Origin of the sequence: Bacillus paralicheniformis (assembly GCF_001042485.2) — a bacterium.
GTDB lineage: Bacteria > Bacillota > Bacilli > Bacillales > Bacillaceae > Bacillus > Bacillus paralicheniformis.
This window is the reverse complement of record NZ_LBMN02000036.1, coordinates 1-115,343: the sequence shown is the minus strand read 5'-3', so window position 1 is coordinate 115,343 and position 115,343 is coordinate 1. Positions and strand designations below refer to the sequence as shown.

Annotated in this window: 119 protein-coding genes and 7 pseudogenes (1 of these 126 running past the window's edge); 82 read left to right on the top strand and 44 right to left on the bottom strand. The window is 42.2% G+C overall.

From position 1 onward, the window contains the following. The 3 genes from ACH97_RS19500 to ACH97_RS19485 all read left to right on the top strand — a co-directional run. Nucleotides 1-156: the 3' portion of a phosphatidylglycerophosphatase A family protein gene (locus ACH97_RS19500; RefSeq protein WP_025811261.1), read on the top strand. The gene continues 384 nt to the left of window position 1, outside the view; only the last 156 of its 540 coding nucleotides appear in the window; its start codon lies off the left edge, out of view; it ends in the stop codon at nt 154-156. 357 nt (nt 157-513) lie between these two features. Next, complete coding sequence (locus ACH97_RS19490; protein WP_020451878.1) at nt 514-1,002, top strand: dihydrofolate reductase; 489 nt, start codon at nt 514-516, stop codon at nt 1,000-1,002. Between the two features lie 14 nt (nt 1,003-1,016). Further along, nucleotides 1,017-1,640, top strand: coding sequence for an acyltransferase YpkP (locus tag ACH97_RS19485; protein ID WP_020451877.1), 624 nt, complete (start codon nt 1,017-1,019; stop codon nt 1,638-1,640). A 40-nt stretch (nt 1,641-1,680) separates the two neighbouring features. Here the strand turns inward: ACH97_RS19485 and trhA are convergent, their stop codons facing one another. Together trhA and ACH97_RS19475 are read right to left on the bottom strand one after the other, a co-directional pair. After that, complete coding sequence (gene trhA / locus ACH97_RS19480; protein WP_020451876.1) at nt 1,681-2,322, bottom strand: PAQR family membrane homeostasis protein TrhA; 642 nt, start codon at nt 2,320-2,322, stop codon at nt 1,681-1,683. A 15-nt stretch (nt 2,323-2,337) separates the two neighbouring features. Beyond that, entirely contained in the window at nt 2,338-3,339 is a 1,002-nt protein-coding gene (locus tag ACH97_RS19475) for a sigma 54-interacting transcriptional regulator (protein ID WP_048350540.1), read from the bottom strand. A 232-nt stretch (nt 3,340-3,571) separates the two neighbouring features. Here ACH97_RS19475 and ilvA point away from each other — a divergent pair, with 232 nt between their 5' ends. The 7 genes from ilvA to ypmT all read left to right on the top strand — a co-directional run bounded on the left by ilvA (nt 3,572) and on the right by ypmT (nt 8,482). Next, nucleotides 3,572-4,840, top strand: coding sequence for a threonine ammonia-lyase IlvA (gene ilvA, locus ACH97_RS19470; RefSeq protein ID WP_048350541.1), 1,269 nt, complete (start codon nt 3,572-3,574; stop codon nt 4,838-4,840). A gap of 92 nt (nt 4,841-4,932) precedes the next feature. Then, nucleotides 4,933-5,184, top strand: a complete 252-nt coding sequence (locus ACH97_RS19465) for a YpmP family protein (protein ID WP_020451873.1) — start codon at nt 4,933-4,935, stop codon at nt 5,182-5,184. Between the two features lie 150 nt (nt 5,185-5,334). Then, entirely contained in the window at nt 5,335-6,177 is an 843-nt protein-coding gene (locus ACH97_RS19460) for a DegV family protein (RefSeq protein WP_020451872.1), read from the top strand. Nucleotides 6,178-6,185: 8 nt separating this feature from the next. Next, nucleotides 6,186-6,776, top strand: coding sequence for an SCO family protein (locus tag ACH97_RS19455; protein ID WP_031305174.1), 591 nt, complete (start codon nt 6,186-6,188; stop codon nt 6,774-6,776). Between the two features lie 139 nt (nt 6,777-6,915). After that, the gene (locus ACH97_RS19450; RefSeq protein WP_020451870.1) at nt 6,916-7,668 is read left to right on the top strand and encodes an SGNH/GDSL hydrolase family protein; all 753 of its coding nucleotides are present in this window, start codon (nt 6,916-6,918) and stop codon (nt 7,666-7,668) included. 9 nt (nt 7,669-7,677) lie between these two features. Next, on the top strand, nt 7,678-8,250 hold the full coding sequence (locus tag ACH97_RS19445; RefSeq protein ID WP_020451869.1) for a YpmS family protein: 573 nt from the start codon (nt 7,678-7,680) through the stop codon (nt 8,248-8,250). Nucleotides 8,251-8,281: 31 nt separating this feature from the next. Continuing rightward, on the top strand, nt 8,282-8,482 hold the full coding sequence (gene ypmT, locus ACH97_RS19440) for a protein YpmT (protein WP_020451868.1): 201 nt from the start codon (nt 8,282-8,284) through the stop codon (nt 8,480-8,482). Nucleotides 8,483-8,577: 95 nt separating this feature from the next. Here ypmT and ACH97_RS19435 read toward each other — a convergent pair whose 3' ends face one another. Next, the gene (locus ACH97_RS19435) at nt 8,578-9,282 is read right to left on the bottom strand and encodes a DUF4397 domain-containing protein (protein WP_020451867.1); all 705 of its coding nucleotides are present in this window, start codon (nt 9,280-9,282) and stop codon (nt 8,578-8,580) included. A gap of 96 nt (nt 9,283-9,378) precedes the next feature. Between ACH97_RS19435 and ACH97_RS19430 the strand changes: the two genes are divergently transcribed. Together ACH97_RS19430 and ACH97_RS19425 are read left to right on the top strand one after the other, a co-directional pair. Then, nucleotides 9,379-10,710: an MATE family efflux transporter gene (locus ACH97_RS19430; RefSeq protein ID WP_020451866.1), complete on the top strand. Its 1,332-nt coding sequence runs from the start codon at nt 9,379-9,381 to the stop codon at nt 10,708-10,710. Nucleotides 10,711-10,845: 135 nt separating this feature from the next. After that, on the top strand, nt 10,846-11,934 hold the full coding sequence (locus tag ACH97_RS19425) for a diguanylate cyclase (RefSeq protein WP_020451865.1): 1,089 nt from the start codon (nt 10,846-10,848) through the stop codon (nt 11,932-11,934). Between the two features lie 60 nt (nt 11,935-11,994). On the opposite strand, the gene ACH97_RS19420 is transcribed toward ACH97_RS19425, so the two are convergent. Next, nucleotides 11,995-12,246, bottom strand: a complete 252-nt coding sequence (locus ACH97_RS19420) for a hypothetical protein (RefSeq protein WP_020451864.1) — start codon at nt 12,244-12,246, stop codon at nt 11,995-11,997. Between the two features lie 62 nt (nt 12,247-12,308). Then, a complete protein-coding gene (locus ACH97_RS19415; RefSeq protein WP_020451863.1) occupies nt 12,309-12,743 on the bottom strand; it encodes a MarR family transcriptional regulator in 435 nt (144 codons plus the stop codon). A gap of 356 nt (nt 12,744-13,099) precedes the next feature. Here ACH97_RS19415 and msrA point away from each other — a divergent pair, with 356 nt between their 5' ends. Both msrA and msrB read left to right on the top strand, forming a co-directional pair. Then, nucleotides 13,100-13,645, top strand: a complete 546-nt coding sequence (gene msrA / locus ACH97_RS19410) for a peptide-methionine (S)-S-oxide reductase MsrA (protein ID WP_020451862.1) — start codon at nt 13,100-13,102, stop codon at nt 13,643-13,645. Next, entirely contained in the window at nt 13,632-14,072 is a 441-nt protein-coding gene (gene msrB / locus ACH97_RS19405; protein WP_020451861.1) for a peptide-methionine (R)-S-oxide reductase MsrB, read from the top strand. Before msrA ends, msrB begins: the two co-directional genes overlap by 14 nt. Nucleotides 14,073-14,425: 353 nt before the next feature. Here the strand turns inward: msrB and ACH97_RS24155 are convergent. Continuing rightward, nucleotides 14,426-14,574 (bottom strand): annotated as a pseudogene (locus tag ACH97_RS24155) (DUF2178 domain-containing protein); the annotation flags it as partial. Nucleotides 14,575-14,653: 79 nt separating this feature from the next. Between ACH97_RS24155 and ACH97_RS19400 the strand changes: the two are divergent. From ACH97_RS19400 to ACH97_RS24300, 26 genes and pseudogenes are all read left to right on the top strand, one after another. Continuing rightward, nucleotides 14,654-16,420, top strand: coding sequence for an ATP-dependent nuclease (locus ACH97_RS19400; protein WP_020451860.1), 1,767 nt, complete (start codon nt 14,654-14,656; stop codon nt 16,418-16,420). Continuing rightward, a complete protein-coding gene (locus tag ACH97_RS19395) occupies nt 16,408-17,784 on the top strand; it encodes a UvrD-helicase domain-containing protein (RefSeq protein WP_035338557.1) in 1,377 nt (458 codons plus the stop codon). The genes ACH97_RS19400 and ACH97_RS19395 overlap by 13 nt, the downstream gene beginning before the upstream one ends. A gap of 345 nt (nt 17,785-18,129) precedes the next feature. Next, nucleotides 18,130-18,897: a GNAT family N-acetyltransferase gene (locus ACH97_RS19390; protein WP_025811273.1), complete on the top strand. Its 768-nt coding sequence runs from the start codon at nt 18,130-18,132 to the stop codon at nt 18,895-18,897. 80 nt (nt 18,898-18,977) lie between these two features. Beyond that, nucleotides 18,978-19,106, top strand: coding sequence for a YjcZ family sporulation protein (locus ACH97_RS23195; protein WP_003182774.1), 129 nt, complete (start codon nt 18,978-18,980; stop codon nt 19,104-19,106). Between the two features lie 139 nt (nt 19,107-19,245). After that, entirely contained in the window at nt 19,246-20,481 is a 1,236-nt protein-coding gene (locus ACH97_RS19385) for an MFS transporter (RefSeq protein WP_048350261.1), read from the top strand. Between the two features lie 152 nt (nt 20,482-20,633). Further along, a pseudogene (locus ACH97_RS19380) lies at nt 20,634-21,974 on the top strand (aspartate aminotransferase family protein). Then, entirely contained in the window at nt 21,971-22,663 is a 693-nt protein-coding gene (locus ACH97_RS19375; RefSeq protein ID WP_020451855.1) for a CoA transferase subunit A, read from the top strand. Before ACH97_RS19380 ends, ACH97_RS19375 begins: the two are co-directional and overlap by 4 nt. Further along, nucleotides 22,645-23,298 carry a 3-oxoacid CoA-transferase subunit B gene (locus ACH97_RS19370; RefSeq protein ID WP_020451854.1) on the top strand — a complete coding sequence of 218 codons (654 nt, stop codon included), beginning with the start codon at nt 22,645-22,647 and terminating at the stop codon, nt 23,296-23,298. Before ACH97_RS19375 ends, ACH97_RS19370 begins: the two co-directional genes overlap by 19 nt. Nucleotides 23,299-23,311: 13 nt before the next feature. Further along, a complete protein-coding gene (locus ACH97_RS19365; protein WP_020451853.1) occupies nt 23,312-24,580 on the top strand; it encodes a peptidase in 1,269 nt (422 codons plus the stop codon). A 27-nt stretch (nt 24,581-24,607) separates the two neighbouring features. Next, a complete protein-coding gene (gene ablB / locus ACH97_RS19360; protein ID WP_020451852.1) occupies nt 24,608-25,441 on the top strand; it encodes a putative beta-lysine N-acetyltransferase in 834 nt (277 codons plus the stop codon). Nucleotides 25,442-25,539: 98 nt separating this feature from the next. Continuing rightward, nucleotides 25,540-26,544 (top strand): annotated as a pseudogene (gene kamA, locus ACH97_RS19355) (lysine 2,3-aminomutase); the annotation flags it as partial. A gap of 93 nt (nt 26,545-26,637) precedes the next feature. Then, nucleotides 26,638-28,206 (top strand): recombinase family protein, encoded by a 1,569-nt coding sequence (locus ACH97_RS19350; protein WP_048350260.1) that lies wholly within the window; start codon nt 26,638-26,640, stop codon nt 28,204-28,206. A gap of 305 nt (nt 28,207-28,511) precedes the next feature. After that, nucleotides 28,512-29,552: pseudogene (locus tag ACH97_RS24545) on the top strand (HAMP domain-containing protein); the annotation flags it as partial. Further along, nucleotides 29,547-30,497, top strand: a complete 951-nt coding sequence (locus tag ACH97_RS24540; protein ID WP_373431793.1) for a methyl-accepting chemotaxis protein — start codon at nt 29,547-29,549, stop codon at nt 30,495-30,497. The pseudogene ACH97_RS24545 and the gene ACH97_RS24540, both read left to right, overlap by 6 nt. Before the next feature lie 251 nt (nt 30,498-30,748). Continuing rightward, nucleotides 30,749-31,045 carry an AbrB/MazE/SpoVT family DNA-binding domain-containing protein gene (locus ACH97_RS19340; RefSeq protein ID WP_048350258.1) on the top strand — a complete coding sequence of 99 codons (297 nt, stop codon included), beginning with the start codon at nt 30,749-30,751 and terminating at the stop codon, nt 31,043-31,045. Nucleotides 31,046-31,152: 107 nt separating this feature from the next. Further along, complete coding sequence (locus ACH97_RS19335; RefSeq protein ID WP_048350257.1) at nt 31,153-31,926, top strand: acetoin reductase; 774 nt, start codon at nt 31,153-31,155, stop codon at nt 31,924-31,926. A 323-nt stretch (nt 31,927-32,249) separates the two neighbouring features. Then, nucleotides 32,250-34,181, top strand: a complete 1,932-nt coding sequence (locus ACH97_RS19330; RefSeq protein WP_057957859.1) for a T7SS effector LXG polymorphic toxin — start codon at nt 32,250-32,252, stop codon at nt 34,179-34,181. Continuing rightward, nucleotides 34,178-34,627, top strand: coding sequence for an SMI1/KNR4 family protein (locus ACH97_RS19325; protein ID WP_048350256.1), 450 nt, complete (start codon nt 34,178-34,180; stop codon nt 34,625-34,627). The genes ACH97_RS19330 and ACH97_RS19325 overlap by 4 nt, the downstream gene beginning before the upstream one ends. A 204-nt stretch (nt 34,628-34,831) precedes the next feature. Beyond that, nucleotides 34,832-35,254: an SMI1/KNR4 family protein gene (locus ACH97_RS19320; RefSeq protein WP_048350255.1), complete on the top strand. Its 423-nt coding sequence runs from the start codon at nt 34,832-34,834 to the stop codon at nt 35,252-35,254. A gap of 40 nt (nt 35,255-35,294) precedes the next feature. Then, complete coding sequence (locus ACH97_RS19315; RefSeq protein WP_057957858.1) at nt 35,295-35,768, top strand: SMI1/KNR4 family protein; 474 nt, start codon at nt 35,295-35,297, stop codon at nt 35,766-35,768. Nucleotides 35,769-35,860: 92 nt separating this feature from the next. Beyond that, complete coding sequence (locus tag ACH97_RS19310; protein ID WP_048349894.1) at nt 35,861-36,436, top strand: SMI1/KNR4 family protein; 576 nt, start codon at nt 35,861-35,863, stop codon at nt 36,434-36,436. A gap of 109 nt (nt 36,437-36,545) precedes the next feature. Further along, nucleotides 36,546-37,028, top strand: a complete 483-nt coding sequence (locus ACH97_RS19305) for a Rok-like winged helix domain-containing protein (RefSeq protein WP_048349895.1) — start codon at nt 36,546-36,548, stop codon at nt 37,026-37,028. A gap of 69 nt (nt 37,029-37,097) precedes the next feature. Next, the gene (locus tag ACH97_RS19300; protein WP_026579425.1) at nt 37,098-37,451 is read left to right on the top strand and encodes a hypothetical protein; all 354 of its coding nucleotides are present in this window, start codon (nt 37,098-37,100) and stop codon (nt 37,449-37,451) included. 140 nt (nt 37,452-37,591) lie between these two features. Next, a complete protein-coding gene (locus tag ACH97_RS19295) occupies nt 37,592-38,848 on the top strand; it encodes an MFS transporter (protein WP_048349896.1) in 1,257 nt (418 codons plus the stop codon). Between the two features lie 111 nt (nt 38,849-38,959). Then, the gene (locus ACH97_RS19290) at nt 38,960-40,060 is read left to right on the top strand and encodes a response regulator aspartate phosphatase (RefSeq protein ID WP_080623910.1); all 1,101 of its coding nucleotides are present in this window, start codon (nt 38,960-38,962) and stop codon (nt 40,058-40,060) included. After that, nucleotides 40,057-40,185: a hypothetical protein gene (locus ACH97_RS24300; RefSeq protein ID WP_021837855.1), complete on the top strand. Its 129-nt coding sequence runs from the start codon at nt 40,057-40,059 to the stop codon at nt 40,183-40,185. Before ACH97_RS19290 ends, ACH97_RS24300 begins: the two co-directional genes overlap by 4 nt. A 433-nt stretch (nt 40,186-40,618) precedes the next feature. Here the strand turns inward: ACH97_RS24300 and ACH97_RS24295 are convergent, their stop codons facing one another. The 13 genes and pseudogenes from ACH97_RS24295 to ACH97_RS24130 form a co-directional block, all read right to left on the bottom strand. Further along, on the bottom strand, nt 40,619-40,705 hold the full coding sequence (locus ACH97_RS24295) for a putative holin-like toxin (RefSeq protein WP_219993970.1): 87 nt from the start codon (nt 40,703-40,705) through the stop codon (nt 40,619-40,621). Between the two features lie 199 nt (nt 40,706-40,904). Beyond that, entirely contained in the window at nt 40,905-41,204 is a 300-nt protein-coding gene (locus tag ACH97_RS19285; protein ID WP_048349897.1) for a hypothetical protein, read from the bottom strand. A gap of 18 nt (nt 41,205-41,222) precedes the next feature. Then, entirely contained in the window at nt 41,223-41,477 is a 255-nt protein-coding gene (locus tag ACH97_RS19280) for a phage holin (protein WP_021837857.1), read from the bottom strand. Nucleotides 41,478-41,495: 18 nt separating this feature from the next. Further along, the gene (locus ACH97_RS19275) at nt 41,496-41,882 is read right to left on the bottom strand and encodes a hypothetical protein (protein WP_016886002.1); all 387 of its coding nucleotides are present in this window, start codon (nt 41,880-41,882) and stop codon (nt 41,496-41,498) included. Nucleotides 41,883-42,013: 131 nt separating this feature from the next. After that, nucleotides 42,014-43,102, bottom strand: coding sequence for an N-acetylmuramoyl-L-alanine amidase (locus tag ACH97_RS19270; RefSeq protein WP_048349898.1), 1,089 nt, complete (start codon nt 43,100-43,102; stop codon nt 42,014-42,016). A 156-nt stretch (nt 43,103-43,258) separates the two neighbouring features. Beyond that, nucleotides 43,259-45,163 (bottom strand): right-handed parallel beta-helix repeat-containing protein, encoded by a 1,905-nt coding sequence (locus ACH97_RS19265; RefSeq protein ID WP_048349899.1) that lies wholly within the window; start codon nt 45,161-45,163, stop codon nt 43,259-43,261. A gap of 15 nt (nt 45,164-45,178) precedes the next feature. Further along, the gene (locus ACH97_RS19260) at nt 45,179-45,976 is read right to left on the bottom strand and encodes a hypothetical protein (protein WP_017474511.1); all 798 of its coding nucleotides are present in this window, start codon (nt 45,974-45,976) and stop codon (nt 45,179-45,181) included. A gap of 15 nt (nt 45,977-45,991) precedes the next feature. After that, nucleotides 45,992-48,631, bottom strand: a complete 2,640-nt coding sequence (locus ACH97_RS19255) for a phage tail spike protein (protein ID WP_057957857.1) — start codon at nt 48,629-48,631, stop codon at nt 45,992-45,994. A 3-nt stretch (nt 48,632-48,634) separates the two neighbouring features. Next, nucleotides 48,635-49,396, bottom strand: coding sequence for a distal tail protein Dit (locus ACH97_RS19250; protein WP_026579433.1), 762 nt, complete (start codon nt 49,394-49,396; stop codon nt 48,635-48,637). A gap of 56 nt (nt 49,397-49,452) precedes the next feature. Then, nucleotides 49,453-54,597, bottom strand: a pseudogene (locus ACH97_RS24290) (phage tail tape measure protein); the annotation flags it as partial. 163 nt (nt 54,598-54,760) lie between these two features. Then, the gene (locus tag ACH97_RS19240) at nt 54,761-56,398 is read right to left on the bottom strand and encodes a phage tail tape measure protein (RefSeq protein ID WP_225315865.1); all 1,638 of its coding nucleotides are present in this window, start codon (nt 56,396-56,398) and stop codon (nt 54,761-54,763) included. Between the two features lie 95 nt (nt 56,399-56,493). Further along, a complete protein-coding gene (locus ACH97_RS19235) occupies nt 56,494-56,745 on the bottom strand; it encodes a hypothetical protein (protein WP_048349900.1) in 252 nt (83 codons plus the stop codon). A gap of 332 nt (nt 56,746-57,077) precedes the next feature. Next, the gene (locus tag ACH97_RS24130) at nt 57,078-57,392 is read right to left on the bottom strand and encodes a hypothetical protein (protein ID WP_081043999.1); all 315 of its coding nucleotides are present in this window, start codon (nt 57,390-57,392) and stop codon (nt 57,078-57,080) included. 72 nt (nt 57,393-57,464) lie between these two features. Between ACH97_RS24130 and ACH97_RS19230 the strand changes: the two genes are divergently transcribed. The 7 genes from ACH97_RS19230 (at nt 57,465) to ACH97_RS19200 (ending at nt 60,675) form a co-directional block, all read left to right on the top strand. Then, nucleotides 57,465-58,280: a metallophosphoesterase family protein gene (locus ACH97_RS19230; RefSeq protein WP_048349901.1), complete on the top strand. Its 816-nt coding sequence runs from the start codon at nt 57,465-57,467 to the stop codon at nt 58,278-58,280. 48 nt (nt 58,281-58,328) lie between these two features. Further along, the gene (locus ACH97_RS19225; RefSeq protein WP_048349902.1) at nt 58,329-58,517 is read left to right on the top strand and encodes a hypothetical protein; all 189 of its coding nucleotides are present in this window, start codon (nt 58,329-58,331) and stop codon (nt 58,515-58,517) included. A 33-nt stretch (nt 58,518-58,550) separates the two neighbouring features. Further along, nucleotides 58,551-58,724 (top strand): hypothetical protein, encoded by a 174-nt coding sequence (locus tag ACH97_RS23535; RefSeq protein ID WP_009328256.1) that lies wholly within the window; start codon nt 58,551-58,553, stop codon nt 58,722-58,724. Between the two features lie 59 nt (nt 58,725-58,783). Continuing rightward, nucleotides 58,784-59,140, top strand: a complete 357-nt coding sequence (locus ACH97_RS19220) for a hypothetical protein (protein WP_021837995.1) — start codon at nt 58,784-58,786, stop codon at nt 59,138-59,140. 27 nt (nt 59,141-59,167) lie between these two features. After that, nucleotides 59,168-59,395, top strand: coding sequence for a hypothetical protein (locus tag ACH97_RS19215; RefSeq protein WP_021837996.1), 228 nt, complete (start codon nt 59,168-59,170; stop codon nt 59,393-59,395). A gap of 39 nt (nt 59,396-59,434) precedes the next feature. Beyond that, the gene (locus ACH97_RS19210; RefSeq protein WP_021837997.1) at nt 59,435-59,884 is read left to right on the top strand and encodes an NADAR family protein; all 450 of its coding nucleotides are present in this window, start codon (nt 59,435-59,437) and stop codon (nt 59,882-59,884) included. 200 nt (nt 59,885-60,084) lie between these two features. Next, nucleotides 60,085-60,675, top strand: coding sequence for a PDDEXK family nuclease (locus ACH97_RS19200; RefSeq protein WP_021837999.1), 591 nt, complete (start codon nt 60,085-60,087; stop codon nt 60,673-60,675). A gap of 177 nt (nt 60,676-60,852) precedes the next feature. Here ACH97_RS19200 and ACH97_RS19195 read toward each other — a convergent pair whose 3' ends face one another. Next, complete coding sequence (locus ACH97_RS19195) at nt 60,853-61,365, bottom strand: DUF3231 family protein (RefSeq protein WP_031314819.1); 513 nt, start codon at nt 61,363-61,365, stop codon at nt 60,853-60,855. Nucleotides 61,366-61,485: 120 nt separating this feature from the next. Here ACH97_RS19195 and ACH97_RS19190 point away from each other — a divergent pair. From ACH97_RS19190 to ACH97_RS19175, 4 genes and pseudogenes are all read left to right on the top strand, one after another. Then, a pseudogene (locus tag ACH97_RS19190) lies at nt 61,486-61,917 on the top strand (lysine 2,3-aminomutase); the annotation flags it as partial. Then, the gene (locus ACH97_RS19185; RefSeq protein WP_020451850.1) at nt 61,914-62,195 is read left to right on the top strand and encodes a YokU family protein; all 282 of its coding nucleotides are present in this window, start codon (nt 61,914-61,916) and stop codon (nt 62,193-62,195) included. The pseudogene ACH97_RS19190 and the gene ACH97_RS19185, both read left to right, overlap by 4 nt. Before the next feature lie 86 nt (nt 62,196-62,281). After that, nucleotides 62,282-62,503: a YozE family protein gene (locus tag ACH97_RS19180; protein WP_020451849.1), complete on the top strand. Its 222-nt coding sequence runs from the start codon at nt 62,282-62,284 to the stop codon at nt 62,501-62,503. A gap of 165 nt (nt 62,504-62,668) precedes the next feature. Continuing rightward, nucleotides 62,669-63,349 (top strand): hypothetical protein, encoded by a 681-nt coding sequence (locus ACH97_RS19175; protein WP_020451848.1) that lies wholly within the window; start codon nt 62,669-62,671, stop codon nt 63,347-63,349. On the opposite strand, the gene ACH97_RS24125 is transcribed toward ACH97_RS19175, so the two are convergent. Next, a complete protein-coding gene (locus tag ACH97_RS24125) occupies nt 63,342-63,476 on the bottom strand; it encodes a hypothetical protein (RefSeq protein ID WP_020451847.1) in 135 nt (44 codons plus the stop codon). The genes ACH97_RS19175 and ACH97_RS24125 overlap by 8 nt on opposite strands. 122 nt (nt 63,477-63,598) lie before the next feature. On the opposite strand from ACH97_RS24125, the gene ACH97_RS23185 reads away from it, so the two are divergent. From ACH97_RS23185 to ACH97_RS19165, 3 genes are all read left to right on the top strand, one after another. Further along, nucleotides 63,599-63,769 carry a YozD family protein gene (locus tag ACH97_RS23185; RefSeq protein WP_020451846.1) on the top strand — a complete coding sequence of 57 codons (171 nt, stop codon included), beginning with the start codon at nt 63,599-63,601 and terminating at the stop codon, nt 63,767-63,769. Nucleotides 63,770-63,878: 109 nt separating this feature from the next. Beyond that, the gene (locus ACH97_RS19170; protein WP_041817450.1) at nt 63,879-64,490 is read left to right on the top strand and encodes a phosphatase PAP2 family protein; all 612 of its coding nucleotides are present in this window, start codon (nt 63,879-63,881) and stop codon (nt 64,488-64,490) included. A 63-nt stretch (nt 64,491-64,553) separates the two neighbouring features. After that, nucleotides 64,554-64,865 (top strand): YodL domain-containing protein, encoded by a 312-nt coding sequence (locus ACH97_RS19165; RefSeq protein ID WP_173636688.1) that lies wholly within the window; start codon nt 64,554-64,556, stop codon nt 64,863-64,865. Between the two features lie 37 nt (nt 64,866-64,902). Here the strand turns inward: ACH97_RS19165 and ACH97_RS23530 are convergent, their stop codons facing one another. From ACH97_RS23530 to ACH97_RS19155, 3 genes are all read right to left on the bottom strand, one after another. Beyond that, on the bottom strand, nt 64,903-65,034 hold the full coding sequence (locus ACH97_RS23530) for a hypothetical protein (protein WP_020451843.1): 132 nt from the start codon (nt 65,032-65,034) through the stop codon (nt 64,903-64,905). 70 nt (nt 65,035-65,104) lie between these two features. Then, entirely contained in the window at nt 65,105-65,977 is an 873-nt protein-coding gene (locus ACH97_RS19160) for a TIGR03943 family putative permease subunit (RefSeq protein WP_020451842.1), read from the bottom strand. A 16-nt stretch (nt 65,978-65,993) separates the two neighbouring features. Further along, a complete protein-coding gene (locus ACH97_RS19155) occupies nt 65,994-67,001 on the bottom strand; it encodes a permease (RefSeq protein WP_020451841.1) in 1,008 nt (335 codons plus the stop codon). A 208-nt stretch (nt 67,002-67,209) separates the two neighbouring features. Between ACH97_RS19155 and deoD the strand changes: the two genes are divergently transcribed. Both deoD and ACH97_RS19145 read left to right on the top strand, forming a co-directional pair. Further along, nucleotides 67,210-67,908 (top strand): purine-nucleoside phosphorylase, encoded by a 699-nt coding sequence (gene deoD, locus ACH97_RS19150; RefSeq protein WP_003182742.1) that lies wholly within the window; start codon nt 67,210-67,212, stop codon nt 67,906-67,908. 33 nt (nt 67,909-67,941) lie between these two features. Next, on the top strand, nt 67,942-68,763 hold the full coding sequence (locus ACH97_RS19145; RefSeq protein WP_020451840.1) for a M15 family metallopeptidase: 822 nt from the start codon (nt 67,942-67,944) through the stop codon (nt 68,761-68,763). A 35-nt stretch (nt 68,764-68,798) separates the two neighbouring features. Here the strand turns inward: ACH97_RS19145 and ACH97_RS19140 are convergent, their stop codons facing one another. Together ACH97_RS19140 and ACH97_RS19135 are read right to left on the bottom strand one after the other, a co-directional pair. Then, nucleotides 68,799-69,053 (bottom strand): hypothetical protein, encoded by a 255-nt coding sequence (locus tag ACH97_RS19140; RefSeq protein ID WP_020451839.1) that lies wholly within the window; start codon nt 69,051-69,053, stop codon nt 68,799-68,801. 99 nt (nt 69,054-69,152) lie between these two features. Then, on the bottom strand, nt 69,153-69,863 hold the full coding sequence (locus ACH97_RS19135) for a class I SAM-dependent methyltransferase (RefSeq protein ID WP_020451838.1): 711 nt from the start codon (nt 69,861-69,863) through the stop codon (nt 69,153-69,155). Nucleotides 69,864-70,022: 159 nt separating this feature from the next. On the opposite strand from ACH97_RS19135, the gene ACH97_RS19130 reads away from it, so the two are divergent. Continuing rightward, nucleotides 70,023-71,420, top strand: a complete 1,398-nt coding sequence (locus tag ACH97_RS19130; RefSeq protein ID WP_020451837.1) for a S41 family peptidase — start codon at nt 70,023-70,025, stop codon at nt 71,418-71,420. Between the two features lie 44 nt (nt 71,421-71,464). Here ACH97_RS19130 and ACH97_RS19125 read toward each other — a convergent pair whose 3' ends face one another. Both ACH97_RS19125 and ACH97_RS19120 read right to left on the bottom strand, forming a co-directional pair. Further along, nucleotides 71,465-72,946, bottom strand: coding sequence for a sodium:solute symporter family protein (locus ACH97_RS19125; protein WP_020451836.1), 1,482 nt, complete (start codon nt 72,944-72,946; stop codon nt 71,465-71,467). Then, on the bottom strand, nt 72,946-73,149 hold the full coding sequence (locus ACH97_RS19120) for a DUF3311 domain-containing protein (protein WP_020451835.1): 204 nt from the start codon (nt 73,147-73,149) through the stop codon (nt 72,946-72,948). Before ACH97_RS19120 ends, ACH97_RS19125 begins: the two co-directional genes overlap by 1 nt. Before the next feature lie 320 nt (nt 73,150-73,469). Between ACH97_RS19120 and ACH97_RS19115 the strand changes: the two genes are divergently transcribed. After that, nucleotides 73,470-74,075, top strand: a complete 606-nt coding sequence (locus ACH97_RS19115) for an alpha/beta hydrolase (RefSeq protein ID WP_020451834.1) — start codon at nt 73,470-73,472, stop codon at nt 74,073-74,075. A 44-nt stretch (nt 74,076-74,119) separates the two neighbouring features. Here ACH97_RS19115 and ACH97_RS19110 read toward each other — a convergent pair whose 3' ends face one another. Then, on the bottom strand, nt 74,120-74,740 hold the full coding sequence (locus ACH97_RS19110; RefSeq protein WP_020451833.1) for a nitroreductase family protein: 621 nt from the start codon (nt 74,738-74,740) through the stop codon (nt 74,120-74,122). Nucleotides 74,741-74,874: 134 nt separating this feature from the next. Here ACH97_RS19110 and yodB point away from each other — a divergent pair, with 134 nt between their 5' ends. The 3 genes and pseudogenes from yodB to ACH97_RS19095 all read left to right on the top strand — a co-directional run bounded on the left by yodB (nt 74,875) and on the right by ACH97_RS19095 (nt 76,299). Beyond that, on the top strand, nt 74,875-75,195 hold the full coding sequence (gene yodB / locus ACH97_RS19105) for a transcriptional regulator YodB (protein ID WP_023857369.1): 321 nt from the start codon (nt 74,875-74,877) through the stop codon (nt 75,193-75,195). A gap of 5 nt (nt 75,196-75,200) precedes the next feature. Further along, nucleotides 75,201-75,943: pseudogene (locus tag ACH97_RS19100) on the top strand (SDR family oxidoreductase). A gap of 65 nt (nt 75,944-76,008) precedes the next feature. Then, nucleotides 76,009-76,299, top strand: a complete 291-nt coding sequence (locus tag ACH97_RS19095; protein WP_020451831.1) for a hypothetical protein — start codon at nt 76,009-76,011, stop codon at nt 76,297-76,299. 112 nt (nt 76,300-76,411) lie between these two features. Here the strand turns inward: ACH97_RS19095 and exlX are convergent, their stop codons facing one another. Beyond that, complete coding sequence (exlX, locus tag ACH97_RS19090; protein ID WP_020451830.1) at nt 76,412-77,110, bottom strand: expansin ExlX; 699 nt, start codon at nt 77,108-77,110, stop codon at nt 76,412-76,414. A 228-nt stretch (nt 77,111-77,338) separates the two neighbouring features. Next, on the bottom strand, nt 77,339-77,791 hold the full coding sequence (locus tag ACH97_RS19085) for a germination protein GerT (RefSeq protein ID WP_020451829.1): 453 nt from the start codon (nt 77,789-77,791) through the stop codon (nt 77,339-77,341). An 81-nt stretch (nt 77,792-77,872) separates the two neighbouring features. Here ACH97_RS19085 and rarD point away from each other — a divergent pair, with 81 nt between their 5' ends. From rarD to bshB2, 4 genes are all read left to right on the top strand, one after another. Continuing rightward, the gene (gene rarD / locus ACH97_RS19080; protein ID WP_020451828.1) at nt 77,873-78,805 is read left to right on the top strand and encodes an EamA family transporter RarD; all 933 of its coding nucleotides are present in this window, start codon (nt 77,873-77,875) and stop codon (nt 78,803-78,805) included. A 74-nt stretch (nt 78,806-78,879) separates the two neighbouring features. Then, entirely contained in the window at nt 78,880-79,155 is a 276-nt protein-coding gene (locus tag ACH97_RS19075; protein WP_023857365.1) for a hypothetical protein, read from the top strand. A gap of 1 nt (nt 79,156) precedes the next feature. Next, nucleotides 79,157-79,507 carry a YojF family protein gene (locus tag ACH97_RS19070; RefSeq protein ID WP_020451827.1) on the top strand — a complete coding sequence of 117 codons (351 nt, stop codon included), beginning with the start codon at nt 79,157-79,159 and terminating at the stop codon, nt 79,505-79,507. Between the two features lie 16 nt (nt 79,508-79,523). Next, nucleotides 79,524-80,189, top strand: a complete 666-nt coding sequence (gene bshB2 / locus ACH97_RS19065) for a bacillithiol biosynthesis deacetylase BshB2 (RefSeq protein ID WP_020451826.1) — start codon at nt 79,524-79,526, stop codon at nt 80,187-80,189. Between the two features lie 42 nt (nt 80,190-80,231). Here the strand turns inward: bshB2 and ACH97_RS19060 are convergent, their stop codons facing one another. Then, nucleotides 80,232-81,590 (bottom strand): MATE family efflux transporter, encoded by a 1,359-nt coding sequence (locus tag ACH97_RS19060; protein WP_020451825.1) that lies wholly within the window; start codon nt 81,588-81,590, stop codon nt 80,232-80,234. Nucleotides 81,591-82,708: 1,118 nt separating this feature from the next. Here ACH97_RS19060 and ACH97_RS19055 point away from each other — a divergent pair. From ACH97_RS19055 to odhB, 6 genes are all read left to right on the top strand, one after another. Beyond that, complete coding sequence (locus ACH97_RS19055) at nt 82,709-84,013, top strand: C40 family peptidase (protein ID WP_020451824.1); 1,305 nt, start codon at nt 82,709-82,711, stop codon at nt 84,011-84,013. A gap of 110 nt (nt 84,014-84,123) precedes the next feature. Then, nucleotides 84,124-84,717 (top strand): superoxide dismutase family protein, encoded by a 594-nt coding sequence (locus tag ACH97_RS19050; protein ID WP_020451823.1) that lies wholly within the window; start codon nt 84,124-84,126, stop codon nt 84,715-84,717. A gap of 94 nt (nt 84,718-84,811) precedes the next feature. Next, on the top strand, nt 84,812-85,702 hold the full coding sequence (locus ACH97_RS19045) for an ATP-binding protein (RefSeq protein WP_020451822.1): 891 nt from the start codon (nt 84,812-84,814) through the stop codon (nt 85,700-85,702). 10 nt (nt 85,703-85,712) lie between these two features. Next, nucleotides 85,713-87,626: a nitric oxide reductase activation protein NorD gene (locus tag ACH97_RS19040; protein WP_048349904.1), complete on the top strand. Its 1,914-nt coding sequence runs from the start codon at nt 85,713-85,715 to the stop codon at nt 87,624-87,626. 384 nt (nt 87,627-88,010) lie between these two features. After that, entirely contained in the window at nt 88,011-90,845 is a 2,835-nt protein-coding gene (sucA, locus tag ACH97_RS19035) for a 2-oxoglutarate dehydrogenase E1 component (protein ID WP_048349905.1), read from the top strand. A 14-nt stretch (nt 90,846-90,859) separates the two neighbouring features. Next, a complete protein-coding gene (gene odhB, locus ACH97_RS19030) occupies nt 90,860-92,140 on the top strand; it encodes a 2-oxoglutarate dehydrogenase complex dihydrolipoyllysine-residue succinyltransferase (protein ID WP_057957856.1) in 1,281 nt (426 codons plus the stop codon). Nucleotides 92,141-92,171: 31 nt separating this feature from the next. Here odhB and ACH97_RS19025 read toward each other — a convergent pair whose 3' ends face one another. Continuing rightward, nucleotides 92,172-93,152 carry a bile acid:sodium symporter family protein gene (locus ACH97_RS19025; RefSeq protein WP_020451818.1) on the bottom strand — a complete coding sequence of 327 codons (981 nt, stop codon included), beginning with the start codon at nt 93,150-93,152 and terminating at the stop codon, nt 92,172-92,174. Nucleotides 93,153-93,366: 214 nt separating this feature from the next. Here ACH97_RS19025 and ACH97_RS19020 point away from each other — a divergent pair, with 214 nt between their 5' ends. Continuing rightward, nucleotides 93,367-94,707, top strand: a complete 1,341-nt coding sequence (locus ACH97_RS19020) for a sodium-dependent transporter (protein ID WP_020451817.1) — start codon at nt 93,367-93,369, stop codon at nt 94,705-94,707. A gap of 225 nt (nt 94,708-94,932) precedes the next feature. Here ACH97_RS19020 and ACH97_RS19015 read toward each other — a convergent pair whose 3' ends face one another. The 3 genes from ACH97_RS19015 to ACH97_RS19005 all read right to left on the bottom strand — a co-directional run bounded on the left by ACH97_RS19015 (nt 94,933) and on the right by ACH97_RS19005 (nt 98,813). Then, nucleotides 94,933-95,463: a hypothetical protein gene (locus ACH97_RS19015; protein ID WP_020451816.1), complete on the bottom strand. Its 531-nt coding sequence runs from the start codon at nt 95,461-95,463 to the stop codon at nt 94,933-94,935. A 615-nt stretch (nt 95,464-96,078) separates the two neighbouring features. Continuing rightward, nucleotides 96,079-96,864 carry a superoxide dismutase gene (locus ACH97_RS19010; protein ID WP_224067368.1) on the bottom strand — a complete coding sequence of 262 codons (786 nt, stop codon included), beginning with the start codon at nt 96,862-96,864 and terminating at the stop codon, nt 96,079-96,081. A gap of 50 nt (nt 96,865-96,914) precedes the next feature. Further along, on the bottom strand, nt 96,915-98,813 hold the full coding sequence (locus tag ACH97_RS19005; RefSeq protein WP_422851024.1) for a terpene cyclase/mutase family protein: 1,899 nt from the start codon (nt 98,811-98,813) through the stop codon (nt 96,915-96,917). A 223-nt stretch (nt 98,814-99,036) separates the two neighbouring features. Here ACH97_RS19005 and ACH97_RS19000 point away from each other — a divergent pair, with 223 nt between their 5' ends. Both ACH97_RS19000 and ACH97_RS18995 read left to right on the top strand, forming a co-directional pair. Then, a complete protein-coding gene (locus ACH97_RS19000) occupies nt 99,037-99,438 on the top strand; it encodes a cytidine deaminase (RefSeq protein ID WP_020451813.1) in 402 nt (133 codons plus the stop codon). 17 nt (nt 99,439-99,455) lie between these two features. Then, nucleotides 99,456-99,992 (top strand): GNAT family N-acetyltransferase, encoded by a 537-nt coding sequence (locus ACH97_RS18995; protein WP_020451812.1) that lies wholly within the window; start codon nt 99,456-99,458, stop codon nt 99,990-99,992. Between the two features lie 128 nt (nt 99,993-100,120). On the opposite strand, the gene ACH97_RS18990 is transcribed toward ACH97_RS18995, so the two are convergent. Both ACH97_RS18990 and ACH97_RS18985 read right to left on the bottom strand, forming a co-directional pair. Next, a complete protein-coding gene (locus ACH97_RS18990; RefSeq protein ID WP_048350061.1) occupies nt 100,121-101,257 on the bottom strand; it encodes an MFS transporter in 1,137 nt (378 codons plus the stop codon). Between the two features lie 221 nt (nt 101,258-101,478). Next, the gene (locus tag ACH97_RS18985) at nt 101,479-102,966 is read right to left on the bottom strand and encodes an aldehyde dehydrogenase family protein (RefSeq protein WP_041817449.1); all 1,488 of its coding nucleotides are present in this window, start codon (nt 102,964-102,966) and stop codon (nt 101,479-101,481) included. Between the two features lie 267 nt (nt 102,967-103,233). On the opposite strand from ACH97_RS18985, the gene ACH97_RS18980 reads away from it, so the two are divergent. The 4 genes from ACH97_RS18980 (at nt 103,234) to ACH97_RS24120 (ending at nt 105,258) form a co-directional block, all read left to right on the top strand. Further along, nucleotides 103,234-103,443: a DUF6501 family protein gene (locus tag ACH97_RS18980; RefSeq protein WP_020451809.1), complete on the top strand. Its 210-nt coding sequence runs from the start codon at nt 103,234-103,236 to the stop codon at nt 103,441-103,443. Nucleotides 103,444-103,878: 435 nt separating this feature from the next. After that, nucleotides 103,879-104,223: a PH domain-containing protein gene (locus ACH97_RS18975; RefSeq protein WP_020451808.1), complete on the top strand. Its 345-nt coding sequence runs from the start codon at nt 103,879-103,881 to the stop codon at nt 104,221-104,223. Between the two features lie 112 nt (nt 104,224-104,335). Beyond that, complete coding sequence (locus ACH97_RS18970; RefSeq protein ID WP_048350057.1) at nt 104,336-104,824, top strand: TraR/DksA family transcriptional regulator; 489 nt, start codon at nt 104,336-104,338, stop codon at nt 104,822-104,824. Between the two features lie 29 nt (nt 104,825-104,853). After that, nucleotides 104,854-105,258, top strand: coding sequence for an aminotransferase class I/II-fold pyridoxal phosphate-dependent enzyme (locus ACH97_RS24120; protein WP_020451806.1), 405 nt, complete (start codon nt 104,854-104,856; stop codon nt 105,256-105,258). On the opposite strand, the gene ACH97_RS18965 is transcribed toward ACH97_RS24120, so the two are convergent. Then, nucleotides 105,146-105,550, bottom strand: a complete 405-nt coding sequence (locus tag ACH97_RS18965) for an integrase (protein ID WP_020451805.1) — start codon at nt 105,548-105,550, stop codon at nt 105,146-105,148. The genes ACH97_RS24120 and ACH97_RS18965 overlap by 113 nt on opposite strands. 1,425 nt (nt 105,551-106,975) lie before the next feature. Between ACH97_RS18965 and ACH97_RS18960 the strand changes: the two genes are divergently transcribed. Further along, on the top strand, nt 106,976-108,439 hold the full coding sequence (locus ACH97_RS18960) for a serine hydrolase (protein WP_031305170.1): 1,464 nt from the start codon (nt 106,976-106,978) through the stop codon (nt 108,437-108,439). A gap of 300 nt (nt 108,440-108,739) precedes the next feature. Continuing rightward, the gene (locus ACH97_RS18950) at nt 108,740-109,366 is read left to right on the top strand and encodes an FMN-dependent NADH-azoreductase (protein WP_020451803.1); all 627 of its coding nucleotides are present in this window, start codon (nt 108,740-108,742) and stop codon (nt 109,364-109,366) included. Nucleotides 109,367-109,408: 42 nt separating this feature from the next. On the opposite strand, the gene ACH97_RS18945 is transcribed toward ACH97_RS18950, so the two are convergent. The 4 genes from ACH97_RS18945 to ACH97_RS18930 form a co-directional block, all read right to left on the bottom strand. Then, nucleotides 109,409-109,924 carry a DinB family protein gene (locus tag ACH97_RS18945; protein WP_020451802.1) on the bottom strand — a complete coding sequence of 172 codons (516 nt, stop codon included), beginning with the start codon at nt 109,922-109,924 and terminating at the stop codon, nt 109,409-109,411. Nucleotides 109,925-110,047: 123 nt separating this feature from the next. Further along, nucleotides 110,048-110,503: a YndM family protein gene (locus tag ACH97_RS18940; protein WP_020451801.1), complete on the bottom strand. Its 456-nt coding sequence runs from the start codon at nt 110,501-110,503 to the stop codon at nt 110,048-110,050. A gap of 21 nt (nt 110,504-110,524) precedes the next feature. Then, nucleotides 110,525-110,650 (bottom strand): hypothetical protein, encoded by a 126-nt coding sequence (locus ACH97_RS18935; RefSeq protein WP_020451800.1) that lies wholly within the window; start codon nt 110,648-110,650, stop codon nt 110,525-110,527. Nucleotides 110,651-110,751: 101 nt separating this feature from the next. Then, on the bottom strand, nt 110,752-111,357 hold the full coding sequence (locus ACH97_RS18930; protein ID WP_020451799.1) for a TetR/AcrR family transcriptional regulator: 606 nt from the start codon (nt 111,355-111,357) through the stop codon (nt 110,752-110,754). 263 nt (nt 111,358-111,620) lie between these two features. Here ACH97_RS18930 and ACH97_RS18925 point away from each other — a divergent pair, with 263 nt between their 5' ends. Both ACH97_RS18925 and ACH97_RS18920 read left to right on the top strand, forming a co-directional pair. Next, entirely contained in the window at nt 111,621-114,287 is a 2,667-nt protein-coding gene (locus tag ACH97_RS18925; RefSeq protein WP_020451798.1) for a phosphoenolpyruvate synthase, read from the top strand. A 161-nt stretch (nt 114,288-114,448) separates the two neighbouring features. Beyond that, a complete protein-coding gene (locus tag ACH97_RS18920) occupies nt 114,449-114,907 on the top strand; it encodes an NUDIX hydrolase (protein ID WP_020451797.1) in 459 nt (152 codons plus the stop codon). Between the two features lie 152 nt (nt 114,908-115,059). Here ACH97_RS18920 and ACH97_RS18915 read toward each other — a convergent pair whose 3' ends face one another. Further along, a complete protein-coding gene (locus tag ACH97_RS18915; protein ID WP_003182651.1) occupies nt 115,060-115,245 on the bottom strand; it encodes a type Z 30S ribosomal protein S14 in 186 nt (61 codons plus the stop codon). Nucleotides 115,246-115,343 lie beyond the last annotated feature (98 nt).

Genomic DNA, 115,343 nt, shown 5'->3' with positions numbered 1-115,343 from the left:
GAACTGGACGACTGTCCGGACGATGAGGTTCACACGTTCCTTGATGATATCGTCGCTGCCTTGGCGGCAGCTGCTGCAAGCCGAATTGCCCATTCGCATCAGGATCTTGAGGATGAAGAGAGAACAGACGGACAGAGCGTTGCGAAAAGCCGTTGAAAGACCTCGCCCTCCCCGCCATCAGGCGGGGTTTTTTTATGCCGATATTTTATGTCTTTTCCCGAAAAATGTCTTGTTTTCGAAAGGTTAAACAAGATACACTACAAAAGGATGAAAAAAATGAAACATCATGCGGATATATCCCGTCATATGTTAGAGAACCGGAATTGAACAAAACGGGGAATGACACCAATGCATTCGGGCGGCCTGATCAGAATGAAAACCTCGAAGAAAGGTTTCCTCTCATCACAGCTTTAACCTCCATCTTCATGCATCATGTTCACAGATGATCACACAAAGAGATGAGCATCATCCGGCATTATTTCGCTACAAACATCATAAGGGGGCTTTAAATTAATGATTTCATTGATTACCGCCATGGACAGAAACCGCCTGATCGGCAAAGATAATGATCTGCCATGGCATCTGCCGCAGGATTTGAAGTATTTTAAAGAGGTGACGAAAGGACACGCCGTGATCATGGGGAGAAAGACGTTTGAATCCATCGGCAAACCTTTGCCTCACCGGGAGAACATCATCGTTACATCCAATAAAGAACTGGATATTCCGAATTGTCAGGTGATGCACTCGGCAGAAGAAGCGGTGCGGTTTGCGAAAAACAAAAACGAAGAATGTTTTGTCATCGGCGGTTCAACACTGTACGCGGAGATTCTGCCTTTTGCGGACAAGCTGTATGTGACAAAAATCGATGAAACCTTTGAAGGGGACCGGTATTTTCCTGAATTCAGCGAAGCTGAGTGGGAAATCGTTTCGAGGCGGAAAGGCCTGAAAGATGACAAAAATCCATATGACTACGAATTCCTCGTTTATCAAAGAAAAGGATAGAGGAGAGGATTTTCATGTTTCGCTATTGTTTTTTATGGATGTATTCGGCCTATATGTTCATCAAGCATATCAAGCTCCTGCAGGCGCTACAGACACTTGACCCGCGCCTTTCGTACGCCAATCAGATGGAAGCTGTCTTTGATAAGCCGAAAGCTTTTTTACGGGGGTGCATCGGCTTAACCGGTTCGACCGTTTCCATCCATCAGAATGGAAGATCCCCGGCTGGCCCCGTCCTTTACGTGCATCCAAAGCTCGGCCTGTCAGAGCTCGCCGTGCTGCTCGGACACCTTGATAAAACGGCTTCGTTTTTTGCTGATCCGCGCGCCTTTCGTTATCCGCTGCTCAGCGGCTGGCTCAATAAAATGGCCGCGGTCAAAAAAAGCGCCGACAAGGAAGCATCACTTGAAAAAGTGGAAGAGATCGTCAGGAAAGGCCAAAGCTTTATTCTGTCTGAAGATGACGGGCTCGATTACAAATCTTTATCCAAAAAGCTCGGCATTCCGATCGTTGCAGTCGAAACAGCCGGTACGGAAGACATGAAGAAAGGCAAGTTGTTCAAGAGGCTGAGACCTGCTGATATCGACTTGACGATCTACCCGGCATACGTCCTAACCGAAAACAAACAGCTTCGGGCATAAAAAAACCAGGCTTCCTTTATGGGAGCCTGGTTTTCGCCGTTTATGATATAAACGGCACCTTTGCCACGTAGAAAAGCACGCAGAAAAACATGGAGGCGCTGCCGCCGAGTACGAAGGTGTGCCAAATCGCATGATGATACGGGATCTTTCTCCATAAATAAAAGATCGTTCCGACAGAATACAATATTCCCCCTAAGAGCAGCAGGGCGAATCCTTCTCCGGTCAAGGCCGTATAAAGCGGCTTGATCGCAATAATCGCCATCCAGCCCATCACAAGATACACCAGCGTGCTGACCACGATAAATCGTTTCACAAAAAAGATTTTAAATACAACTCCGCCAATCGCAAGTCCCCAGACGACCGCAAGCATTGTATAGCCGAGCGTGCCTTTCAAAGGTCCGAGGAGCAGCGGTGTGTATGTACCCGCAATCAGTACGTAGATGGCTGAGTGATCGATGATCTCAAGAATATCTTTTGTTTTTTGGTGCTGAATGCTGTGCAGAAGGGTCGAACTTAAATACAGGAACAGCATGGAAGCGCCGAAAATCGAAAAGCTGACAACATCCACCGGACTTCCGTAGCGAATCGCAAATATCACCAAAAATACGATGGCGGGTATGGAGAGGAGAACGCCGAGCCCATGGGTAATTGCATTCGCAATTTCTTCTTTAATCGTGTACATACCAAGACACCCTTTCTATTCTTGAATAATGTGATGCTTTAAAGAGCTTAAAAAGCGGAGGCCTTCAAGCGTGATTTTTGTCCCGGCTCTTCCGCGGCCCTTTGTAATAAACTCTCTTTTTTCCAAATAATCCAATCTGCTGCGCACTTGCTGGGGGGTAAGCTCCGACTTGCCGTTTTTGCTCAGTTCAGACAGAACTCTGCGGCTGGCAGGCTCTCCTTTTTCATTTAATTGCTTGACTGCATCGAGCAAAAACGCAAACTCCTCTTTTTCCATTAAAGTCAGTGATGTTGAAGCCGTTTTTTTATCTTTTGGCTTCTTCTTTTCGATTTGTTCTCTTAACGCCGGCGGAGTGTCGTAAAGCTGAATCGTTTTCCCGTCTGAGACGGTTTTCATATAATCCGTCATGTTTTTGAGTTCTCTGACGTTCCCCTCAAACTCATGCTGCTCTAAAGCCTTCCAAACGACCGGTTCGACATATATGTCATGATCCCCGCTTTTTAAAAAATGATGCACGAGAAGGGGGATGTCGCTTCGCCGTTCAGCAAGGGGGGGAAGCGGAAGGTCGAGCACATTGAGCCTGTAGTACAAATCCTTGCGGAATTCGCTGCTTTCAATCCGTTCACCGAGCGGCACGCTTGAGGTGACAATCAGTCTTTTTGGCATCCCTTTTTCAATGGCTGCCAAAAGCTTGCCCTGGAGAGGCAAGGAAAGCCCCCACACTTCGTCGAAAAACAAGGTTCCGGATTCATTCATCTCTGAAAGAAAAAAGTCTTCAGCCGCTTCATCTTCATTCAGCGTGCTGCAGCTTACGTGTGTGAAGGGATCATGGTTGAAAGATGATCCGGAATGAATGGCTTTGGCGAACAGCTCTTTGCCTGTGCCTGTTTCTCCATGAATCAGAATCGGATGGGAAGAGGCTGCAAATTGTATCGCTCTGTTTTTCGTTTGCAAAAAGGAATCGCATTCCCCGATCAGCTCGGAGAACCCTATGGATGGGTACGTGTGTTTAATCATGGCGGATCTCCTTTTGGTTCTAATTGGTTCTATTATAACACCCAATTAGAACAAATAAAGAGTTTTTTGAAAAAAAGTATATTTGGCTGCACATTAAGAATCGAAAAGAACTCCGTATATATTGAGAAAGTGTATAATATTCTGTAAATAACAAAGAATTGCCCTTTAAATTTTGAATATTCATGATATAATGGCGTATTAAATAAAGCTTTATACAGAAAGGATCTTATACATGAAACCGTTGCTTAAAGAAAACTCTCTCATCCAAGTCAAAGACATTTTAAAAGCCCATCAAAATGTAAAAGATGTTGTCATTCATACCCCCCTCCAAAAAAATGAGAGGCTCTCCGAGAGGTACGATTGCAACGTATATTTAAAAAGAGAAGACCTGCAGGTTGTCCGCTCTTTTAAACTGAGAGGCGCCTATTATAAAATGAAGCAGCTTTCAAAAGAAACGACGAAAAACGGGGTCGTCTGCGCCAGTGCAGGAAACCATGCGCAGGGGGTCGCTTTTTCCTGTAAACATCTCGGTATTCACGGAAAGATTTTTATGCCGTCGACGACTCCGAGGCAAAAAATTTCTCAAGTCGAATTGTTCGGCAAGGAATACATCGAGATCATCCTGACAGGCGACACGTTCGATGATGCATATCAAAGCGCAGTCGCCTGCTGCGAGGAAGAAAAACGGGCATTTATCCACCCGTTTGACGATCCTGCCGTCATGGCCGGACAGGGAACGGTTGCGGTCGAAATCTTAAACGATATCGAAACAGAACCCCATTATTTATTTGTAAGTGTAGGCGGCGGCGGCCTGCTTTCAGGAGTGGGAACCTACATGAAAAACGTGTCCCCGGATACAAAGCTGATCGCGGTTGAGCCCAAAGGCGCGCCGGCTCTATTTGAATCAAACAAAAAAGGCGAAGTCGTGACCCTCGAGAAAATCGATAAATTTGTAGACGGAGCCGCCGTGCAAAAAATCGGCGAAGAGACATTTAAAACGCTTGAAACCGTTGTAGATGATATTTTGCTCGTTCCCGAAGGAAAGGTATGCACCGCGATTCTTGAGCTGTACAACCAATGCGCGATTGTCGCCGAGCCTGCGGGAGCGCTGCCGATCGCCGCTTTAGACCTTTACAGGGATGAAATCAAAGGAAAGAATGTCGTATGCATTGTGAGCGGAGGAAACAACGATATCGGCAGAATGCAGGAAATCAAAGACAGATCGATGATGTATGAAGGACTCCAGCATTATTTCATCGTGAACTTCCCGCAAAGGGCGGGAGCTTTGCGCGAATTTCTAGATGAAGTGCTCGGGCCGACCGATGATATCACCCGGTTTGAATATACGAAGAAAAATAATAAAAGCAGCGGCCCTGCGCTCGTCGGCATCGAATTGAAACAGCGCGAAGACTACGAGCCGCTGATTGCGAGAATGGACCGCAAAGGCTTCCGCTATGTCGAAGTGAATAAAGATGAAGGGCTCTTTCATTTGCTGATTTAAGAAATTTTTTTGAAAACACGTATAAATCAAAGACAACGGCTCCTGAGATTATGTATAATAAAGAAAATATCTCATAAATGAGGATTGATAGCTTGTTACTTAAAAGCCTGGAGTTCAAACGTTCGGATGGACAGAAGGTGAAGGTGACGGAAATACCCCTGCTGAAGGAGGACGACCCGCATTTTTTTATGGCCAGTCTGAGGCTCGAAATCTTTTTAAAGACACTCTATTGCTCAAAGCGGAAAAAAAACGTCTACTCCTTTAGGGACTACTTAAAGAGAGCATTGAAATGGCAGGATTACCTCGCCATTTATCAAGAGGAAGAATTGAAGCATAATGCATAAGAATTGATAGCATTCTTTGCCGGCCCATGAAGACAGCCAAATCCGCTTGGAAAAGGGCGGAAGACGGCATTCGGCCGGCAAAGAATTTTTCATGCCGAATTTGGCCTCACTAGGAAATTCACCATTTGAACCGACAGGATGTGAAGGGAATTGCCAAGCATTAAAATTGTAACGGACTCAACAGCTGACTTGAGCGAAGAACTGCTCAGAGAATATCATATTTCCGTTCTCCCGCTCTCGATATCAATCGACGGCATTGTTTACAGAGACAGGTTCGATATTCAGCCGGACGAATTTATTGAGAAAATGGAGAGCGCCGCAGAACTCCCGAAAAGTTCACAGCCGCCTTTAGGCGCTTTTATCAAACTGTACGAAGAGCTGACCGCTGACGGAAGCGAAGTGATCAGCATCCATCTCTCAAGCCAATTGAGCGGGACATACCAGACGGCTGTAAGCGCTTCAAACATGGTCGACGGGAATATTACGGTGATTGATTCCATGTATATTTCAAAAGGCCTCGGCTTTCAGGTCGTACGAGCCGCCTTGCTGGCCGAAGAGGGAATGACGGCCGAAGCGATTGTAAAAGACCTGGAGAACTTGCGCGACCGGACATCCCTCTATGTGACAATTGATCATTTTGATAACTTGATCAAAGGCGGCCGCATCGGGAAAGGAAAAGCGCTGATCGGCTCATTGCTCAAGGTTAAGCCGATCGCGAGGCTTGAGGACGGAATCTATACGCCTGAAAAAAATGTCAGGAGCACCAGTCAGCTTATCCGTTATTTAACGGGTCAATTTCTTTCCGCGGTGAAGGGAAGGACGGTGCAAGCGATCGGAATCGCCCATGCCGATGCACTCGACCTTGCTCATAGGCTGAAAGACTCTTTGCTTGAACATATCCCGGGAATCGATATTGATATTGCGTACACAACGCCGATTATCTCTGTTCATACCGGAAAAGGAGCGATCGGTTTTACTTTTTACACCGATTGAAAAAGGGGATGGAAGGATTGAAAAACGTTTTTGGCATTTTCCTTGCAGGGATTCTCACAGTGTTTCTTTCGTCCTGCGGAACTAGCAAGATTGAAAATTCTTTAAACTATGACGTACAATCTTTTTCTTTTCAAAATCAAGACGGGAAAACCGTGTCTCTTGAAAGTTTAAAAGGCCAGGTGTGGGTGGCCGACTTTATATTTACGAACTGTAAAACGATCTGTCCGCCGATGACTTCACATATGGCTGAACTGCAAAAACAAATGGAAGAGGAAAACCTGCAGGCCCGCATCGTCTCTTTCAGCGTTGACCCCGAAAATGACACGCCGGAAAAGTTGAAAAAATTTGCGGCCAACTATCCGCTCAATTTTCAAAACTGGGATTTTTTAACTGGATACTCGCAGGAGGAAATTGAAAAATTTGCGCTGAAAAGCTTTAAAGCAATCGTGAAAAAACCTGAAGATGAGGATCAGGTGATTCACCAATCGTCATTTTATCTAGTCGATCAAAACGGCAAAGTCGTCAAGGATTATGACGGTGCAAAAAATACGCCGTACGATGAAATCATCGCCGATATTAAGACGCTGGAAAACCGTTGATAAAAACGGGCGCCTGCCGCTGAAGCCTGCTTCCTGACCACCGGAAACAGGCTTTTTTTTACACCTGTCAAATCATTTTCAAAAGAATCAAAACATGGTACACTTTTTTTTAGGTATCTAGAAGGAAGGGGCATCATTTTTGAACATACGGTTTATAACAGTCATGATGGCCCTCGTCTGTCTGCTTTCAGCCTGTACGGAATGGAATGCGGGCGTTGAAAAAACATCGGTCTCCCCTAAGCGCGATATCGTGATTGCAGCAGTGGGCGATTCTCTGACAGAGGGGGTAGGCGATCAAGAGAAGAAAGGCTATGTCGGCATGGTGGCCGACGAGCTTGAAAGCCGGAGCGATGTGAAGTCCGTAACGGTCAAAAATTATGCCGTTAAAGGCTCCCGGACTGATCAGCTGCTTGAAAGATTAAAAGAAAAAGAAGTACAAGAGGGCCTGAAAGATGCAGACTACATTTTGTTTACAATAGGGGGCAACGACCTGATGAAAGTCGTCCGCCAAAACTTCGCGCACTTAACGCTTACACCTTTCCGCGTTGAACAAAAACTGTTTGAAAAGCGGTTTTCGAATATTTTAGCGGAAATTAGAGAGCAAAACGCCAGCGCTGAGTTGATTTATGTCAGCATGTATAATCCGTTTAAGTTTACGCTGTCTGAACTGAGGGAAATTGACCAAGTCGTAGACGAATGGAATGAAGGAGCAGAAAAAAGCCTGAAAAAGGTCTCCAACACGAAAATAGCGAATATCGCTGATATTTTTGAGGAATACAGCGATGAAAAGAAGATTGCAAAAGATGAGTTTCATCCTAATCAATACGGATATTCTTTAATAGCGAAACGCGTTTACGAACAAATTAAAAACGAAGACCCCCAAGCAGAATAAGGTGAAAAAATGAAGAAATGGAAGAACTTATTTTTAATTTTAGCAGCAGTCAACGTCATCATACTTGCCGGGATTTTCATTCTCGTATTCATGCCCGGCGGTCAAAAGGAACCGTCGCGGCCGACTCCGAGCGAATACCAATTGAACGTGACGAGCACGAAAGAATCATTGGCCGCATTCATCAACACATATTTGGAGAAGGAGTCTTCGCCGGATCTTGACTATCAAATCGAAATCGACGATGAATTCCACATCGTCGGTGCGATCCGCGCCTTTTCCTCGACAGTCGATGCGAGGGTGTCCTTTCGGCCGACAGTGGAAAAAAACGGAGATGTGGTTCTTGACGTGACGAGATTTTCGATCGGCAAGTTAAATGTTCCGATATCGATGGTGCTGAACTACATGGATCAATTTTATGATCTTCCTGATTTTGTACACGTTCGTTCGGATGCTAAAGAAATTCAAGTCCGTCTGTCAGAGATGCCGCTTAAAAACGGAATGTATGTGAAAGCAAAAGACATTGATTTAGAAAAAGATCAAATCGAATTTGTTTATTATCAGCCTGCACAAACAGATTCATAGATCGTGCGGCGGGATTTACAGGGGTGAACATATGGAACGTATCTACACATATTTCAGCTTGCTGTCTATGTTGTTTTCACTGTACTTCGGCGGCCTCGCCGCCTTCAGTTTCATCGATGAAAACATGGACAAGATGTATTTGAACATCGGGTATTGTGCGTTGTTTTTAAGCATTATGATCTTTACCCTAGATGCGAAAAAACATAAAAAAACTGACCATCACAATCAATAATTGCCGGCAAAATCCTAAAACATGAGACCGTTTTAGGATTTTGTTGTCCATGCTTCAGCAGACTGTAAAAGAGACATCAGGTCTCTTTTTTTTCGCTATGAAGGCGGAGCTTTGGCAGGAAACGGCGCCGCTTTTATTGTGAGAGAAGGGGAGCCGTTGACGAAACCGAGGCCATACAAAGTTGTGGATTCCCCGGCGTGAAGCGTGATTTTCGGAACCTTCAGCAGGACCGCTGTTGAACCGGCGGCCTTTACCTCCATGTCGATTTTCTGTGAACGCACCTGGATGTACCGCGTGACCGTTTGAAAGGGGACACCTGAAAACAGGACAGGTCCGTTTTGCACTGCAAAGTCAAGAGCCGGAGAGTCCGGTGATAAATGAACGAAACGGATGCTGCGGCTTTCCGGATCAGCCGCAGGCCGGTCATACATTCCGACGGGAATGAGCTTTGCAGCTGTGCCTGTAACGGCAACCGTGCAGTACCCGCCGTGGATCAGGTGATACTGTACCGACAGCAAGGGACCGTGCGCCCTGCCTCTTTGGAAAACATCGATTTGAATACGGCCGGCAGGAAACCGGACATAAGAAGATAAATCTGTATAGGAGATGTTTTGAAAAACGGATATGCCGTTTACGAATACGTCGAGATTGTCGGTGTGAGGAGCCGCGTGGAGCAGTCTGATCATCGCTGCTTTTCCGCCGTTTCGAAAATAAAAGGGCGCCTCTACAGGCGGAAGATGGTAGCAGTTCCTCCGAAAACCCTCCGCCATTTGACGGGCATCATGATCTGTAGAGAACATTTTGTCACGCCCCTTTGCATGCTTTCTGACATTATATGAGGCTGCGAAGCCATCGGTCACATCGCGATCAAGACGACAGATGAAAAGGAGTAAACAATGAAAACGGATTTTACATACGGAAATGTGTTTAAACAGCTGGTCTTTTTTTCCGGCCCGATCATTTTAGCCAATCTTTTGCAGATTTCATTTCAATTCGTCGATAGCTTGTGGGTCGGAAATCTGCTCGGAGCAAAAGCACTCGGTGCTGCGGCCGTCTCAGGGACGGTTTTCTTTACGGTGCTGTCGTTCGTATTGGGCGTCAACAATGCGGCGCTGACGATTCTTGCGCAGCAGAAAGGAAAAGGGGATAAGAAGGGACTTACTTCATATATCAACGCGTTTGTTGTTCTGATGACAGCGATGAGCGTATTGCTCGGGGTTATCGGCTATTTTTTCACAGAGCCTCTGCTTTCGCTTCTTCAAACGCCCGGCAATATGATGGATTTGGCTGCAAGCTATTTAAGCATTCATTTTATCGGGATTATATTTTTATTCGGCTATAATTTCATCAGTACAGTGTTAAGGGCGGTCGGCGACAGTCAAACACCTTTGCGTTTCGTCCTCTTGGCCGTCATCCTGAACCTGTTCATGGATCCGCTGTTTATCTCGGTATTCAACCTCGGAATTGCCGGAGCGGCCTATGCAACCGTCGTTTCCCAAGGGATTGCTTTCATTTACGGTGTGGTCTATACGGTGAGAAAGCGGCTTGTTCCATTTTCAAAGCCCGCGCTTCCGTCTCTGGAAGAGACGTCCGTCATTTTGAAGCTCGGAGTGCCTGCCGGCTTGCAAATGATGGTGATTTCAGGCGGCTCGATGGCGATTATGAGTGTTGTCAATTCATTTGGAGAACGTGTCGTGTCAGGGTTTGGCGCGGTACAGCGGCTTGACAGCCTGCTGATACTCCCGGCGATGGCCATCGGCACGGCTGTCAACAGTATGGCTGGCCAAACCGTCGGCAGCGGCGATATGGAGCGTACGAAAAAAATCGCTTACTACGGCATCATTTATGTTCTGCTGTTTATGGCTGTCGTCAGCACCGCGATATTTCTGACAGGCTATCATGCGGTCAGGCTGTTTATTTCGGAAGCCGATTCAGCTGCATTCGGGGAAGAATATTTAAAAACGATTGCTTTTTTCTATCCGTTTATCGGGATTAACTTTGTGTTAAACGGTGTTGTAAGGGCAGCCGGCGCGATGTTTCAAATTTTGGTGCTGAATGTGATTTCTTTTTGGGTTTTGCGCTATCCGTTTACATACTTATTTTCAAAGTGGCTTGGCGAAAACGGCATAGCACTTGGCATTGGAATGAGCTTTATGCTGAGCAGCCTGACCGCGTTTTTATATTACCGCTACGGGAAGTGGAAGGACCTCGTTTTATTTGAAAAATGAAAGAACAAGCTCCTGCGGCAAGCCCCGGAAGCGATTCCCGCCGGCCATCTGAAGCAAAGAAACAAAAATGCTGTTAACGTCTTAATAATTGACGATATATACAATATAAAATGAGTTTGGTGTTGGGGGCTTGTCATGTTTTTAATCGATTTATTTTTGAATTTGTGCATTTTAATTACTTCACTCTTTATCTACACTCAGCTAAAGTGGAATATTTTTTCCCGAAAAGCTACAAACAAACAACTTAATTGGATTGACGGCGTCATGGGAGGATTGCTCGGGAATGTGCTCATGTTCTTTTCGATCCAGGCAACCGATGAAACGATCGTTGATTTGCGTTATGTGCCCGTTATGATTTTGTTTCTATTTACGGGCGTCTTTCCGGCCTTTATTTGTTCTCTGCTGATTATAGGAGGAAGATTTGTTTACGGGGGGAATATATCTTCGATTGCAGCGCTTACAGGAATGATCGTTATATTCATAGGATATTATCTCATCCTCAGGGTCATGGATAAAGACGCTGACACTTATCGAAAGACATTTGCTTTGGTTATTTTTGCTAATGTGGCGATTTCAATTGTGATCTTGATGCTCCTCCATGATTTCCATTTAGTAAAAATTTTAATGATATGGTTCTGGATTTTATCTACTATCGGCGGATTTACATCAGTATATGTCGTCTCATATTTAAAAAAATCTCATTTTCTGTTGAAAAAGTATGAAGAGGAGTCGTCGCTTGATTATTTAACGGGATTGAATAATGTCCGCCATTTTGATGCGATATGGAATGCTCATATTTCAAACGCAAGGGAGAAGAACGAGAAACTGTCTTTGCTTATGATCGATATCGATTATTTCAAAACGATTAATGATACATACGGACATTCAAATGGAGACGTGATTTTAAAAGAACTGGGAACGATTTTAAAAAAGTCAACACGTGCGGAAGGTATCGTATCAAGAAACGGCGGAGAAGAGTTTTCGGTCATATTGCCGAACAGTTCTCATTCGCAGGCTGCAGAGATTGCTGAAAGGATACGCAAGGAAGTGGAGACACACACTTTTTCAATTTCTCATTCTAAAAAGATTCATATTACCGTTTCGATTGGGGTTGCGGCATTTCCGGAGGTCATTCGCAGTACGGACGAGTTGATTGAAAAAGCCGACCAATGTTTGTACAGGGCTAAGCACCTTGGGAGAAACCGGGTGTGCGCCTCCGTTTGAATTCACGTTAAGCTGCACGAAGAAGGATAGATGAAACGATGTCCATCTATCCTGTCTTTATTATGTTCGTTTATCGAATTCCGCAAGTTTGATAAAAGTCTTTTCGTCTTCAATTAATCCGCACGCGCCGCACTGCACTTTTATGGCGGGACCGCTGTAGGGCAGGTGAAATGGAGAAAGCTCGTCATCTGAATACGTTTCCATGATCTCCCCTGTTGCCGGATCAATCTTAACGGATGTCGGAGACTGTTCGATTAAGTTGAACCGTGTTCGGTTTGTTTTGCAGTTTGGACAAAGATAAGGAGCTGTCATATGTCAATACACCTCTTTTTTAATTAAGGTGCACAGATTCGGGCCAATTTATGAAAACCCGATTAGCGCTGTTCCCGTTTTTTGTCCAATTTGCTGAACAGTTCAATCAGCGTTTTCAGCTCTTCATCACTGAAGCTGCTGAACCGCTTGAAATAATATTCCGTTTTCTTTTCTTCAAAATATCTGATAATTTCTTTTCCCGCGTCTGTCAGATGGATTTTGATGATCCGTCTGTCTTCTTTTGACCGGACTCTCGTGATCCATCCTTTTTCAACCAACGCATCGGTTACAGCTGTGATATGGCTCGCAGAAACGCCTAAAATCGTTGCAAACTCCGTGACTTTCTTCGGACCTTGCTCACTCAGCAGGCGGAGAATCATGAATTCATTGCGGGACATCTCTTTTTCGAGCAGCTCATTTATCTCATCACGTATCTGTTTAAATACTGTGCGAAGCAGTGCTTCCATATCATACATCATTTGTTCTCTAACTTTCAAAATTTCGCCCCTCCATATAAGTAGCAAATTTCAGCTTTTTTTAAAAAGGAATGACCGAATCAGCATGAATATTATTTTTCATGAACATGATATCACTATGATACCATAATTTTCGTTTTTCAAGTGTATGTTTCAGAAGATTTTTAGTTCATTTGACCATCAATTGAACAACGGTCCATGACAATGATAGATGAATACTGCTGTTTCTTAGAATTTGGCGATGGCAATGACATATTATTGTCATTTTTTCTTTTTAGGCAGCGGCTGATTTTGCGATGAGCGGGAGAGGGCTTAAAAATGAGCATGCTGTGATATAATGGTTCCCAACAAATGTTGAAAAGAAGGAGGCAGAACAGATGGCTGAAAAACGAGAACTCGCCACATTTGCCGGAGGCTGCTTTTGGTGTATGGTCAAGCCTTTTGACGAACAGCCGGGCATTATAAAAGTCGAATCCGGCTATACTGGCGGCCATACGGAAAATCCGACCTATGAAGAGGTTTGCAGCAATACAACGGGACATAGGGAAGCGGTGCAAATCACGTTTGATCCCGATGTCTTTCCATACGAAAAACTGCTGGAACTCTACTGGCAGCAAATCGATCCTACTGACAGCGGAGGACAATTCGCAGACCGCGGCGAGTCTTACCGGACAGCGATTTTTTACCATAATAACAAGCAGCGGAAACTCGCTGAGGAATCGAAGAAAAAGCTTGAAGAAAGTGGCATCTTTAAAGATCCAATCGCGACCGACATTCTGGAAGCCGCGCCATTTTATCCGGCTGAAGAATATCATCAGGATTATCATAAAAAGCATCCTGAACGCTACACACAGTATCGGATCGGAAGCGGAAGAGAAGGATTTATACAACAGCATTGGGGGCGTAAGCATGGCGAACAATAAAGAAGAACGGCTGAAGCAGCTGACCCGGATGCAGTATGAAGTGACGCAGAAAAACGGGACGGAGCCTCCATTCCAAAACGAATACTGGGATCTGCACGAAGACGGAATCTATGTCGATATCGTGTCGGGAAAACCGCTGTTTTCATCGCTTGACAAATTTGACGCACACTGCGGCTGGCCAAGCTTCACAAAACCGGTCGATACCGGGGAGATCGAAGAAAAACTTGACACTTCACACGGCATGGTTCGGACTGAGGTGAGAAGCAAGTCTGCCGATTCCCATCTTGGACACGTGTTCCCGGACGGCCCCGGACCGGACGGCCTGCGTTATTGCATCAATTCAGCAGCCCTCCGTTTCGTGCCGAAGGATGACCTTGAGAAAGAAGGGTACGGCGAATATGCCAAGCTGTTTGAAGGGGAAAAATAGATCTTAAAGGCACTCGTCGTGTACCTTTAGTATGATAAATAACCAATGGTTTGCCCTCTTTGCTCTCACAAAGCAGAGAGGGCTTTTTCATCTCCGAATTTGGAATTGAATACTCCGAGCTAGAAAGTCGAGTAGTTTCTATTGCTAAAGTAAAGCGGCATAAGACTGCCGTGAGGATACCCAGCATACAATAAAAATTTGAAACATGTTTGATGTTAAAGGGTGTGGTCTCGTTAAGGATAAGTAAGTGCGGGCACACAAGCATCCAACAAACCAACAACCAGCGTTTTGGCCTCGTCTAATCCTCCATTCTTAGCTGGCCCTCTCTCGTCGATCTTTCCTTACAAGAAATCCTATATATATTGGATGGGCAGGTAAACCCCACTAGCTAAAAATGCCAGCGCATATTTGAACAAAAAAAGATAGTCCACATATCGTCTTTAGGAAAAATGATGTCACATAGAATAATTGCCAACAGCATTTAGGAACTGCTTTTCAAAAAGGTTGTACCCACTGATCCACTGTTCTTTTATTGAAAATAATAGTATAATTTAACTATTAACAAGTAAAGGGGTTTTAATTTGAAGATATCAAATATTAAGGTAAATAATTACCGAAACTTAAGAACAGTCGATTTAGATACCAATAACGTTGTGATTTTAATTGGGGATAATAATAGTGGTAAGAGTAATCTTCTTAGAGCAATAACGCTTCCTTTTATGAATCATGATATTGGAGCGGTTAATAAAAACCTCGGTTGGCAAGACATTAATAGTGCATCAAAGCAAGACTATTATTCTTTCATAGAAGAAAATTTAGAAGAAATTAAAAGCAGTGTATGTGAACTTGATAAATTTATTGACCATATACCTTCTGTAAGCGTTGAAGTAACACTTACTCCCCAAAAAATTGCAGAAGAATATTATGTTCGCAATTGGATAAATAATTTAGACGATGATACACCCTCATTCACTATAAAATATGAATATAAAGTTGAAGATCCTCAAGATTTACTTCGCCACATCTCAGATATATTAAAAGATGTTGATTCCATAGATGATTTAAAAATGAATTTACTACCAATTGAGTTTTATAAACATCAAACAATCATCCCCACAACCAATGAAAAGGTTTCTTATACGGACCTGGCTTACTTCAAATATAATGCACTAGCTGCTGAAAGAGATGATTTTTCAAATAAAGCTTCACAGCTAGGCTCTAAATCATTAGTATCTCTCTTACATAGTAAGATGAATACAGATGACAAAAAGAAAGTGGAAAAATCATATGAGACTTTTTTCAATGACTTAAAGAACATTAGTAGCTTAGAAGAAGTATTTAATTGGCAGGAATCATCTGACTTGGAAAATGCTAAAGATTTTTTTGGGAAGATTACTTTGCTACCGAATGTTCCTTCAATGAGTTCTTTATTAAATAATGTTCGTTTAGGTTATGGCGATGAATATTTAAATTCGCAGGGCTTAGGATATCGAAACTTAATCTATTTATTTGTCATGTTGAATTCTTTAAGCATAGAAAGTGATGTAGCTTTAAATATATTAACAATAGAAGAACCCGAAGCTCATTTAAGTGTAAGCAATGAACACCTTTTAGCTAGTTTTATAAATACAACGATGAGTAACAATCACCAACTACAACTATTTATTTCAACACATAGCTCAGAGTTTCTTAATAAGCTTGAATTAAAGAATGTAGCAATAGTGGCAGAAGGAAAAACTTATGCTCTAAAGAATGAACTCGAAGGTGATCAATTAGATTACTTGGCTAAAAAACCTAACTTGGACTTTCTCAAGTTTCTCTATTCAAGAAAGTGCATTCTAGTAGAAGGACCTACTGAGGAAATGCTTATCAAATCTTACCTTAGTACACAAACGAAACAGTTAAATGATATTGAAGTAATCTCTTTACATAAGGGCTTTAAAAATATGCTTGATATATGGCTTAAAGTGAATCAAAATACAAATCATAAAATCGGTATAATTAGAGATTTTGACAATCAAATTAAGGCAAAAGAAGATCATGAGACTTATAATCATCATCCCAACATTTATATAACAACTACACAAGAGTATACCCTAGAACCTGAATTCGTAAACACAAGTAATAATTTTCAAAAGCTAAAAAAGTACTTTTCTACCAAGTATGGCTGGGAAGATATTGACACTAACGAAAAACTTTCAGATAAGTGGATGGGAGCAAAGATGGATACTATGTTACACTTTTGTCAAGACATAGAAACTGAAGAATTAAAAGATGTGGTAATGCCAAATCACATTAGCGAGGTCATTCATTTTTTAAAAACAGGAGAAAAAATGTGTATATTGTAGTGGCTGGGGCTGGTGCAGGAAAAACAACCTCAATGGCTGATCTCGTGATATCAAGGCTTAAAGAGATTACTGATAATAAAATAATATACGTTATCACTTACACTAATGCTGCGAGAGATAGAATAAAAGAAAAGATTACAGAGAAAGAAGGGAACATCCCTAGACAACTAAAGGTTGAAACTATACATTCATTTTTGTTAAAAGAAGTGATTTATCCTTTTAATCACTTAATTTATAAAAACCTTTATAAATCTGCTTCACAGATCCCCCTTCCTTCTAAACCTGCCTATAAAGCAACAAAGAAAAAGGAACTAAGAGAGGAACATATAATACATGTAGAAGATGTAACAAAGACAGCCAAATATCTTCTTTGTGGCAAAAGCAATGATACCGTAAAGATAAAACTCAGGCGTGATAATGCTTTAAAAATGTTGTCTAGATACTTAGATTCAATATATGTAGATGAAGCACAAGATATGGATAAAGAGCTTTCAGAAGTATTAACCATGTTTGCGCATTTTGATATCAATGTTAATTTAATAGGTGATCCTAAGCAAGACCTTAGAAATAGAGGAGCTTTTCGGAAAATTATTTCGGGTGATTTAACTGTTGAATACAAACCAGAGAACCACCGCTGTCCTAGTACACATGTTGATTTTTCTAATAGTTTCATTCCAACAGAAGAACAGCAAACTTCCACAAATGAAGGAGGCACCTTACAATACTTATTAGAGTCAAATTGCAGCATTCAAGAAGAAATTGAAAGTGGTTTGTATGATTTGGCTTATATTTATCAAAAGAACACTAGATTTAAGACTCATCGAGTAGATAAAAATAAATCAGAAAACTTATTATTTTACGAACTAAAGTCCTTAGCACTTAAAGCATCTTCTATTAAAGAGAAAAACTTAGATCTAGTGGCTTATGTACTTTTAAAAAAGACAGCTAACGCTATGAAAAATAACAAAGCTACTGAATATATCTTTGCTGAACTTGAGCACGATCTTTCAATAGTTCTAAATTATAAAGATAAAGGAAAAATTAGATCTGCTGTGGATTCATATAGGAATATATTAACAGTAGAACCTGGGACATTAGTAGATTCTATTGATGCTATCAAAGGATTAGAAGGCTATAATTGTTTGTTTATAATTTCCACTGAGCTTGCTCCGTATTTATTTAAAAAAGTTGTTGATCACAATAAAATGATGAACTATTTATATGTAGGACTTACTCGCTCTAAACGGGATTTAACTATAATGGTTACAACTGAGGTAGAAAAAAAGTATGGCCATAAATACATCCATGAAAAATTTAATGAACTAGGCATAGAAGAGCTAAAAACCTATACTAGAGCTTTTTAACTGGTTTTATATGATCATAGTATAGGATATAATATAACAATTACGTGTTTATGTTGGATAAGTACAAATATACTGAGCATTCATACGACCTATGATAAATTTTTGGAAAAATGTAATTAAACAAACAGGGGAACAAGTCGTAAGTTCTTTTAATTATCAATAAGGACCTATACAATGGAAGGTAAACCCAGATTTGAAAGAACGCACGAAATCCGGAGAAGAAAGCCGAGAAGAGCAGCATGTTCAGATGATCCTTTCTTTCAAAGAGTCATCTTTTTTAGAGGATTTTCTGCTCTGAAAGCGAAAAACAATATAATAGAACATCTTAGAAAAGAGGCAGCCGTTGTGACATCCATTTCAAACACAGAAGACCGTTATTTAATGCTGACATGCAGCAAAAAAGTTGAGTCGCATTATCATATATACACAGATGACCAGATCCCGCAAATGTTTTCATCTCATTTTCTGCAGCTGCAGGACGAATTTCCGCTGAGAGAGCTGTACTCCCTGCTCGTTCGGGTACCCGATATTTTAAACCGAAATTATATTCATGTGAAAAGCTCTTTTAACCGCGATCTCCCTTTCACAATGAAAAAGTCGCTCTTTGATCTTGGATACATTCTTGATGAAGAATTGTTTTATTCGATCCGGCTTGCAGATTGGAAAGGAGTTTCCCCTGTGCGGGCAGAATGGGGGACGAAGAAATCTCTCATTGACGGCTGCCGCATCATGCAGGCTTATGATTCGTTGTCGATCAATGAAGCGTTTGCGAAGGAAAAGCTGCTGCGCAAGTATCGTTTTTACGAGGAAGGCATCATTCAGCTGTGTGTCTGCTACTCGGAAGAAGGAGAACCGATTGGATGTGCCGAGCTTTATCTCGATCAGGACGAAAACGTTGCTAAAATCGAGGAAGTCGCCATTTTGGAGCCTTATCAGCGGAAAGGCTATGGATCGGGCCTTATCAAGCAGATGCTCGTCGCTGCCAAACAATCGAGCATGGAATCGTGCTATCTTGTGACTTCGGGAAGCGATCAGGTGAAAACGTTTTATGAAAAGCTGGGTTTTCAGCAGAAGGGAAAGCTTACGACGATATTTAAATATTTGTTCGAATAAAGTAGGCAGGTGCACATACCAATTGGGACTTGGCCTGCATAGGCTGGGGTGTAGACTTTATACGAAAGGATGATAAGCCTGTGCATTACTCCCATTATTGCTGTCCTACTGGAGGATACGGCTACGGGTTTCACGGCAGAAACACATTTGTGCTCATCGTTGTCCTCTTTATTTTGCTCATCATTGTCGGTGCGGCTTTCATTTGCTAGCTAAAAGCCCAACGCCCGGTCGCTTGACATGCTCACAAAGCCTTCCATCCGGAAGGTTTTTTTGTTTTTGTTGTAAAATTTTACATATATATGTAATATAATCATGAGGTGAAAATATCGGACAAACGGGGGAGAAACTTTGAAATATGCTTGGGTCATTAAAGGGGACTTTTTCAGACTGTGGTCTGGAACGTTTTTATCGCTCTTTAGTTCGGTTCTTTTCTATTATTCATTGGTATGGTGGTCTTTAGCTGAAACCGGAAGCGCCCTTTCGGGAAGCGTCGTGATCGGCATCGGGCTGACTGTCTCGATTTTGATATCGCCGTTTACAGGCTGGCTGTCCGACAGGTTTCACAGGGGGAAATTGATTGCGGCTTCAGATATGATCATTTCAACTGTATTTTTAATAATCGGATTTTTGGCGCTGTCAGGCATGAGTTCAGTTATGTTACTGGCGGTTGCAAGGGTGATTGTATCGGCATGTTTGACCGCAATCGAACCTGCTGCAAGATCGCTCTTGCCGGATACACTGAGGAAAGAACAAATTGAAAAAGGAATCGCATTTCAAGAAGTGATCACACAGCTTATCCAAGTGATCGTTCCGCTTGTCACAGGGGTTCTGTTTTCCTTTCTGCATTTCGGCTGGTTATGGGTGCTGTGCGGAAGCCTCTCCTTCCTATCCATCTTTTTGGAGTGGAGAATCAAAGATAAAAGGGGCAGCCAAAAGCGTATTCCTTTTACAAACAAACAATTGTTCAGCGGTTTTACAAGCTTGCTTCAAAATAAGCCGCTCAAGTATTTGTTGTATGGGACGAGCATACAGCAGCTTGTATTCAGCGGTTTTCCAATATATATCGTCATTTGGACCTCGCTATTATTAAAAGATCAGGCTTGGCTGGGCGGCGCTTTTCAATCATTTTGGGCGTGCGGGACGCTGTCTGCGGCGCTTTTCTTGTCTTTTATCGCAAAACCGGAGCACGCAAAAGCTGCTGTGCCCGCTTTAATGCTGATTTTCGGCCTGCTTTTGTCGCCTCTAGGCTGGATTAATCATGTCGTGCTCGGCGCCGCGATTTTGATCGTCATCGGAATGATCAGCGGCGTAGTCAACATCTATATTGAAGGTTACTTGCAAAGGGTAACGGAAGGTGAAAACAGAGGCAGATCGCTGGGCGCTTTTTTTGCGGTCAACAGCGCTTTTATGCCGCTCGGCTATGCGGCCGCGGGAATGTTGTCGGATGCTGTCAGTCCCGAATATTTATTCCTCATCGTCGCACTGCCCGCGCCGTTTGCTGCGTTTTCGATGATGAGATCATTTTATTTATGGGAAAAACAGATGAAGGAAACCGTTGCTTTGCAGGACAAAACGTCAATGTGAATAAGCGCGCTTGGAAAAATAAAAGGACATGTCCTTTTATTTTTTTGTTTACGCTCCGAAATCAACCATTTCACTTGAAAAGAGAATGCCGCCTTTTCCCCATTCATATAATGTAAAGAAAAACCTCTCATTGGGGAAGGGGGGATGTTTTCATGTCATTTTTGATTAAGCCGGATTTGCACGCAAGCTATCCGGTCGTTCAGTATGCAAAAGGAAGCTGGATTGTCGACAATTCCGGAAAACGGTACCTTGACGGCTGTTCGGGGGCTGTTACCTGCAATCTCGGGCACGGTGTACAAGAAGTGATTGATTCTCTCAAAGAGCAGCTTGATTTCGTTTCATTTGTCTACCGTTCATAGTTTACGAGTGAACCAGCTGAACAGCTTGCCGAACTCCTTGCTGAATGGCTGCCGGGTGATCTGAATTGGTCTTTTTTTGTCAACAGCGGGTCGGAAGCTGTTGAAACCGCCATGAAAATCGCCGTTCAATACTGGCAGGAAAAAGGACAAAACGACAAAACGATTTTCCTTTCAAGATGGAACAGCTATCACGGAATTACAAACGGAGCCCTGTCGCTGTCGGGATTTTATGAGCGCCGCTACAGGTTTACGCACATGCTGCACAAGTATCCCGCCGCTTCCGCGCCAAACTGCTACAGATGCCGGCTTTCTCATCCCGACTGCCAGGAAGCGTGCGTGAAAGAAATCGAGCTCGCCATTAAAAGGATCGGCAAGCAATTTATCGCGGGCTTCGTGGCCGAACCCGTCATCGGGGCTGCTGGAGCAGCCATAACAGCGCCCGATGGTTATTACAAAAAAGTAAAAAAGATTTGCGAAGAAAATGAAATTCTTTTTATTGCGGATGAAGTCATGAGTGGGATGGGAAGAACCGGCCGGTTGCTGGCGATTGAACATTGGGGTGTGACCCCGGATATTGCCGTACTCGGCAAGGGGATGAGCGCAGGGTATTCACCGATTGCCGCAGCTGTCATATCCGATGACATCATGGAAACGGTCAAAAACGGCTCAGGAGTCATCATGAGCGGACATACGTACAGCGCAAACCCTTTTTCAACCCGTGCGGCGCTCGCCGTTCTCCGCTACATTCTGAAGCACGATCTTGTCAAACAAGCCAGGATAAAAGGGGAAAAGCTGAAAAAGATGCTGAAAGAAATCATGAAACAGTCGAGCATCATTGGCGACGTTCGGGGCAAGGGGCTTCTTATCGGGATTGAATTTGTCGCCGATCGAAAAAGCAAAAAGACATTTCCTTCATCAATGCCGGTGTCGGCTCTCGTCATTTCCGAAGCGAAAAAAAGAGGCCTGCTTCTTTATCCGTCCCAGGCGGGCATTGACGGCGGCGGGGGAGATGCGGTCATCATTGCGCCGCCCCTTACGATATCGGATCAAGAGCTGGAAGAACTTATTCATATATTTAAACATGCGGTACACGAGATTGAAAAACAAGCAGAAAAGGTGATACGCGAAAGATGACGGTCCTGAACAAACGAATTGCTGTTGAAGATGCGATTGCCGATTTGAAAGACGAAGCGACCGTCATGTTTGGCGGATTTGGGGGAGTCGGTTCACCGCCTTCTTTCATCAGTGCGATTTTGAAAAAAGGCGTAAAAAATTTAACGGTCATATGCAATGACGCAGGCTTTCCCGGCATCGGCATCGGGCCATTAATCGTCAATAACCGCGTAAGGCGGCTGATCGCTTCCCATATCGGATCAAATCCCGTTGCGGGAAAACAAATGACTGACGGTTTTCTCGCCGTTGAATTTTCACCGCAAGGGACGCTCGCGGAAAGAATCCGTGCGGGCGGCACAGGTCTTGGCGGCATTTTGACCGATATTGGGATCGATAATGACATGGTGCGTCAAGGAAAGAAGATCGTTTCTTTGAATGGTCGTGCATACCTTGCCGAAGAAGCGCTGAGTGCGGAATACGCTTTTATTTATGGGAAAACCGCCGATGAATTCGGCAATATCATCTACGACAAAACGGCGCGTAACATGAACCCGCTTATGGCGATGGCTGCTGATCGGACATTTGCCGAAGTGGAGCGGATCGTTCCCCTGGGAGAGCTGGATGAAGAAGAAATTGTAACACCCGGTGTTTTTGTCGAAGGTGTCGCTGAAACGGAAGGGGTGAACTGGAAATGGGTTTGGGAGTCATAGAGCGGGAGAGAATTGCAAAACGGGCGGCCCGCGAAATCAAAAGCGGAATGATTGTCAATCTGGGCATCGGCATTCCGTCTTTAGTTCCCAATTTTTTAGATCCGGGCACTTCCGTTATGATCCAATCTGAAAACGGGCTTCTCGGCATCGGCGAGTCGCCTGAAAAAGGAAGGGAAGATGAGAATCTTTGCAATGCGGCAGGCTGGCCTGTCACCGTAGTAAAAGGCGCTTCTTATTTTGATTCGGCTCTGTCGTTCGGCATGATCAGAAAGGGCGCGATTGATGTCACGATTCTTGGTTCTCTGCAGGTCAGCCAGTCAGGGGATCTGGCCAACTGGATCGTCCCCGGCAAAAAGGTTCCTGGAATGGGAGGGGCGATGGAGCTTGCCCAAAAGGCGAAAAAAGTCATTGTCGTGATGAGCCATACCGATAAAAACGGCGCCCCCAAACTTGTCGCCGACTGCACTCTGCCACTGACTGCAAAAGGCTGCGTTGACATGGTGATTACAGAAAAAGCCGTGATCACCATTGACAGCGGCGGCTTTGTATTAAAAGAGCTGATGAATGAAGAGGATCTTGATGATGTGCTGCGGCTGACGGATGGAAAGGTCCGGATCGAACTGCCGCTTTCGTAAGAGGAGGAATTGGATGGAGAACATAGAGAGAAAGGTGTGCGATTGGATCGATTCGCACGAGAAAAAAGCGGTTCGCCTTTTGAAAAAACTCGTCGGAGAAAAAAGCACAATGGGCAGTGAATTTACCGCCCAAGCTGTCGTCCTGGAGAAACTGAGGCAATTCGAAGCTGAAATCGATGTCTGGGAGCCGAGCATGAAGCAATTGGAACAGCACCCGCTGTTTAAATCAGACAGAACAAGCTTTAAAGAAAGCCCGAATATTACGGCTGTCAAAAGAGGAAAGGGCGGCGGGAAATCGCTGATCTTAAACGGACACATCGATGTCGTGCCTGAAGGAAACAGAAAAGACTGGGAGACGGAGCCTTTTCAGCCGGTCATGAAGCAAGGACGGATATACGGCCGGGGCACAACTGACATGAAAGGCGGCAATACGGCTCTTTTAATGGCGATGGAAGCGCTGGAGCAATGCGGGGTTCACTTAAAAGGAGACCTGATTTTTCAAAGTGTCGTAGACGAGGAGTGTGGCGGAGCCGGGACGCTGGCGGCCGTCATGAGGGGCTACAAGGCGGACGGCGCTTTGATTCCCGAGCCGACAAATATGAAAATGTTTATTAAGCAGCAGGGGTCGATGTGGTTCAGAATCACGGTCAAAGGGCTTTCTGCACACGGCGGCACAAGATATGAAGGTGTCAGCGCCATTGAAAAAAGCATGCTTGTCATCCAGTCGCTTCGCCAGCTTGAACAGGTCAGGAATAAGAGAATAACAGATTCTTTGTATGACAATATCCCGATTCCGGTTCCGATTAACATCGGCACGATCAAAGGAGGCGCATGGCCTTCATCGGTCGCTGACACGGTGACACTGGAAGGAAGGTGCGGAATCGCTCCGAACGAATCTCCTGAAGCCGTCCAGTCCGAGTTTGAAAACTGGCTCAATGATCTTCAATACCATGATGAATGGTTTAAACACTACCCTGTTGACATAGAATGGTTCGGCGCCATGTGGCTCCCAAACGATTTGGCTGAAGACCATGAACTGACGAAAGTGCTGAAATCCGCCTATCAAACCATCACGGCAAACGATCCCCTAATCGAAGCTTCCCCGTGGGCGACAGACGGCGGAATATTGTCGCACGCCGGAGGCACCCCTGTCATCGTCTTCGGTCCGGGAGAAACGAAAATGGCTCACCAGGCAAATGAATACATTGAAAAAGACGCCCTGATTCAGTCAGCCAAAATCATCAGCCTGTTTATTATGAATTGGTGTGATTATGAACGGTGAAAAGATCAGCTGTTTTGGAGGTTAAATATGGTGGAAAAATGGAGCAATAACAGCTGTACGCTTGAAGCGGATGTCGACTTGTTCAGTAAAAGAATCAGAATCATCAATTATGAAGGCGATGTGTGTTCATTTTTTCCCGCCATATTGAAAGAAGCAAAAAAACACGGCATAGGGAAAATGATCGTTTTCACCAAAACGAATGACAGAAACGCTTTGCTTGAGCGGACGTTTGAACCGGAAGGGAAAATTGACGGATACTTTAACGGGCATGATGCTGACGTGTTCGTAAAATATGTGAAAGAAGACAGGCGAAAAACCGCTGACTGGCTTGCGCAGGATCAAATGCTGACAGAGCTGTTCAGCACTCCCCGCATCGCGGAGGCCCAAAACGCTTCCTTTCAAATCAGGCGGGCCGCCTCCAGTGATGCGCCTGGTCTCGCCGATCTCTACAACTGCGTCTTTCCTGTATACCCCGCGCCTGTTTCAGATCCGGCATATCTTAAGGAAGCGATGGGGAAAGGGGCTGTTTACTACCTCGCTTTTGACGGGGAAAAAGTGATTGCATCAGCAGGTGCAGACGTGAATCCCGTTTTGGGGAATGCGGAAATAACAGACTGCGCCGTCCTGCCGGAATACAGGGGCTTTTCATTGACGAGGCGGCTGATTGCCGCACTCGAAACCGATTTGAAACAAGCGGGTATCTTTTACGTTTATTCAATCGCAAGAGCAGCTTCTTTCGGGATGAACGCCAGTCTTTATCATTTATCATACTCATATAGGGGCCGGCTTTTGAACAACTGCCTCATTTATAAAACCATCGAGAACATGAACATCTGGTGCAAAAATTTAAGCCGGTCTTAAAAAGCGGTCTTCCGCGGGTTTTATATTTGAAGAGACACTTTTCACACCGGTCACATAACCTGAAAAGTATAGGGAAAATGCTGATAGGGGGATGAAAGATGGAAAACGGTCTGTTTCAGCCGAAAAGGCACTGGAAGGATATTGAGCTTTGGAAAGATGTTCCCGAGGAAAAATGGAACGACTGGATCTGGCAGCTGACCAACACCGTCAGAACGCTTGACGATTTGAAAAAAGTCGTCAATCTTACGAAAGAGGAAGAAGAAGGGGTGAGAATCTCCACAAAGACGATCCCTTTAAATATTACGCCGTATTACGCTTCACTGATGGATCCGGATGATCCGCGCTGTCCGATCAGAATGCAGTCGGTGCCCCTGGCAGAAGAAATGCACAAAACAAAATACGACCTTGAAGATCCCCTTCATGAGGATGAAGATTCGCCTGTCCCCGGCTTAACCCACCGCTATCCGGACCGGGTTTTGTTTCTCGTCACTAATCAATGCTCGATGTACTGCAGATACTGTACAAGGCGGCGTTTTTCCGGACAAATCGGCATGGGCGTGCCGAAAAAGCAGCTCGATCAGGCGATCGCATATATCCGGGATACGCCCGATGTCAGGGATGTCCTGATTTCAGGAGGGGACGGCCTTCTCATTAACGATCAAATTCTTGAATATATTTTGAAAAACCTCCGTGCGATCCCGCACGTGGAAATCATCCGGATCGGCACGAGAGCCCCGGTCGTCTTCCCGCAGCGGATTACCGACAAACTTTGCAGCATTTTGAAAAAGTATCATCCCGTCTGGCTGAATACGCATTTCAACACGAGCATCGAAATCACGAAGGAAGCGAAGGAAGCCTGTGAGAAGCTGGTCAACGCCGGGGTTCCGGTCGGCAATCAGGCCGTGATTTTGGCTGGTATAAATGACAGCGTTTCCATTATGAAAAAGCTGATGCATGATTTGGTGAAAATCAGAGTCCGTCCGTATTATATCTATCAATGCGATTTGTCTGAAGGAATCGGCCATTTCAGAGCGCCTGTCTCCAAAGGTCTTGAAATCATTGAAGGCTTGCGCGGACACACAAGCGGCTATGCAGTCCCTACTGCGTTTTTTATTTCATGTATTGAAAAGCCTTCTGCGTAGTGGTATTCTTATTAATAATAAAATAGCACTACCTGCCATGAAAGGGAACTATTTATGAAAAGAACATTTGATCATATAAAACATGTTGCAATTTATCTGAGAATAAGTCAGGAAAAAAGGGGGGAAAATGTTGAAACCCTTGAAAACCACCGCCAAATTCTTTGTGATTTCTGTAAAGAAAACGGATATACGTATGAAGAGTATGGAGAAGTAATCAGCGGAGGGAAGTCTGAAATTGAACAGAGAAAAGAGTTGCAGCGGCTTCTTGAAGACATTGAAAAATTTGATGCTATACTTTGTTTTGAATTAACAAGGCTATCACGTAATGGGCTGATAAGTCAGACAGTTAAACAGTACTGTATCGATTATGACAAGCCTATATTAACTCCTTATCAATCCTACGATCTTGCAAATTCAGAAACAGACAGACTTCTTTATGATGTTGGAAGCATGATTTCAAGTCATGAGCATGGCACCATCGGGAAAAGAAGTAAGGCAAACAAAAAACAAATGTCTAAAGCTGGCCTTCACGTCAGCGGGAATGTTCCTTTTGGTTACAGAAGAAACAAGGAAACAAAAAAGCTTGAAATTTATGAAGAAGAAGCCAAAGTCGTGAGGTACATATTTAAACTTCACTCAGAGGGCTTAGGAAGCTTTAAAATCAGGGATATTTTAAACGCTGAAGGATACAAATCTGCAACAGGAAAAGCTTTTGAACTCCCCACCATTAAGAGAATAATAAAGAATCCAACGTATAAGGGCACAATTGTTTTTAATGACCGAAAAAAGGTTAAAAAAAATGGCAAGTTTGTTTATGAGCCCGTTGAAACAATTCAGGTAGACAATGCACACCCAGCAATAATTCCCCCTGAAGAATGGGATAGGGCAAACAGGGAGCGTATAAGTAGAGCAAAGCAGGCAGCTGTGATACGTGAAAAACCTGCTAGTACCACTGGAACCACTATGTTAAAGGATCTGGTTTATTGCGGAGTCTGCGGAAGGAAAATGAGGATTTTTTTTGACGACAAAAGCAGTACGGGGTATGTAATTCAGCGGTGTTATCATTTATATAATGGAGAAAAGTGTCCAAATCGCGGAATCAAACTTGAATTGGTTGAAAAAGAGGTTACAAAAGCACTTCCTAATTTTAAAAGCCTACTGGAGAAAAGTGTTCAGAGACTTCAACAAGAAAAGGAAGCTGGTGTAGAAACAGATATCAAAAGGAAAATAAAACAACAAGAAAGGAAATTAAATGATTTAAATGAGCAGCAAGATAAGTTAATTGACTTAGCTTTAAAAGGTATCTTTAACGAAGAGGAAATCCGTAACAAAAAACAAGAGTTGATTGATGAGATTAAATACACAGAGTCAGCGATTGTTGATTTGAAAGAAAAAATCGGCAATATTGATCTAAACGATCATATAAATAGTTTAATGAACATTATTGAGCTGATTGAGAAACTACCTAATATGGAGCCTGATGAAGTCAATCAATCCTTAAAAACGTTTATAAGCAAGATTGTATACACGAGAGTTTTGCCCCCAGAGTTGCTAAAAAAATCAACGCGCAATAAACAAAGAAAAGAGTACCCATTTGAAATAGAAATAGAATTTATTGAATGATGTCTGAAGACCCTTATTTATTAGGGGTTTTTCTTTTTTAATTCTTGATAAAATCCTCATTTTATTGGAAATTAAAAACACCTTGACTTGAACTTCTCCTTTTATGTGCGTAAGCTTATTATTTTCTCACTCCTATATATTGTATACATTTAGTGATAATGCAAGAGGAGGTGCTGTAAAATTAAATCTCGATTCTTTTTTTTGAAAAACCATAATGTTTTGAATTATTTTTATAAAAATTTTATCTAAAATTCTTTATTAATTCTCCGATACTAGATGGTAGATTAAAAAAAGGAGCTTGAAAAATGAATGCACTATTAGTCTGGATCAGACGCCCATCTATCTCTAAAAAATTGTTTGTTAGTTTTCTTGCGGTTTTAACTATCCCCATTTTGATTCTATCGTATAGGTCTTACAATACTGCCACAAATGCTCTTGAAGAAGAAATTATGAGAAGCGCTAATTTAAGTATTCAAGACTTGAATAAACTTATTGATGATGAGATTGAAGAAAAAGAAAGAGAAATTTTAGAGTACTCCGATTGGATTAGTGAAAATAAATATAAAGAGAAAGATCACATCTCTCTAAAAAAAGAATTTGAACAGTATGTAAATATGAATCAAGATGTTGAAAGCGTGTATACTGGATCGAAGGATAAATTATTTATAAGCTACCCTTCTAAAACAATGCCTCCAGGCTATAATCCACTTGAAAGAGACTGGTATAAGCAGGCTGTTGAGAAAAAAAACGAGACAATTATCACTGAGCCATACAAATCAGCGTCCACTGGCAATATGGTTATTACTTTAGCCAAACAAAACAAAGACAGTTCTGGAGTGGTGGCGGTTGATTTGAAGGTTGATAGTTTTATTGCAAAAACGAAAAGTGTAAAAATCGGGAAGCATGGATTTGCATTTATCGCAAGTGCGGATAAGAAAATGATTGCTCACCCAACAGTGAAGGTTGGATCAGTAATTAAAGACGATTGGGGGACACAATTATTTTCAAAAGAAAAAGGAGATTTTAAATATAATTTTGAAAATAAAGAGAAGAGAATGGCCTTTATAACAAATAAAAAAACCGGTTGGAAAATCGGAGGAACAATGTTTCAAGATGAAATAAAAGTTGCTGCAAGTCCAGTTTTAAATACGGCCATTTATACATTAATTGGGTCAATCGTCGTAGGGGGCATTATTGTTTACTTAATTGTCAGATCAATTAATAAACCTTTAAAGAAACTTGTATCGTCTGCAAAATGCATCAGCGAGGGAGACCTTACACAAAAAATTGATGTTAAATCTGAAGATGAAATTGGACTACTCAGTGTAAGATTTAACGAGATGATAGAATCTCTTCGCTCGTTAATCGATACCGTCCAAGAATCGGCGGAAAACGTCGCCTCTTCTTCTGAAGAGCTTGCCGCAAGTGCAGATCAAACAAGCAAGGCTACAGAAAACATTACACTAGCAATCGAACATTTCTCTGATGGAATAGAAAGCCAAAATAGGGAATTAGAGGTGAGTTCCGATAAGCTTAGTCAGATAAGTGAAAAACTGCAGGATGTTACGCAGGTATCAGAATTGATCACAGATTCTTCAGTTAAGTCAGCTGATATGGCTAAAGCAGGTGAGGTACTTGTTCAAAAAACTGTTAATCAGATGAATACGATTGATAAATCAGTCCAACAGACTGAAAAAGTCATTAAAGGCCTTGAAGCAAAATCAAAGGATATTACGGCAATTTTGAATGTGATTAACGGAATAGCGGAACAGACAAATTTGCTTTCATTGAATGCTGCGATTGAAGCTGCAAGAGCAGGAGAGTCAGGAAAAGGATTTTCTGTAGTGGCTGAAGAAGTCAGGAAACTTGCAGCACAATCCGCAAGTTCGGCAAAAGATATAGAAAGATTAATTAATGAAATCGTCAATGAAGTAGAGAATTCATTGAGTATGTTTGGATCAGTTAATCATGAAGTGAAGGAAGGACTTAAAATAACGGATGAAACAGAGTCCAGCTTTAAGGTAATACATAATATGACAAATAACATCGCTGATCAGCTGCAAACGGCGACTGGAACTGTCGAAAATATATCGAAAGGATCTCAAGAAGTATCAAAGGCTGTTGAAGAGATTGAGAATGTGTCCAGTGAAAGTTCAGCAAATATTCAGGACATCGCCGCATCAGCTGAAGAACAGCTGGCTTCAATGGAAGAGATTAGCTCCTCTTCAGAAACCCTTAAACAAATGGCTGAGAAACTTCAAAGCTTAACAGAAAAATTTAAAATTAAATAATCAAATGGTGAAAGTAAGCTGGTGGAAAAAAATTTTTTCCACCAGCTTAATAGAGGCAGCACTAATAAACTTTTGAGTTTTTTATCGAGAAACAGAAATAGCGTTCTGAATAACCAGCTATGGATAACCTAAACTTGTTAAGTAGATTATTTTACAAAATTGACACAAAGAAATAAATCGAAGGTCTTGAAATCGAATGTGAAATTATGCACAATTCATAATGACTTTTAAGAAAAAAGAGGAGGATTCTTATGAAAACCACAGGAATGATTCGTAAAATAGATGATGTGGGACGAATTTTGTTACCAAAAGAAATGAGAAGGCTTTTAAAGATTAATGATGGAGATCCATTGGAGTTTATTAAAGATAACGATAAAATTGTTTTGCTCAAGTATCAAAAGCATAACACTTGTATCGTAACCGGAAAGGTGTCCTCTCAAAATATGATTTTATCAGGGGGAATTGTGTTAAGCCCTGAAGGGGCAAGAATCTTGTTGCAAGATTTATTGGCCGAGCGATTAAAAGATGAAATTTTGAGAAGATGTTAAGCATGTCCTGAGTACTGTAAGGAAGGGGATTTGGATGATTCGTAAACAAATATTAAATTTGTTAAAATATAATCGGTAACATCATTTCATAAAAAGGAGGATGTTTTGTGAGTAAAGTAGCGGTAGTTACAGGTTCTGCAGGTGGATTAGGGAAAGGCATAGCTGAGAGGCTATGCAAGGATGGTTATCGTGTTGTGCTGCATGATATAAATGAATCAATGCTAAACAAAACTGTTTCAGAATTCAAAGAAAAAAATTTTCCTGTCATTGGTGTTAAAGGGGATGTATCGAAACGTGAGGATCAATTCAATTTGGTTAAATGCACGGTAAAAACATTTGGCCGTTTGGATGTTTTTGTGAACAATGCGGGTATCGATGCGGTTTCGCCGTTTTTGGACATTACAGAAGAACAGCTTGATAAACTATTCAAAATTAATGTAAATGGTGTAGTCTTTGGCACTCAAGCAGCTGCTGAGCAATTTATTAAGCAAAAAACAAAAGGAAAAATCATTAATGCGTGCAGTATAGCAGGCCACGAATCATTCGCAATGCTTGGTACATACTCTGCGACTAAACATGCCGTGAAATCTTTTACACATTCAGCTGCCAAAGAGTTAGCTAAATATAAAATAAACGTAAATGCGTACTGTCCAGGTATTGCTAAAACAAAAATGTGGGATAGAATTGATGAAGAAATGGTTAAATATAGTGATGATTTAAAACGAGGGGAAGCTTTTGAAAAGTTCTCTTCAGAAATTGCTTTAAAAAGGTACCAAACACCTGAAGATGTCGCTAATTTAGTATCTTTCTTGGCTTCAGATGATTCAGATTATATTACTGGTCAAGCTATGTTGACTGACGGCGGTCTTGTTTATAGATAAAAATAAGGATTTCAATCATTTTATATTAATGCATCTCATGATCTTTTTTTAGTCGATCTATAACGGATATCCTTATTACCTCTAAAATAGACTATAAGCCGCTAAACTTAAATTTTGAGATATTTCTATATCGCTATATTATAGATAACGAATATAAGACAGTCAGCATTGGCTGTCTTTCTTTTTGTGTCTAAAACAAGAAGGAATTATGAACTAGGTTATTCGATTCATTTTCATGGATAGTCAGGATTTATTCACCAACCTTCTTCTATAAAGTGGTAAACTCTAAAATGATTGTAACTTTAGTATTAGAGGAGAGTGCCATGAAGACTTTGGACGTGCAGGCGTTGCACAAAGCCATTGATCAAACGCTGGAACAATTAAAACAGCAGTCAGACGAATTTGCTCAAGTCCAAAAAGCCGTTGAGGAGATCGCATCACTTAATGATGCCTTAAAAGGGAAAGGCGGAGACGCAATTCGTGCATTTTATAAGGAATGTCACACCCCTTTTCTACAGTTCTATGATACTTTTATAGAGGAATACAGTTCCGCGCTGAAGAAAATGAAAAGCGCACTGAATTCCCTGGAACCAAACCATAACGGATTTATTTCACAACCTTTTCTTGAACACGAACTAGAGAATGGCTTAAAGGCTGCTGATCGAACAACCAAGCATTTGGTTTCCAAGACCAACGCTACAATTGCGAAGGTCAGCCACATTGTCGATTTGCCTGATTTGAATGACAGCGATTTTCACGAACAGAACAGGAAAGCCTTAAAGGAAATCAATCAGACAATTGAAAAGCTGCATGCTTTTGACCGAGAACAGACAAGCGCTCTTAAAACCGCAGAAAACGACCTGGAAACGATGCAGAGATACATAAGCAGGCTTGAAAAAATGTACACAGGCCCTAAAATTGAAATCACCGGTTACCAAAAGGGCTCGATTTTAAAGCCGGATGAGATGGATACTTTGCGTGGTGGCCAAGACACAGCGATGGGCGTCATGTTGGATAAGCTGGATAAGAGATCGAAGCTTGAAAAAGAAGTGAGCGAAGTTAGCAAACAGGATAATAAAATTTCTAAACTAAAGAAGAAGCTTGATGATTACAATTTTTCAACGGCTTCAGAGTTTTATGAGATGGCTGCGGAAATTGGCTACGAAAACCTTTCCCCTTGGCAACAGCGGTATTTCAATCAAATTGAAGGCGCTCGTGATTTTGGCAACGCAATTAAAGGAAGCGCTGAAGGACTCAAAAATGCAGTTGTCGACACTGCTGTAGGCCTATGGGACATGGTCGTTCACGCAGACGAAACGATTGAGGGCATTAACTTTACGCTTCATCATCCTGATGTCACATTCAATATTATAAAAAAGGGAATTGAAGACTCGTATCAACGAGATGTCGTCAATGGTAATTCTTACACCCAAGCCAGATGGTTTAGCTATGCCGTTGGAATGGTCGGAACATCGATTGTTGGCTCTAAAGGCGTTGACAAAGCAGCAAAAGCTGCCAAAGCGGGGAAGGTAGGGCAAGTCGCTGCCAAAGCAACTAAAGCTTCTCAGAATGTAGCGAACAAAACGATTAAAGCATCGAAACAAGCTCTAGAAAAAAGCGTAGCGTCTTTCAAGAAAGCGATGCAGAGGGTTGCTTCAAACATAAAAGGGATTCAAATACATAACCCTTTTGCGCCGCAAGTCCAACTTGCAGGTGGGGGGAAAGTCCCTTATCATGCACTTAATGGGGAGCATATAAAAGACAGTCTTATTCAGTTTGCAAAAAAAGTCTCTGATATAAGCAGAAAATCATTTACAGGTGGCAATATCTCAATACCATGGTTAAATAAAGAAAAGTACAATGCAGTTGAAGTGAAAGGCAAAGTAAAACCAAAAGGAAATTTGAAAGATGTTGATAGAAGAATTTATCAACTTAAAAACATTGACTTCAACATGAAGCATCCAAATAAAAATATAACTAATTTAGAATTAATGAAAAGCGGAAAAGCGCCCATTGGGGAAGATGGCAAACCAATTAATTTACATCATTTAATACAAAAAGAGCCAGGGACGATGTTGGAAATACTTCATACCACTCATAAAAAATACCATAAGGTACTGCACCAGTTAGTGGAGAAGGGTGATAGCTTTAGAAATAACCCTGAACTGCAACAACAATATGATAGTTTCAGAAGAAAATACTGGATGTGGAGAGCTGAACAATATGAAAAGAGCTTGAAAGGTGGGTCTCAATGAATACCAAAGAATTAATTATAGACTTTATAAACAAACATGCTACTCCCCATGATTTTACAGGAGGAATTAGTGAAGAAAAAATCACGAAAATTGAAAATGACTTACAAACCATTCTTCCTGAAAGTTATAAATGGTTTTTAAGAAACTATGGTTCTGGCGGCTCTTTTGGCGTTGAAATATTGGGTCATGGACTTGTATCTCCTGAAGTAGTAGAGTTCACCAAAGACTATAGAGAACTTTATGACTTACCAAATCACATTGTAGTGATCGTTGATGTAGACGCATTCGCTTATTGCCTAGATACTCAAAAAATGGATAATGGAGAGTGTCCTGTAGTTACATGGGTTTATCAAAGCGGATATGATCACCAAAAGGCTTCTAACTTCCTTGAGTTTTTATGGGAATATTTAAATCAAGCTAAAGAAGATTGGTATGAGGAAGAATGATTTAATATATTCAATCTCAAGCACTTAATCTTTGATTGAGTGCTTTTTGTTTAAATTGATAAAAATTATATGATCATCTTCACATAAGGAGAGAGCGTCATGGTTGAAATCATAGTCACTTCACGATGAAAATGGTGATAGTTTTAGTAATGATAAAATATTGGAGCTAGAGGCGGGGAATAATGACTGAGGTGAGAATTGAAAATGAATACTCAAATTTCAATGATGATAAATGAATATGAAGAACAAGGTGATTTTTTCGGAGCAGTGCCCGATGAAGATATTTCGAGGGCTGAGGAGAAACTAGGGTGCGAATTTCCAAGGAAATATAAGGAGTTTGTTAAAGCATATGGTTCTGGAGGTATATGTGGGGGTGAAGTTTTGGGTATAGAAGGAGATGGCTATGCTTCAGTAGTTGAGGCTACAGAAAGATTTAGAAACTTTGGTTTACCTGAGAAATACTTAGTTATTGAAAATGTAGATGAATTTGTTTATTGTCTCAATACTGAAGAAAATCACTGTGTAATAAGATGGGATGACATAAGCAAAAAGGAGATTGAAAGATATTCTAGTTTTGATGAGTATTTACAAGATAGCTTCCAAGAAGCAATAGACAACTGGGAGTGACACCGGGGATAAAACTTCCCTTAGCAGAGGATATGAAAAAATGGTTTATTCTAAAGTGGAAAAATTCATAAAAAAAAATGACAGCAAACATGCTACTCCCCATGATTTTACAGGAGGAATTAGTGAAGAAAAAATCACGAAAATTGAAAATGACTTACAAACCATTCTTCCTGAAAGTTATAAATGGTTTTTAAGAAACTATGGCTCAGGTGGAGTATATGGAGTAGATATACTTGGTTATGATTTTGGGGGAGCATCTGTAGTTGAATTCACAAATGAATATAGAAAACATTATAACCTTACAGATGGGCTAGTAGTTATTGAAGATATTGACTTCTTTGCTTATTGTCTAGATACAAACAAGATGGAAAATGAGGAATGTCCAGTATTTATCTGGGATCGAGAAAATGGATATGAAAATGTTGTAGCCAGCAGCTTCATTGAATACTTTTACGATAAACTTAAACGAATGAAAGAAAACTGGGAAGAGGACGAAGATTGGGACGATGAATAGTGATCAAAACAGCCTCATCCTTATTAGAGGGTGAGGTTTGTCATTTAGTTCGTACTGCTGAGTAAAGTATCAGATTTGAGAGGAGGTTATTAATGAGTTTTAAAAGGATTGAACAAAAAATGAAAGAATTTTTAATTAATATAGATGAGGATAGCAATAATAATTCTAATATTGAAATTGAAGATCTTGAACAGAAACTTGGTAAACAACTTCATTCAGATTATAAAAAGTTTTTAGTTAAATACGGAGGATGTTCATTAGAAAGCAGAAAAACAAACGATGACGTGGAGTTTGATGTTTGTTATAGACCAATTGAAAAAGATCCATGGATGGGTGTTAATGATGAGACACAATTATTAGAGTCCTTTTACGGCTTTCAAACCAATATTGACAATATCATGGATATCGTTGATACATATTCTGATCGATTTCCTAAAACAATCATTGCAATTGCTGGTTCTCCCGGAGGGAATGAAATTTGTTTAGATTTAGACAATGGCAAAGTATTTTTTTGGGATCATGAGCTTAGAAACCCAGAAAAAGATTTTTACCTTATAGCAAATTCCTTTGAGGACTTTATTTTAAGTCTGGAAGACGAACTAGTTGAACCTTGTGGAGACGATGGAATTGTTTCTATTTGGTTAGATGATGAATTGTTAAAAGATTGATTTAACACCTGTAAACGAGAGCTTTTTTTGAAAGATTTAAAATTCAATTGTTAAACTCGCAAAAGTCCTATAAGCTATAATCAAATAGTAATTATTGGGAGGCGAAATTATGTTTAATGAGCGAGAGGCGTTACGCTTGAGGCTTGAGCAGCTAAACGATAAAGAAATTATTGTCATGAGAGAACTTAGAGAAGAACGAGAAGGTATTTATTCAAAGTTGCGTGAGTTGGACAAAAAACAGAGTAATCCTCCTCAAGTCAGAGAAAGCTCTTCATTGATGGATTTAGTTAGCGCAGCAGCCCAAGAATTGAAACAGTCTAAAAGCTCATCTCCGCACATTCAGACAAACACTGCCTCGCAACCCTTTAATAAGTCTATAACATCTATACAGCGTGAAGCAGCACTTAAAATATTGAGTATGCATAAAGAAGGCATTAGAGGGGCAAGTCTTCGCAACGAGATTGAAAAAGAAACAGGCATGAAAGTTAAAAATATGACAGCTTTTATGAGCGGGCTCATGAAACACCATCCTGAAGTAAAGAAGCCAGGACGCGGTCATTATATTATTAAGCATGAAAAGTCCTTTGAGTAGGGCTTTTTTATGTTTGGTTTAATCTAGTGTATAATAAGAACATATATTCGCTTTTAAGGTGATGAGATTATGAGGCCGATTATTTCTGATGAACTTGCTAACGCTATTCATGAAAAAATCATTATTGATTTATGTATTCATGCTATGGAAACCAGAGTCAACAAAGCTGAGTTAATTAAAAACAAGAAGCTCATTGGTTATTATGAAAGCAAATTAAAAAAGCTTCTTTCAATGAGGAAACGTATCAATTCATACTTGAAAAATGAAAGCACGAAAATTCAGGAAGTTGTCATATGTGATGATTTGTTTGTTGAGTATCCTTATTATATAAAAACCGAAGAAGGGGGAATAAAAGAAGGAACTTCTCGGTACTGGAAAGCGGCTTTAAAGCTCCATATGAAAAGAATGCTTGAAGGATTATAAAACAATGCACCCTTATCCCCGAAATAAAAATCACCTTAATTATTCCAATTTATCGTTGACACAATCCAAAAATAGGATATCCTTAAGGAATAAACTTGCTGTAAGAGTGAGAGGTTTTTAGTAAGGGGGGATCTTAAAACATGAATAGTGATACTGTATGGCAAAGAAACTTCACATTCCTTTTTTGCTCTAAACTGGTGAAGATAACAGCAGACTGCTTTGCAGTAAATACAATTCTGTGGTTTTTGATTTTTGAAGGAAAAGGGGCAATTGGAACTGCTCTTTTACTAGCTGTATCTTTTCTCCCGCAGGCTTTATTGGGGCCAATCATAACTCCACTAATGAAGGTAGACACTTTAAAGTTTTGGATGTTTTTTGCGGACATAACCAGAGCGCTACTCATGCTTGCGATTCCAATTTGTTATTTTAGCGGTTTTTCGCCACTGTGGTTTATCTTATTACTCATGTTGATTCATTCAGCCACAGGAGCGTCTTATAACCCTGCTAGTGTTTCGTTGATTCCGAAAATTGTAAAAGGCAACCTCATTCAAAAGGCAAATGCGGTTATGCAGTCATCAGAACATATTGTAAGACTTGTTGGGGTAACAGTTTGTGGTGTTACTATTGTTGCAATTGGGGCAGCGCGAGCAATGTTAATTACACTTCCACTGTATTTGCTTTCAGCCAGCTTAGTGCTTTTTATTAAATACAAAATAAAGGGAGCAGACGAATCTGAAAGCGATAGACCAAAACAAAAAGGAACATACTTCAAAATAAAAAGAGGATTTACCCTTGTTCGAAGTCATCATATTTTATTCCCGTTAGCTATCTATTGTGTTTTTTCTAATTTGGCTTCCGCGCCTTGGGAAGCACTTTCTGCAGTTTATATAGCTGAAGAATTAGGTGGAGATCCCATCATTCATTCCTTACTAAAAGTGACTACAGCAGGAGGAGCTTTTTTGTTAGGGTATATTCTGGCTAAGGTTAAGGTTAATCGTTATGGACTGTTATTTGTAACTGCTGGAATAGTCGAAGGGATTGCTTTTTTTGTCACAGGAATGAATTCATTATTACCATTAGTGTTTTTGGCTGCCTTGGCTTTAGGAGCTACAATTAGTGCAATTAATGTACCAGAGCACACTATAATCCAAATATCTGTTGATGATGAAGATCAGCCACAAGTGTATTCAGTAATAAGTATGATTTCTTACGTCATGATTCCATTGGGAGCTATAGTTGGTGGTTATGCTGCAACAGTCTTTGGTTCAGGAAGAGTAATTGCTGTTGGAGGGATAGTTGAGATCATTGCAGGTATTGCTATTCTACTGTTCACAAAGCTTGGGAAAGCTCAACGTATTGATATGATACGAGAGAAAGAAGGAAATTTGAAGGCTTGAGTTTAATTTTCAAATAAATCTAACAAAGTGCTTTTAAAGACTTCCAAATTTTGCGATAATACAGATGATTATAAATCTTGATTTGTTATTTAGAGAAAGGATGAGAGGGGATTGACAACGACTGCATATGAAGAAGTAGCCAATAAGATTAACCAGTGGTATACGATGATTAAAAAGCGTGAAATTGAAGATGCCATAAAGTTGAAAGAGGAAATTGATTGCTTGTTGGATGATATGGAGGAGAATCAAAATTTGCTCCTTTATTACAATCTCTTAGATGCGCGTCACAAGATGTCAGTAGACATGTTTAAGTCGTCAGGGGAAATCCTTGAGAAAATTCAGAAAAGTCCTGAAATGCAGAAAACGGATGATATGCTCCAATATTATTTTTTGTTTTTCTCTGGTCAATATATGTTTTTCAAAAAGAAGTACATAGATGCAATTAATTATTACAAATTAGCTGAAGATAAGCTAATTAAAATTGAAGATGAAATTGAAAAAGCGGAATTTTATTATCATTTAGCCATATCATATTATCACATTGATCAATATTTCTTCTCATTGGCTTATGCTGAAAAAGCTCTAACTATCTTCAGGGAATTTGAAGACTATGCACATAGATCAATTAGCAGTGAAATGATCTTGGGTGCAAATAAACTTGATTTATTCCGTTATGAGTCGGCTTATGAGCATTACAGCCATGCCTTAAAATTTGCAAAGGCTAAGCAGATTCCTGAGTCTGAAGGAAAGGCATATCATAATCTTGGGATACTCTATATAAGAAGAAACATGCTATCTGAAGCAAAAGACTGTTTTAAAAATGCTTTGCAGCTTCAAGATTATATCCAAAGCATAAATGGACTTAAATCAATCTATAATCTTACTCATGTCTTGTATAAATCGGGACATATTGAAGAAGCAAGGGAATGGTATGACAAAGGATTGAAACGTGCAGAAAAAGAAGGAGATAAGGAATATTTGGCGAAACTTACACTTGTTAACACCTTATACGATGAGTACAATGAAAGTGTGTTAACGAATTCCCTTGACATTTTAGAAAAGTTGGATTTATGGAATGATGTAGCAGAATTAACACTAGAAGTGGGGTGCTACTACAAAAAATCCGATGATATCAAGAATGCAGCAAAATATCTTGAAAAGTGTATTCACGCAAGGGATCAAATTCTAAAAGTGACGGAGGAATTAAAATGAAAAAGACAATTACCATTGCTTCTACAGTCATCTTAGCTGGTTTGGTTGCATTCGGAGTGTCTACTGGGAAAATAGCAGTTCAACAAGGTGAGCATGTGCAAGTCGCTGAAAAAGCTGTCTTCTGATGCGTGTTTTAGTTAAAGGGTATGATTCAAACAGTCCCTTTAAGGACTAAAAAACATCATTAAAGCAATATATGTTAGGCTATCTTTTACAAAGAAGGATAGCCTATTTTCTTTAGGAAATGTATTTCATTTTTCTTTGAAATTGCTTGAAAAACAAGGGCATATTTGACGAAAAGTATACTGTTGATTATAGTCGATTGCAAATGTTATAATCATTAATGTAATGCATTACATTTTAGAATGAGGTATTCATGAATACTTCATTAAGCAAAAGTATTGCAATGGTTTATTAATTTGTAAAAAGCATAAAATAAAAAAGACCCGACTGCGGCTAACAGTCGAGTCGTTGTACAAAAAGCAGCCCACCAAGGGGCTTGCTCATAGGATCTTGATGATAGACCTATCCCTTTAAGTTTAGAGGCTCAAGGGAGGTCTATTTTTCTTTCTTTGACAACACGGCAATTAACATGCCAAAAGCAATCATTAAAGAGATTGTTTCGAATGTTGTTATTTGCCTCACCCCCTTTCAACCGGGGATGAGCAAGACTTCCTTGAGTGAGCAAAAGCTTTTATGTACAATGAATATTATACACTAGACAACCAAATTGTGGTTGTCTTTTTTGTATGTCTTTTATGCAATTCTAAAGAGTTGTCTCACATTGGATATATCGAACGGAAGCATGTGTTTTATTATTGTGCTCAGAGGGAGATCAAGCATATTACATTTGTTTAAGAAAGTCTCTGAGTACCTGCACTAAAACCTTAGCATCCTCTTTGTTTAATGTCATCAATTCCTCAGTCGAAATCCCATTATTGATTTCCATTCTTAAACTAGGGTCAGCCAATATGGCTGATGAAATCTCTACAGCGTTTTCTTCAGTATCTTCTGAATCATTCTGAGGAGGGATATCAGGAGGAGACGCAACGAGACTAAGCTTAATTGATTTTTCTTCTCCGGTTTTAATATGCACTTCTGAAAAGTTTGATGGATAGGGGGAGTATGTAACAGTCGTTTTCATTAAATCAACCCTTTACTATTATTGTCTTGGTTCTTCATATTCCATTGCTTGATCGCTATCAGAGATGCCTTTAGTTGTGGGGTCAACTACAACGCCTAATGCAACCAACAATGTTAATATAGCGTTGAATTTTTCAGTTAGTGCAGCACTGTATACTGTTATGTCATATCCAAAAGCTGAAGCAATTGTTTGAACAAATAAAAGTGTTGCAGAGAAAATTGTTACAAGGAACGTTTTCTTTTTCAGTCTTACTTTCCAGTTGATTTTAGTCATAATATCAATCTCCTTTTCTTATTTAAGTCCAAAATGTATAAGCAGCCATGCACCGACTAGCGTTGCGATTACAGTAGGTAAAACCTTGTACATGAGGTCTTTGCCGAATTGACCTGGATCAATTTTTCTATTGGAATCTGATTGTTCCAGAATGCCCACTCGGTTGTCGAGTTTTTCATATGATTTGCTTAAATTTTTTAAGCTGTTATTCATCTCAGTCAATGTGACAAATTGTTCGCGCGATTGTTTTTGGGCATCTTTGTTTATTTCGATTTGTTGTTCCATAAGAGTTGTTAATCGACTCATGTCTTCCGTTCTTGCTTCTAAATTTGTAATTTTTTCTTGATGATTTTTCATTTTTTCTTCTAAGACACTTAACCGTGTGTTTACATTTACTTCAGCCACAAATTCAACCGTCCTTTATCAATAATAAAGGAGGTGTACGTTATCCCACGTTGTTCACCTCCAGTAGAAATAGAGGATACCCATTGATCAGCTAAGATCAGCAGATATCCTTAATGATATTTAAAGATCAATTAGACTCTTGTGCCAAACTGACCTGAAACATAACCGCGTCTGCCATTGTAAATGACTTCCCAATAGCCTTTAGGGTTATTTTTCCCTTTCACTGATCCAGAAATGTCAATTTTGCTGCCAAGTTTAACTGTTCCGATATTCTTTGAATTGTTACGATCAGGCTTGTCCATAACAATTGCAGCATTTGATACTCCAACAATTTTAATTTTTCCCACAGATTTAATTGAGGAAGATCCAGAGCTGGATTTTGATGCTGTTGATTTAGAAGGGGAGGAGGCAGTCTTAACACTTCCTGAAACTTCGACATATTTATCAGAAGCAGTGATATAATATGTTGCTCCTTTAGAGTTTTTAACTTTGTACTGATAAGCGCTGCCAACTTTAATTTTTTCAACAACGGTAGGGAAGCCAATACCTTTGTTTACAGTACCTACAACATCTTTGTCTTCCCATGAAGGTTTAGCATAAAAACGAAGTCCATTAACTTTTGATTTCAGGGAACCACTTGCAGCAGTAGAAGAGGAAGAACCTTTACTAGAGGAAGCAGTAGAATTTGAAACAGTTTTGTTTCCGAGCAGTCCATCAACTTTTTTGCGAAATGCAGCAAGCTTGCTTGAGTCACTTACCCAAGGAGCAGGGCAGTTTTTGTTTGTTACATCGTAATGACGGACGATTTTATCTGTAGACAATTTGAATCTTTTACAAAGATCAGCAACCAATTCAGCAGCATTCTGCACAGTTTCATCATGAATGGTGCCGTTTTTCTCCACGCACATTTCAACGGAAATGGATGTTTGGTTCGCATTCGGTTTTAGGAAGCTCACAAAGCAGCGGTTTTGATCGTGTGCATGATAGGCCATTTCATTTTCAGGAATAATATATTGTGCTTCATTTCGATCTACAAAGTAATGTGCGGAAGCATAACGTTTATCAGCAATACATGTACCATTGAAATAATTTCGCTCATTTAACGCAGTAGCTCCTGGAGTTGCAGTCCAGTGCATTACAATTCCTTTAACACCAGAAAGCTTTAGACCTGGACGAGTGTATTGATTGACTTTCACAAAATTTTTTACGACTTTAACCAAATTAAATCACTCCTGTTTGTTTTTTGAGCATTAAAAAAGAGACTGGCTGTTCACCAATCTCTCTCGTTCTCACATATGCTCTTGTTTTCTCTGTTTTGCTAATATGTAATTTGAATGAAATCTAAATTTTATTCAGAATTTAACCACCTCCTAAAGTTAGGATTCACTCTTAGTAGTTATTTTACGAATGTAATCATCTTTGTTCGTCCCGTAGTAGCCATTGAAATTGGACTCACCCAGAACAATGATACGTCCAGTTCCTTTGGTGTTGGCCACATTTACCTCGGTAGCTTCAGCTTCTACTAAAATAGCGAATTCTTTTTCAACACCTCTAATTCGATTTCCTTCTATTCTTCCATCGTAGCCATTCTCAACATAAATTCCTCCACGGCCTCTTTCGCTACTTTGTTCTTTATTATTATTTAATACATTATTATCTCTAACATCAAAATGGTCACATTTTTGAACAAATACACCGTTTCGACCAGTGGTGTTGATCTCATTCCTATCAATTGATACATGATAGGACTTTGTAACAGTGGAGGAGGTGTCTCTACTCTTAGCAAGGTATACTGCTTCTGTATCTACATTTGATACGCCATTGCCAGAAATAAAAGTGTTGAAGCAACCTTCAACCCACATTCCTCTTCGTCCACCGTAAATTTTATTATTGCTAACGAAAACGTTTCTGGCAAAGACTAGCTTTATTGCCTGTTCATCATTGTATTTACCAACCTCTTTTCCTTTTAATTTGAAATAGTTGCCCGATATGCGGATTTCATCGTTCCAAGCTATTTCTTTATTATAAATTTGACCAAACGCAACAACTCCACTGGATGTATAATCGTAGAAATCATTTCCTTCAATTAACACGTTTTGTCCATTTTGCGGTCGATTCATCTGTACACCATCTGCATCTTTAGAGCTTTCAATTCCGCCAGCAGCTTGTGAAATACGCACACACTCTTTATTGCGCATGAACACATTATTTGTAATTTTAACGTTGTTCCATTTAAAAGTTCGAACTCCAGCAAACCCACAGTCCTCAATAACATTATTAAAAATTGTGATATTACTTTGAAAAATATCATAAACAGCATAATGATTCCCTATAGCACATCCCCAACCGCCTAACAAATCGGATTTTCCAAAATAATTATGCGCAATATAAACATTTGTGTTAGGTGTGCCATCGAATTCCCCAAATTGATTAAGTCCTATTTCAATGAATTCTCCAAGCTGAATAGCCTCTGAATAATTTCTCTGTCCAGTAAGATCAATAAAACCAGTAAATTTGCTATTTGTAATTCGAAGATTATCACATCCATTAGCATCAATCGCATGGGCGCTTATCGTATCTTTAAATGTTACATTGTCTATTGAAATATTTTTGGCATGTCCAAGGATTATGGAATCCATAGCACTCGTAGGGTACTTATCAATGTTTGCATAATTCCCATCTAAAATACCGCCTTCAATGATTATGTTTCCTCTTCCTGAATAACCTTTGAATTTATCAGTCGGCGTTCCGTTAGAAAAAAAACCTCCTGCCCATCCTCTGAGCAGAATACAATTTTGAGCCATAGTCACCCGAGTATTTTCATAGACAAACATTCTTTTTTCAATTAAATATTTGCCACCAGGAATAAAAAGTTGTCCTCCGCCTTCTTTATGAATTTCATCCAGCGCTTTTTGAATAGCCCCGGCCGAAGGTTTTTCCCCAGTAGGATCTGCTCCATAACTAAGAACATTTTTAAAATAAATTTTTTTATTTAGGGAGCTGGAGCTTTCATTAATTATTTTCTCCAGATTAGTTATTTTATTATCAACGCCTTTATCCAATTGATCCACTTTCTCATTGATTTTGAGAAAGTCAGAGTCAATTCTTTCTTTAGCTGATGAGTAAACGTGATTATCATTGTCAATCTTTATATCATCTAAAGATTTAATATCATCAGCAGTATATCTATTGTTTTCAGATTTTAATCCTACGGCGTCTATTGGAATCCATTTCTGTGAATCTTCATCATAGTAGCCCATTGTGTTTACAGGGATTGACATAACATTCCTCCTTTTTTACTCTTTCCTAATCCAGATCAAATCAGTTTCAGGAGCATCTATTGATGGTTTAACCCTTTTTTTACTTGGTGGTGTATTTGTTCTTAGCCAAACAGTCCTAATGTTATAAGGCTCAACATAGCTTGATACAATGTTGTAGCCGTCAAATTTATCAGAGATGCTAATGTTGACCCAATCAAAACCGTCCCAGCGATACTCGATTCCTGTTTCTCTGATAGTGACTGTCCAGCCAATTTGAGGATTTGGATAGGTATCTAAAAGATCTTTGTATGTGTAAACCATTGGGAGGTATATTTTTCTTGTGTTTTCAACCACGTTTTCATAATCTGATGTTGCAGATCTTGTCCACTTAGTAATCTCTTTGGATTTTTCTGTAGCTTTTTCCGATTCCTCAGTAGCTTTACGAGCTCTTTCGGTTAGTGAATCTAATGTCTCAGTTACTTCATTTCCGTCACGTTTTGTCCAAATACGAGAACCAGGGAAATAATAAGCACCTTCACCGCTGTATTTGAATTGAAGAGATTTTCCTTCATTTGACGCATTAAAAAAGACAACTCCATTAAGATAATCAACCTTAAAGTAGTCGTCTTGTAATTCACCATCTTCAATTTCTTTCCATAGCTTGCCGTCACCAGAGACTTCAATTCTCATTTCTCTGTTTGGGACTTCTGTTAATTGAGCCTTACCGTTATAAATCACCTGTGTTTCATTGTAAAGCTGGTAAGGATCATCAATCGATCCTTTTCTCTTCTTGGATAGAATAGGGTCGTTATAAAGTTTTGGAGTATCTTCCAAAGGATCACCTCCACATTAATTTTGTTTAAATGCTTCCCAAATATATTTAACATTTAGTTTGTTTCCGCGAGTCTTGCTGTCTGAGCCCGTAATAAAATAATTCAAATCCAAAGAGCCGTATGTTTTATCTCCTCCTTCAAGATATGTCCCTGCTTCTCCATTCTGTATTGAGTAGCCTCCTAAACTACTTTGTATCATTAGCGTTGAATCAGTGGGGGAAGTGGAATAAATCTTTACCATAGTAGGAATGAAGTTAAGGCTGATTGATCTACTTGGTTTTCCATCACCAATATATTCTCCGGATACGTATTGAGGGGGAGAGGGGAGATCAGACTTTAGGACATATTCAGAAGCATTATAGCCGCCCAATTGAGTTGCACTTCCCGTAATTGAAGCATCAATTGTTCCTGTTTCATCTCGAACAGCTATCGTGTTAGGAGAGGATGCTATCACAGCACTATATCCATTTAACGAATCTGCAGAAGATACAGTTTGTTCAATCCACTTTTCACCATCGTAAAGTTCTTGTTTATTAGTTTTAGGATTGATCCAAACAGTGTTGACATCTGGATTTTCTGGTCTTTCTTCAGAAACAGCTTGGATTAGTCCATTTACTCGCCCATTGACTACTGCAATAGCAGAAGGGAGGTAGGGGTTTTCTGTTATGTGTTTTGACTGAACAATGTCAGAGAGAATGATTCCAGTTCTCTCAATATCTGCATCAACTCTGCGGTAGGCTCTAACACCCACAGTGTAGTATTTATTCGAGGCAAGTCCCGTAAATTTATAGGAGCGCTTGTCATACTTCACATTAACCATTTCTTCGTGGCTCATCTTAGAACCAAACACATATTCATCAGGTGATTCACTGGAGTAGAGATAAACTTCAAACCCATCAATGTTGTATCTATCCTCATCAGAATCTGGGTATTCCCATTTTAAAATAATATCTACTGAACCATTATCATTCAGCTCATGAGTAATTGCGGTTCCGTCTGATGCGACGGTAGGAGCTGCAACTGGGGTAGAAATTCGATCATTCCGGATTTTAAAATTCTCAGCGGTATTCATCCAGTCAATTTTTCTAATTGCATAGTCGTTGTTTATATGACTGACTGTATAAACGAGTTTGACCATCTTTTCTTTAACAGTTTCAACTCGTTTTGAATTTGACACAGTCAAATTAATCTTATTAGCCTCAAAGTCAAAGGTCATTTCAATTACTTTTGTTTTAACATCAATACCAAGGCGATCATGTTGTACTCTAACAATATCTCCGATAGATAGCCTGTCCCAATTCTGATGTTCACTTATGATTCCAAAGAAATTAACAATGCTCATTGTAATATTGACAGGAGGGGTGTTGCGCTTTTTCATTTCCTCAAGTCCGGCTTCATAAAGGTCAGTTTCATCATAAAGATTGTCATTAGCCCATTCTTGCTCATTTATAAATTCCGCCAACTCTTCTTTAAGCTCATCATTAAGGTGGCTTTCGAGCGTCAATTTTCCCTTTAAAAGGGATATTTTATCCTGAATGTCCTTAATCAGTTTTTCTTTTTCTTCTATTTCCTTCTTTTTCGATTCAATTTCAACTTCTTTAGCTTTTCGCTCTTTTATAAGCTCGACAGTTGGATCTTTCGCTTCTGTTGCTACTGCAATTTTATCTAAAATTACTTTGTATTCTAAATCAAGCATTGCCTTTTCTGTGTTAAGTGTTGAAAGTTTCTTTTCTTCCTCGGTTTGTCGAGAGAGAAGGGAAGAGAATGTTTCAGTTTGAGAATCGATGAACTCATTGAAATCGAGAATGGCATGACATAATTCATCACTCATTTCGTAACTGTGAGTTATCACCTTGCGATCTTTATCTCGCTCAAATGGATAAAGAAAATATGTAAAATCTTCTATATAAGCTTGTCCAGTTGGATTAGCAGCGTTTATTGAGAGATCATCTTTCCCAGTTACATAAAGCCTGGTACAGACTTCTTCAAGTTCTTCAGTATCTTCTATTGAATCCAAATACTGACCGTATTTTAATCTCATCCCTTTGTAATTTGATACTTCATCTTCAGTATAGAAATGAACCTTTTTTTCTATGGTGTCAAATACAGGGACAGCTTCGAATGTCTCGCATATTTTAAAGAGGAAGTCTAACTTTGTGGAAGAGGTAATATCAAAACTGCGGAATTTTTCATTGAACAGAGGATTTATGTATCCGGCTTTCCAGTTTGTGTTTGCAAAACAGTCATTTGTAACCTGTTGCATATTGTAGGAAGTGACTTCATATCTTCTAACTTTTCGATAGCTCAATTGATGTCCAAGTGACATGCACGTAAATGTCAATAATTCATTGTCTGCGCCAGTTTTTTGTTTTGTTTTAATAATGAACCATTCATCTTTGAAGTTGTATGCAGAAAGCCTGACGAGCCTTCGTAATTTCAGGCGCTTAAGATGAGGATTCTTAACCCATTGTTTGTCTATTTCAATCTTTAGGGGTACTGTGAAAGACAGCTCATTGATTTCACCTAGCCTGATTGTTAAATTTACATTTGAGATATCGACAAGATTTGCGATTTTCTTTTTGTTAGCTTTAGCAAGTGAAAGTTTCGGCTTTCTTAAATTAAATGATCGCGTTACTTGTTGAAGCAGTAGAAGCACCTCCTAACGATATTTAAATCTATAATTGAAAAGAATTCTACATCTTCCTGAAACTCTAATGCGGTTCATCCCATAGCCGAGTAGAAGGTATTCATCATTAAAATTATCGTAACGTTCATCTCCGTATATTGATGATTCTACAATTTCTTTTTCTCCAGTAACTGTTATGATTTCGCCATCTTCAAGATCGGTGAATTCAGAAGGGGAGGAGAAGCAACTTAAATTTTCAATTTTAACATCACCCTTACCGATCTTTTGAATTTTAAACGATGGAATGATGGTGCATTCGCCTTTGTTGTTAATCTCAAGTGTTATGTTTTCCTTTGTAGCGTCGTGCCACGGTGTAGTTATCGACCTACTGTAGGCATAAGGAGAATCGCACCTCATAGTTAGCCTTACATAGCCTTCCTTGCTGGCATTGTGAACTAAATCATTTGCATCTACAGGCATTGCATAATAAACAATGTCAAGGTTGTCACTGAAAGAAAAAGGCTGGTATGTATCAACATCCAGCCATCGTTTAATGTTAGCGATTCTTTTTTGATTCCAGTGATCCTTTATATAAAAATTAAGATTGAATTGCTTTGGGTCACGTTTTTTCCCTTCATAGAAGGGTGTATCATTACCCTTGATGGAGGTTTCATTAATTGATGAGGTAGCTAGGAATGTTTCTTCAACTAACCCTCCATCAGTATTGACGTTTTCAACACCCATATCTGTGGATTTTTCGTTCCCGAAAATAAAGTACAGGCTCTCTCTTATCATTGACGATATACCACCATCCTTTCAAAAAAACAGAAAGAGTCGACATCTTGCCGACTCTAAATTTTAACCCCTCTAGCTGATACAATGTTAAATGCTTCTCCTAAGAATTTATTTGCATCATCTTTAGAGCCAGTCATCTTATCTACATTAAAGTTAAAATTAAATGTTTGGTTACTTGTCGTTTGATTAGATGCAGCATTAGGGGAAGGGAGTGTAGCTTTTGTTTGGATATCTCCAAAAATGTTTCGGGTGAGCTCAACAATTTTCAAGACATTGCTTGTATCAGCTTTATTTAAAACAAGTTCTTGTTCATGGAGCATTGCAAGTCTTCCTGAACTGCCCCATGTTCCTGTATAGCCACCCACATCAAAAGAGGCAACTTTCTTACCTGTGGTATTTCCAGCGACTACAACATTTAAAGCTTTGGAGGCTTCTTTAAGCTTATCAATTAGATTGTTGGAGATACTCTTACCAATAGATTCCATGTTGCTGTTAATGAACTTTGAAAACTCGTTAAGCTGCTTGGCGATATCGGTAATCTTTCCATTCATCAACTTATCCTCAAGCTTTTTAAATGCTCTTTCGTCGTTGACAAGATCATCATACTTGGTGTTTATTGATTTCTCATCTTTTTCAAGTTGATCCTGTAATGCTTCTTTACGTTTAGAATTCTCACGATCCTTTAAAAATTCATCAAGATCTTGTTGTTGTTCTTGGAGTTGCTTATCTAAATCTTTTAGTTTTGCTTTTGCCTCATCTGAATCATCGAGAGACAGTTTGCTTATCTTGTCTTTTGTTTCTTGAATGGCATCCTGTTTTTCTTTAAGGGATTTCTGGAACTTGGCTTCGTCGTCTTCTTTATCAATTTCATCGATTATATCTTGAGTTGCTTTTCGATGTGCTTCCAGCTCAATATCACGCATCTTTTCGTACATTTCTTTATAAATTGAAACGACTTCATCTGCGAGTGATTTATAGATATCTTTAATGGACTTCTTGGTGTTATAAAGCTCCAGGTTGTATTCCTTCTGTTTATCCTTCCAGTTTTCAATTTCCTCTGTGATTTGTTTCTGGATGTCAGGGAAACCTTTAGCTGCCTTTTTCTGTGCTTCAAGTTGCTTAATGTACTTTTTTGCTTCAGCTTGTTGCTGTTGAATCAATTTTATTTGCTGACTGTAGTACTTGACTTTTTGATTGTCATCCTCAGTCATTTGAATCTTGATATCAACATCTTTAAGCTTGGATTCAGTTTTCTTAACAGATTTCTCAATATTATTGAGTGTCTGGTCAACCTGTGACTGAATTAGTTCCCCTTGTAGCTCTCTAACTTGGTCTTGCAAGGAGATGAGATCTAATTTAGCCTGTTTCAGCTCTTCTCTTAGTTGATCGCGTTGAGCATAGTTAAGTTTTTTATTTGTTTTTAACTCTTTGTTGATCCAGTTAATTTTTTGTTGTTGAATTTTGCGTTGCTCGTCAACAGCTTTCTTCTGCTCATTTGTATATTTGCGAAATTCCTTGCTGTCAGAAAGGTAACGTTTGGCTAAAGACTCATTTTTAGCAATTTTGACTTCTAGATCAGATTTCCGTTTATCAAATTCATCAAGCTTGGATTGAACCAATTCGTATTGCAGGTCTTGAATTTGATCATTAACTGCATCTAAATCACCTTGCAAACCGATTAAATCCGATTTTGCCTGTGAAAGGGCTTGTTGTCTTTCAGCTTCAGACTGAGAAAGATCTGAGTTTAAACCCTGCATATACTTTTCTGGGTCAATTGGTTTGCCATTTTGCTCAATTTGTAGGTGGAGGTGGTTTCCTGTTGAGTGTCCAGTGCTTCCTACTTTACCTATTGTTTGGCCAGCAGATACAACATCACCTTTCTTAACTTTAAGGCCGTTTTGCATGTGCATATATTTTGCAACTGTTCCATCATCCTGTTGAATGACAACCCAGTTACCTGCTGTTTTTGAATAGGTAGCGGTTATGACTTTACCAGCTTTCAATGCTTTTACAGGGGTTCCAGCTTTGGCTGCGAAGTCGGTTCCTTTGTGAGGGGAGGAGCGGAGACCACTTTCTTTTTGGCCAAACTTTGAGCTTACTCTAAATCCATTCGCGCTGGTATAGTAATTAGCGATTTTTGATGTCGCGGTAGATAAGCTCTTATTGTAGTTAGAAAGAATAGTCTTAACGTAATTTTGTGTTTCTTTGAAAGGAGGGACGCCACCATATTTAATAACGTTTCCTGGCCCCGCGTTGTAAGCAGCTAAAGCTTTCTCGATGTTTCCGCCAAACTTGTTAAGCATCTGAGAAATATATTTTGTGCCGCCCATAATGTTTTGGTAGGGATCATATGCATTTTTTACACCTAGACTTTTTGCAGTACTAGGCATGAGTTGCATTAAACCCATTGCTCCAGCGCTAGAACGAGCTTTGGCATTGAAGCTTGATTCTTGTTTAATAATTGCCGCGATTAGGGCAGGGTCAACACCATATTTGCTTGCCGCAGCATTAATGTAAGAAGAGTATTTTCCGGAATATGATCCTCCAGAAGAATATGAGCCTGATGAAGAACCAGAAGAGGAAGAGGAGGTAACAAGTCCAGTTTGAGGAATATAACCAGATTTGATTTGCTGTTTCAGCAGTTTAATCTGATCTTGCATCAGCTTTTTCTTACGCTCTAATGCCTTGATTTCCTTATTGATTGCGTCTCTGTATTTTTGTGACCATTTAGGATAATCATTGGTTTGCTTGTTGTATGTCTCAATTTCCGCATTTACTTTTTCAAGGGATTCTTTATATTTATCAATGACGTATTTGGATTTCTCAGTTTCTTTGCTAGCTTTTTCTTGTTCATCAGAATATTTCTCAAGGGACGTACCAACTTCATTTAAAGATGAGTTGGCCAATTCAGCCATTTTATCCAGATCTTCTAACTGTCCAGTGACGTCGCTCAACTCGTTTATTTCTTTAATGATTGGCATTGCCATCTGGATATTGCCACTTTCCATCAAAGTGTCTACTTGTTTTCTCATTTTGGAAAGATTGGCTTGCGCATCGGCAACAGTCTGGATTGATTTGACCTCTAAACCATAGTTCTTTATTTTCTTTACTGTTGCGTTTGCCTGGTTGATTAGATCCTGTTTAACTGACTTTTGCATGTCGTTGTATGCTTTAAGTTTTGCATCACGTAGTTTTATGATAGCATCTCGGTTTAATTTAACTACGCCGTTTTCAACACTAATAGCTCCAGCCAAGTCTTTTTCTTTTTGAACCAGTTTCATTGCTTCAGCAGCTGAGATGCTTTTTCCTTCAGCCATTTTCTCAAGCAGTTCATTGAGAGGGGAGATGGAGTCAGCAAAAGAATCATATGCTTCATTTTGAAGGGCAGAAATAGCTTGTTCTGTTTGTTGAGAAGCCACCAAATCGTCCATTACAGCTTTTATTGCCTCTAGATCGCCTTTGGCATCCTTTAGCTTTTGACTTAAATCTTCAACTTCTCCTGTTAATTCGTTTACACCTTCACCATTTTCATCCCAAGTGACCTTTGCAGAATCAGCAGCATTTTTTGTAGAGTCTATAGCATTCTTTAGGTCATCATAAGATAAGGAAAGTTTGTCAGCTTCATCAGAACCTTTGATTTGTTGGTTAATTAAATTCTGAAGTGCTTGAGATGCTCTTGAGAAATCAACTTTATTCCCTGATTCCAATGCTTTCTGAATGTCATCCATGTATTTTGAAACATTAATGGAAAACGACTCTAATTCATCAGAAGTCATCTTACTAAAGTCAATTTTATTGAAGGCTTCGTTGATATCTTTGGTTAACTGAGGGTTGATTTTAATGGAGTTATAAGCGTCAACAGTTTGCAGCACTTGCTCTCTAAGTTTAGCTTGAGAACTAGATAACTTCTGATTGACTTGAAGAGCTTGTTGTTCAGCTTTAATCCCAAAATTTTTATAATCACTGTCGCTGTCGAAGATATCCCAGAATGGCCGATCATTATTTTTATAATGGTCTGCAACTTTTTGGTACTCCTTCATTTCATCAGTCAGGTTACTGATATCACTGAGGGTTTCTTTAAAGTTGCTATTTGCGCCAGTTTGAATGTCTTTTTTGTTTAATTCGGCTAATTCTTTGGTGTATTTTATGGCATCTTCTAACGCTTCATTATTTTTAATGATGGCATTACCTTGGGAGTCATAGCCAGAAATCAAATTAGGGAACGTTTGTGCTAATTGTTGCGTGACCTGTAGATATTCTTGCTCCTTGTCAGGGGAAAGGGAACCGTTATCTTTTGCTTTTTGCAGCTCTTTATATTTTTGGATTAACTGATCGGTCTGTTCTTTATTTGTGGTTATTGCTTCGACACTTTTCTTTTGTGACTCTGCAAGCTTTTCTTGTTCTTGTTTAGCATCAGAAAAAGCAGAGACAAGTTTTTCGATTGCAAGTCCTATACCAATGAAAACCACACCTACAGCAGTTGAAACCATTAAAGCTCTAAGTGAATTTTTTAGTAGAGTAGAAGCGACTGCTGCGCGGGTCATTCCAGTAGTTAACCCTATACTTGCAAGAGTTTCTTGTCTCATTGCAGAAGTACCAAATACCAATGTGGTTGCAAGTGTTCTTGCATTTTTACTAAGAAGGAGGGTGGCGGTACTTGTTAACGCAAAAAGGCTTGGTAGGAATCCAACTGTTTTTATAACTTCACCACCGACTTGAACGATGTCTCTTAATGTTTCAGCAAAAGCAATTATTCCATCAGAAAGGAAAGCTTCACCTGCATTTGCAGCAAGACTTGTCCATGCAGCAGATAATCTATTAAGACGTCCTTCTAAACTTTCTGAGTAGCGCTGTTGCTCGCGCATCGCAGACCCCTGGCTGTTCATAGCGGAAGATGTCGCAGAAATTGCAGTTCCAAAATTTTCCATCAAGCCTAGGAATCTCGTATTTTGAAACATACCCGATGTTGCTACACCTATTTGCTGTTTCTGTGCCTGACTCAGACTATCCCATTTGGAGGAAAGATCCTCTAGTATATCGGAGACAGGTCTAGCTTCTCCACCAACATCTTTTACTGCAATTCCTACACTTTCGAGACTTTTAATTGCAGCGCCATTCGTTTGAATTCTCGCGAAAATTGTTTTGAGGGCATTACCGACAATATTTCCACTTTCCTTCGTGGCGGATTGTATGGCTGTTGTATCAGTTTCTTCCATGTAATTCGCTACATTACATGCGTTTTTTACTGCTTATAGTTGCCTATAAGTTGAGACTATATCATGACCCACTTGGGGCACCTCCCGTTTCGATTTAAGGGGTTTTCACCCACGCCAATAGCTTGCGCCCTACTTCTGTTGCGGAATTTCACCGCCAATGGAATAGTCGTTGAACGTTCCTCAAACGAGGCTTCGCTGCTGATTGTCCTATAAGGAGTTCCCAGCAATTAGAGAGGTTTATTACCTTTATATTGCTATAAAGGAGGACTAAACTTAATCCCAGTAGTTGTTCCATACTTACGCCATATACTTTTGCGGAGGCAGCAGATTTTCTCATAGACTGAGCGAGATCTAATGTGCTTGTTTGGAAATTATTATCAATCTCATTTAACGCATCGGCGATTTTTATGCTGTCTTTCGACTGTATTCCGAAGTTAACCATCGCTGAAGTGAGGGCTTTAACAGTATCTTCAGGTTGTAGTTCACTTATATTCTCCATCATTTGAGCTGTCTTGGTTAGATCCAATAACTCATCATCTTTGTAACCCATACGCCCAAATTCGTTCATTATGGTAAGAACATCTGAAGTCTTGTTTGCTAACTCATCGCTTAAATCAATAGATCTTTGAAGAAGCTCGTTAAACTTATAATCAGGTAAGTCCATAACACGTCGTAAGCCAGTCATTTGAGTGTCAAGTGATATAACTTGACTAGTGAGATCTTGAAGCAGTCTCAGAGGTGCATAAAAAAGTGTCATACCTGCAGCCCACACAGGTATGCGAGAAAAACTCACTTGAAGCTGCTCTCCAAAGCTCATTGTTTGTCTTGTCGTAGCTGCAATATTAGATGACATTTCTCTAAACTGCATATTAAGGCTAGCCATCTGATTTCTTAGATTAGGTGTCCTTGCAGTTAATTGATTAACTGAACTCAAATACTGCTGAAGTTGTAGATTACTTCCCTGGCTCAATGAGCTGCCGTATCTGTTTTGTAAGTTCTGAGTATTTACCTGAGCTTGTCTTCTATATAGTTCTAACTGTCTTTCAAGCTCTTTAGTTTTTGCAACTGCTGCTGACTTGTCATCAAGAGTCTTAAGCTTTGCTCTGAGTGCTTCAATCTGTTCTGTGGACTGAGCTAAATTGATTTTTCGACCAAGAGAAGAGAGGGTTACTTCAGACAGTTGCCCTTGCTCTTTTAGTCTTTGCAGGCTTGCCCTAAGCTGTTCAATTGCCTTTCTTTGTTGATCAAGGTTTGTTACAGTGGTTGAGTTTTTAAGGTTACCGTTTTGATCGAGATTGTATGTAATATCCTTAAAACCGTCACGGTTTTTCTGAGTTGATCCAGTTTTTACACCTTGAGCATTTTGACGTTCAATTATCTTTTGAGCTTGGCCAAGCTTTTGAATTTCAGAGGTTAATTTTGCTGTTTCTTGAGTTTCTTGACGAATCTTTTGATTTCGATTATCAATCGTCTTAATTTCTCGCTGAAGTATTTCACCATTCTTTTTGTGCTGCTGAATGATTTTTTCGGTTGTCCCATCAGCGTTTTTAATAACCGTTTGTGTTTCTTTAACTGTCTGATTGTAATTCTTAAGATTTTTTTGATATGTTTCAACTGCAGAAGAAAATTCCTTGAGGGTTTTTAATGCAGAAGCGTTAATGTTTGTTTTGAGCTGAAGGGAGTTTAACTTTGATTGTAGTGTTTTAAGCTGCTTGTTAATTTGTTCAACTGATTGAGCGGAGGTGTCGGCAACTGGAGTAACTACAATTTTTAATTGTTGACTCAACTAATAATCACATCCTTTCAAAGCGGAGAGTGGGGGAGAGGTGAACAAAAATAAAAAACTCTGCATTCAAGCAGAGTCAGAATAAAATACAGTCATTATTTTATGTATAGTGCTGAGTCTTCTTCATCGACCTCTTCAGTATCCTCAATCTCCAGCCCCATATTAAAGGCTTGGAGGGTAATCTTATCACCATCATAATTGGTTATTGTTATTTCTTTAAGTTCTTCAAATTCACCAAAGTCCAATAAATCATACTCGGTAAATCGTTTAGCTTCATCTTCGGAGTTTCCAAGTGTTGTTTGGCAAGCGGCTATAGTTAAGGTCAAATGGTTAATGTATTTTTTCATTTTGCTCATCCCCAATTAAGAATCATTTATTTTTATAACGATTAGCGTTCTTTCCTGTTAAATATTGAGATTGCCAAATGCTTTGACACTTTTTTGAGCAAGTGACGCTTTTCCTAGCAAGAGAAGGTCTAAGGAAATAAACATTATTGCATATTTTACAAGTTTTTTTGACTTTTTGACTCTTGGAATGTTTATTGAAAATACCAACGCATTTATTGCTACAAAAAACTATAACTGAGTCTTTTTTATTTCCATTTTAACCACACTCACAGCCTCACAGACAAGCCTTAATTCATTCCTAGCATATTTATATTCATTACCGCTAATCCTTATCAGATCAAGCCAATCCACAAATAAAACCTCTTTCTAAACCCCGAGTTTCGAAAGACAGGAGTTTTAAAGATTGATGGAATATATAGAAGAGTGGTTGAAGAATATGACTCTCTCGCTTTCTCTTTTGTGGTAACCCTAAAAGTACAGTCATCTCTTCCGTACATCTCGCAGTAGACAACGTAATCGCGAAAAAGTTCGTGCATATATTCAAGATCTCCGGCACCGTAAAACAATTCAATCCCTTTTTCTTTTAGATAATTAGAGACTAATTGACAAGGGGTGCATGAAGGCTGTTCTAAGCTTGTTTGAATCATATTATGGAGAGATTATTTTAATTTATACACGCCAAAGAAATAAATTTTTTCATTAAGAAAGGTAGGGGGCAAATGAAAATTGATTATGTATCAGATCTCCATATCAATCATTGGATTCCTTGGAATGTAAATCAGATCAAGTGGGAGAAGCGAACAAGGGAAATCGTAAATAGGTTGATCTCAAACGGTAATGGGGAGGTATTGGTCATTGCTGGTGATTTTACTGAATGGAATCAACAAGCCATTTGGGTTTTAGATGAAGTAGCAAAACAGTACGAGAAGGTTTACTTCACATATGGAAATCATGATCTTTACTTAATCAGCAAAAACCAAAAAAGAAAGTACTTAGATTCATTAGGAAGGTTGAATGATCTAACTAAAAAGGCTGTTGACATAAAAAATGTGACACCTTTAATCAAATCAACGGATACATACAAAGGAAAAGTCTTTGCAGGAGATGCTATGTGGTATTTGCCAAAAGGAATTGAAGGATGGGATTTCTTCAAAGGAGTCTCTAATGACTCAAATTACATTAGCATTAATGGTTACAGTAAAGAAGATGGGGTAAGAGCAATGTGGAAAGATTCAATGGATTGGTATGAAACGCTCGAAAACACTCATGTCGATGTATTTGTTTCTCACGTCCCACCTGTTCACAATCCTTATTCTCCTTTTGAGCCTAACAGCTGTTATATGGTCGATGTACCATTCATTAACGCTAAACATTGGATTTGTGGGCATGAACATTTACAAACTGAGTTTGCCAAAGAGGGAACAAGCTTTCATATGAACTGTATAGGCTACCCATATGACTATGATAAGTATCCTAGTGTAAGTGAGGAAGCGGATACCTATAAAACGTTTGAAATCAAAACTTTTGAGATTTAAATTTGATTGAATGAAATTCTAATTTTTTTAAGAAGAGGTGGAATGGGGATGTTTAAATATCATACACGATATGGTACTGTGTCAGTCCAAGTTGGTAAGCAAAATTTTGAAAACATGACGGTCGAAGTAAACGAGGAAGATGGGAATAAATTGACTTGCGATATGCTTCATGAAGATGATGGTGATATTGGATTTGTATATAAAAATGAATCGATTTATTTTCATCACACTATATAAAATGTTGATTTCATTTAGAAAGGTGGAAAAGTATTGACCGTTACAGCTTGGATATTGTTGATTATGTTTGGTTTATTCGCCTTATCAGATTTGAACTTAACTGAAGATGAAACAAAGCATATCAAGTTCTTCATAATAATGAAATTTGTTTCTGTCTTTATAGCTGCTATAGCTGCAGGCGTGATTTGGGGAGGGCTATTTCAATGAGATTAATAAGGAGAATGATCGATAATCTGCTTAATTCAAAATAAGACGGGAGTGGTGGAATGATTCTCAAATGGATAGAAAATAAGGAGAAGAATAAGTTGATGGATGAGTTAAGTACTTTCATCGACAATTTGATTGGTGAAAGAGATTCATTTGCAGAAAAGCTGAGGAACTTCAAAAAAGATGAAGAAATCTCTAAATTGTTAAAAGAAAACGAGAATCTTAGAATTAACAGCCTTCATACATTATCTGAAAAAGAAAGGGAGGAAGCGGATGCTTTTAGGGAAGAACATTGGAAAAAATGTAAAGGTAACACATCTTTTCTTTTAACAGGTGCAAGTATTGGTACAAGAGTAGAGGTGATTTGCTCAAAATGTAAAACCCAAAAAGACATCACAGACATTAGTGTGTGGTAAAGAATAATTTATTTCGAGGTGAATAAAATGGCGAAAGTTTATAAAGCAGAATTTTATATTACAGATATGTCTAATGAATTTTACAGTGTTGATGATCTTAAAGAAAAAATTGAAGAATCGCCAACATTCAGGTGGTCACTTGTTCATGTTTCAGATGTTAAAGAATCCGAAGAATTTGAGTGGGGTAATGATTTGAAAATTAACAATATTGCGGCTGCAACAGAGGATTATGAAGAGTATTTTAAGAAGAAATAAAATCGGTCTTTCAAAAGATAATTAAAAGGAGTATAAGTGATGGATGTAATTGATGATTTTAAAGGTAAGTATTATTTCTTAAGCAATTTCTATTCAGCACCAGTAATGTACCAAGGAATCACATATCAAAATAATGAAGCAGCTTTTCAAGCAATGAAAGTGACAGACAAATCAATTCACTTGGAGTTTTCAGATTTGCCTCCTAATCTAGCAAAAAGGAAAGGGCGTAGAGTTAAACTGAGGCCGGATTGGGAAGAAGTCAAAGAAACGTTTATGTATGAGATCGTGAAAGCTAAATTTGAACAAAATGATCAACTCAAGAATCGGCTTTTACAAACTGGGGAATCAATTTTAATTGAAGGAAACACTTGGGGAGACAGAGATTGGGGAGTTTGTAACGGGATTGGAGAAAACAAGCTTGGAAAAATTCTAATGAGAGTCCGAAATGAACTAAAGGAGGTTTCACTTGGAGGAAAGCAATCAACTTGAATCGCTTTTAAGCAAGATTCAGAGAAAACTAGATACCGTGAAAGAAGCTATAGCGGACAATGATTATCCAAGAGCCAACAGAAACCTAATTAACCTTGCAAATGACAATGAGGAGCTAATGTATCAATGTAGGTTGGCCATGAAAAAGAATGGACTAAACAAAAAGACGAATTAAAAGAACTTAATCGGAGAGTGATTAATTGGCAGCAACCAATGAAGGGAAAGTATTTGAAGCGAATGTTGAAAAATCAGCAAAAGATCAGAGTATATTCTTTTACAGAATTAAAGATGTTAATCCAATGTTTTTAAAGAGAGGGACTGCAGTATCCAAAAATAAATACGATTGTTTCATTCATTATAAAGGGTACTTGTTCCCTGTTGAGATGAAGTCGACAAAGAATAAGTCATTCTCGTTCAGCGAGAAAATTATAAAGCCTCAGCAAATCAAATATCTTACTGAAGCAGCCAAATACCCATACATAATCCCTGGTTTTTTGTTTCAATTCAGGGAACCAGAAAATAAAGTGTATTTCGTACACATTGATGAATTCCTTACATATAAACATATAGCTGAAAATCAGTTAGAACATACATACGAGAATAAAGTTAATAAATCAAGTATTCCGATCAACATCTGTGAAGAGATTGGAACTGAAGTCAGATGGATGAAGAAGAAAGTCAATTATACATATTACTTAAACAAGCTCTGTGATGAGCTTATAAAACAGCATGGTAATAAGACAAGTTTCGAATCACATACCCTTTTGAAAAGGGGTGGTGGTGCTTATTGAAATATGTTCCTGGAGTAAGATATGAACTTGAAAGAGAAAGCAGTCCAAATTGCATTTTAAGTTTCAAAAATGAGCCTAATTACGATCTTATGGCAGAGGCTTTTATAAATTTATATTATAGACTTAAACTAAAAGGAACAGTGGATTGATCCATTGTTCCTTTATAAATTAGAAGGCTTAACAATCTTCAGCTTTACTAAGGTGTAATGGTGGCGGGATCAACCATCCTTTTTCTTTATTAAGACGAAGAACCTTTGCTCCAAGTGCTGCTTTTTGAACATGAAATTGCCCGAACATCATAGCTATATCTTCTCGAATTGATTGCCCCATAATCTGACTACATGAAACTAATCCTGCAGCGATGTCTTTAGACAAAGAAGCAGATATTTCTGGGTTTTGAAAACGAGCCCCCGTTGGAATATCATCTAAACATGCTTTAGGCCGTTCAGGAGGAGTTGGCTGTAAACCGATACCATTTTGTTTTAATAGAGCTTCAATTTGTTTAATTTCTTGCTGTCCTCCCTGTATGGCTTCTTCAAGTAATTTTTGCAAGTCTCCATCACCAGCATGATTCAACTGTGTTTGATAACTCGCAACCATTCCTTTAGCAGTTGTAAGAAATGACCATGCACCAAAAACTTCACCATAATGCATCGGTTCATCAGTTGGATTTCCACTTAAAATACCCATAAAAACACTCCTTATCGTTTCAAAATTCATTAAAGTTTCTCCTTGCTGTCTATGCTACAAAGTAATTATCTGCTGAATAAGCAATTCTTATTTCTTATGTTGTTCAAATAGCGATCTACACATGAAATAAAAAACACTGTCCCTACCTTTGTCGTTGACGCGCCGGGCGGGGGCGGAAAAATCGCCATACAGCCGAATTACTTGATTTCGCAAAGCCCCGATAAAGTCGTGCTCCGCAATTTTGAAGGCGTCATTACGTCTTATCCTGAGCCTGAGAACTATATTCCGGGAAGAGCTGACGACTATTTTGCCAAAATTTTCCCTGATGTAATGAAGGAAAAAGAGGAGATCGGCATATCGGCAATCTATGCGGATCAAGCTCTTTCATACACACCGGACGGCTTAAAACGGCTTGAAAGAAGGGAGAGCTATTCCACAAGGCCCGATCATGAAACATTGAAAAGCCGCCGGGCAAAGCGCGATGAATTGAAAGAAAAGAAATTCCTTGCTCAGCAAAAAAAAGAAGGCGAAGCTGAGGGGCGTGTGCAATGAAGAGGTGTGAATGGTGCAGTGAAGAAAAAGCCGGGGAAGCCCGCACGGCGGTTTATTGGGAGCTTCCTGACGGGACGAAAGCGATCGAAATCACCGATACACCTGCGGTGGAATGCGAAGGCTGCGGCATGGTCTATCAGGAGGACAATGTCACTTGGGAAATTGAAAATCAGCTGCTCTTGATCGATACAAAAAAACTGCCTTCGTCCGTTTCGTATGATGCGCTGATGAAAACAGAGCGCATATTGAAGCGCAATTACTTTGATTTTTCTTCATGAAGCCGGCTTTTTGCCGGTTTTTTTTGTTTGTATTTTTTCAGACGCCCTGTATAATAGAACATCAAAAGAGGACAGGAGGGGAGACCGTGAAGTCTTTTTACCATTATTTAATGAAATACCGCCATCCGAAACCGAAGGACGCGATCAGCGAATTTGCGAACCACGCTTATCTTGATCACGGATTTCCCAAGACATCAACTCATTACGATGAAATCAGCTCTTACCTTGAGCTTAATGGGGATTATTTATCGTCAATGACGACATTTGATGAGGCTTGGGAGCAATATATTTCGGAAACAAAGCGATAAAAAATCCGCAGTTCTGAATAACTGCGGATTTTTTACGTTCGCCTAAAGCCGGCTGGGCTTTTCGGAAAACTCATCGGGCTTTGTAACCTTAGCCCATGCGAATTAACAGCACTCAGCATACGATAAGCGTAACACGGAAGCTTCAAGGCAAGGGGGAATCCAAATATGAAGTCAAACGCGCCTAAATTCAAAGTCGGGGATGTTGTCGTTGTCGTGATGTACGGGACGGTCGGAACGATTACAAAAGTTCATAAAATCGATAAGCATTTTTTGTATGAAGTCAATCATAATGAAGTGCTTTATTTTGAAACTTCTCTTCAGCTCTACAAAGATTATGACGGGGTCATTGTCGATACGGAAAAGCTTGATATCGAATATGAATTTTTAATCGGGGATGTCGTCTATGTAAAAGATTACGGCAAAGAATTGTTTAAAATCACCGGGCACAGAACGGAAATTTGGAGATATGTGGAGGATGGCTGGGAAGACATCATTTACGAGCTGACCCGTTTGAAAGACGGGGAATGGCTTGAAACCGAAGAAGAAGATTTAACGCTCGTTCTCAGAACTTACGAAATGGACCAGTTCGTCCATCAGCTTCTGTTTGTTCATTATGTCGGCGAAGCCGGACAAGAGCTTGATGAACCGATATCTGAAAAGGTGTTTCTGCCATTCGCGGGGGATCCCGAGGAGCATGAGCATGAGCGCAACATGGCTGTTGCTGTCGTGGATGAGCTGCTTGATATTTACAATGACTATAAAGTATTGTATGAAATGTTTCAGGATGCGGAATATAAAGAAATGATGGAGTTTGTGTTAAGCAGCCTGAAGGAATATTTCAAATGATAAACAACAAATATAAAAAGTAAGGAAAACAGCCGAACACAATCAGGCCGAACATGGCTTTCAAGACCTTCCCCAATACCAGGTCAAACCCTTCTCCGTCAAGTGCTTCAAGCGTTTTTTGGATCATTTTCTTTTCCCCTTCCGGCTTTTGTCTTGTTACGACATGTATATGACAGAGGACAAACATTATGACAAACCGGTTATAAAACCGGATGCCAGCTCATACATCAGAATAAGGAGGCGATCACAATGAAAGAAATTGAACTGATGATAGATACAGAAGAAATCGCTGATTTTTTTTATCTAGAGCTGACAAGAAGAGGCTACATACCGAGCGAGGACGAACTATTCGAAATTGCCGATATCACCTTTGATTATCTGATTGCAAAATGTATGATAGATGAGCATATAGAGGATTGAAAAAAGGGACCGGGGCGCACCTGCTCCGGTTTTTCTTATAAATTTGCCCGGCGGGGGAGCCGGGTGTAAAATGTTTAAAAACAATGACAAGGAGGCACTGATTTTTTCAATGTATAAAGCACTATTTTCAGCCGCTGTCTTTGCAATGATGGCCATTCTTATCCGCATCCCGGCGGTTCAATCGTTTGATGTGAGCGTGATACAGGCTCTCGAATCTGTCAGACACCCGGTTCTCACAGCGTTTTTTAAAGCGGTGACAGAGCTTGGGTCAAGCGGCTTCATGCTGCCGCTGATGCTTGCTTTAACCTTGGTACTTGCCGTCTATAAAAAAGCAGCGGCATCACTGTATCTTTATTTGCTGTTTTTTGTTGAAAGAACGGCCAATGAAGCTTTGAAAGGCTGGGTTGCCAGAGAGCGCCCTTCGATAAACCCGCTCGTGCACGAACCGTCACACAGCTTTCCGAGCGGCCATTCAATGAATGCGGCGAGCATATATCCGTTTATCGCATATCTCTTTTTGCTCTGTATTCCTTTTTTTCAACAACGCAGCCGCGCACTTTACATGTGGACAGGCCTTATCGTCGGACTTATCGGCATCAGCCGCATGTATCTCGGCGTTCATTATATGACAGATGTCATCTCAGGATTTTCTCTCGGTCTGGCGCTGTTTTTCATCTTCAAAAAAATTGGCGAAAAGTACCCGCTTGTTCGACAAAAGTAGTCAAAGGGATTGAGCCGCGAAGCGCCAATTGTATAAAAAAAGGAGGGATCTGTATTGCCGTTAATGTTTCAACTGTTTAAAAAGAAGCTGACACCTTATGATGTGACGATTTTTCAAACGCCTTGCTTTGGTGAAGATAAGGGATATGAAATGGTTTACAGAACGGAAATAAACGGCAGAACCCATGAAGATGTGCTGGAACGGACATTTTCCACTTTCAATGTTTATGACACGGTGCCGAATGATTATAAGGCGAGATTCCTTGCAACAGGCGACATCGTTTTAATCGATGAAGGAAGAAAGGGAAAAACCTATTATAAACTGCTGTCTACGGGATGGAGCAAAATCAACCGCATTTTGCTGCAGTCATCGTAAAGCTGAAAAAACTGCGGAAGCGCTGTCCGCAGTTTTTTTATGTTGTATTCTTTCGTTTTCTGGCGCTGAATTCCTTTTCGTGTGCATCCTCTGCCGCGATGACGTCCTTTGTCGGGATGTGGTTGTTCTTTTTCTGACCGGTGACTCTGTTTCGCTGTTTTTTGCCCATCATTTATGACCTCCTTCCTAAAAAATAGGATGACTAAACGCCCCGCTATTTATCCAAGAGAAAGTCGTCTTTATTCTGTCATATTGATCGCGGCCGGGTAGACATACGGCTGCTTCGGCTCGCTGATCTCCTTCCATCGCTTCGTGCGGATGATCGGGATGACAGCGCCGTTATAAGATGCTTTGCCGAGCGTTCCTTCCAATTCAATCCATGTATCAGGCTGCAATTGCTCAGCGCCGCTCCATTCGGCGAGAAACCCGATCAGGCTGGCGTCTGCGATGCAGTGTGTGATCATAAATCGGGACAGCACGAGCTGGCGTGCGCTCAGCCCCGCTTCCTTATGGACGAAGCCTTTGACCGTGATTTCTTTTCCAATGTAATGATCAAGACGGCTTGTCACTTCATCATAATAGTCTGCAAACATATCGTCATTCATGACAATTCGCTTTTCATGCTTAAATTGCTCCATCTTCCGGTCATACGCCGACTTCGGCATCGCTGAATCGGCGAGCCCCTGCTGAATCTCCGGTGTCATGACATGTTCCTTTTCGCCTTCGGTTTGAGGGGCGATCTCCGTTTTGGTGAGCATCGTCCCTTTATTGGCGGCGACAGACGAATTCAGTACAGCCGGGGAAAGGGTGAATCCGGTGATAAGGGGAAGCGTGATTACGCCATAATGCATCAGCCTGATGAAAAAAGGCTTTGATTCGTCATGATCATGTCCGCAGCCGCAATCTCCAGAGTGGTCATCCTTCACCGTCCAGACCCTTGTCAGCTGAATGATAAACAGAAACGCAAACACACCTGCGGCGATGAGGCTTGTGTAATCGTATTTCGGATTGATCAGCTTATTAATTTCCCCTGTGTAATGGAGCTTGAAAATAAAGACGGAAAAAGCCGCCAACACGAGTGCGCGCAAAAATTGCCGAGGCTGAAAAACCATTGGTGAAACCTCCTTTCTAAAGCAAACTGACAAATTTGATACAAACATAGACAACAACTGTGATCAGAACAGACAAACAAATGACGAACTTCGGCTTAAACGCATGCAGCATCATGACCGTATTTTTTAAATCGAGCATTGGTCCGTATACGAGAAAAGCAAGGATGGACGAAGAAGGAAACAAATTGGAGAAGGAGGCGCCGATAAATGCATCCGCTTCAGAGCACAGTGATAAAAAGTAAGCCAGTCCCATCATGACCAATGCCGAGTCGAGCATGCCCCCTCCGAACAAAAACAGCGATTTTAACGGGAGGTAGGTTTGCACAAGTGCGGCAATTAAAGCGCCGATAATCAGAAACCTTCCCATATCAAAGAATTCGTCAACAGCGTGTTTCAGCATATCAAATAGCTTTTCCGAAAAAGGGGATTGTCTGCCGGAATGGGCGCAGTGTGCAGCTGTTATGCTGCTTTCCGTTTTCAGCTGGCTGGAGCGGAACATCATGCTGATCGCAAAAGCGATGATGACCGCTGCGGCAAAACCGACAGCAACCCTTAAAACGGCCATTCGCAAATCATTGCCAAATGCCATAAAAGTGGATAAGATGACAATCGGATTGATCAGCGGACCTGTCAACAGAAAGCCGACGCCGGCGTAGATGGGAACGCCTTTTGAGACGAGCCTTCTCACGATCGGGACAATTCCGCATTCGCAAGCCGGAAAACAAGCGCCGAGCAAACAGCTGACAATTACTCCTGAAAACCTGTTTTTTGGAAAAAGCGAGCGGATGTGCTCTTCAGTTACAAAAATCTGGATGAAACCGGCGATCAATACCCCGATTAATACAAAGGGAAGAGCTTCGATTAAAATGCTGATGAAAATCGTATTCAGCTGCTGAACGGAAGCCGGAATCTGGAAGGGGAGGCCTGCGGCGAGCGATCCGCCGGCTGACACAAGGCATAGCAAAACACCGATGACAACAAGCCCGGTAAAGTCGATTAAATAACTATTAAGTGAACGAAACATCACTTTTCCTCCATCCTGAAATAGCTAATCGTAATGATTCTTTTTTAAAGGTATGCCTGTCCTTTTTTAAACATGACAACAAAAGAATGATGCCGAAGCGTTGCAGGGCTTTATTTTCTTTTTCCGCGATGTTGGTTTATAATACATATGCGAGTGGATGCTGCAATCATCATCACCAATCAGCTTTAAAAAGGCAGGAGGAATATTCATGAGCGTACATATTGGCGCAGAAAAAGGACAAATTGCAGAAACGGTGCTGCTGCCGGGAGACCCGCTGCGTGCAAAATATATCGCTGATACATATTTGGAAAACGTTGAATGTTATAACGAAGTACGGGGAATGTACGGCTTTACGGGCACTTATAAAGGAAAGCGCGTTTCCGTACAGGGGACAGGCATGGGTGTGCCGTCTATTTCAATTTATGTCAATGAACTGATCAGAAGCTATGATGTGAAAAACCTGATCCGCGTCGGATCGTGTGGTGCGATCAGAAAAGACGTCAATGTAAGAGATGTCATTCTGGCAATGACTTCATCAACCGATTCGCAAATCAACAGAGTGGCATTCGGATCGATCGACTTTGCGCCCTGCGCAGACTTCGGCCTGTTAAAAGCTGCTTATGACGCTGCAAGTGAGCGGAACATCCCGGTTACGGCAGGGAACGTGTTTACGGCGGATCAATTCTATAATGACGACAGCCAAATTGAGAAGCTTGCCAAACATGGAGTGCTTGCGGTCGAGATGGAAACGACGGCGCTTTATACATTAGCTGCGAAATTCGGCCGAAAAGCCCTCTCCATTTTAACGGTCAGCGATCACGTTATTACCGGCGAGGAAACAACGGCAGAAGAAAGGCAGACGACCTTTAATGATATGATTCTGCTGGCTCTGGATACCGCATTGTAACCAGATACATGCACTGAAAAAGGATGGATTCGAATGAACGGAAAGTACAAATACGTGACGATTGCTTCATTGCTGAGTGCAGCGGTTCTGCTTGGCACAGGATGTACCATGACTGAACAGAAGCAAAATGACACGGCTAAAACACAGAACACTGCAAATGCAAGCAAAGATGCGAAAGACCAAAAGGACGACAGCAGCCTGGAAGATCAGGAGTTCATACTTGAGAGCAAGTATTTTAATCAAATTAAAGATGTAGACGGGCTGCCGACGATTCAAAATCCGGAAAACATACTGGCGCTTGTCAATAAAGAATACGCGCTTCCCGGCAACTATGCACCGAGCGACCTGACAGTGCCTGATGTCGCATTTTCTTTTACCGAGGATATCGACAAGCGGTATATCAGAAAAGAAGCCGCCAAAGCGCTTGAAGAGATGTTCAGTGCCGCGAAAAAAGAAGGCTATGAACTGGCTGCGGTGTCCGGCTACAGATCCTATGACAGACAAAAAGCGATCTATAACAACGAAGTGAGCCAAAAGGGAGAAGAAAAGGCGAAAGAAGCTGTGGCATATCCGGGTCAAAGCGAGCATCAGACAGGACTTGCGATGGATATTTCCAGCAAAAGCAACGGCTTCGCCTTATCAGAGGATTTCGGCAATACGAAAGACGGACAATGGGTCGAGAAGAACGCCTACAAATACGGCTATATCATCCGTTATCCGAAAAACAAAGAAGACATTACGAAATATAAGTATGAACCATGGCACCTGCGCTATGTAGGCAAAAAAGCGGCTAAAGTCATCCAAGAACACGGCTTGACGCTTGAAGAGTATTTTAAACAGGTGAAAAAGATATAAAAGGGAAAAGGCCGATAGATATCGGCCTTTTCATGTTACCAAAAAAACAAACCTGCAAGGGCCACACCGGCAATTAAACCAAGGCCAAGTCCGTATACAGGGCCCCAACCCCATCCGCCGCCGTAATATCCGTAGGCGAATCCGCGGCCTCCCCGTCTGATCATCGGGGCGATATACACTTTGCTTGGTGATACACGGACGATTCTTCCGACATGGACGCGGCCTCCTTTGTCGGTGATTCTCGCAACTCTGCCAACATTTTGGTGGCAAAACCTATAATATCGGTCCACTTGAATGCTCCTTCCATCATCTAATCTATTCTATTCCTAGTCAGCTTATGACAGTTTCAATAGAAAAGGTTGGACGAAAGAAGGAGGACAAATGATGGTTTATAGATGTGATATAAAAATAATATGATCAAGAGAATCCCGGTATTTTTCCAGGTAATGCAGGTGTTTTTCCATTGTTTCATAGTTTTTGTCGGAAATCGAAGGCGACAAATCCATTTCGACGGCGTCATCAGGGTCTGCTGCGTCTTCCAATAGGACAGGGATGATGCTAACCTTTGAAAATCCTTCTTCCCGCAGGACATTGACCCATTCATTCTCGGCATATAAAGCGGTGAATCCGTAAAAGTCCGTGATTTCTTTTTTGGCTTCGTCTGTCAGAGCGTTGCCTTCCTTAAGGCACACTTCGATCGCGATCAGCATCCCTCCGGGTTTTAAAATCCGCCGGATTTCCTGTAAAGCGGACCGGATATCTGTGAAGCTCAGTACAGATTCAGATAATACACAGGCAAAGCTTTCAGACTGAAACGGCATTTCCTCGAGGGGAGAGTGGACAATCGGAATGGATAGCTGTTCTTTTTTAAAACGCTGTCGGGCTTTATCGATCATGACTGGGTCGGCGTCAAGGGCAGTGACAGGAAACAGCAGCTGCCCCAAATAAGCGGCGGTCTGGCCGGTTCCGCAGCCTGCATCAAGAATCGGCTGCTCAGGGTCGATGCCAGCTTTGGCGAGCACTGCCTTTGACAGGGACATACCGCCAGGATGAGCGGATGAGACGCCGAAGCTGGCAAGCATGTCTAAATAATCGCTCAAATTGAGATCCCTCCTTTTTTGTATGCATATGCAAAAAAGGAATAATGGTTGAAAAACGATCGAATGCCAGCAGCCCGGAAAATCGGATCCTGAGTAATTCGAGTTGACGAATAAAGATTCGTCCATGATAATATGGTAAGAAGAAAAGGTGGTGTTCGTTTGAAACAGCAGTTAAAACTCTTTTTGGCTGTATTGATTACGGCTGTCGCCGCCTCCGCACTGACGCTTTATCTGGTGGGCAAAGGCAGCGGCGGTTCAGTATATTCCGCTTCAGACTCCGAGAAATTCGAAAAGCTGATGGCGGCGTACGACAAAATCAAGAGCGACTATTATCAAAATGCAGACGATGAAAAGCTGACTGACGGGGCAATTAAAGGGATGCTTGGAGCTTTGGACGATCCATATTCAACATACATGGATAAGAAAGAAGCTAAAAGCTTTGAAGAAAGCATTACCTCTTCTTTTGAAGGAATCGGCGCCCAAGTAGAAGAAAAAAATGGACAAATTCTAATCGTCGCGCCTATTAAAGGATCTCCCGCAGAAAAAGCCGGCTTAAAGCCGCATGATGAAATTCAGAAAGTGGACGGCAAAAGCGTAAAAGGCAAGACCGTCAACGAAGCGACAGCAATGATCCGCGGCAAAAAAGGCACGAATGTCAAGCTTGTTCTCAACAGGGGAGGCGTCGGCCAAATCGATGTTACGATTAAGCGCGATACGATTCCGATCGAAACGGTGTACTCTAAAATGATCGGCGGCAACATCGGTGAAATCCAAATTACGTCTTTCTCTGAAAATACCGCTAAGGAACTGACGAAAGCCATTGATGACTTGTCTGAAAAAGGTGCGGAACGATTTGTGCTTGACCTCAGAGGAAATCCCGGCGGCCTGATGGACCAAGCGATTATGATGAGCAACATGTTTGTCGATAAAGGCAAAACCATTATGCAGGTTGAATCCAAAAACGGGAAAAAAGAAGTGTACAAAGCTGAGAAGGAACGAAAAGTGAACAAGCCGACCGTCGTTCTCGTCAACGGAGGAACGGCAAGCGCCGCTGAGATCATGGCAGCAGCACTTCACCAGTCTTCAGGCATCCCGATTGTGGGTGAAAATACGTTTGGAAAAGGAACGGTTCAAAATGCGGAGAGCTTCTCCGACGGATCGACCGTCAAGCTGACGATTGCCAAGTGGCTGACGCCAAATGGTGACTGGATTCACGAAAAAGGAATCAAACCTCAATATAAAGCGGAGCTCCCAAGCTATGCTAAACTGCCGTACCTGGATTCCAAAAAAGAGTATAAGGCAGGCAGCACCGGAGACGAAGTGAAAGCTGCCCAGCAAATGCTCCAAGCGCTCGGCTATAAGCTGAATGCGACGGGAGCATTCGACGCACAGACGGAGGCTGCCGTTAAGGCTTTTCAAAAAGACCAAAAGCTGAAAACGACAGGCATCCTAACGGGCGAGACGACGATCAGCATGACAAGTAAGCTGCAGGCTAAGCTTGCTGACAATGATACGCAGCTGGATAAAGCGATAGAGATCTTAAAAAAAGAAAAATAAAAGAAACCCTTGCGCTCACACGAAGCGCAAGGGTTTTTTAGTGATCAAGCGCTTTTTTGCACATCCTTCTTAGCATGGAACAAAAAGCTGATCACAGAATTGTGTTTTACATTTTTCACAAAAAACGGATTCAACAAGACAACGGTCAAAAGGTTGGCGGTAAGCCCCCAGAAGCCTTCGTAAATGCCGAAAGTGGCACCTGTTAAATAAACGGTAAATGTAACGGCCAGGCCGATGAGAAGACCGATGATCGTCGCTTCCTTCGTCTGGTTTTTCCAGAACAGGCTGATGACGATGGCAGGGAATATCTGCACCATGCCTGATACACCGAGCAGCTGAAGCGTTACAAGCGCTGCCGGGAACAGCATTCCGAATAAAAGGGCCAGACCGATGACGACGAATACCATCGAGCGGGTGATGATCGTCAGCTTTTGTCCCGAAACGCGGGGGTTGATCAAATCGCGGTATAAATTGTTAGCGAATAGGTTGGATGCCCCTATCGCCATAATCGAACACGGGATCAGACTTGCCAGGGCAATCGTTGAATAGGCGAATCCTTGCGTGACGCCGCCGTAGGAACTTTGAATTAAATACAGCAATGCAAATCTCGGGTTAATGTCATCAGGAAGTACGAGAAATGCGATAAAGCCTAAGAAAATGACTAAAATCAATACAATATTGTACAACGGCAGAAACATACTGTTCTTTCTGAGTGCATCCGCGCTGTTCGCCGTGAAAACGCCTGTCGCCGCATGGGCCCACATGAACAGAGCAAACGCGGAAACGATCGATGCCGTGATGAACCAGGCGATTCCGCGAGGTCCGTCAGAAGGGATTGTCAGCATATGCGGCGCTTCATTTGCCAGCTTGTCAATCATCGGCGTCCAGCCGTTAAAATGGATGAGCGGCAACGAAACGACCATAAACAGCATCATCACCCAAACTAAAATGTCTTTAATAATGGCAGTGTATGTAGGACCTTTGATGCCGCTGAAAAACGTATAAAGCGCGACAAGGACGAACGAAATGATTACGACGACATTGACGTTAATAAACCCTGTACCCGCGATTTGAAGCGTATCCTGAATTCCGCTGAGCTGCAGGCAGATATACGGGATCAGCATTAAGACGCCGACAATCGCAACAAGCGAAGACAGGAGCTTGCTGCTGAAGCGCTCCCTTGCATAATCGGCCAGCGTTGTGAGCTGGTGCACTTTCGCAACCTTCCAAATCTTCGGCAGAAAAAAATAGGCGATGAAATAGGCCAAAACCGAATAAGGAATCGCGAAAAAAGCGACGCTTCCGCTTGTAAAAGCGGTGCTTGTCAATCCTAAAAACGTGTAGGCCGTATACAAGTCGGCACCCACAAGAAACCAGACGAGCAGCCCTCCGAAACGCCTTCCGCCGACAGACCACTCTTCAACCGATTTCCGCGACTGCTTATTGCTGCCGGCGATAAACCCGATACAGACCACGGTCAAAATAATGCCGGCGGTGATGAGGAGCGCTGTTAAATTTCCCTGCATCACTCATAACCTCCGTTTCTTTTCTCAAATCTGTAAATCGCAAATGTGATCATCGGTGTCAGCACAATCCACAGCACCAGCCAAAAATGAAAAAATGGAAGTCCGAAAACGATCGGATCAATCCGGTTTACAAATGGTAGCAAAGCAAGCTGCCCGATAAAAGGGATGATGAACAAAACCCATTTAAAAAGCTGTTGATTCACCTTTTTTCCTCCTTTAGCGATTTTAATGTTCATAATCATAGCAGTTGTCAGATTTAATCACAAGATAATTATTAGAAAAAAGTGATTTTTTAAATTATTTAAACAGGCGTTCTGGCTTGCATATTCGAAAGTATAACTTTACAATAATTAATATCTTGAATTCGAGATAAAACAGAATGAAGAGGATCACCATGCAGGAGACTGCTGAGTAAAAGAATGGGAAAGAGACGGGCGAACGGGGGCTTTTTGATTGATGAACCGCTGGAAAGCACCGGCGCAATGACATCGCTGAAACAAAATGGGAAAAGGAGTGAAAGGAAATGAATCATATATATGAGAAAGGGAATTCTGATACCACCCTGTTGTTATTGCATGGAACAGGGGGAAACGAACACGATCTTCTGCCGATCGGCAGGATGATTGATTCCGATGCAAATTTACTCGGAGTCAGGGGAAATGTGCTGGAAAACGGAATGCCCCGTTTTTTCAGGCGCTTGAGAGAAGGGGTGTTTGACGAGAAAGATTTGATCGACCGGACGGATGAATTAAAAGCGTTTTTAGATGAAGCCGCAAATGAATTTCACTTTGACAGGAGCCGGGTGGTCGCAATCGGTTATTCAAACGGCGCCAATATCGCGGGAAGTCTGCTGTTCCGTCATGAACGTGTACTGAAAGGGGCGATTTTGCATCATCCGATGGTTCCGTTTAGAAATCGCAAGCTCCCTGATATGACAGGCCTGCCCGTGTTCATTGGAGCCGGCAAAACAGACCCCCTCTGCCCACCGCAGGAATCAAGCGAGCTTGCCGGCTATTTCACAAACGCCGGCGCCCAAGTGCTCCTTCACTGGGAAAGCGGCGGTCATCAGCTGACACACAGCGAGATCGACCAGGCGAAAATCTGGTATGAAAAGCATATAAAAGCATAAAAATAAACCTTAGTCCTTTTTGGGGACTAAGGTTTTTAGCGTGTTTACAGCCATGTAGATACGTCAGACACATCAAAACGATTGCTTTTGTGCGCAGGTTTGACCGGTTTTCCGATCGAAATCAGCATGACCGGTACATAACGTTCATTGATGTTGAATTCTTTAACGAACGCTTGCTTGTCAAAGCCGCCCATCGCGCATGTGTCATAGCCCATAGCTTTAGCCGCAATCATCAGCTGCATGGCCGCGAGCGATGCGTTAGTAAAGGCGGCGTCTCTTGCAAATCCGCTGTTTTGATAAGCGCCGTTGATTTGTCCGAGCAGCGTGTTTTTAATGTCTTCAGTCATATAACCTGCTTCTGTCAGAGGGCCGTATACGGCTTCACCGTTCAGGTTCGCTTGTAAGTCTCCAAGCACGGCTACAACCGCAGATGCCTGGCTGACTTGTTTTTGGTTGAACGCGATCGGAAGGAGCTTATCTTTTGATTCTTGGCTGTGGAAGACTGTAAAATGCCAGTGCTGCAGATTCCAGGCTGACGGAGCCTTTGTTGTGACGCTCAGCAGCTTTGTCAGCTCCTCTTTGGAAATGGAAACGCTTGTGTCATATTCTTTAATCGAAGTACGCTCTTCCAGAATGTTGAGAGCAGTGTTTTCTTGTGAAGACATGTGACTTCCTCCTTTGGGCTAAACATGTTATGATAGAGTCAGACAAAAAGTTAGAAACTTACTTTTTGTAACTTTATTGAGTATTTTAATGGCACACATTATATTTGTCAACTGGATATGGAGGGGTGAGAGAATTGGGGTTTACAATGTGTCCTAGAATGGAAGCCGCCTTTTCTTTACTCGGCAAACGATGGAATGGATTGATCATCCATGTATTGTTGGATGGACCTAAACGGTTTAAAGACTTGACCGAAATGATACCGATGATTAGCCAAAAAATGCTGGCTGAACGTTTAAAAGAGCTCGAACACTGCAAAATAATCGAGCGCCAAGTGCTGCCGGAAACGCCGGTAAAAGTCATCTATCAATTGACAGACAAGGGAACGGCGCTAGAGCCTGTCCTCAGAGAGATACAAACCTGGGCCGAGCATCATTGCGATCCGGAAGGGAGCTGACCGGATTGACTAGTAAAGAAACAGTCGTCATTACAGGCGGGGCCAGAGGCATCGGAAGAGACCTTGTGACCGCCTATGCTCAAAAAGGTTTTATCGTCGTATTCGCCGATTGAAGGAAGAGGGTGAACAGCTTGAAAAAGAGCTGACCGCTTCCGGAGCGCGGGTTCAGTTTGCAGCTTGTGATGTGGGATCTGAAGAAGATGTGAAACAGCTGATGCAGGAAGCTTCCCGAAACGGCCGTTCGATATCTGCGCTCATTAATAACGCGGGCAGATCAGTTTGGAAGTCCCCTTATGATTTGACGGCGGAAGAATGGGACGATGTGCTGAATACCAATTTGAAAGGCGGGTTTCTTTGCGCAAAAGAAGCCGCCAAAAAAATGAAAGAAGCGAAAACAGGCGGAGCCATCGTCAATATCGCTTCGACAAGGGCGTTTATGTCCGAGCCTGACTCGGAAGCCTATGCCGCGTCAAAAGGGGGCTTAATCGCTTTGACTCACGCATTGGCCGCGTCTTTAAGCAAAGATTCAATCGTCGTCAACAGCATTTCCCCGGGATGGATCGAAACCGGTGATGATACTGCCCTGCGGCCTATTGACCACGAACAGCATTTGTCAAACAGGGTCGGCCGCCCTCAGGATATCGTCAAAGCATGCTTTTACTTGGCCGATCCGGACAATCGCTTTGTCACCGGTACAAACTTGACGGTGGACGGCGGAATGACAAAAAAAATGATTTATGAAGAATAGCCCAAACGTTTCCCGACTTTATGAATACCTTTACTATAGGCAGACATAAAGGAGGATAAAAGCCAATGAACCCTCATATGCTTTATTCGAGATCAGGTCCTGCCGGATACCCGGCCAGATTCCCGGCCAGATTCCCGTTATTCTGGGGTTTTGGAGCGCCGCTTGTCGGCGGATTGCTGGGCGGATTTCTCGGAAGCGCGATTTTTAACTACCCAAGACCTTACGCTTACCCGCCGCCATACCCGGGACCTTACGGCGGCACGCCTTATTACGGCTATGGGTCAGCTCCTGGGGCCGTTCCGTACGGAGGTGTTCCGGGCGCAGCTCCATTCAGAGGGGCGGGACCGGGCTATTGATCAATAAGCCAATTGTTGCTGGCATCTAAATGCCGGATGTCCAATATGAAGCGGCGGCCAAAGCTTGCGAATCTTTTCGCCTTTGGCCGCCGTCTCATTCTTTCCGGATCGATCAGTCAGGGAACTGTACTTTTCCAGGTACGGTATATGCGCTTGACGTCCCGTTTTCCGGCAGTTTTTTGATCGTGTCTTTTACGACTTTTCCTCGGATATCTGTAATTCTGACTTTAAGCGGACTTGTCCCAAGATTGGTGCTGACGAAATGGTTGTAGTCCGTTTTCTCCATATTGATCCACTTTCCGCCTTTGTAATATTCCATTTTCATGACGGGATATTTGTGATTTCTGACTTGGATTGCCGCCCACCACTGGCTGCTGCCTTCTTTGATCCGGTAAGTGAAATTGCCGGTAATCGGCGCTTTGACTACACGCCATTTAATGTTGATTTTGCCGTCTTTCATATCGCCGATCTGGCGAAAAGCGTTCGGTGAAAGGTCAAGAGCTCCCGGCGCGCCTTCAGGATACAGATCGGTCACATAGACGGTCGTTTTTCCTTTCGGCCCTTCAACCCGCAGATAGGCACCGGCAAGAGCTGCTTTCACTCCGCGGTAATTCATATCTGTCGGATTTAAAGCGGTGATCTTCATATTGGACGGAATAGGATCCAAAAGCAATGCACCGCCGGAGTAACCCGACCCCGTGTAAGTGGCGTAGCCCTTATGCAGTGAGTTGTATGCTGCAGAAGCTTGAGGTGAAAAACAAAGGATCGTCAAAAACATGGCTGTGATCAATAAGCTGATTTTCTTTTTCATATCCATCCTCCTGTTTTATAAATTGAGAACCATTATCATTATAAGGACTAACTGACAACAGCCGAAAGAGCAAATAGTTACAGAGATTTTTTAAGGAATAATGACTAACACCGTCGAAATGTAAAAGTTCAGCCGCATGTCAGGCAAATGAGGTGATCATCCTTGAGGACTAGTGTTAAAATGGTACAGGAAGAAAAAAAACAGCCTGCTTTGCCAAGCTGGCCGTTTTCAAAACGTGATGTCGATTTCAGACAGGTTAAAGTCCTCATTTTTTAAGAACATCACTTCTAAAATGCCGTCTTTAAATATTGCTTTCGTACCCTTTCTGCGCACTAGAGAGGGGAGAACGACTTTTTCCTGCCGCCCTTTTTCAGGGTAGTTTTCTATGATCAGGGTTTGTGAAGTATGTTTAATTTTCAGAAGGTTAAGCTGTTCTTTGGTGAGCGGTATTTTAACAAATACATGGCTTGTCGTTTCAAAAATATCAATCGGATCAGATTCATCTGCCGCCTGTGTTTCTTTTGAGAGAGGGTCACGAAAAGGAAATTGAACTGCATACCCCGGTCCGAAAACGCTTTTCATCATGTGGTGGATATATTGCTCCACATCTTTCGGGTCAGCGTTTTTTAATCCGTCCTTGGAAAACTGCTGAAATGGAAAAAAGCGTTGCCAATCAAACACGATCACACTTCCTTTCACATAGACGGTACAGTATATGCAAAAAAGTGCGGAAAGTGATGAGAAGAAAGGAAAGAAACAGACATGAATCATTCATCTCAAACGAAAGGAATCATTTACACAGCGCTTTCTTATCTGCTGTGGGGGCTCCTTCCTTTATATTGGAAAGTGCTCGATCAGACGGCTGCGCTCGATATATTGGCGCACCGGATTATCTGGTCATTTGTTTTCATGTGCGGCGTGCTTCTCGTTTTGCGGCAGTGGAAAAACGGAGTTAAAGCATTTCGCGCGCTTTCGGGAAACCGAAAGGAATTTGTACCGCTCATTTTGTCGTCCGTTCTGATTTCGATCAATTGGTATGTCTACATATGGGCTGTCAGCAACGGCTATATTCTTGAAGCGAGCCTGGGCTATTACATCAATCCGCTCGTATCGATCGTGCTCGGAATTGTCTTTTTAAAGGAAAAGCTGACGCGGATGCAGGGAGCGGCAGTTCTTCTCGCTGCCTTCGGCGTGCTTATTTCCGCCTTCCAGTACGGTTCCGTGCCGTACATCGCCCTGATACTTGCATTCAGTTTCGGGCTCTACGGACTGGCGAAAAAGCGGACATCGCTCTCAAGCGCCATAGGACTTACCCTGGAAACGATGATGATCGCTCCGGTTGCAGTGATCTATCTGTTGTTCTTCAGCCATCCGGAAAAGGCTCAAGCCGCTTCAGGGAGCATCGGCATGATGGTACTGCTGTTTTTGGCAGGAGTGTTAACTGCGATTCCGCTGCTTTTATTTGCGGAAGGTGCGAAAAAACTTCCGCTTTATCAAGTCGGCATTTTGCAATATATCGCTCCGACCATTACATTATGCTTAGGCGTGTTCGTCTACCATGAACCGTTCAGCAGCAGTAAGGTCTTTACGTTTACCTGCATATGGGCGGCGCTGATTTTGTTTACACTTTCGCAATTTCAATGGAAGAAACCGGAGAAGGTATTTTTAAAAAGAAAAAATTCCTTTCATCCGTAAGCCCTTTTTCTTTTCAATAAGCACTGATTATGTATAATTAAACATTATTGAAGCAATTCGGAGGTTATTCCGTCATGGCAGACGAACTAGAGCTTTTCCGGGCGTATAAAACCCTTTGGAAAAACCGGACGATGGACGGAGAAGGCAGGCAGGCGCTTCATCGGGCGATTGATGATGAGTTGAACGACCTCCGCACCCATCCAAGGCTCAGAAAGACGAAGCACGAAAAATACTATCAATCAATCCGGCGCATTGTGAATTCACAATTGGAACCAGATATGAAGCTCAAGCTGATTGAATGGCATACGGAACGATTGGAGTTATTAACAAACGAAGAAAGCAGGGAGTAACATGAAAGCAATAATAAAAGAAGATGTGCAGGCTTCTTTGGAAACATTTTTAAACCAGCCTGTTTACATTCATTTGGAGACGACAACCGGATCGTATTCCGCGCATAAAGATGAGCAGAACATGACCGTGGTGGCGTATATCAGAAACGCGAAGGTGACATGCTCCCGCGCCAAAATCACGGGCGAGGGGCCATTTCGCGCCGGTTTGAAAATCGAAGACGGCTGGATCTACGCCGAAGGCCTGACGGATTATACGGTTGATGATGAAGGAAGGTTGCTTCTCGCCGGCTATTTGCCGGGCGGCAAACTCGCCATTTCGCTTCAAATCAGCAAAAAGCCATTTGCAGTCTAAAAAGAAGGTGTTATAGATGAAAAAACATTTACTCGTGATCTTGCCGCATCCTGACGATGAATCTTTCGGAGTCGCCGGCTTGATCGCCTTAAACCGAAAAGAAGATATACCTGTAACATACGCGTGCCTGACGCTGGGCGAGATGGGAAGAAATATGGGAGACCCGCTTTTTGCCAACAGGGAAACCCTTCCGCTGCTCAGAAAGCAAGAGCTGATCGACGCCTGCAGGGAAATGGATGTACAGGACTTGCGCATGCTCGGATACCGCGATAAAACGCTCGAATTCGAGGATGAAGAAAAACTGGCCGAGCGAATAGAGGCTGTCATTGATGATGTAAACCCGAGCCTTGTTGTGACGTTTTATCCGGGACACGGCGTTCATCCTGACCATGATGCGTGCGGTGCCGCGGTTATCAGGGCATTATCGCGGAAAAAGAAAGAAGACCGGCCGCGCGTCTTATGCATGGCCATCACCCACCACAGGGAAGAGGTTCTTGGCAAACCTGACGTCGTTCTTGATATCAAAGAAGCCGCAGATATTAAAATGAACGCGCTCAAAGCACATAAATCTCAAACAGGCGGCTTTATGAAAGAAATGGAGAAAAAACTCGCCAATGGCGAGCCGGTTGTTGAGACATGGTTTGAAAAAGAAACATTTTGGACCTATAAATGGAATGATTAAAATGATCAAAAAAGGTGTCGGGCATATGAGCCCGGCACCTTTTTACACGCTTTGAGTGTGAATATAGCGGTTTTGAATGCGTTTGAGCCTGAAAAACAGCCCGACTGCACCGGCTGCGAGCCCCGTGATCAGTCCGATCCAGTACCCGAAAGCTCCGAATGAAGTATACGTTCCGATCACAAAACCGACCGGAAGCCCGATAATCCAATACGAGACGAGAGCTGTGACAAGCGTGTAGTTAACATCTTTATATCCTCTGAGCGCTCCTTGAATCGGAGCGGCGATGGCATCTGACAGCTGAAAAAACAACGCAAACAGCAAGAAGTCCTTTGTCAGAAGCAGCACATCCCGGTCAGCCGCATACAAACCGGCAATTTGCTCTCTGAACAGTAAAATGATGAGTGCGGTGAATAATGAAAAACCGACCGCTATTGAAATGCCGAGATAGCTGTAAGTTCTCGAGTCTTTAAACCGTTTTGCTCCGGCCTCAAAGCCGACGACAATTGTCAGCGTCATCGATACGCTCAATGGAAGCATGTAAAGAAGCGAAGCGAAATTCATTGCCGCCTGATGGGAAGCGATCGTGACCGTGTCAAAATGGCTCATCAGCAAAGTGACAGCTGCGAATATACTCGTCTCAAAGAAGATGGCGAAACCGATCGGAATGCCGATCTTCAGCAGTTTCATACTTTCAGCAAAAGAAAATGAATAGAATGTTCCAAAAATCCTAAACTGGTGAAACGGCGTCTTTTTGTGGACGATGTATAAAGAGATCAGACAAATGCACCAATATGTGATGGCGGAAGCCATACCGGCTCCTGCTCCTCCAAGCTTTGGAAAGCCGAAGTTCCCGAAAATGAACAAATAATTCAAAACAAAATTAATGGGCAGAGAACAGAGCGTAACCAGCATCGTCACCCGCGTTTTTCCGAGTGAATCAATAAAGCAGCGCATCACATTGTAAACAAACAGTGGCAATATGCCGAGCCCGATGCTGATTAAATATTGCTTTGCGATGACCGCTACCTTCTGTTCAAGATCGAGATTCTCAAGCACCGGATCAATCAGTAAGTACCCGGAGACGATCACGGCAATGCTGATGATTCCGGCCACATAAATCGATTGAATAACAGTATAAGGGACATCCTTTTGCCGCTTGGCCCCCATCAGTTGGGCGACCATCGGTGTTACAGCTGTCAAAATGCCGGCAAGCCCTGTATAAACCGGGGTCCACAAACTCGAGCCGATTGCGACGCCGGCGAGGTCGGCGGCACTGACTTTGCCTGACATCACCGTGTCGAGAACCGTAATGAGCGACAGTCCCGCTTGCGTAATCAAAATCGGAATTAAAATCGTTAAAAACTGCCTTGTTTTCTCCCGCAAATCCTTTGTTTCCCTCATATCAGTTCCCCGTTTCTTTTGGATAACGAGAGAAATTATAACACGTTATGTATAAAATGCAATAAATGTCTGTTCAATCTTTTTTCGCCTGTTTTGCTTTTTTAAACATTTGCACATAAATAAAGGAAAGAGAAAGAATTCCTAAACACGTACATAAATATTGACATATTTTTTGAATGGTCAAGAAGATTCACCTCCATATCTTAAAATGCGTCATAAAAGGAGGAAACATGCATGAAAGCGGCGGTAATAAACCGGAAGTTTTTTTATGTGTTTTCTAATAGTAAATAACGACTATTGATATACAAAAACGAATGAGTATTAAGTGTTAATTTTACATTTATCTTTATATTAAGATAGGAAATAAGAATCTATAGATGAAATAGTAAAACGCCGTTCGATCTAAAAAAAGATACTCCCAATTCCGGATGTTGGCAAAAAAAATGTATGATATAGTCAATTTATGGTTTCGTGGAGGAATTTGTGCTGAAATGTAGAAATGTATAAGTGATCCTGATCTTTGCTTTTCGATTAGGCAATAGATGAGGATTGATCGGCGATTTACGGTAAACTAATGAATAAGAATACGCAGTTTTTACACCCTCAACTTGAACGCTGGGCTTGACCGTTTGATCCGAAAAAGAAAATCGGCTGTAAAACGGCACAGAAATCCGCATGTTACGGCGTCTATTCGGGCTGTTTCGGCACATGCAGCATATCCAGTTAACTCCTTCTCGCTGTTTTTCACCATGAACCTCTGATTTTAAAACAACTGATCATCGTATTTCCGAAAACTTAAAACTCAAACCTTTGCAAAAAAAGCACCCGATATCTCGAGCATTGAAAAAAGTGTTGATTTTTGTCAATGTGCCTATCAGTCTGTATTTTTAATAAGAAATTTGTAAAAAGGCAAAAAGACTATTAAAAAAATATAAATTAGACCGATACAAATCGTGAATTGCATTTTTTGCTTAAGAATATAAAAGGGGGCTTTCAGCCAAAGGCCATCCATACGGTGATCAGATCACCTGCCTGACCGGCTGGATAAAGTCTTAAGCAATGGCAAATGTAATGGCATACATAGAGAGAACGAAAATGAAACGGGAGGTTAAGAGGTTATGAAGAAGAAGATAGCAGTAGGTTTGGCGGCCTCTGCGGTAGTTGGAACTTCATTGGCGGCGTCACCGGTAGAAGCCCAAACCATCAAGGTGAAAAGCGGAGACTCACTGTGGAAGCTTTCAGCTGAGTACAATACCAGTGTTTCGGCACTTCAATCAGCCAACAATCTTTCATCTACAGTTATTTATGTCGGACAAACTTTAAAAGTACCGGACGGCAAGTCAAAAAGCAGCTCACAGACAAAATCCGCAAGTTCCAGCTCAAGCACTGCAAAGTCAACTTACACAGTGAAATTAGGAGATTCCTTGTGGCTGATTGCCAAAGACTACAAAACAACCGTAAAAGAGATTAAAAACTTAAACGGTCTGAGCAGCGATATGATTTACCCAGGACAAAAGCTGGTTATTAAAGGAAGCGCGAAAAACACCGGTTCCAGCTCTGGCTCAAGTTCGAGTTCCAGTTCGAAATCATCCAGCTCATCCTCAAGCTCGCAAAGTTCAAGCAGCACATACAAAGTCAAATTGGGCGATTCTTTATGGAAAATTGCCAATAATTTGAATATGACAATCGCCGAAATCAAAACGCTGAACAACTTGAAGTCGGACACGATCTACCCGAACCAGGTTCTTAAAGTGAAAGGAACCGTTTCCAGCGGAAGCAAAACATCTTCTGGTTCGTCTTCAAATTCTTCATCAAGTAAAACGAACACAAGCAGCAGTTCAAAAACGACCACTTACACGGTTAAACCAGGCGATTCTCTGTGGAAAATTGCAAATTCGATGAATGTGACAGTACAAAGCATCAGAGAAGCTAATCGATTAAAAACAGATGTCCTGCAAGTCGGCCAGAAGCTTAAAATCTCCGGTGCATCGACTTCCGGATCATCTGGCAGCCCGTCTTCCAGCTCGCCGAACTCTTCAGTTTCAACCGGCACTTCGACAAGTGCAAAGGTCGAACGGATGATTGCAGAAGCAGAAAAGCATATCGGCGTGCCTTACAGATGGGGAGGCAACAACCCTTCAGGCTTTGACTGCAGCGGATTCATCTATTACACGTTGAACAAAGTCACATCTGTCTCAAGGCTGAGCGCAGCCGGATACTGGAGCGTCATGTCACCAGTCAGCCAACCTTCAAGAGGAGACTTCGTTTTCTTCCAAACATATAAAGCGGGCCCTTCACACGTCGGCATTTATTTAGGAAACAACAAGTTTATCAATGCCAACGATTCCGGTGTCACTGTCAGCGACATGAACAATTCCTACTGGAAACAGCGCTATCTCGGCGCAAAACGGTATTCATTCTAAAAAAGCCATTTTATATGGCTTTTTTTTTGCATGTTTTCAGGATAGGAAGGACAGGTTTAATGCCCCTCTTCGTTGTCTAAACTGAAAAGAAAAGCGAAGGGGGGAGACGTTTGAGAACATTACATTACATATTGGTCACATGTATGGCCGTTTGTTTGGCAGCTGCATGTACACAGCAAAAAGAAATTCAGCAAAAAAATGTCGACCAGGAACATAGAGAAACCTTTGAAGCGATGACACAGCCGTTAAAAGTACCGCTGATCAAACGCGACGGTACGGAAACCGGTTTTATAGAAGTGTCTGAATCCGCTGCAGAAGGCCTTGATATCAGAGTCAGCGCCCATAATCTGCCGCCGGGAATGCTTGCTTTTCATATTCATGAAACGGGCGTGTGTAAAAAGCCTGATTTTGAAAGTGCGGGTGCTCATTTCAATCCTGACCAAAAGGAGCACGGCTTTCACAATCCGAAAGGACCGCATGCCGGTGATTTGCCGAATATTGAAGTCGGAGCCGACGGCAAAGTCGACGTTATCGTAAATGCGCCGGACGTCACCCTCGATCAGAAAAGCAAGTTCAGTCTGCTTGATCATGACGGAAGTGCTTTCGTCATTCATGAGCATCAGGATGATGATCTGACAAATCCATCCGGAAACTCCGGAGCCCGGATGGTTTGCGGAGCGCTGACGAACACCGGAAAAAAGTGAATCGGCGCATGGAAGCCGTTTATATTGAGGGCAGTGCATCTTTTCTAGTATACTTACATACAGAAGACGCTTTGAGAAAGGAATTTTACAACACATGAAATATGATCTGCATGAACTAGAGCTGCCTGAAAAAATAAAAGAGCGGCTGATTCAGTCTACCGCTAAACCTGTTGCCGCGGAATACCAATCATTGATTGGAACGCCCGGTTATGAAGCGGAAGACAGCGCCATTCTCTATGACGCGATGATCGCGCTGTCACTCGGAAAAAACGTTTTGTTAAAAGGCCCGACAGGCTCCGGAAAAACAAAACTTGCCGAAACGCTCTCCGCTTATTTTCAAAAACCTATGCACAGTGTCAACTGTTCTGTGGATCTTGATGCAGAGGCGCTTGTCGGTTACAAAACGATTGAAAACACCAACGGGAACGCCTCTATTGAATTTATCGAAGGTCCTGTGACAAAAGCGATGAACAACGGCCATTTCCTATATATTGACGAAATCAACATGGCGAAACCGGAAACGCTGCCGATCTTAAACGGGGTGCTCGATTACCGGAAAATGATGACCAATCCGTTTACGGGGGACGTCATCAAAGCGAAAGAGGGATTCGGCGTGATTGCAGCGATAAACGAAGGCTATGTCGGAACGGTCCCGTTGAACGAAGCGCTGAAAAACCGGTTTGTCATTATCGACGTGCCCTACATTAAAGGTGACCTGCTGAAGCGGGTGCTTGAAACACAATCCGAACTAAAAAATCAGAAGCTGCTGAACCGGTTTGTTACCCTGTCATCGGACTTAATGACGCAGGCTCATAATGGACAGGTTTCTGAAGAGGCCGCTTCCATCAGAGCGCTTCTCGATACTTGCGACCTGTCGACATATATTCCGCCGCTGCGAGCGATCGAACGCGGCATCGTTGAAAAGCTTGATGATGAACGCGAAAAAGCGGCGGTCCGAAATATTGCCCAGACTTTGTTCGAATGAGGGTTTTTTTATGAAGTTTATTAAATTCAATGACAGCAAGATTGACTCTCTGCTTTTTATGGAGCTGACAGATCTCGCGAAAACGCTCGCGAAAAGCGATCAGGTTGAAGTGGAGTACGGGGTTCAGTCTTACTACAATCCTTTTGAGAAAAAGATCTACATGAGCCATTTTTGGAAAGACCGGAACCACCGGGATATGTTAGAAGGTTTGAAAAGCGATGTATACTTGCGGTCAATCGGCTCCCGTTACAGCTCGATGAAAGACTTTTCCCGCATGCTTGACGCGACTCGGAAATATCATTTTAAGAGTTTGGCAAAACAGTTGTTTATGCTTTTTGAAGATATCAGAATCGAAGAGTTCATCAAGAGGGAGCGGCCCGGTACAAAACCGGTATTTTCGAGCCGGAAATCAATGTACCGGAAACATTTTGCGACCCAGTTGACGCTGAATCTGGAGCGGAGCATTTTTACAGATGCTTTGTTTTGCGCTGTATATCTTAAGCTGACCGCGGAGTCGCCGCTTGATGAGATACCGGCTATCCATGAATCGGTCGATCCGATGAAGGGATTTATAGAAGCCGAGCTCGCCCGCGTATTCGAAGCGCGTTCAACTGCTGACATCGTCTCGATTGTAAGCGGGCTGATGGAAGGTTTTGAAGAGGTGCTCGAAAAAGATATGCTGAATACGTACTTCTTTTTTCCGGAATTGGAATACGAACAAGTTGACGAAGAAGCGCTTTTTCAAGATTTGAAAGCAAAACCGAAGCTGAGCGAGGATCTGACGCTTGAAGAGAAAAGTGCGGGTGATGAGGAAGTTCATGAAGAAGAAATGCCGACTTGGCACAGAGAAACGGAAGCTCCGGCGAAAAGCTTTCTCCAGTTTGATTTGGAGCACGGTGCAAAAACCGATATTTCCGGCGGGGCTTTAAGAGAAGGCGAAGACGGCGACCAAGCGCTCGGGTCAGTTCAGGGAACGGCGAAGCAGACGAAAAGAAAAGACTATTCAAAACTTGAATCGCTTGAATCTGTTCAAGATGAGCCAAACGGCGGCGCCGCACCAGCCGGCAAAGAAAACCGCTATGCGTTTTCGGTGATGAAGCCTCCGGAAAAACCTTCTAACGAAGACATATTAGACTACCAGGCTCAAGCAAAAACAATCGAATCGTATCAAAAACGGCTCAAGCAGATGATTCAAAAAACGCTCGAGCATAAAAAAACGCTCCCGAGAACCGATTTGCATGCAGGTAGATTGAACAATAAACTGCTCCGTTACTTTACAGAGCGCAATCCGCGCCTCTTCTATAAAAAGCAAGAACCGTCAACAGAGATCGACGCCGTTTTTACATTGCTCGTCGACTGTTCAGCAAGCATGCATGACAAAATGGCCGAGACGAAACGGGGCATTGTCCTGTTTCACGAAGCGCTTAAATCTGTTGCTGTCCCTCACCAAATCGTCGGTTTTTGGGAAGATACGAACGATGCGACAGAGACGAGTCAGCCCAATTACTTTCATACGGTCGTCTCTTTTGCGGATTCCTTAAAAGCAGGCGCCGGACCGCATGTCATGCAGCTTGAACCGGAGGAAGACAACCGGGATGGATATGCGATCAGACAGATGACGAAGATGCTTGTTCAAAGAAGCGAAGCTCAGAAGTTCCTGATTGTCTTTTCAGATGGGGAGCCAGCCGCATTCGATTATGAACAAAACGGGATTGTCGATACACATGAAGCCGTTATGGAAGCGCGGAAACGAAATATCGAAGTCATCAATGTATTTTTATCAAACAGCGAAATCGAAGAATCGCAAATCAAGACGATACAGGACATGTACGGAAAGTACAGCCTTTTCGTCCCGGACGTCGATCAGCTTCCCGATGTTCTGTACCCGCTTTTAAAAAAGCTGTTGAACAAAAGTATAGGCTAGATAGGACAGATGGCAGCAATACTCGCGGCCATCTGTTTTTTATCGTAGAAACACAGTGAAATATTGAAATTTTTATTATTTTTATCAACTTAATTTTTTGCGGAGCACATCGGGATGTTAAAAAATAGACGGTCAGGGGAAATATGTGAATAAATAATGAGCCGGTTTAAAAGAATTCGGTCTGAAAGTTCAAAATTATAAAATTTTTTATTTTTCAAGATGATTTTTTAATTTTATTTGAACAATCTGTGTAGAAACAAATGAGAAACAGTGGTAAAATGTACGTGGAAGCGTTTTTATTACATATTTCTGGGCGTAAGGTTCAGAAGATATATTAAGATAGTGAATCATTCACTTGATTATTAGGTTGGGGGTAATGTTCAAATGTTTCAAAATAGTATGAAACAAAGAATGACTTGGGAAGAATTTCACGGTCCGAACCTCGGCTATGTGCTGGAGCTTTACGATCAATACGTCAAGGATCCAGAAAGCTTGGATGCTGATTTAAAAGAGATGTTTGACGAACTTGGAGCTCCCCCGGGCGATATAAGGGCCGCCTCTCTAAAAAACGAAGAGGCAGATTTCACGGCTGGATCTATTCAAAAAATCGCATCAGTGATAAAACTCGCAGAAGATATTAGAACCTATGGCCATTTAAACGCTTCCGTCAATCCACTGAGAAAAACACAAGAGAAACAGGAGCTTTTTCCTCTTGCTGAGTACGGGTTAACTGAGCAGGATGTGAAAAAAATTCCGGCGTCTGTCATATGCAAAGATGCCCCTAAAGAAGTAACGAACGGTTTAGAAGCCATCCAGTACTTGAAAAACACATACAAAAAATCGATTTCTTTTGAATTTGACCATGTGCACATTTTTGAAGAGCGCAACTGGCTGATGAAAAAGATCGAATCCGGGGAATTATTCGCCCCGAAATCGAAAGAAAAGCTGGTGGAAGTTTTAAGAAGGCTGACAGAAGTTGAAAGCCTTGAACAGTTTCTCCACAAAACCTTTGTCGGGCAAAAACGCTTTTCAATAGAAGGACTTGATGCGCTTGTGCCCATGCTGGATGATATTATCGCCAAGTCCGTTTCGGCAGGTACGACAAACGTTAATATCGGAATGGCGCACAGGGGCCGCCTGAACGTTCTTGCGCATGTGCTCGGAAAACCTTATGAAATCATTTTTTCTGAATTCCAGCATGCGCCGAACAAAGATCTCGTTCCGTCGGAAGGTTCGACAGGGATCAATTACGGCTGGACGGGTGACGTAAAATATCACCTCGGCGCCAACCGTCAGATTCAGGATGAGCATACGAAAACGGCGCGCATTGCGCTCGCGAACAATCCGAGCCACCTGGAGTTCATCGATCCGATCGTTGAGGGATCGACAAGAGCCGCCCAGGAAACGAGAACGGAGAGCGGCTATCCGCTTCAAGACGTTAAAAAATCGCTGGCGATTCTGATTCACGGCGATGCGGCATTCCCAGGGGAAGGCATTGTCGCGGAAACGCTGAATTTAAGCCAGCTTAAAGGCTATCAGGTGGGCGGAGCGATTCACATTATCGCCAATAACATGATCGGCTTTACGACGGAAAGCAATGAGTCAAGATCAACGAAATATGCAAGCGACCTTGCAAAAGGTTTTGAGATTCCGATCGTCCACGTCAATGCGGATGATCCTGAAGCATGCCTTTCAGCGGTTCAGCTCGCTGTTGAATACCGCATGACTTTCAACAAAGACTTTTTGATCGATCTGATCGGCTACCGCCGTTTCGGCCACAATGAAATGGATGAGCCGTCTGCAACGCAACCGATGCTGTATGATGCGGTCAGAAAGCACCCGACCGTCAAGAACATCTTTGCTGAAAAGCTGATTCATAACGGGATCGTCGATAATGAAACCGTCGACAAAATCGGGGACGCTGTCATGAAGCGTTTAGAAGAAGCCTATCGCAAAGTGCCGGCCAAAAAGGAAGATATGACGCATGAAATCGTTCTTCCGGAACCTGTTTCCAACGGTTTTCCGGATGTTGACACGTCGGTTGATGTTGAAACTTTGCGCAAAATTAATCAGGAGCTTGTTTCATGGCCTGAAAACTTCAACGTTTTCGATAAGCTAAAGCGAATCCTCGAAAGGCGCGCCAAAGCGTTCGACGATGACCGAAAAGTCGACTGGTCGCTTGCAGAGGCGATGGCTTTTGCATCCATTTTGAAAGACGGCACACCTCTAAGGCTGACCGGGGAGGATTCAGAACGCGGCACATTCGCACACCGCAACCTTGTCCTTCACGACAGCAAGACAGGGGACGAATTCATCGCACTGCATCACCTTGCAGATACGAAAGCGTCATTTGCGGTTCACAACAGCCCGCTTTCTGAAGGATCCGTCCTTGGCTTTGAATATGGATATAACGTGTCTTCGCCGGAAACGATGGTGATCTGGGAAGCGCAGTTTGGAGACTTTGCAAACGCGGCGCAAGTGTACTTTGATCAGTTCATTTCTGCAGGAAGAGCGAAATGGGGACAAAAATCAGGGCTCGTTGTTCTCTTGCCGCACGGCTATGAAGGGCAGGGACCTGAGCATTCAAGCGGAAGAACGGAACGCTTCCTTCAGCTGGCGGCGGAAAACAACTGGACTGTCGCCAACTTGACGAGCGCTGCCCAGTATTTCCATATTTTAAGAAGGCAGGCGAAGATGCTCCTTCGCGAGGAGATCCGCCCGCTGATCATCATGACGCCGAAAAGCCTGCTGAGAAATCCGAATACCGTATCAGAAGTGCAGGAGCTCAGCGACAGTAACTTTAAGCCGGTCTATGAAATGTCAGGACTTTCCCATCAGTATGACAAAGTGACGCGCCTCGTCCTTTCAAGCGGTAAAGTTTCGATTGACATCAGCAGCCATTTCAATAAAATGGAAGGTGAAAAAGATTGGCTGCATATTGCACGGGTTGAAGAGCTGTATCCTTTCCCTGCAAAGCATATTAAAGCGATCTTCAGCAAACTCCCGAATTTGGAGGAGATTGTCTGGGTACAGGAAGAACCGCAAAATATGGGTGCATGGAACTATATCGAGCCTTATTTAAGAGAGATTGCTCCAAAGGACGTGAAGGTCCGCTATATTGGCAGAAGAAGACGTTCAAGTCCGGCAGAAGGGGATCCGACGGTTCATAAAAAGGAACAGGAACGCATTGTATCTGATAGCTTGACTCGCAAAAATTAAGGGGGAACTAAAAAATGGCGGAAATTAAAGTACCTGAATTAGCGGAATCAATTTCAGAAGGAACGATAGCCCAATGGCTGAAACAACCGGGAGATTATGTAGAACAAGGGGAATTCCTGCTTGAGCTGGAGACTGATAAAGTCAACGTTGAATTGACGGCAGAGCAGTCCGGCGTTCTTCAGGAAGTGCTGAAAGATTCCGGTGACACGGTTCAGGTCGGCGAAATAATCGGAACGATTTCAGAAGGCGAAGGAGAAGGAGGCCAATCAACGGCTCCTCAAGCTGACGCTCAAGAAAGCGCCGGCGCTTCGGAAGAGAAGCCAGCCACGTCTGAAAAGACAGCCGAACCTCGCGAAAGCGCGAACGATGAGGCGGATACAACCAAAACAAGGACAATCGCTTCTCCGGCTGCCCGAAAGCTCGCCCGTGAAAAAGGCATCGATTTATCGGAGATTCCTACCGGTGATCCGCTCGGAAGGGTCAGAAAGCAAGATGTTGAATCTTATCAGAAGAACGAGCAGCCGCCAAAAGCTCAGCCTGAACCAAAACTCGAAACACAGGCGCCGGCTGCTAAACAAACCGAAAATGCAGGTAAACCGGTAGAGCGTCAAAGAATGTCCCGCCGGAGACAGACGATCGCCAAACGCCTCGTTGAAGTTCAGCACACCGCCGCTATGCTGACGACATTCAACGAAGTGGACATGACGGCGGTCATGAACCTAAGGAAACGCCGAAAAGATCAATTCCTTGAGCAGCATGATGTGAAGCTCGGATTCATGTCATTCTTTACAAAAGCTGTGGTCGCCGCGCTGAAAAAATATCCGCTCCTCAACGCGGAAATTCAAGGCGACGAGCTTGTGATCAAACAATTCTATGACATCGGAATCGCTGTTGCTGCGCCGGATGGCCTCGTCGTACCGGTCGTTCGGGATGCAGACCGCAAAACCTTTGCTGATATTGAAAAGGATATCGGAGAGCTTGCGAAGAAAGCGAGAAACAACAAATTGTCGCTCAACGAGCTTCAAGGAGGCTCCTTTACGATCACAAACGGAGGAACGTTCGGATCACTGTTGTCGACTCCGATTTTGAACAGTCCGCAAGTTGGTATTTTGGGCATGCATAAGATCCAGCTGCGCCCTGTAGCAATTGATGAAGAGCGTTTCGAAAACCGCCCGATGATGTACATTGCATTATCGTATGACCACCGGATCGTCGACGGTAAAGAGGCAGTCGGCTTCCTGGTTACGATTAAAAATCTGCTTGAAGATCCTGAACAGCTTCTGTTGGAAGGTTAAATCAAGAAAAAAGCTTTGGCCGCATGTACGGTCAAAGCTTTTTGTTTATCATCTGCGGGGCAGGAGAATAATTGTTATTCTTCTGCTTATTTGCTTTCTTGCTCCAGTATGTCGCAAGCCATGAGCCTGAAAGGTTATGCCAGACGCTGAAAACAGCGCTCGGGACAGCGGAAAGAGGAGAGAAGTGCGCCGTTGCCAATGCTGCACCGAGACCCGAATTCTGCATGCCGACCTCAATGGACACGGCTTTTTGTAATGCATAATCCATTTTAAAGCACTTTGCCAAAACAAAGCCAAGGAAAAGGCCGAGGCCATTATGAAGAACGACGACCGCAAAAATCAACAGCCCTGATTGAATAATGTTTTCCCGATTGCCTCCGACGACCGCGGTGACGATGGCGACGATGCCGAGAACAGAGACGAGCGGAAGCACCTGCACCGCTTTTTTCACTTGTTTTTTAAAGAAAAATTGAACGATCAGCCCGGCGATAATCGGGAGCAGCACCGCCTGTAAAATCGACAAGAACAGTGAGCCCGGAGATACCGGAAGCCATTCTTTTGCGAAAAATAAAATGAGAAACGGCGTTAAAAAAGGGGCAAGCAATGTGGAAACCGTTGTAATCGCCACTGACAGGGCGATATTCCCCTTCGCCAAAAATGTCATGACGTTTGATGCCGTTCCCCCGGGACAGCATCCCACTAAAATGACCCCAACCGCTATTTCGGAGGGAAGCCCGAGTCCATAGGCCAGTCCAAAAGCGAGCAGCGGCATGACCGTATATTGAACCAGCACACCGATCAGCACATGCAGGGGACGTCTCAGCAGCTCTTTAAAATCGTCCGCTGACAATGTCAATCCCATGCCAAACATAATCACGCCAAGCAGGATGGTAATATAAGGGGTGATCCAGGTGAATTGCGTCGGAAAGGCAAAGCCGAGAACCGCAAACAGAATCACCCAAATGGCGAACGTTTTTCCTGCAAATTGACTGATTTTGATCAAATAACTCATAAGTCCAGCTCCTCACATCTGTAGAAAATATAACATCCTCTTATTATAATTAATATTCTGAATAATTCAATACTTGTAAAATTCGAATTTGTTTTAAATAATATTATTATGTAAACTGAAAGAAATGTTTGAAAACCTTGACGAATTCGTTTATGCTTTTTAAAATGATAGTTTGTAGCCATATGCAATTAGACCGAGAAGAAGAGGTGCTTAAGTGGAAAATCAACAAAATATATGGTCATCAAAGCTTGGATTTATCTTAGCTTCGGCCGGCTCGGCAATCGGGCTCGGCGCGATATGGAAGTTTCCTTATGTCGCCGGAACAAGCGGCGGCGGAGCATTTTTACTTATGTTTATTCTTTTTACTTTATTGATTGGGCTTCCGTTATTAATGGCGGAGTTCATTATCGGCAGAAAGACTCAAAAAGATGCCGTTGAATCCTATAAGGAGCTGGCGCCCGGCTCGCTTTGGCATTGGATCGGCCGGCTTGGCATTATCACGTGTTTTATTCTGCTGTCTTTTTATAGTGTTGTCGGCGGCTGGATCATCATTTATATTATCAAAGGACTGACCGGCGAACTGTCAAGAAGCACGGATTATGCAGGTCTTTTCGGAGAGACAATTGCAAATCCGTATCTCGTTCTTGCGAGCCAGTTTGCATTTATCATGATCACGATTCTTGTTGTTGCAAAAGGGGTCAGAAGCGGAATTGAAAAAGCGAGCAAGTTTATGATGCCTGCTCTGTTCGTTATTTTTCTGCTTTTGATCATCCGTTCGCTTACACTTCCCGGTTCAATGGAAGGATTGGAATTTTTCTTAAAACCTGATCTTTCCCATATCACAGCCAAAACGGTGCTGTTTGCGCTTGGACAATCCTTTTTCTCGCTGAGTGTCGGTGTTTCCGTTATGGTAACGTACAGCTCTTATTTATCGAAAAAAGAAAACCTTATACAGTCGGCCGTTTCAGTGACATTGCTCAATGTATCTGTAGCGATTCTTGCCGGGTTTGCGATTTTTCCGGCCGTTTTTTCATTCGGATTATCTCCTGATGCCGGCCCGATGCTGTTATTTAATGTGCTGCCGTCAGTCTTTCACAAGATGCCTTTGGGAATCGTCTTTTTATTGGCGTTTCTGCTCTTATTTTTATTTGCTACACTGACGTCCGCATTTTCAATGCTTGAGATCCTTGTTTCTTCCTTATCAAAAGGGGATCCTAAAAAAAGACAGGCTTTCGCTTGGGCCGGGGGAATTGCGATTTTCCTATTCGGAATTCCTTCAGCATTATCATATGGCGTGCTTCAGGATGTATCGATTTTTAATCTATCTATTTTTGATGCGGCGGATTACCTTGTCAGCAATATTTTAATGCCGCTCGGCGCTTTGCTCATCGCTGTTTTTGTGCCGCTCAAAATCCCGAAAGAAGAGCTTTTTGCTGAATTGAGGGAGGGCTCTAAAATCAGCAGAAAATGGTTTGCAGCATGGCTTTTGCTGATCCGCTACGCCGCTCCGATCGTTATTATTGTCGTCTTTTTGGACGTCATTGGCGTATTTTAAGATTGAATTGTTTATAAGGCCGGATTTGTCCGGCCTTTTTTTCATGCAGACAGTTTGTCAGCGGTACTTTCTTTTCTCTCTGTGAAATGGCAGCGGTATGACCGGCAAGGGAAGTGTATGATTAATCGGCTTTTTTCTGCGGCAGACATATTAAAAAGGCCTGCCGGTGAATTCGTTCTTGACGATTTTACCGGCAGGCAGAAGAGGGGGATACTTTGACTTTGATTAAGGCTTGCGGAATGTTACAGTTTGGCCGTTTCGATCAAACCAGCCTTTAAAGGCCCAGTTAATCCAGCCGCCGTCTCCCTGGTTTGTAAATTGTCCGCTTTCAAATACCCAAATGCCGTAAATCACGCCATGATAGTTGGCAGATCCATAAAATTTAACTCCTCTTAAACCGTTGTGATAGCCTTGGCTTAAGTTGAACACCATGACATTGTATCTTTGCCCTGCAGAATAAAAAGCGGTTTCCATGCAGTTTTTGACGAAACCGCTGCGGTTATTGCTTTGAACGATGGCGTCTCTAATCGAGTTTCCGATTCCTAAGAGGTCGAGGCTGATGTTGAGATTAATAGCGGAAGTTTTAAACTGTTGTTTTTCCTGGTCCAATGACTGATTGAGAGATGTGGATATAGACATAGAAGGCAAGGTTGTAACAGAACTGTCCGTATGCTTTGATTCTTTCGCTTCTGATAAGTACGGCAAACAAGTCAAACCGAGCATTAAGGCTGTAAAGAAAGCAAACATTTTTTTCATGATTTACCCTCCTAAAATAAATTTGCCATTTTCGAAAAACTGACCGGCTGAATCAGACAAACATCGACAGTTTATTCATTTATTCCCTCCCTTCTTGTAGAATAGCTTAACGAGTTTTGGAATTAGAAGAATGAGGAAAAACGACTATTTTCCAAATAAATCAAAAAATGTTCACATTCCATACTTAAGGCACAAATTTGGGATATATTGATAGACTGTTGAGATTCAGTATTTCATAAAGGGATGATCAAAATAGCAGATTCAGAAGGATGTATGGTTGTGGGGGTTCTCTTCCGACCCCTCCTTGCCAATCTCCGTGTAGCGGCCTTAACAATCCTCAAGAGAAACTGGGATATTTAAACTTTTATTTGTTATCTTATTACAGACGATAGAGGGTTTAAGGGATATAGATACGGTATTGAGAGTGATAAGGTATCGGCACTTTCGCTCGATTCGGCCAGTGTCGACGGCTGCCTGGCGCAGAGAAGAGAAAGGTGCGAGAGGAAAGGCTCGTCCGTTTTTTGAGGCAAGGCTTTGACGGGGAGGCCGATGTCGGGCGCAACTACCGAAACAAAAGAGGACTTCAGTAGTTGAAGTCCCGCCATTGAATTTGAATCAGAAGGGCTCCCATAGAACGCGCTTTGCTGTCGCAAACCGCCTTTCAGGTTCTCTCCAGTCAACGACATTCCACCAATTATCGACGTATTTTGCCCTTTCATTTTTATATTGAAGGTAGTATGCGTGTTCCCATACGTCGAGCGGGAGAAGGGGGATCACATCCCATTGGCTCATCAGCTGATGTTTTTCTGCGATCAGAATTTCCAAGCGGTGCGAGCGAGGCGCCCAGACAAGGATCGCCCAGCCCACGCCTTCCACCTTTTTCGCCGCTTCGGAAAATTGTTCTTTAAAGGCCGAATAGCTGCCGAAAGAACGGTTAATCATTTCCAGCAATTCGCCTGTCGGCCGCCTTTTTCCTTTTGGATGCATCGCGTACCAAAATATCGTGTGCAAATAGTGCCCGGCTCCGTGGAAGGCGAGCTCTCTTTCCCAGTGGTTTACAAGGTCGAATTGTTTGGTTTGCCTTGCTTTCTGCAGTTCTTTTTCAGCTTTGTTCAAGCCGTCGACATAGCTTTGGTGATGTTTTGTATGATGAAGAAACATAATTTCTCTTGAAATATAAGGCTCAAGGGCTGAATAAGAGTAGGGCAGGCTTGGCAGGCGATGGCCTCCGATCGGCACTGTTCTGAATGGCTGCCGACCTGCTTGAGACGCATCACTGCGGGAGATGGCTTGATACACGGCTTCTGCCTGTTCATACCATTCCTGTTCGGTCGCACGAGGATCATCCAGTGATTGAAAAAGTTTTTCTAACTGGCTTTCTATAGAAGGATCATCTTTCATCTGGTCTTTCAGACCTTTGGCCCATGACGCTATTTTTTCTTTGTAAGCATTCAATATGTCTCCCTCATTTCCGCTTTTTTAATAAATGCGCTTGAAGCGAGCAATGAAAACACAAAAGGATAACTGTGATAGCGGATGTAGAATTGTTTCGGCAGCCCGATTCCCGTCGGGTATTCGAGTCGCTCAGGCGAGCTTTCGTGATCATCGGTGAGAAAACGAATCCCTTTTAAGATCTTAGGGTCATCCGGACGCTCATATTGCAAAAGCGCCTCCAGCGCCCATGAAGATTGAACAACTGTTCCAAAGTGAAGAGGGACAAAACGCTTCGCTTCCCAGCTTTTGCAAGATTCTCCCCAGCTTCCGTCTTCAAGCTGGATCGATTTAAGCCAGGAGACCGCTTTTCTGACAGACGAGTGATTGTGGGAAATTCCGACGGCTTTCATTCCGGTGAGTGCGGCCCATGTCCCGTAAATAAAGCAGACGCCCCATCTGCCATACCACGAACCGTCAGCTTCCTGATGGTGATCAAGCCACCTTAGAGCGCGTCTGACTGCGGGATGGTCATCTGTCAACCGCTCTTTAAGTCCGAGCAGATGAAGAATGCGCCCAGTCAAGTCTGCCGTTGACGGATCGACTGCTGCGTCAGCGGCAGATTCGAGCGGCAGATTTCGGATGAGCGGATGGTCAACGTTTTTTTCAAATGCTGAAAACCCCCCATCCTTGTTTTGCATTGATATAAGCCAGGTGAGCCCCCGGTTCCAGGCAGCCGGACGCCTTTGATACGGAATTGCTTTTAATGCCGCAGCGGTATCGTCCAAATCGGGATTGTTTGTATTGATGTGCGAAAAACCCCACCCTCCCGGTGCCGCTTGAGGGTTTGAGACCGCCCAGTCCGCTTTTTTCACATGCTGTCTTTTGAGAAGGTAGTCCGCTGCCGATGAGATGGAAGAATGTTGTTCAGGTATTCCGGATTCCTGTATGGCAAAGCTGATGAGCGCGGTGTCCCAGACAGTGGAAGTTGAGTTTTCCAAATGGAAGCCTTCCTCTCCGCATGAGGAAATAAGGCTTTTGATTCCGCCGACTGCTTTTTTAACAACGGGGGCGTTTTTTGATATTCCCATCGCTAGCAGGCTGTAAATCATGAACATGGTCGCGCTCGCATAGCTGTATAGTGTTCCGTCTTCTTCGATTCTGTCCAGCATATATTTTTTGCCCGCTTCAAATCCGAGCTGATGAACATAAGCCGGCCATTGAAAGAGCTGTTTCCATTGCAGATTGAAAGAATAGAAGGTTCTCTCGTCAAAAGAGCGGATGTTCAGCCATTCGAGAGGATTTTTTGACATGGCTTCATCCAGATGCCGAAGCGAGCCGATTTGGTTGTTTTTTAAAGAGAATCGTCGATTAAACGTAATGGCCATCGGGACAAAATGAATTCTTGCGTATGTGCTGAAATGGTAAAAATGAAGCGGGAAATAGGGCGGGATCAGTAAAAACGAAAGCGGAATATAGGCTCTCGGCCATGGATACAGCCCGTTGGCAGCGAGCATCCACTTCGTCATAAAGTGCACATTCTTCAAACCGCCTGTTGCCTTAATAAACGCCTCGGCTTTCTGCATATGCGCATCTCTCCGGTCATAGAGCCCCGAAGCCAGCATCCCGGTATAGCCCTGGACTGTCGCGGTCAAATTGCCTGCCGTTTCATCCGGATGATTGCGAAACGCACCGTCTCCGCTCTGCTTCGAACGGATTCGTTCAGCAAGACTTGTGATGAGAGAAGAGTCCTGATCGCCAAGTGAGGTCAGCATCAAAATGAAAAAGCTGTCTGTCATCACGGGCCCTTCAAAACAAAACCGCCATGACCCATCAGGTCTCTGTCTATTTTGAAGCTTTGCGAGCGTCTTTTGTCTGAAAGCTTTCACGTCTTCTAGTAAAGAACGCAATCTTCTCATCTCCTTCATTTTACTGTATTCATTTCGGAAATGTGTCATGCCAACCGGATGAAAACAGAAGAACAGCGATTTTGAATATGTGATGAGCATACAGAGGCATTCGTCAGCGCGGGCATGCGTGAGCATGATCAGGAAATCATGAATATCTTCGTTTACCTCTGTTCCATTATCAGGTATTGTAAAAAGAGAGACCTTAGAAACAATGTTTGGGGGATGTTGCTGAATGAATATTGAACAGATGCTGTATGACACCGCAGTCGAATTGATCAAAAAGAGGTATCCGACCGGATGGGGCGGGGCAGCCGCCATGTATACCGAAGACGGGAGAATCTTGACGAGCGTAGCGCCGGAAGTAATCAACGCTTCAACCGATTTATGCATTGAAACGGGTGCCATTCTCGAAGCCCATAAATATCAGGCAAAAATTACGCACTCTGTTTGTGTCGTGAGAGATGATGAACATTCCGAATGCAAGGTATTAACGCCGTGCGGGGTATGCCAGGAAAGACTTTTTTATTGGGGGCCAAATCTTAAAGCAGCTGTAACTGTACCGGATGGGCGTCTGCTTTATAAATCTTTAAAGGAAATACAGCCATACCATTGGTTTGCTGCGTATCAAAAGTAGCAGGGGAGGAGCGTTCGATGTTCGAGTGCCGCAAGGTTTATCTCAGACCTGTTGAAAAAGGGGATATGGAGAGCTTTTACAAAGCTGTTCAAAATGAAGACATCAGATATATGACGGGCACGACGCGCGAATTTACGATGGAAGACCTTTATGAGCACTACGAGAGAATCACAAGCGACGAGACGCGCTATGATTTTGCCGTCTGCTTAAAGGAGGACGATCGCTTGATAGGCGATCTGTCCATCATTGACATCGACCGGACGAATCGAAAAGCAGGGTTTAGAATCGCTTTGCACAGCCCCGCTTATTTGAACAAAGGCTATGGTCCTGAAGCGGTGCGGCTGGCCATGCAGTTTGCATTCGAAATGCTCGATCTTAACCGCCTTCAGCTCGAAGTCTTTTCACACAATAAGCGCGCGCTGAAAGCATATGAAAAAGCCGGATTTAAAAGGGAAGGTACTGTCAGGGATGCTCTTTATATGAATAAACAGTACTCAGATGAAATCATTATGGGGATATTGAAGCGGGAATACGAAGAGCTGATATCCCGCTGAATCAGAGGGCGCGCAGCATGTTATTCTACTGAGCGCCGCTTTGTTCATTTTTATTTTTCAATCTTTGCTGAACGGCTGTAAATGCCGCCGGCAATCAGCGCCATTGTCATCGAATATCCACAGCAGCTTCATCGTTCTATTTGCCTTGCAGACTGGCTGTACGTTCTCACATCCCGCACGAAAAATGTGACAGCGGCTGTTCCGGCATATAATACAGCGGCAGCGATAAATACGCTTTGCACCCCGATCAAGTCCGCCAAAGCCCCCATAATGGCGATTGTTAAGACAGACCATGCAGTCAAAATAGTATTTTTGGCGGCGGTGACCGGTGCGCGCTCTTCATCTGTCAACGTATCTTGAAGGATAACCGTCTGGCTGACGTCTCTTACTTGATAAAGCGGACCCATCATGATACAGAGGATGACCGAAAGGAGGGGATTTGACGAATAGGCGAATAAAAGCGTTGTGATTCCCATTGAAACAGAACCCAAGACAATCATGAGGCCAAGCCTTTTTTTGAGCTGGTTGGAAAAGAGCACAGCGAGAATGCCGCCCAAAATCGCTCCCAAAAAATAACCGGCATTGATGAATCCCCACCAAGCCTCCCCTTTATTTAGCACCTCTTTCGTAAAAGCCAGCAAAACGGCGGAAGTCCAGACCGCATTTGCTAAACCTTCTGACATGTCCATCATCGTAAGCAGCAAAACGGTTTTCTTCCTGGATACAGTGCGCCAGACTGATTGTGTGCGGGTTTTTTGACGAGGGATAACCGCTGTTTTCAAATCCGGCAATTTGATTAAAAGTCCTGATACGAAAAAGAGTCCTGCTGTAAACAATGTCAGCGTGTGAGTTTGGGCCAAAACGGTTAAATAGCCGCCGAGCCCCCAGCCTGCTGCCTGAACAAACTGGTTGACCGTTACGATGCTTCCCGAAGCCGCCACGTAATCGCGCTTTTTAATCGCTTGATACAGTAAACCTAACTGTGCGGGGGAATACCAGGAACCGACAAAGCTTTGCAAAAACAGCAGCATATATATGATATAAGAGGGTAAGCCCAGCGATTGGCATAAGCCGATGCATAATGCGCAGACCGCTCTGAACCATGTTGAACAAGCCGCTGTTTGAAGCAGGTCGAGGCGCTGAATAGCAAAAGAAGCCATCGCACCGCCTAATACACTGCCGAACGAGGATAAAGCCAAGACCAGACCCGATCCGAATACAGAGTTCGTTTCCTTAAACACATCGACCATGACGATGATCGTCATCAAAATCGACCCGACAGCCTGTGCTGTTTGTGATGCCCATATGTATCTAAAACTTTTTTGATTCCAGAGGGTTTTGCCAAGAGAGGAAGAAAACACGATTCTATCATTCCATTCGACTTAAACTATCATCCATTTTACCATATGTGTCTATAAATGTTTATTTCTATAAAAAAGAAAACCGCCCTGATCGACAGGGCGGCTGCAGAAACTCATATCGTGCGTTATTCGCCTGTATGAATCCAGACGCTTTTTACTTCTGTATAGTTATCCAGAGCGTATGAGCCCATTTCACGTCCGAGTCCCGACTGTTTGTAGCCGCCGAATGGGGATGCGGCGTCAAAGGCATTATAGCAGTTGACCCAAACGGTACCGGCTTGCAGACGGTCGGCGATATAGTGGGCGTTTTTCAAATTTTCCGTCCATACGCCAGCAGCAAGGCCGTATTCGCTGCGATTGGCCCGTTCGATGACTTCATCTACCGTTTCATAAGGGATCGCCGCCAAAACAGGACCGAAGATTTCTTCTTTTGCTATTGTCATCTCGTCTTCGACATTGGTGAATACAGTCGGAGAAACAAAGTATCCCTGCTCATAAGGGCATGTTCCGCCGGCTGCGATTTTCGCACCCTCCTGACGTCCTTTTTCAATATACGAGAGGACGCGTTCGTGCTGATCTTTGCTGACAAGCGGTCCCATTTGCGTGTCTTCATGAAGGCCCGCACCCTGGCGGAGCGACTTGGAATATGCGGCCATTTCATCGACGACTTTGTCATATTGGTCTTTATGGATGAACACGCGCGATCCCGCACAGCACACTTGGCCTTGATTGAACATAACGCCGGTTAGTGCGCCTGGAATCGCTTTCTTCAGATCGGCGTCAGGAAGGATGATATTCGGCGACTTTCCGCCGAGTTCAAGGGTCACCCGTTTAACCGATTTGGCCGCTTTCTCCATAATTTTTTTGCCGATTTCCGTTGACCCTGTGAATGCCAGTTTGTCGACAAGGGCATGATCGGTCAGAGATTCTCCGGCTGTCTCACCGAAGCCAGGAATGATGTTGATGACGCCTTTCGGGAAGCCTGCTTCATCGATCAGTTCCGCCAAATACAGAGCGGAAAGCGGCGTTTGTTCCGCCGGTTTTAAGACAACCGTACAGCCGGCTGCAAGAGCGGCTCCCATTTTCCACATGGCCATCAGAAGCGGGAAGTTCCAAGGGATAATTTGCCCGACAACTCCGACAGGCTCATGTCGTGTATAGTTAAAATAAGGTCCGTTAACAGGAATCGTCTGTCCGGTTATTTTCGTCGCCCAGCCGGCATAATAGCGCATATGTTCAATTGACAGCGGAATATCGCCTGCGGTCGTTTCGCTGATCGGCTTCCCGTTATCCAGCGTTTCAAGCTGAGCCAGTTCCGTTTTGTGTTCCTCCATCAGATCGGCGAGTTTGTACATCAGCCGGCTTCTTTCGGCCGGGTTCATCGTCCGCCACTCACCGCGGTCAAAAGCTTCCCGCGCGGCTTTTACCGCTTTGTCCACATCCTCGGGACCTGCTTCATATAAGGTGGCGAGCGTTTCACCAGTCGCCGGGTTTGGGGTCTCAAACGTTTTGTTTGAGGCGCTGGCTACAAATTCCCCGTTAATATAGAGCTTCTTTGTTCCCTGCAAAAATGACTCCAGCTTTTTACTAACCTGCATTGTTAATGAACTCATGTTTGTCAAACAAACCTCCTTTGAAATTTTGGTCTGTCTTCGGGTGAGTTGTCTTGGTGCTGGTTTGTCTTTTGATTTGGTCATTGCGCGGATGAAAGAGGGATATATTTCTGATTTTGGAACTATACACCACCATTCTATAACAGGGAATGAAACCAAATCAATATCCATGCTCTTTAAAATCACATTCGCCTCCAGATCGCATTGCATTTCGGCGAAAAAACGCTACAATGGAAACTATACACGTATGAAAAAGGAGACATCCGCATGATTCACGAAAAATGGCAGAACAATAACACCATTAAAAAAGTAAAGTGCATACATACCGATGCCAAAAAGTACATCGTCAACAGAGCGCTGACCGTAGGCAACGTATACGAGGTCAAAAACGAAACGGAAGAGTTTCTGTTTATCATCGATAATACAAACAAAGTCGGCGGCTATTACAAAGAGTACTTTGAAGAAGTAAAAGCCTGAATCAATTTGCACGGGTCATCAACAGCAATGAATGGGAGTTGAACATACACCCGCACGCATTCATAAAAAATCGGCTGACTGAATCAGTTGCTTGACCGAAGCAGAAGCAAGTGCCTGATATGTGCATATCAGGCATAATAGTCAGAAGAGAACCGCAGAGGAAGAACATCCTGCTGCGGTTTTTTGTTTTATCCGTTATCCACCTTTTGATTGGTAGCAAACGAAAAATAAGCTGAAAAAACTGATAAAAAGTTGAAACCTCCCGCGTCCGCCGGGCGTATTAATTGATAGTAAAAACAAACATATAGCGTTAAAGAAATGTAATCTGCTCGTAATTGTTTATAAATCAGGGTTATCGTATCCTTATTAGTAACATACAGCATACTTTGCCTTGTGCATAAACATAAATTGGACACACAGAAAGAGGGGTTTTGATTGGGCGTTTTTTCAGCAAGCAAGACAGCAGACGGCAAAAAATTTGAACCGCTGCTCATAGAAGGAGAAAAAATTGAATCGGTTTGCAGACTGAGGATAGATCAAATTTGTTTTACGAACAAGCGGATTATTTTTTTTGATAATAAACTGTTTTCCAAAAAGAAAGTCCGCGTCTTTCTGCCATACAGATCGATTGAAGGCTTTGCGATTAGAGAAGTCAGCATGTTCAATCCAGACAGTTCTCTTTCTCTGATGACCAGCAGCAAAATCTTTGACCTGGAATTTACGAAGGATACCGACATGCTTGAAATTCAAGCGCTGTTATCAAAATACTTATGTGCATAAACCGTAAAGGCTGTTCACCGCTTGCCCGCGTCTGAACGGCCTTTTTATTTTGGAAAGGCGGGTTTTTCTCCCACGAAATCGGGAAAGGAAGAAGAAAGGAGGAGGATCAGCCATGCCATTAACACAAAAACAAAAAGACCATCTCTACCATAAATTAATTGACTTAAAACAAAGCCTTTCCCCTGCAGAAGGAACAGATCAGTCGATGGCGGAAGAAACGGGCGAGCTTTCAAACGGAGTTGACAATCATCAGGCTGACCATGCCAGCGTTTATTTTGAACGAATGAGAGAGCAGACCTTCCGGCAGACGGACAGAAATTTATTAAAAGAAGTGGAAGACGCCCTCAAGCGATTGGAAGACGGCACATACGGAATATGTGAAGCAACAGGTCAAGAAATACCATATGAGCGCCTCGAAGCCGTTCCATATGTAAGAAAAACCGCGGAGACTCAAGCTGAAACAGAAAAAAGAAATCAAGAGGGGGAAGGATATGACGAGCAATTTACACGGCAAATGAAGGATTTGACAAACAGAGAAACGATGGATCAAAAGCGTTCATATGCTTACGAACGTCTTGATGAGGAGCAGGATTCAAAATAAGCACCCGCAAAAACAGGGTGCTTTTTTCTATGGCTCTGTTTGTTAAAAGAGATGTCCTACAACTGTCGACGGGGAGTCAAGTACTCGACACAATAAAACATTTATCAGTTATCGGAGGTTTAATTGCAGCTATTGATATTCTAGAGAAAAATCCGGACATCCAGGAAAAGTTACACGAAAACGAAAAGTACTTAAGAGACGGCATTCAACAAATAGGTCTTAATGTATTACATAGTGAATCACCTATTATTCCAATTATTCTTCCAGATCGCGACACAACTTTACGTTTTGCAGACTCACTTCATCAAGAAGGTGTCTACGTTAACCCAATTCTCCTCTTCGCATACCTGTTTCTAAAGCTACTAAGACGAGTACATGAAATTCTTCCTCTGTGTGTGCTAGTAGATATGTTCTTAGCTTTTGGAAGTCCGTAATGGATAACGCTTTGTTTCGTTTCGATAACTCTTTCCCACGAGGTTTGACAAGTTCTGCGAAATCATTCGTGAGATAACCACGAGCGTAAGCGTCACGAAGTGCCATTTTGACTTTTATTAACAAGCTGCGAGTGGTACTGTGAGAACGCTTCTTTGCGTATTCATCAATTTTTCTTTGCACAGCAATGTCATTCATATCTTTTAACTGAATATTTCCGAATAACTTTCTAATAATCCCTGACGCTTCTAGGTATCTTTGAAACGTAGCTTTTTGTATATCATTTTTCTTCACAAGATATATCCAGTGTTAGTTGTTTAAAAGAATCTACATGCCTAAGTCAAATCTCTTTGTTTCTTCCATCAATCTGATATAAAAGTCTTTTTTTATCACCTTTTTTATCCAATTCCTTGATATGTCCGCCACAAAATTCCAGCACAGGACATCATTTCCCTTACCGTATCAACGGATTCCATACTATTATTCTCTATTTCCTACCTCCCTGTTAGATATGGAGAGGTAGAATGGTGTCGTTGCTACGCAACGACACGCACACCGCTTCCACTTGCTCGCTTTTGCTGCCGCTTGCGGAAGCGGTGTCACTTCGGCAGTTTTTCATAACTTCTCCATGCACTCACTTCCATTGTGAAAAATGAAGCACTATTTCTATTTATCTCGCTAACCGTTCGTATTCGGTATCTCGGCGCTTATCAATCGCTCTGGAATAGGCTTCCATCATGGCGATATATAGTAGATTGTTTTTACAATCATTAGTCTACATAACAGCTTTTACGGTCAATACTGCTCGCTGTTTTATCAACTCCAATGTTTAGAGACTGCTTGTATGTCTCGCTTGAAACAAGTCATCTTAGGTTTCCATTCATGAATGTAGTAGTTTCAAACTTCTGTATTTAGTTGTATGGGAGTATTTTTAAATAATTCCTTTCAAAGACAGCTTATGAAGTGATTTTTCGCATGTAGAAAGGTTTTAGTATGGCTATTCTCACAAAATAAATATCACGATATGCAATGTTGTTTTTTAAAAAAATAGCTCTTCATACATCGCTCTTTCTCATTTTTATTTTCTCGCTTGCTAAGTTTCTGTCTATATCTTTGTTACGGTTAATATCATATTACGATTTGTATTGGAGTTGTAGGGGGGGTGCAAAATAAATCTTTATTTGTTCAATGTTATTATCGCATGATGTGTTGTGATATTGTGTAATATCCTTATCATATCAACTATTAGAGAGGGAGAAAAAAGTATCAAATTCTGCAATGAAATTCTTGCTGCAATAAAATTCTTGCGGACATATTGTCATAGGGGCATAATCGATGTTGAGTGAGAGACAGAACGCCGATAAAGTATAATATCTGGATATAAAACGAAGAAACAATTGCTTGATGGATTGTAGACATGAAAGCATTGAATATACACCTATCAAAGTCTTTTACATTAGCAGAAAAATAAGGAGATTTACATATAATCATGTTTAATATGTAAATTTCTCTATTATGTTTATCAAAGATAAGGTAATAGTTTTTACGTACTGCGCCATAACTTAATCTATCTTTTTCCATTTTATTAATCTCATTACATATTCAGAAATAACCTTTTCCCTTGTATAATCGGTATAATGTGTCTGCTTTGAAATGAAAAAATATAGTGGCATCATGATCACAGATAGCGAGTCAATATTTTATTACTGGGGGTGTCTCATGGGAAGTAAGATGATAATTATAACAATAATCACAGTATTTATGTTGTTTGTTGGATTTAACACCTCAGCCTATGCATTGACAGAGGAAGAGTCTGTTGCAATCCAATCATTATTAGAAGATGCTAGGCGTATATCTGGCACACCGGGCATGTCAGTTTCAATACAATCAAGGGATGATACCTATTTCTTTTCATCCGGCTATGCAAACTCTGAGGAAGGGATTTTGACCAATGAAAACACCATATGGGAGTTAGCCTCCGTCAGCAAAGCTTTTACTGCTTTAGGAATTTTACTTTTGGAAGAGCAGGGATTTTTGTCTATGGACGATTCGGTTGTAGAGTATTTACCTTGGTTCTCATTGCGATATCAGGGACAGCCCGTTGACATGCAGAGTGTTACTTTGAATCATTTCCTTCATCATACTACAGGGTTAATCAATAGGTATCATACTCAGCATATCCCAGAGGGAAATACACCAGATATGTTGCAAAAGACCGTTGAAATGTTAATAGATGCCGAAGTGGTATTTCCACCTGGCGAAAGATATGAATATGGGACGGTAAATTATGATGTGCTGGGCTTGGTGATAGAAACCGTATCGGGGCAAAGCTTTGAGGATTTTATGGAAGAACAAGTATTTCGACCACTGGGGTTGTATGAAACTTATGCGAATAGAGGTAAGGTACAAGCGACAGGTCAGTTGGCACAGGGCTATCGTTCCGCTTTTTTCATGACGCTGCCATATGATGCACCGGAATTTAGAGGAAACACACCTGCTGGGTATCTGTTTTCGTCCTCTCAAGACATAGCCCGTTGGATGGGAATTCAATTGGGAATTGTTGAAGATATTCCGGAAATCTTTCAAGGGCTGATTGCAAAATCACATGAGGGCAATAGGTCTGTTGCGGCTGTGGATGAACTGTACTATGGGGCGGGGTGGGTCGTGAATGCAGATCAGACATTCATCCAACACGCAGGTGGTAATCCAACGTTTGCAACAAATATATTCTTATTCCCAGAAGAACAGCTAGGTATCTCTCTATTATCCAATAGTGCCAGTACAAATATTGATATGTTATATAATATTAAGGATATTTTAGACGGAAACATCTCCCAAAGCTATCAAATGAGTTTGATGCAGATTTCCGATATCGCCCTATCTTCCGCTACAATTGCTCTAACATTACTAGCAATTCTATTTTTCTTTGTAGGGGTGCGTAGAAAGAAACAGAATAGGAAATTACCGTTAACGAAAAAGAGATTGATACTCATAGCTTTTTGGCTTGTGACTACAATTTTTATAGGTATCCTATGCCTAATCCTCCCCACAATATTTGGGGCTAGTTGGAGGTCATTTCTAGTTTGGCAAACGTATAGTTATCTAACCGCACTGATTGCGTTGTCTTTACTAAGTGCAAGTATCACTTGGTTTGTATATTGTTATCGATATAAATGTTCCTAATGAGATGTGCCATTGTAACCTAAACGAAAACTTTTTTATTTGCTTCGCAGCATATTCCTACCACGCATAAATATGCTACATAATATAATGTTTTATGCTTGAACTTAAATAATGTTGTATTATCCGAACGAAAGTTCTTGCTGATATGAGCAATCGTTTGTTTTTTATCAAATATGAACAGGGCTTTTTTGATAGAAACATCTTTTGGCATCAAAATAAATGAGTTGACTTTCTATTTAAAAGAAAGTAACATACTATTTGTAAGTAAATATTGAAACGTTAGCACGGGAGGAAAATAGAATGTCTAAAGTATTGTTTGTTAAAGCTAATGACCGTACTGCTGAAGAAGCTGTATCTGTAAAACTTTATGATGCGTTTCTTAACAGCTATAAAGAAAATCATCCAAACGATGAAATTGTAGAGCTTGATCTTTACAAAGAAAACCCGCCGTACCTGGGCAGAAATGCTATTAACGGGACATTTAAAGCAGGAAAAGGCATGGAATTGAACGAGGAAGAAAAAGCAGCTGCAGCTGTAGCGGACCGTTACTTGGACGAATTCGTCAAAGCCGATAAAGTTGTTTTTGCTTTCCCATTGTGGAACTTTGCTGTTCCAGCTGTACTTCACACTTATGTGGACTACTTGTCCCGCGCAGGAGTGACGTTTACATACACTCCTGAAGGACCTAAAGGCCTGATGGGAGACAAGAAGGTTGCTCTGTTAAATGCCAGAGGCGGCTTCTATTCTGAAGGACCGATGGCTGCAATGGAAATGTCATTGAACTACATGAAAACCGTCATGGGCTTCTTCGGTGTTCAAGACCTGCATACCGTTGTCATCGAAGGACACAACGCTGTTCCTGACGACGCTCAAAAAATCATTGAAAACGGCTTAGCAGAAGCTAAAAAACTTGCAGCATCATTTTAATTGTGAAACCCTTGTTCCAAAAGCGGAACAAGGGTTTTTTATTTATGTCGGCTGCTTCATGCTTAATAAATAATAAACATAGTCAGTCGGCACACCCGCTTCACCCATTTGCCTCAGCATCGCTGAAATGTTGCCTCTGTGGTACGTGCCGTGATTGACCACGTGATGAAGGAGTTCGCTAACAGGCGTTTTGATTTCGCCGAATGCCGGATGTGCAATCGTGATTTCACCATCGGGGTCTTCAAGATTTTCAAAAAACGTTTCATATTGAAGCGCCGTGTCTTGAAAAATGGAGACGAAGTCATCAATCTTTTTTCCCTTTAACATTTCTTTCAGCCGCATGCCGGTTTCCTTTGCTTCCTCGTAAGCGGCTCCGGATATTACTTTCAGCCACAAGGCGTCGGCCACGCACATATGGGTAACGACCTCAGATACAGATTGAAAAACGCTTTGGATTTCCCGGGTGAACAGCTCTTCAGGCAGGCTTTTCAGGTGGCTGAGCACCCTTTGATTCGCCCAGTTGTGATAATCTAAATGCTTTAGTGCGCGATGTGTCATATTTTTAGCCCTCCTCACTTTTTTATTATCAATTCGTGAAAAAGATCGATATTCCTTTAAATGAGGAAAAAATACCTCGGGGCATAAAAAGTAAAAAACCTGCCGATCGGCAGGTTTTTGTGCTTAGTCTTCGTCCTGTTTTTTAGATGGGGTAACCGGGTAAAGTTCTTCCGATGCTTCACTTTGATACTGCAATGAGCCTGGCTTTTCCCGTTTTTCGTTTTCCGTTTCGCCCAAAACGTTGGCTTCCATATAGCGGTGGAAGAAATATTCGAACACTGTGACGCCGATTGCTGACACGATTGAAGCTGCAGCAAGCGAACCATACGGCGGATTATTTTGCATGGCGAGAATCGCCCAGATCAATACGAGGGAAAGGCCAAAGTCTCCCATTGTTGCAGTTGTATTGTTTGTTCTCGGCAGAAGAAGAAGATCTCCGATCAGATAGGAGATCACACCTAAAAACAATGTCAAAACAAACATTTCGCCAAATGGAACGCCAAAAAACAGAGTTAGCACCACATATAAGAGGACAAGGCTCACAATAAATTTTAAACACAATGCTCTTACATGCTTCATTTCGTTTCCACACCTTTCAGCTTATTTTAAAGCATTCCTGTTTTGTTGCTGTTTATTGCTTTTGTTATCCTGCTGGAATGCGCTTTCTGTTTCGTGGTCGTTTTTCAGCTGCTCGAGGCTGCTGTTTTGAATGCCTTTCTTCTGCATGGTCTCACCACCTTTTTCACTATATTTTGGATTATTTTTGATTTCTTATACATACCACGAAAAAAGCAAAAAAGAGGGTTATCCCTCTTCCTGAAAGCCTGTCATTTTTTTCTCAGTCCTGCCGCGTATGCAGGGCCCATCCCAGTTATTTTTGATAAAATGAGCGCCATATCATGCGGCGTCTCTTTCATGCCGTTTTCCAGCCATTGCTGCATGACGCTGATATGAGCGCCGGTTATATAGGAAATCAAGTAGTCCTCCGGTACGATCGGATCCGCCTTGATCGCTTTTTTCAGCCGTTTTAAATTGATGCTCAAAACCGATTTGAATTTCAAACGGAAAGAACCCGGGCCTTTCGGGCCTAAAATTGCCTTCATAAAAACCTCGTTTTCTCTTATATATTGAAAAATATCGACGACAAACGTTAGCGGATGATCAATCACATCCTGATTTAATATGTCCATTGAGTGAATCGAGCGTTTAGCAATGTTACTGATCTCTTGGATAATTTCCTCCTCGCTTTGTTTCAGCAAATCGTATTTATCTTCGTAATGCAAGTAAAACGTGCCGCGGTTAATATCGGCTTTCGTTGTAATGTCCGTGACGGATATCTCTTCAAACGTTTTATTTTTCATCAGTTCAGAAAGTGCGTCTCTAATCATTTTTTTCGTGCGCTTTACCCTGCGGTCTTTTTTTTGTCCAGTCATACAAATCCTCCCGAGGTCCATGAAAATCAACAATGTCCATGTTTGTGTTGAGAACTTAACATTTGCTGATTGATTGTTCATTGCATTCGCCTTTTGTGCAATTATAATAAACATGATGAATATTAATCAACACAGTGTTCAATATTTGTGTATGAAAAAGCATGCCTCATAAGACAAAGTGTGTTGAAAGTCCGGCCAGGGCAAAATCAATCGTCCAAAATGAGGCGTGGAATTTCAAAAAGCGGCTCTAAGGAGAGGATAGAATGGAGAAATATGTGCTGTATTTCAATGAAATCGATCAATTTGCTTTGCCCTATGTCGGCGGAAAGGGGGCGAACCTCGGGGAAATGACAAAAGCGGGTTTTCCCGTTCCCGAGGGGTTTTGCATATCAACTGCCGCCTATCGCGCGTTCATACAAACAAGCGGCATCATCGACAGCCTGCTCGACCAGCTTGGACAGCTCAAGCATGATGATCTGGAACAGATTCGGATTGCGGGGCAGCAGATTCGCGAGCATCTTGCCCAGATTCCCATACCTGACGAGATCAAATCGGCGATACTGGAAGGCGTTGATACGACCGGCAAAGATAAAGCCTATGCTGTCCGCTCCAGTGCTACGGCAGAAGACCTGCCGACAGCTTCATTTGCGGGGCAGCAGGATACCTTTTTGAATGTCTGCGGAAAAGATCAGCTTCTTGATGCGGTAAAACAATGCTGGTCCTCTCTGTTTACGGACAGGGCGATTTCCTACCGCGCGAAAAACGGTTTCGATCACCGCTCTGTTTTTCTTGCAGTTGTCGTGCAAGAGATGGTTTTTCCCGAGGTGTCCGGTATTATGTTCACTGCGGACCCGATCACGGGGCACCGCAAAACGGTTTCCATCGATGCCAGCTTCGGCTTGGGTGAAGCGTTGGTGTCCGGAATTGTGAGCGCTGATCTGTATCAGGTTCAGTCAGGTGAAATCGTCAAAAAACAACTTTCGAAGAAGGAATCGGCCATTTACTCCGTTCCAGAAGGAGGAACCGTTCAGAAAACCCTCTCTCCGGAAGAACAACAAACACAGGCTTTGCCGGATCCAAAAATCGTCGAATTGGCAGAACTGGGGCGCAGAATCGAGGCTCACTACGGTAAGGAACAGGATATAGAATGGGCTTTTGCCGGCGGCAGCTTTTACATTCTTCAAAGCCGGCCGATCACATCCCTATACCCGGCCGTACACGTTTTTGATGATAAGCCGCATGTATTGATTAATTTTGGCTATATCCAAATGATGACCGATCCAATGAAACCATTGGGTGTATCGGTGATCAGCCAAGTTCTCCGATTTTTAAAAAAAGACCCTTCGGCACAGCCGATTCTTCGCGAAGCGGGAGGAAGAGTGTTCGCCGATATTACGGGTGCTCTTTCCCTCAGATCCGCCCGAAGCCGGCTGCTTAAAGTATTAAATGGTATGGATCAGCTGATGGCATCTGCTGTATCGGAGGCAGTCAAGCGCAAAGAACAACAGTTTAATTCCATTTCGATAAAAGGCATGTTTCATATTGCCGGGAGATTGATGCCGATTTTGATTCCGGCAGCATTAAAGGTTGTCGGAATCCTGCTGATGAAAAACCCCGATAAAGCCGAGAAAAAAGCGGAATTGATCATTGAAGCGATCGTGACGGACACCGAGGAGAAGCTTAGCCGGACTTCCGGTGCTGAGACGATCCGCGTCATCCAAAAAGGAATGGAAAGGATGTTCCAAGACGTGCTTTCAAAAGTCGCTGTATATGTCTTCAGCGGAATGATTGCAGCCGGAGCGCTCGAAAAAAAGCTGAAAAAAAAGCTGGGGGACGAAAAAAGCGCTATTTTACTGGGGAAATTGTATAAATCCCTGCCTCATAATGTCACAACGGAAATGGGTCTTGAGTTGGGGGATCTTTCCGATCAAGCAAGGAAGTATCCTGAAGTCATTGACTATTTCAAGCGTGCAGACAGCGAAAACTTTATGGAAGAATTGCTCAAAATCCCCGGCGGCGCCGAATTGAAGGCGAGTTTAGATGGTTATCTCAAAAAGTACGGGATGCGGTGCGTGGGAGAAATCGATATGACAAGGCCAAGATGGGCAGAGGCTCCGGTTCAGCTCGTTCCGTCCATACTCAGCCATATTCGGACGACTGCCCAAGGGGAACACAGGAGGAAATTTAAACAAGGCGAAATGGAAGCGGAAGAAGCAAAAAAGGAAATCATCTCTCAATTTCGTTTCACGGAAAAAAAGAGAATCTCCCGGCTCGTTCATATGTATCGAAGCCTGATGGGAATGCGGGAGCATCATAAATTTACACTTGTAAAATTGATGTTTTTATACAAAAAAGCCATTCTTAAAGAAGCCCGCCACCTCGTTGAAAAAGGAATCCTCAATTGTGAAGACGATGTTTTTTACTTGACGCTTGAAGAGCTTATCGCGCTATTGGAGAATCGCAGCATCGGGAATATTCCGGAATGGTTAACAGACAGAAAACGGCAGCATATGTCCAATCAAAAGCTCACATCCCCCCGCGTGATGACAAGTGAAGGGGAGATCATCACAGGGAGGCTGCGAAATGCAAAAAGTCCCGAAGGAGCTCTCACAGGGACACCGGTTTCTGCGGGCATCATTGAAGGGACCGCCAGAGTTGTGAAGAGCCCTGAAGACGCGAAGCTGAATCAAGGGGACATCTTAGTGGCGCCGTATACTGATCCGGGCTGGACTCCGCTTTTTACTTCAGCGGTTGGACTGATTACGGAGGTGGGCGGCATGATGACTCATGGTTCAGTAGTGGCAAGGGAATACGGCATTCCTGCGGTCGTCGGAATTGACAAAGCGACAGACATCATAGAAGACGGCGCCTACATCCGAATCGACGGAACAAACGGGTTTGTTCAAATATTGAACAGTGACGGCTCATGAGCGCTTATATTGATGTTTGATGCTTATACCAGATATAATAAAAACAGAACAAGAGTTCGGTTTGATTCTCAAGGTGAGCAAAGCGTTGAGAGCTTTCAATGAACAAAGCAGATTCATGAAAGAAGAAGCCAGTCAAACCAATGAAAATGAAGGAGAAATGGATGTCGCAAAATGGAATTGTTTTAGTAGCCAGTGTATCAATCTTACGGGATGATAAAGTCTTGATGATAAAAGAGAATAAGCCTACCGCCGTTCATAAGTGGAACTTTCCGGGTGGACGTATCGAATATGGAGAGGACATTCTCCATTCAGCTCGAAGAGAAGTTAAAGAGGAAACTGGATTGGACATAAAACTGATTGCGGCTGCTGGTGTATATAATTTTATCAGCAGGACGAAGAATCAAGTTATTTTATTTCATTTTATTGGTGAAGTTACCGGAGGTTCTATCAAGCTCGAAGAAGATGAAATTTCAGACTGCAAGTGGATAAAAGTAAGTGACCTTGTAACATTTGAGAACGAAGACTTACGAGAACCAAATGTAATAAAGCAAATCATTGATAACCTATTAAAAGAGAATGTACACTCAATGAGTGTGTATAATGAGCAACTGATTCAATAGTTCTTATCCAGCTAACAGAGACGTTAGTTGAACAAGTATAGAGGAAACCCTAATCATAGGATTTCCTCTATTTTCATGCAATATCAACATTAAAATTCAACAGAGCCTAAATCAAAAAAGCCAGCCTCTTAAAAAGGCTGACGAAGTCGTTCTTACCAGCTTGCTTTTTTAACGCCGGGGATATGCCCTTTGTAAGCAAGCTCACGGAAGCAGATGCGGCACAATTTAAACTTCCGAATCACGGAATGCGGTCTGCCGCAGCGTTCACAGCGGGTGTACTCTCTGACTTTGAACTTTTGTTCCCGTTTTTGTTTGACAATCATTGAAGTCTTGGCCATCTTTTTACCTCCTTCATTTTAAATTCATCGATTTATATAAATAAAAATAGAATTTATTTCTGTAAACAATTTATTATAACATTTAAAATATCATTTGT

Excerpts from the sequence above, each read along its gene's own strand:
- ACH97_RS19490 (WP_020451878.1), top strand. The coding sequence starts at position 514 with ATGATTTCATTGATTACCGCCATGGACAGAAACCGCCTGATCGGCAAA.
- ACH97_RS19485 (WP_020451877.1), top strand. The coding sequence starts at position 1,017 with ATGTTTCGCTATTGTTTTTTATGGATGTATTCGGCCTATATGTTCATC.
- trhA (WP_020451876.1), bottom strand. The coding sequence starts at position 2,322 with ATGTACACGATTAAAGAAGAAATTGCGAATGCAATTACCCATGGGCTC.
- ACH97_RS19475 (WP_048350540.1), bottom strand. The coding sequence starts at position 3,339 with ATGATTAAACACACGTACCCATCCATAGGGTTCTCCGAGCTGATCGGG.
- ilvA (WP_048350541.1), top strand. The coding sequence starts at position 3,572 with ATGAAACCGTTGCTTAAAGAAAACTCTCTCATCCAAGTCAAAGACATT.
- ACH97_RS19455 (WP_031305174.1), top strand. The coding sequence starts at position 6,186 with ATGGAAGGATTGAAAAACGTTTTTGGCATTTTCCTTGCAGGGATTCTC.
- ACH97_RS19445 (WP_020451869.1), top strand. The coding sequence starts at position 7,678 with ATGAAGAAATGGAAGAACTTATTTTTAATTTTAGCAGCAGTCAACGTC.
- ypmT (WP_020451868.1), top strand. The coding sequence starts at position 8,282 with ATGGAACGTATCTACACATATTTCAGCTTGCTGTCTATGTTGTTTTCA.
- ACH97_RS19435 (WP_020451867.1), bottom strand. The coding sequence starts at position 9,282 with ATGTTCTCTACAGATCATGATGCCCGTCAAATGGCGGAGGGTTTTCGG.
- ACH97_RS19430 (WP_020451866.1), top strand. The coding sequence starts at position 9,379 with ATGAAAACGGATTTTACATACGGAAATGTGTTTAAACAGCTGGTCTTT.
- ACH97_RS19425 (WP_020451865.1), top strand. The coding sequence starts at position 10,846 with ATGTTTTTAATCGATTTATTTTTGAATTTGTGCATTTTAATTACTTCA.
- ACH97_RS19420 (WP_020451864.1), bottom strand. The coding sequence starts at position 12,246 with ATGACAGCTCCTTATCTTTGTCCAAACTGCAAAACAAACCGAACACGG.
- msrA (WP_020451862.1), top strand. The coding sequence starts at position 13,100 with ATGGCTGAAAAACGAGAACTCGCCACATTTGCCGGAGGCTGCTTTTGG.
- msrB (WP_020451861.1), top strand. The coding sequence starts at position 13,632 with ATGGCGAACAATAAAGAAGAACGGCTGAAGCAGCTGACCCGGATGCAG.
- ACH97_RS19375 (WP_020451855.1), top strand. The coding sequence starts at position 21,971 with ATGACGGTCCTGAACAAACGAATTGCTGTTGAAGATGCGATTGCCGAT.
- ACH97_RS19370 (WP_020451854.1), top strand. The coding sequence starts at position 22,645 with ATGGGTTTGGGAGTCATAGAGCGGGAGAGAATTGCAAAACGGGCGGCC.
- ACH97_RS19365 (WP_020451853.1), top strand. The coding sequence starts at position 23,312 with ATGGAGAACATAGAGAGAAAGGTGTGCGATTGGATCGATTCGCACGAG.
- ablB (WP_020451852.1), top strand. The coding sequence starts at position 24,608 with ATGGTGGAAAAATGGAGCAATAACAGCTGTACGCTTGAAGCGGATGTC.
- ACH97_RS19350 (WP_048350260.1), top strand. The coding sequence starts at position 26,638 with ATGAAAAGAACATTTGATCATATAAAACATGTTGCAATTTATCTGAGA.
- ACH97_RS24540 (WP_373431793.1), top strand. The coding sequence starts at position 29,547 with ATGATAGAATCTCTTCGCTCGTTAATCGATACCGTCCAAGAATCGGCG.
- ACH97_RS19340 (WP_048350258.1), top strand. The coding sequence starts at position 30,749 with ATGAAAACCACAGGAATGATTCGTAAAATAGATGATGTGGGACGAATT.
- ACH97_RS19330 (WP_057957859.1), top strand. The coding sequence starts at position 32,250 with ATGAAGACTTTGGACGTGCAGGCGTTGCACAAAGCCATTGATCAAACG.
- ACH97_RS19325 (WP_048350256.1), top strand. The coding sequence starts at position 34,178 with ATGAATACCAAAGAATTAATTATAGACTTTATAAACAAACATGCTACT.
- ACH97_RS19320 (WP_048350255.1), top strand. The coding sequence starts at position 34,832 with ATGAATACTCAAATTTCAATGATGATAAATGAATATGAAGAACAAGGT.
- ACH97_RS19315 (WP_057957858.1), top strand. The coding sequence starts at position 35,295 with ATGGTTTATTCTAAAGTGGAAAAATTCATAAAAAAAAATGACAGCAAA.
- ACH97_RS19310 (WP_048349894.1), top strand. The coding sequence starts at position 35,861 with ATGAGTTTTAAAAGGATTGAACAAAAAATGAAAGAATTTTTAATTAAT.
- ACH97_RS19305 (WP_048349895.1), top strand. The coding sequence starts at position 36,546 with ATGTTTAATGAGCGAGAGGCGTTACGCTTGAGGCTTGAGCAGCTAAAC.
- ACH97_RS19300 (WP_026579425.1), top strand. The coding sequence starts at position 37,098 with ATGAGGCCGATTATTTCTGATGAACTTGCTAACGCTATTCATGAAAAA.
- ACH97_RS19295 (WP_048349896.1), top strand. The coding sequence starts at position 37,592 with ATGAATAGTGATACTGTATGGCAAAGAAACTTCACATTCCTTTTTTGC.
- ACH97_RS24300 (WP_021837855.1), top strand. The coding sequence starts at position 40,057 with ATGAAAAAGACAATTACCATTGCTTCTACAGTCATCTTAGCTGGTTTG.
- ACH97_RS19285 (WP_048349897.1), bottom strand. The coding sequence starts at position 41,204 with ATGAAAACGACTGTTACATACTCCCCCTATCCATCAAACTTTTCAGAA.
- ACH97_RS19280 (WP_021837857.1), bottom strand. The coding sequence starts at position 41,477 with ATGACTAAAATCAACTGGAAAGTAAGACTGAAAAAGAAAACGTTCCTT.
- ACH97_RS19265 (WP_048349899.1), bottom strand. The coding sequence starts at position 45,163 with ATGTCAATCCCTGTAAACACAATGGGCTACTATGATGAAGATTCACAG.
- ACH97_RS19250 (WP_026579433.1), bottom strand. The coding sequence starts at position 49,396 with ATGATAAGAGAGAGCCTGTACTTTATTTTCGGGAACGAAAAATCCACA.
- ACH97_RS19235 (WP_048349900.1), bottom strand. The coding sequence starts at position 56,745 with ATGAAAAAATACATTAACCATTTGACCTTAACTATAGCCGCTTGCCAA.
- ACH97_RS24130 (WP_081043999.1), bottom strand. The coding sequence starts at position 57,392 with ATGATTCAAACAAGCTTAGAACAGCCTTCATGCACCCCTTGTCAATTA.
- ACH97_RS19230 (WP_048349901.1), top strand. The coding sequence starts at position 57,465 with ATGAAAATTGATTATGTATCAGATCTCCATATCAATCATTGGATTCCT.
- ACH97_RS19225 (WP_048349902.1), top strand. The coding sequence starts at position 58,329 with ATGTTTAAATATCATACACGATATGGTACTGTGTCAGTCCAAGTTGGT.
- ACH97_RS19220 (WP_021837995.1), top strand. The coding sequence starts at position 58,784 with ATGATTCTCAAATGGATAGAAAATAAGGAGAAGAATAAGTTGATGGAT.
- ACH97_RS19215 (WP_021837996.1), top strand. The coding sequence starts at position 59,168 with ATGGCGAAAGTTTATAAAGCAGAATTTTATATTACAGATATGTCTAAT.
- ACH97_RS19210 (WP_021837997.1), top strand. The coding sequence starts at position 59,435 with ATGGATGTAATTGATGATTTTAAAGGTAAGTATTATTTCTTAAGCAAT.
- ACH97_RS19195 (WP_031314819.1), bottom strand. The coding sequence starts at position 61,365 with ATGGGTATTTTAAGTGGAAATCCAACTGATGAACCGATGCATTATGGT.
- ACH97_RS19185 (WP_020451850.1), top strand. The coding sequence starts at position 61,914 with ATGAAGAGGTGTGAATGGTGCAGTGAAGAAAAAGCCGGGGAAGCCCGC.
- ACH97_RS19175 (WP_020451848.1), top strand. The coding sequence starts at position 62,669 with ATGAAGTCAAACGCGCCTAAATTCAAAGTCGGGGATGTTGTCGTTGTC.
- ACH97_RS24125 (WP_020451847.1), bottom strand. The coding sequence starts at position 63,476 with ATGATCCAAAAAACGCTTGAAGCACTTGACGGAGAAGGGTTTGACCTG.
- ACH97_RS23185 (WP_020451846.1), top strand. The coding sequence starts at position 63,599 with ATGAAAGAAATTGAACTGATGATAGATACAGAAGAAATCGCTGATTTT.
- ACH97_RS19170 (WP_041817450.1), top strand. The coding sequence starts at position 63,879 with ATGTATAAAGCACTATTTTCAGCCGCTGTCTTTGCAATGATGGCCATT.
- ACH97_RS19165 (WP_173636688.1), top strand. The coding sequence starts at position 64,554 with ATGTTTCAACTGTTTAAAAAGAAGCTGACACCTTATGATGTGACGATT.
- ACH97_RS23530 (WP_020451843.1), bottom strand. The coding sequence starts at position 65,034 with ATGGGCAAAAAACAGCGAAACAGAGTCACCGGTCAGAAAAAGAACAAC.
- ACH97_RS19160 (WP_020451842.1), bottom strand. The coding sequence starts at position 65,977 with ATGGTTTTTCAGCCTCGGCAATTTTTGCGCGCACTCGTGTTGGCGGCT.
- ACH97_RS19155 (WP_020451841.1), bottom strand. The coding sequence starts at position 67,001 with ATGTTTCGTTCACTTAATAGTTATTTAATCGACTTTACCGGGCTTGTT.
- deoD (WP_003182742.1), top strand. The coding sequence starts at position 67,210 with ATGAGCGTACATATTGGCGCAGAAAAAGGACAAATTGCAGAAACGGTG.
- ACH97_RS19145 (WP_020451840.1), top strand. The coding sequence starts at position 67,942 with ATGAACGGAAAGTACAAATACGTGACGATTGCTTCATTGCTGAGTGCA.
- ACH97_RS19125 (WP_020451836.1), bottom strand. The coding sequence starts at position 72,946 with ATGCAGGGAAATTTAACAGCGCTCCTCATCACCGCCGGCATTATTTTG.
- ACH97_RS19115 (WP_020451834.1), top strand. The coding sequence starts at position 73,470 with ATGAATCATATATATGAGAAAGGGAATTCTGATACCACCCTGTTGTTA.
- ACH97_RS19110 (WP_020451833.1), bottom strand. The coding sequence starts at position 74,740 with ATGTCTTCACAAGAAAACACTGCTCTCAACATTCTGGAAGAGCGTACT.
- ACH97_RS19095 (WP_020451831.1), top strand. The coding sequence starts at position 76,009 with ATGAACCCTCATATGCTTTATTCGAGATCAGGTCCTGCCGGATACCCG.
- exlX (WP_020451830.1), bottom strand. The coding sequence starts at position 77,110 with ATGAAAAAGAAAATCAGCTTATTGATCACAGCCATGTTTTTGACGATC.
- rarD (WP_020451828.1), top strand. The coding sequence starts at position 77,873 with ATGAATCATTCATCTCAAACGAAAGGAATCATTTACACAGCGCTTTCT.
- ACH97_RS19075 (WP_023857365.1), top strand. The coding sequence starts at position 78,880 with ATGGCAGACGAACTAGAGCTTTTCCGGGCGTATAAAACCCTTTGGAAA.
- ACH97_RS19070 (WP_020451827.1), top strand. The coding sequence starts at position 79,157 with ATGAAAGCAATAATAAAAGAAGATGTGCAGGCTTCTTTGGAAACATTT.
- bshB2 (WP_020451826.1), top strand. The coding sequence starts at position 79,524 with ATGAAAAAACATTTACTCGTGATCTTGCCGCATCCTGACGATGAATCT.
- ACH97_RS19060 (WP_020451825.1), bottom strand. The coding sequence starts at position 81,590 with ATGAGGGAAACAAAGGATTTGCGGGAGAAAACAAGGCAGTTTTTAACG.
- ACH97_RS19055 (WP_020451824.1), top strand. The coding sequence starts at position 82,709 with ATGAAGAAGAAGATAGCAGTAGGTTTGGCGGCCTCTGCGGTAGTTGGA.
- ACH97_RS19045 (WP_020451822.1), top strand. The coding sequence starts at position 84,812 with ATGAAATATGATCTGCATGAACTAGAGCTGCCTGAAAAAATAAAAGAG.
- ACH97_RS19040 (WP_048349904.1), top strand. The coding sequence starts at position 85,713 with ATGAAGTTTATTAAATTCAATGACAGCAAGATTGACTCTCTGCTTTTT.
- sucA (WP_048349905.1), top strand. The coding sequence starts at position 88,011 with ATGTTTCAAAATAGTATGAAACAAAGAATGACTTGGGAAGAATTTCAC.
- odhB (WP_057957856.1), top strand. The coding sequence starts at position 90,860 with ATGGCGGAAATTAAAGTACCTGAATTAGCGGAATCAATTTCAGAAGGA.
- ACH97_RS19025 (WP_020451818.1), bottom strand. The coding sequence starts at position 93,152 with ATGAGTTATTTGATCAAAATCAGTCAATTTGCAGGAAAAACGTTCGCC.
- ACH97_RS19015 (WP_020451816.1), bottom strand. The coding sequence starts at position 95,463 with ATGAAAAAAATGTTTGCTTTCTTTACAGCCTTAATGCTCGGTTTGACT.
- ACH97_RS19010 (WP_224067368.1), bottom strand. The coding sequence starts at position 96,864 with ATGAAAGATGATCCTTCTATAGAAAGCCAGTTAGAAAAACTTTTTCAA.
- ACH97_RS19005 (WP_422851024.1), bottom strand. The coding sequence starts at position 98,813 with ATGAGAAGATTGCGTTCTTTACTAGAAGACGTGAAAGCTTTCAGACAA.
- ACH97_RS19000 (WP_020451813.1), top strand. The coding sequence starts at position 99,037 with ATGAATATTGAACAGATGCTGTATGACACCGCAGTCGAATTGATCAAA.
- ACH97_RS18995 (WP_020451812.1), top strand. The coding sequence starts at position 99,456 with ATGTTCGAGTGCCGCAAGGTTTATCTCAGACCTGTTGAAAAAGGGGAT.
- ACH97_RS18990 (WP_048350061.1), bottom strand. The coding sequence starts at position 101,257 with ATGACGATCATCGTCATGGTCGATGTGTTTAAGGAAACGAACTCTGTA.
- ACH97_RS18985 (WP_041817449.1), bottom strand. The coding sequence starts at position 102,966 with ATGAGTTCATTAACAATGCAGGTTAGTAAAAAGCTGGAGTCATTTTTG.
- ACH97_RS18980 (WP_020451809.1), top strand. The coding sequence starts at position 103,234 with ATGATTCACGAAAAATGGCAGAACAATAACACCATTAAAAAAGTAAAG.
- ACH97_RS18970 (WP_048350057.1), top strand. The coding sequence starts at position 104,336 with ATGCCATTAACACAAAAACAAAAAGACCATCTCTACCATAAATTAATT.
- ACH97_RS24120 (WP_020451806.1), top strand. The coding sequence starts at position 104,854 with ATGGCTCTGTTTGTTAAAAGAGATGTCCTACAACTGTCGACGGGGAGT.
- ACH97_RS18960 (WP_031305170.1), top strand. The coding sequence starts at position 106,976 with ATGGGAAGTAAGATGATAATTATAACAATAATCACAGTATTTATGTTG.
- ACH97_RS18950 (WP_020451803.1), top strand. The coding sequence starts at position 108,740 with ATGTCTAAAGTATTGTTTGTTAAAGCTAATGACCGTACTGCTGAAGAA.
- ACH97_RS18945 (WP_020451802.1), bottom strand. The coding sequence starts at position 109,924 with ATGACACATCGCGCACTAAAGCATTTAGATTATCACAACTGGGCGAAT.
- ACH97_RS18940 (WP_020451801.1), bottom strand. The coding sequence starts at position 110,503 with ATGAAGCATGTAAGAGCATTGTGTTTAAAATTTATTGTGAGCCTTGTC.
- ACH97_RS18935 (WP_020451800.1), bottom strand. The coding sequence starts at position 110,650 with ATGCAGAAGAAAGGCATTCAAAACAGCAGCCTCGAGCAGCTGAAAAAC.
- ACH97_RS18930 (WP_020451799.1), bottom strand. The coding sequence starts at position 111,357 with ATGACTGGACAAAAAAAAGACCGCAGGGTAAAGCGCACGAAAAAAATG.
- ACH97_RS18925 (WP_020451798.1), top strand. The coding sequence starts at position 111,621 with ATGGAGAAATATGTGCTGTATTTCAATGAAATCGATCAATTTGCTTTG.
- ACH97_RS18920 (WP_020451797.1), top strand. The coding sequence starts at position 114,449 with ATGTCGCAAAATGGAATTGTTTTAGTAGCCAGTGTATCAATCTTACGG.
- ACH97_RS18915 (WP_003182651.1), bottom strand. The coding sequence starts at position 115,245 with ATGGCCAAGACTTCAATGATTGTCAAACAAAAACGGGAACAAAAGTTC.